Origin of the sequence: Brytella acorum (assembly GCF_029309905.1) — a bacterium.
Classification (GTDB): domain Bacteria; phylum Pseudomonadota; class Alphaproteobacteria; order Acetobacterales; family Acetobacteraceae; genus Brytella; species Brytella acorum.
The window spans coordinates 1-110,468 of sequence record NZ_JARBJP010000008.1; the positions used below are offsets into that span (position 1 = coordinate 1).

Consider the following 110,468-nt stretch of genomic DNA (forward strand, 5'->3'; position numbering starts at 1 on the left):
GCTCTTCCGTAAAACGACTGCGCTTCATCCGTCCGTATCCTTCTCGATCGGACTCTACTTTTAAATGGTTACATTTCCGGGGGGCACGTCAAACAAGCAAGTTGCAATTATGTATTCGCTTCGGAAGAAAGGATTTGAATATATATCTTGCAATATGCACGTCGATTAGTGATGTATGGGTATAATTGATGATATTCCGACCGTCATCTGTGGTGGTTCATGGTGAATAATTTATCGTATTATGGGCAGCGCATTTTTTAATTACGGTATTTTAGTATCGGAATGCTTCCCATCGTGAATTTAGACGTTTAAGTCACGTCACGCTCTCCACGAAGACGCTCGACCTCAAACGGTGTAATGACATTGGCGAGTGTATAACGATCCAGAACATGCGTTAAAGCCTGTGAAGCCTCATACATGACGCCTCGCAGACGGCACCCCGGCATCAACGCGCAGATATTTGATGATGTGGCCGTCGCGTCCATACATGGCAATAGGGCCAGATTGCCTTCCATGTATCGGACGACATCACCGATCACAATGTTTTCTGGCAGTTTCCCAAGACGTATACCACCATTGCGTCCTCTGATCGTTTCCATGAAGCCACCTTGCCCAAGTTTATGAATCACCTTGATCATGTGTGCTTCTGAAATTTGGTAAGCTTCCGCGATTTCGCGTATCGACGAAAGACGATCTCGGCGAGTGCCAAGATAGATCAAAGCGCGGAGCGCATAATCGGTTTGCAACGTAAGTTTCATGGTCGCTTAAAGGTATCCGATCTTGACATGTTTTCCAATGCGGATAGATAAGGTTCATAGATCATGAACCTTTAAGGAAAACACCCATGGCCGATCCTCTTGATGAAAAAACACGCTCCATCATCCTCGCCACGGTTCCTGCGCTCAAGGCGCATGGTCTCGCCATTACGACAGAGATGTACAAGCGTCTTCTCGCGACACCCGCCATTCGAGACCTTTTTAATCTCTCGCATCAACAGGATGGTGAACAGCCCAAGGCCCTGGCTCTGGCCGTGATGTGTTATGCCGAGCATATCAACGATCTTGGCGCGCTCGGCGGCATGGTGGAACGGATTGCGGAAAAGCATGTTGGTCTCAACATACTGCCCGAACATTATCCTTACGTCGCAACAGCGCTTCTTGGCGCGATTGGTCACGTTCTCGGTGATGCCGCCACGCCGGAAATTCTGGACGCATGGGGGAAAGCCTACTGGTTTCTCGCTGATATTCTGATTGGTCGCGAGAAGCAGATTTACGAGGGAAATGAATCCACGCCCGGCGGCTGGACGGGCTGGCGGTCCTTTCGTGTCCGTTCGCGTCAGCGTGAAACATCCATCATTACTTCTTTCGAACTGGTGCCAACAGATGGGGGAGCACTCTTCCGTCATAAGGCAGGGCAGTATCTCAGCTTTAAGCTGGATGTTCCGGAACATGGGTCACAGCGCAGAAACTACAGCATTTCTTCCGCACCTGGTGAGGATCATTATCGTATCAGCGTACGACGACAGGATGGGGGCGTTGTCTCAACATGGTTGCACGACAGTGTTGAAGAAGGTGATATCCTTCAGATTGCCAACCCGGCGGGCGATTTTTTCCTGAACGAAGCCGATAGCAACCCCATCGTCTTTTTGACAGCGGGCGTCGGACTGACGCCGGTTATTTCCATGCTGGGTGAACTCACACAGACACGCACGAAACGAAGCATCCGTTATGTTCACGGTGCTGACACTGCGGCGTCGGCGGCTTTCCAGCAAGAAATCAGACAGTTTGCAAAAGACGCTCTGCTGACAGCAGATTTCTTTTATTCAAAAGACCAGACGCAGACACAAGGCAGTGCGTCAGGTGTCACGTCCTACGCTGGACGGATCACCCCTGTCTGGTTGCGACAGACGCTGGATCGCTCCGCAACCTATTTTATCTGCGGTCCGGATTCATTTATGCGGGATATGGTAGACACCCTTAGAGCCGAGCAGCTTCCGGGCACACAGATTCGATATGAATTTTTCGGTTCTGCCGCTGATCCGGCTCTTGTTCTCTCGGCAGCCTGATATCGATCATTCGTGTTTTAAAGCGTGGGAGATTACTGTCTCCCACCCCTGAATTGTCAGGAACTTTATGCAATGTCAGATATGTCGCATACTATCCATTCCGATAACGAACCGGCCGATATAAGAATTAAGCGCGTCTACGATCCACGAGCCACTGCAGACGGTATCCGTATCCTGGTCGACCGGCTCTGGCCACGAGGGCTTCATAAGAGCGATGTGCCCATGGATTACTGGTTAAAAAATGTAGCACCCAGCCCGGGATTGCGACGCTGGTTCGCTCATGATCCTGCTCACTGGAACGAGTTCCAGATCAGCTACCGACAGGAACTGCACCACGGAAATGCTGATTTAACGCGCCTCTGCGAACTGGCAAAAAAACATAGAGTTACCCTTCTCTACGCCGCTCGCGATCCGTTATGTAATCATGCATTAATATTGCAAGATTTTCTACGTAAAAATACTGATTAAAAATATAATTCCAAAAATATTTATATGAGCAAAGTGAATTTCTCTGTGATTCAATTTCTTCTGTGGTGATGCGGAGGATGGCTCAAGAAGCAGCCCGGTTTCTCTGATTGTCGATTTGAGGCGTTTCGACCCGATTGGGGCATGGTTCCAGCCTATACGCAGAGAAGCAAAGGTGCATCTCTTCCGTCTGATCCGGGTCTGTTGGCTCGTGTGTCTGGTGCTGACGGTGAAAAAGCGAATCTCGGGGCGGGAGTGTTCCTGAAGCCTGGCGAGGCAAGTTCGCAAAGCTGTCATACAAAGACCGGCGCGCTTGATGGACAAAAAAATCATGAAAGCGAAATGGCAGGACGCTCGGACGGGTTTGCCCTCCCGATGTTGGGCTGCAAATTTCGTGTTGTCACCGAGTGAAAATGCCCACTGACCTGTCAATCGAAGCGTAGAGCGGAACTTCTCATCCGGATCATCATGTCCTGCCTTTCGTCCCGTGGATCGGGACGATACAGCTTCAATGAAGAGTCTTGAAACACTCCATACCGCCTTGCTGAAAACAGGGAGCGGTGCCGGGATCGCTATATCTTCGCTCCCGGTTTGCAGTCGATGCGGGTTTTATGGCGTGGAACGTTGAGCCGCAGCGATGATGTGTCGGCAAAGTTCGAGATCGGCCGTGGCGTCTGCGAGCGGCGTCTGAACGGGGATGCCGTTGGTCACCGCATCATGAAAATGCTCGAGTTCGACGCGGAACGGGTCCTTGTAGAAAGGTCCGAACGTCTGGATCGTGTTGTCTGTCTCCGTGCTTTGCTGGAAGATCGTGCGGCCGGGGAGGTTGCGAATGTAGGGTGTGTCATAATGGATATCGAGCTTTTCACGTCCTGACATCACTTCGATGGTCGCATCGAAGCGCACCACATCGTCGATGACGCATTCGTAGTTTGTGATGAAGTCTCCATGGTCGAGCAGGGCGTTGATTTGCAGGCCGCCCCGCGCGACATGCGCCGAGATGACCCGCCGGGGCGCGCCGAGGAGGACGCGCAGCGCTGACAACGAATGCACCCCGAGCCCCGTCAGGACTTCGTAAGCCTTCAGTATCGCGGGGCTGGCTTCATCCCCGCATACGGATTTCAGATCGGCGAGACGTGCCGCCCGTCCGGCGGTAAGAATGTTGGTCGGAATGTCGTCTTCGGGGGTGGCGACGTCACTCCAGTTCTGAAAATACCACGGCCCCTCGCAGATGATGTCCCGCACCCGCGCATAGCGGATCTCGTCCATCTGCCCGAGCAGTTTTTGGCCCTGAGTGAAGGCCGGAGCGTAGCATCGCATATAAGCGACCATGGCGACGAGCGGGCTTGCGCGATGCGCGGCGATCAGCGCATCGAGATCGGCGATCGTCAGGCAGGCGGGCTTTTCGAGGAAGACATGCCTGCCGGCCTGAAGCGCGGCTCTGGCATGGGTGCCGTGAAACTGATCGGGACTGAGGATCATGACGGCGTCCAGTCCCGCATCCGCGAGAAACGCTTCCACGTCCCCGTAGAGGCGCGGAATATTCCACGTCATTCCGACCTTCGAAAGAACGGACGGAGAGGGGTCGTAGAGCGCGACGACATCATAGCGGTCCTGCAACTGTCGCAGGACCGGCAGGTGAATGAGTTGTGCGACTTCGCCAGCGCCCAGCAGACCCAGAGAAATTTTCTTCATCGTCACTTTCCTTGGATGTTCGAGAGCGGATCGGCTTCAGCCTGCTCCGTGCGCAGCAGAGGCAGCAATTCTTCGGGTGTGCAGAGACCGTCTGGCGATCGGCATGCTGGCACATGAGGAAAACTGATCGACGGATCGGCGTTGTCCGGCGTGTTTCTCAGAGCTTCCGGTGTCTGGGACTGGAAGAGGACGCGGATAAGCGCCTTGCCGGAAGCATTTCCGTACACGGCGAAGACCAGCGCGGAGCCGACCGGAATTTCGTCGGGAGCATAGCCCGGAGCCAGCACATGGGTATCCATCATGCCGAGAAGCGGCGCGATCGTATCGTCATGGCCGACATAGAGGCGGAATGCCGGTCCGGTCGGTGCGCTGAGGTCGTCCACCAGCCTGGCGCGCAGATCGCGGGACAGCAGGGCTCCAATCGGCCGTGGTCGCACGATGCTGTCCAGCATGGCGGCGTGCAGGGCCGACAGGGCGCCAAGCTCGCCGACATCTACGATATGTCCCGCCTCGCGGATCAAAGGCTTGCCGTCGAGATAGGCGAGCATCAGTGCTTCGGCGATGGACGATCCCTCCCGGATCGGCCCGGAAAGCGTCAAAGCATGGTTGGATGCGTCCGGCTCCACATGGTTGTCGCTCTTCAGAAACGTGCATGGTCTCTTGCCGCACTGGACGATGCGTCCCAGCGTCGCGAGCGCGTCGGCATGGCGCGCGAAAATCGTATCCGCGACCGGCAGACGGGGGACGATGGCCCGCATATCAAAACGCGACGGATCGGCTTCCAGCGCGGAAAACAGCGGGTCCGGTGTCCCGGCCGCCAGATGGGTGACAGGCAGCGGGCAGCCGGCTGCAAAGCCACTGACGAAGGCCAGGGCGCTGGCTACGGTGCGTGGTTCCGAATTGGCATGAAGGCTTACGGTGTCCGGAGCGGGACAGGCGTCGCCCGACATCAGATCGTTCTCTTCGAGCCAGCGCCGTTCGAACCGTCCGATCGTGCGCATTCCCGTCGCTCCGTGTGGCGTCAGATCACCGGGCGCGACCTCCCATTGCGGCCAGCCGCCCGCTATGGTCGTCCCCGCTGGCTCCTGACCCGGAAGCGCGGAGCGGATTCCGTGACGCATCACCACGACGACGCGGCGCAGGCGCATCGCATCCGGCCCGGGCGGTTCGAGAAGGCGTGAGACACAGTTCGCGGGCGCCGTCACGGGATTGCACCGTGCGGGGCCTCCTCCGGGGAAGCCGACCCGATAACCGCTCCAACGGGCGGCTTCGCCCTGAGGGTAATCCGTGCTGATGATCTGCGCGCCGCTGGCCAGCATCAGATTCCGTCGCGTGACGCTTCCGCTGCGTCCCTCGACGGTGTTGACGTCGGCGCGGGTGCGGACGAGCAGGTGGCGTCGTACGAGGGCCGTGATCTGCTCCGCCGGTCCGTCATTGAGTTCCGTGAAGGCGGCGTCCGGCGCATCGGGTGCGGCGTTCGTGAAGGCGACGCGTCCCCGAAGAGACGGATGGCCCGCCAGATAAAGAGGGCCATTGTCGCGCTGGTCGAGCAGAAAGGCGATTTTGCCCCGGCTGTCGCCCACGGTGGGCCATCCGTGCTGGCGGATGGCGTCCCCGAGCGTCGCTGCCGTTCCCCGGGCCTGATCGGGTGTCAGAAGTTCGCCGGGCGAGAAGACCGAGCGGATCGTGGCGTCGAGTTGATCGAATGTGCGGGCGCTGAAACGTTCGACCGGCGTGGCGCCGGGCACGTCATTCGACTGTTCGATCTCAAGGATGATGAAAACGGGAATATGCCCAGGATGCGCATGTGACCATGCCTGAACCTCCTTGAGACACGCCTTGAGCGGTTCGCAGGTCGCATGTTGGTCAATATCGGGGATATGCATGACCTTGAGGCCGGGCTGCCGCATGAGCGCCAGTTCGGCGGGCGGGAGCGCCCATTTTTCTTCGGGATGGCCGGGGCGGTGCGGGTTTGCGAACCGTCCGCCCTGGCTGTCGGCGTAGATATCGAGTTCGAGCTGGCGCACGCCGCGGTCGAGCTGTGTGGACAGCGCCGGATGGGCATAATCCAGCAGAGCCGCGAAATCGGGGTTGGCCCGTTCGACCTCGGTGCGGATCCCTTGCTCGAGCCCCGCATGATAGCTGTTATGCGAACCGACGACCTGCAACTGGTCGAGCCTCAGGGAGGAGGGATCGAATGTCCCGGCGGCCTCCGCCCTGTGGCCTGTCATCAGTATGGTCGCGGCCAGGGCCGCGACGAGAGGGAGTCGGTTCGTCATCGTCACTTTCATCAGAACTGGCCGGTCAGTCCGACAAGATACATGCGGCCTGTCTGGACGAAAGCACCATTGGCCGAACCGTCATAGGCAAGATAGGCTTTGCCCTTGCCCATCGTTTCCCAATAGGCGGGGGTATTCAGAAGGTTCTGCATGGCGAGCGTTCCGGTCAGGCCCCAGCCGAACCTGTACTTCATGCTGAGATCGAGCCGCTGTGTCGGCTGCAGGTAGAAGTCCGGCAGGGCCGAGTTGACGCTGAGAAGCTGGGTTCCGATGTAGTTGTAGTTAAGGTCGAAATGCATCGGGCCGTGGTTATAGAAGATACCGAGATTATACATCATCTCCGGAGCACGGGGGAGTGCGGTGTTCGGATGGCCGGCAATATTGCTTTTCGCGACCGAATGCTGAAGCGTGATGTTGCCGTTGACGCCAAAGCCGCTGAGCCATTTCGGAAGGAAATAGAGCGTCTGCTGGGCGTTCAGTTCGATACCTTCAAGCGACGCGCCCCCGCCGTTCGTCGGCATCTGATACAGCGTGCCGTTATCCGTGTAGGCGTTCGTCGGCACATTGCCGCCGAGCGTGGAACTGTTCGATGTCCCGGACACCGAAGTGAAAATGAATTTCTGGATCTGCTTGTAATAGACCGATGCCGACACGACGCCCGAATGGCGGTTATAGAGTTCGCCCGAGAAATCAAAGACGGTCGCCGTGGTGGGGCGCAGGTTGGGATTGGGCTGCGAGACCGAAATGACGCGGTTAGTCACGGAGTCCAGAGTCAGCGATGTCGCTCCGTTGACCAGTCCGAAGGCCGGACGCGTCAGGGAACGGCGGACCGAGAAACGCAGGACGCTGAGATCGGAAGGACGCCAGTTGATGTTGAGATAGGGCAGCGGCGAACCGTAGGACTGCTTGACCTTGATGAATTCGCCGGTCGCGTCGTCGCCATTCGACCGCCAGTGTGAGCCGCCGAAATCCGTGTATTCGTAGCGGAAGCCGGGATGGATATCGACCGGGCCGGCTTGGAGGTTCAGTTCCACGAAGCCCGCATAGACTTTCTCGGAGCCACGGCTCGTATTGGCGTTCCAGTCGTTGCTCGTGTAATTGCCGGCTCCGTTCGGATCATTCTGATATTTATAAGGTACGGTCGTGTTCTTGACCCAGTCACGATCAAGCAGGCGGAAGTCACCGGCCGCGCCACCGAAGGCGTTCACGTTCTTGCCGGGGATGTCCCCGATGACCGGTCCCGCGGCATTGTTGTATGCCCAGTTCTGACCGCCGAAGAACGGACCGTCGTAGATGAAGTTATTGTCGTCGTGGAAGTAGGGGTGGTGCCATGCCTGACGTTGCGTGTCGCTGACCTTGAAACCGAATACGATCGATTTCAGGATATCCGAATGGAAGCGATAGGCGGCATCCGCGTGAATGCCGAACATATCGGCCGTGCTCTGGGAATCGCGTCCCTGTGTTTTCCAGAAACGGTCGCTGTTCTGGTTGTAGAGCTGGGACAAAGCCGCCGATGACGCGACGGCGCGCGGCAGCGTGGTGTTGGCCACGTCGAACGTGAAGGGGCCGTTGACGGTCGTATTGCCATACATGCTGGCCTCGACCTGGTTCGGGCTGGACTGCACGCCATAACTGTTGAACACGTCGTAATTGACGGTCCAGTCGCCGGTTCGCGTGACCCCGCCGAGCTTCTGCGTCGTCAGCAGCTGTGCGGAATCGTTGGTCTCGAAATACTGCCCACGCGTGGCATCGGCGGACTGATAGATGCCGTTTGCGTCATATCCGGAATTGGCGCCGCGCAGCGACACCTGGTTGTCATTCATCGTGACGTTGTATTGACCATACGTCCCCAGGAAATAGACTTCCTGGTTCTCTCCCTTGTAATTCAGTGCGAGAGAGCCGCCATAGCGCTTGATCGAGCTCGAAAACAGATCGTATTTGAGTTGCTGGGTTGAGAGCTGCGACGCCTGATTGAGGCTCGTCACCCCCGCCTGAGAGAGAAGGGTCGGTGAATAGGACGTATTGGGCGCGACGGCGTCGGCCAGAACGCCCTTGGACGAATAATATCCTGTCGCGTAAATGCCGAACCGACCATCCTTGCCGAAGCGCCGGGCAAATTCCACCTGCCCCGTGCCACCCAGATCCTGCGTGCCGATCTGCGCGGCCTTGTCGTTGAGCTGCCCCTGGAGGGTAATCTTCTGATAAGGGCCAGCGAAATCGAAGGCTGTCGGTGTCCGGATATCGATCGCTCCACCGATCGCGTCGCCATCCATATCGGCGCTCGTGCTTTTCGAGACCTTGATGGAGGTGATGCCGTAGGGCGCCAGCATGTCGAAGGAGACGGCGCGGGTCGAAGGATCGGCGGGAGCGATGCGTTCACCGTTGAGGGTGTAGGCATTGTAGCTGGAATCGAGGCCGCGGATGGTCATGTACTGCGACTCACCGGTCGCAGCCTGACCGCCGCCCATATCGCTATAGGCGGAGACGCCCGGCATGCGGGTGAGGATATCCGCGAGATTGGTTTCGGGCGCCTGTTCCAGCTGCTCGCGGGACATGACGCTCGCCACGCCGACGCTGCGACGCTGCTCGTCGAGTGCGGCGGCGACACTTCCACCGCGCAGGGCTGTAACGTTGATGCTCTCCGTGGTGGGCGCTTTCAGCGCCGTCCTGGTCTGACGTGGCGGCACGGTCGCCACGTGCGAAGGCGCACGGCTCGCAGGTTGCGCCGCGGCGGTCGGAGCCACGTGCTTTCTGTTGTGGGATTTTGCCTTGTGCAACACAGGCTGTGCCATCGCGGGTGCGATCACGCCCATCGTCGTGAGCGGGATGAGGTATAATTTCAGAGCTTTTTTGAACGACGTCATAGAACGGGTCCTCTCGGAGAAAGGAGAAGAAACACAATCCCACCGGCGTCGGGCGTGCAGCCGCCAGCGAGGCAAAATCGTGGACAATTCGTGGGCCGGAACGGGCCCTGGTGCCGCATCGCGGGTATTTTCAGATGGAAATAAATCAATGTCGTTGATCTAAACGACGATCTTCCATTTTTGCAATGAAAGTACATGATCCACTGAGATTTTTTCGAATCATCTGGTTTCAACCTTGATATGCGGCGGGTTTGTATCCCGAAGGGGCTTTAATCGCTTTCGTGCAAAGCTTGTGTGAAGGCTATGTTAAATCTCTATCCCTGGTCGAAATCGGAACGGAACCAGAAAAACTTGGACATAAAATCCCATGTATGAAATTAATGGAGTCGAGCAAGTGCCTCTCCTGGTGCTGGCCGCTTTCCATCTGTATTCGGGTGCATGCAAAGGAAGAGGATCGTGAGGGCGGGATGCTGGGGAAGGTCCGTGCTGTTGATCGCCGCTCTGTGGTGCGGATCTTTGTCGACGAGCCGGTCTGCTGAACGGTCGCATCTCGAACACGCGGCCGATGCGCTTCAGCTTTTGCTCGCGCGATATCCGGAGGCATTGCACGTCTATCGCGATGGACATGACTTTCACGCGTGGCAACGATTCGTCGTCGTCAGCAGCCTTGCCGAATACGAGGCGATTTCCGGTGATTCCCGGTTTCGCCGACGCGCCGCGTCCCTTCTCTCGGATCGGAGGGGCCTGGATGGGAATGACGACGATCTATGGGGCGCGGAAGCAGCGCTCGATGTGGCGACGGTGCAGAGACGGCGTCCGGCGGCGGGCTCTCCCGCAGTCGCGGATGCCCGACATATCTTTGACCGTATCGCTGCGTCATACTGGGACGGGATCTGTGGCGGCGGGGTCTGGTGGGATCACGCCCGCACCTACAAGAATGCGATCACCAACGAGCTCTTCATGGATGTCGCAGCCAGACTCTACGCTGCGACCGGTACTTCTTTATATAGGGCGTGGGCGTTGAAGAGTTGGGTATGGTTCCACGACAGCGGCATGATCAACCCGTCCTTCTCGGTCAATGACGGGCTCGATGCGCGCTGCCACAATAACGGCGGACCAGCCTACAGCTACAATCAGGGTGTTATCCTCGACGGGCTGTTGCATCTGGCCGCGATCTCTCCGGCCGACGATCTTCTGCCTGACGCCGCCCGGATCGGGGAAGCGGCCATTGCCGCGCGCGGTTCATCCGCCGATGGATTTCGGGAGGCGCAGGAGCCGATGAGCGTGGACAGCCGCATCTTTCGCGGAATCTTCGTGCGGGCTCTCGGGCATCTTGTCCCGGCGTTGCCGGATGGCGGGGAAAAGGGGCGTCTCGCGGCATGGCTGTCAGGGGAAAGTGCGCGTCTGTGGGATCGCCGTCACGGGAGAGCTCTTTTCAGCGCCGACTGGCGGCAGGCGTCTTTCACGCCTTCCGCGCAGGCTCAGGTGACGGCGGCCGATCTGTTTATGGCAGCGGCTCGCGCAGCCGGAGAAGAACGACCATGACGCGGCGGCTGCTCGCATGTCTTGCAGGGTGCGGCCTGATCATGTCGCATGCGGGCGTCGCGGGAGAACTGACCGTTTTCTGCTCTTCCAGCGGCACGGAAATGGCGTTGTGCCAGTCAGAAAGCCAAAGCTGGGCGCGTGAAACCGGCAATGTGGTGAAGCTGGTTCCCCTGCCGTCCGACTGGGGCACGGTTTTGCCGCTGTACCGGCAGCTTCTCGCCGCGTCGGACCCGGTCGTGGATGTGCTTGTGATGGATGGCACCTGGGTCGGAAGCCTCGCGCCGATGCTGGGTGCGCTGGAACGAAAGCCCGACGACGCGGATCTCATGCCCGCTCCGTTCGCCAGTGCCGGACGTCGCGTGGCGCTGCCGTGGTATCGGGATGTGGGGCTTTTGTTTTATCGTCGCGACCTGCTGGAAAAATACCGTCTTCCCGTGCCGCAGAGCTGGGATGAACTCGAGCGCGAGGCGCTTCTGGTCCAGGCGGCCGAGCGGCGGACCGGCCAGTCGGCGCTCTGGGGATATGTGTGGCAGGGCCGTACCGCCGAGAGCCTGCTGTGCAATGCGCTGGAGTGGCTCGGCCCGCAGGGCGGGACGCTTGTTCCCGGGACGGGGCAGGCCGGAATCGATAATCCGGCGGCGCGGTCGGCTCTCTCGCGTGCCGCGCGCTGGGTCGGGACCATCTCTCCCGAGGGCGTTCTTTCGGATGATGAAGAGGCGGCGCGTGGCGCGTTCCAGACCGGCCATGCGGTCTTCATGCGGAATTGGGTTTACGCCTGGGCGCTGGCCAACGATCCCCAGAGTGTCGTGGCCGGGAAGGTCGGCGTTGCGCCGTTGCCCCGCGAAAGGTCCATCGAGCTTCCAGGGGGCGTGGATGGGACGGTCTATCTCGGGATCGCGCGGAATACGAGGCATCCCGCCGAAGCGGCGTCGCTCATACGCTATCTGACCTCGCGTCCGGTCGAGCGGGCGCGCGCGGCGGCGGGAGCGTATGTGCCCGCGCGGCGTTCGCTGCTCGATGATCCCGATGTCCTCGCGGCGATTCCGGTACTGACGAAGATTCGTCCCGTTTTCGAAGCGCCCCTCATGCGTCCCGTGGCCGAAACGGGCCAGGACTATCCGCGCCTCGCATGGATGGTCGAGAACAGTTTTCATGACGTGCTGCGCGGGCAGCGCAGCGCCCCGGATGCATTGCGCGCCCTGTCGGATACGGTGGAAGCCATGGCCCTGCGCGGCCAGTGGCTTTCGGGTCCGACGGCGGCGCTCCCCCCTCAGGAGAAGACAGAATGACCATCAAAATTGGAACGGCCCCCGATGCCTGGGGCGTCTGGTATGCGCAGGACCCACGTCAGACACCCTGGGAACGCTATCTCGACGAGGTGGCTGAGGCAGGATACGCCTATACGGAGCTGGGGCCATGGGGCTATCTTCCGACGGATCGCGCGCATCTCGCGGATGCTCTGGCGTCACGCGGTCTCGGTCTTTGTGGTGCCGCGGTGGTGCATCCCCTGACGGGTGTCGACGCCTTCGAGACCCTGGGGGCGCGTTTGACGCCGCTGTGTGAGACCCTCGTCGCCACCGATACGCCCTGGCTGCTTCTGATGGATGATTCGGACGCCTATGCGACGCCTCGGGCACGCATCGCCGCGCCGGATACCTGGAAGCACATGATGGGCGTCATCGCCGAAGCCGGGCGCATGATCGCGCAGGACCATGGGTTGCGCCTTCTCTTTCATCCGCATGTCGGGACGGCTGTGGAAACCGAGACGGAAATCCTGCGGCTGCTGGACGATACGCCAGCGGAATTTGTCGAACTCTGTTTTGATTTCGGCCATCATGCCTATACGGGCGCTGACGCGCTGGCGTTCATGCGTGCCCATGCGGATCGCATTCCCTATTATCATTTCAAGAACCTCGATGGCGTCATTCATGCGCGCGCCATGGAAAACGGCACTCCGTTCATGGAGGTGTTCCAGAATGGCGTGATGTGCGAACTGGACAAGGGGATCATGGATTTCGCGGAGGTCGTGGCCTTTCTCAAGGCAAGAAATTTTGACGGTTTCGCCGTCGTCGAACAGGACATGTATCCGTGTCCGCCGGAAAAGCCGCTGCCCATCGCCCGGCATAACCGGGACGTGCTGCGGCGGCTCGCCCTGTGAATCTGTCGACGTCGTCTCGCCAAGCGCTGGGTGTGGATATCGGCGCGACCAAGATTGCCGCGGCGCGCGTCGATCTGGATACGGGAGCCGTCGGCCCGGTCATGCGTATCTCCACGCGCCGGGATGCGCCGGGCAGCGCGATCGTCGATGACGTGGCGGACCTCGTCCGCACGGTCTGCGGGCCTGAGAACCAGGCATGCGTCAGCGTCGGCGTGGCGGTTCCCGAACTCGTGGACCTGCGCGGTCGAATCCGCAGCGAGTGGAATTTTCCCCTGCCCGATCTCATCGCGCGCCTGACGGATGTGGTGTCGGCGCCCGTAAGGGCCGAGAGTGACGTACGCGCCGCCGCGTTCGCGGAAGCGCGTTTCGGGGCTGGCCGGGATTGCGATAATTTCGCCTATTTTTCTCTGGGTTCGGGCATGAGTTACACGCTCTGCCTGAATGGTCGTCCCTATGCGGGCGCGCATGGTTTCGCCATTCACTTTGCGAGTTCCAGCATTGCCGTTCCGACATCGGACTGTCAGGCGCTCGCCGCCGCCATTCCCGAAGATTATGCGTCCGGCCTCGGAATGGCGCGTTTATGGGATGTTCGGGGTGGCGCGCCTCTGGATCAGGGCGTGCACAGTCTCGAGGCGCTGGCCGCGGAAGGAGATGGCCTTGCCCTGGGGGTGATCGCGGACGCGGCCGCCATGGGCGGACGTCTGATCGCGCAGGCGATCAACATGCTCGATCCCGGGAAAATCGTCCTGGGTGGGGGCCTGGGATGTTCCACCGGGGCCTATCGACACCAGCTCGAGGCGCAGATCCGGGCGCATATATGGGAGAAATCCTGCACGGACATCCCCATGCTCGTCGCGGGCCTTGGCGAAGAGGCTGGCATCATCGGCGCGGCGCTGGCGTCCTGCGTCGCGACATAGTCGCATCATGGGAGTTCGCGGTCATCTGAAATCGTTTCCGTGGCAGCCCTGGGCTTTGCTGGCTCCTGCGCTCATCACGTTGGCCGCACTGATTGTCGTGCCGCTCGGCCAGACGATCCATCTGGCTTTCAGCCACGATCCTCATGGTTTCGTGCCGGCGCGGGCCGGGATGACATTCGAGAATTTCCGCATTTTGCTGGGGGACGCGGCGTGGTGGCATGCGGTGCGCACGACCAGCCTGTTCGCGCTGGGAGCGGTGCTGGCCGAAACCGTTCTGGGTATCGCCCTGGCGGTGGTGCTTCAGGGGTTCGGGAGTCGGCTGCGCGGCGTCATGCTCGCGATCCTTCTGCTCCCATGGGCAGTACCCGCCGTGGTGGCCGCGCGGCTGTGGAGCTGGATGCTCAACGACCAGTATGGCGTCCTCAACGCCGCTCTCGTCCATGCGGGCCTGATCACGCATGGCATCGCGTGGACGGCCAGTCCGGCGGGGATGGTTCTCCTCATGGTGATGATCGACATCTGGCAGGCCACGCCTTTCATGACGCTCCTCACCCTGGCCGGACTCCAGTCCCTGCCCCTGGAGGCCATGGAAGCGGCCCGGCTGGACGGCGCGACATCGTGGCAATGTTTCCGTCACATCACCCTGCCGCTTTTATGGCCGACGCTCGCCGTCGCGGCGCTGTTCCGATTGCTGGACGCCCTGAGGATGTTCGATCTTTCGAGCGTTCTTTATGGCTCCGATATCGATGGCATGAGCCTCTCCGTCTTTGTGCAGATGCAGATCGTGCAATTCGGCGCACCCGGTTATGGCGCCGCCTCGGCGCTGGCGACACTGGCGGTCATAGGCCTGATTGTCGCCCTGTTCTGGCGATGCGTCTCCTGGCCGCGAGGAGAAAAGGCATGATCGCGTCTTCTCGCTGGCCCTGCGGCTGGTCGTGGCGCTGGGTCGCCATGTCGGGCGCATTGCTTCAAACGCTCTTTCCGCTTTACTGGGCGTTGGTGACGTCTTTCCGGCATGGTCCCGCGCTTTTCTCGACAGTCCCCGTCGCCCGCCCGGATTTCGGGAATTATCGGGTCATCCTTTCCGATCCGACATGGTGGCGATATGCCGTCAACTCGCTGATTTCCGCGAGCGCCGTGGGCGTCATCTCGCTGGTGCTGGCCATTCCGGCGGCTTACGCCCTGGGGCGCATGTCGTTCCGGGGGCGCGGCACGGTACTCGCCTTGCTGGTCGGCAGTTCGATGCTCCCGCAGATCGCGATCCTGTCGGGACTGTTTACGGTGATTTCACGACTCGGCCTCTATAACCGGCTGGGAAGCCTGATCTTCGCCGACCTGTTCTTCGCTCTTCCTTTCGCCATCTGGCTGCTGGCGGGTTTCTTTCGTGATCTGCCGCGCGATCTCGATGAAGCGGCGGCCCTGGATGGATGCGGGCTCCTGCGTCGCCTCGTGACGATCCATCTGCCGCTGGTCTGGCCGGGGATCGTGGCGGCGGGTCTGCTGATTTTCATGAATTGCTGGAACGAATTCCTGTTTGCTCTGACTTTCACCCTGAGCGATTCGGCGCGTACCCTGCCCGTGAGTGTCGGCTTGATCTCCGCGCCCAGCCGCTTTGAACTGCCTTTCGGAATGATCATGTCTGCTTCCCTGCTCGCAACACTGCCTCCCGTCCTCCTCGTGCTGATGTTCCAGCACCGCATGACGGCTGGCCTCACGGCCGGAGCCGTGAAGTGAGCGATCACGACGCGCCCGACGGCGCCGGACAGGCCTATTCGCGCATCTACAACCGGCGGCTCGTCTTTGAACTGCTGCACGAGAACGGACCGCTCAGTCGCGTCGATATCGCGCAGCGCATCGGACTCAAGCCGCAGACCATTTCCGGTATCACGCGTGAACTTCTCGATCAGGGGCTGATCCGCGAGGTCGGACGTTCGACAGGCTTGCGGGGACAGCCGCAAACCTATCTGGCCCCCAATCCCGAAGCGGGCTACGCCATCGGGATGCATGTCGATCAGGGCCGGATTTCAGCGGTTCTCGGCGATCTTCTCCTCAATGTCGTGGCACGGGCCGACTGGTCGGGCGATACGAGGGACCCGGCTGCGACGATGGGTGTCATGGCGGATCTGGCGGGGCGTCTCATGCTGGGGAGCGGGATTGAAAGCGAGCCGGTCTGGGGGCTAGGGCTCGTTCTGCCGACGCTGAACGCCGAGATGTACGAAGTCGAAATGCGCATGCCGGGCTGGGAGAGGTGGCGCGACTTCGACCCCGCCGCGGATCTCGCCCGGAGGCTCGGACTTCCGGTCCTGATCGAAAACGATGCGACCGCGGCGGCTGTCGGGGAGCTCCTTCACCAGTCCAGCGGCTCGTTACGCAATTTCGTTCTGGTCTATATCGGTTATGGCACGGGTGCGGGCATTGTCGTCGATGGCATGCCGATGAAGGGCGTGCGCGGCAACGCGGGCGAATTCGGCTTGTTGCCCACGCCCGGAGGAGAGGGGGTGATCGATGATCAGCTTTCCCTGCATGCCGTGGCGCAACTGCTGGACTGCCCGGTGGCGGACCTGACGCCCGAAGCGCTGGCTGAACTGCATCGTCGTCGTGACAGCCGGTTAATGCAATGGATGGAAAGTGCGGCGCAAACATTGCGTTACCTTGTCTCTATCATCGAGACGGCGTTCGATCCGGAAACGGTGCTGCTGGGCGGGGCGCTCCCGCAGTCCATGCTCTCGGCACTGGTCGAGCGCACTTATCCCCTGCGACCCTCGCTAAGCGCCGTTCGCGCGCGCGAACTGGCCCGCTTCTCCGTGACCAGTCTCCTGACGGACGGGCCTGTCATCGGGGGAATGAGCCTGCCGGTTTTCGTAAATACACGGTCGGATTTCCGGCATCTTTATATCCGCCATGTCGCTGGCGACGAGAGGCCGTTCGATCATCGGTAAGGAAATTTCCCGAGCTGTGATGTCCTTTCCCGGACGCGCTGCATTCGCGGGATAAAGTTCTAACCCTGCGCTCGACGCCCGCATTGATCCCTGATCCCGCTCAATCGGCGAGATCGGGCTTTCACAGGCCGATGTTACGCGGCAGTGCATGCGAAGCGCTCGCTTCCGCGTCCTGCGGACAGTGTTTCAAACCCGATCCGCACGCCACACGCCGCCGTTGCGCGACGTCCCATGACCGTACCGATCGTGCTGCCTTGTACGGCAACACAGCTTTGTGAAAAACAAATCGACTATCACTCCAAGATATCACTTCCATAACATACTGGTGTTATGTATGTGCATTGCATAACGCGTCGGTATGATCTTTCAGGTGGAGATCACGCCGTTATGTGAGCCTTGAGTAAGCAAGACGAGGAAGGACTCATTTTCGATGGGATCTCCGATCGATGCAGGCACGATGGCAGGTGCGGTGGCGACGCGGCAGCAGGAACTGCTCGCTTACGTGATCGGTCGCGGCAACGCTCAGATCGAGGAGCTTGCCGAACGTTTCGCCATCAGTCGGATGACGATCCATCGCGATATTCAGGCACTCGCCGCCAAAGGCCTGCTGCGCAAAGTGCATGGCGGTGTTTCGACTTTATCCAGCGGAACAGTCGAAACGAGTGTTCTTCACCGCACCCATCGCGCCACCAGCGAAAAAAAAGCCATCGCCCGTCTGGCTTCGCAGGGGATCGAAGCGGGACAGATCGTGGTTCTGGATGATTCCACCACCGCAGCCCTTCTGGCGGATCATGTGATGCGGAAAGGGCCGTTGACCGTCATTACCAACAGTCTCGGAATCGGGACACGTCTGTCCTCGGCTTCGGATGTCAATCTGATTTCTCTTGGCGGTCGCTATCACCCGACCTTTGACGCGTTTTTCGGAAATCTCTGCGAACTGTCGATCTCGGCCCTGCGTGCGAACACTTTGTTTATGTCCGTTTCCGCCGTTCATGGCGTGACGGCGTTTCATCAGGAACACGATGTCATCAAGGCCAAGCTTGCGATGATGGAAATCGTCGAGCGTCGCGTCCTGATGGTCGACAGCATGAAATTCGACGTCTGTGCGCTCAACCGGCTCGCGCCCCTGGCTGCATTCGACGAAATCATCACGGATGCCGGTATTTCTCCCTCCATCAAAGCGCGCTTTGAGGATGCCGGCCTCAATCTCACGATCGCCTCGTCACCGGCGGCCCAGCCCTCATCCGGCATGGCTGTGCGCGCCGCTGCGGAATAAGCGACAATTCGAAAGGAAGCATGACATGCGTATCGCAATCGGTGGTGACAGTGCTGGCGAAGGGCTGGCGAAAATCCTTGTCGAACACTTCAGCAAAAAAGACGGATGGACAGTCGTCGATATGTCGCGCCCGCGTGACGGTTCCGTCGAACTCTATGCGGATCTGAGTGAGCGCGTGGCGCTGGCGATCATCGATGGCGAGTTCGATCGTGGCATCCTGTGCTGCGGAACGGGCATCGGCGTCTGCATGTCCGCCAATAAAATTCCGGGCATTCGCGCCGCGCAGACGCACGACACCTATTCCGCCGAGCGCGCGGCACTCTCGAACGACGCGCATATCATCACGATGGGTGGGCGGGTCATCGGCCCCGAACTGGCGAAATGCATTGCCGAGGCGTGGTTTTCCAAAACATTCGACCCGGCCAGTTCTTCGGCGAAAAATGTCGCGGGCGTTGATGCGCTCGGACAAAAATATGCATCCGCAAAACATGAGAAAATCAAGACGTCCTGCTGATGCACGCGGCTGTTTTCAGAATTTCGTCTGGAAAATAAAATGATGAAAAAGTCTCTTTTCCTCTCCACCCTCCTTGTTGCGACCACGGCTTTCGCACCATGCATCGCCCGTGCCGCCGATGATGGGGGTGCATTACGTTTCGTGCTGGTGCCGAAAGTCGTCCATCCCTGGTTCGACAAGGTGAATAACGGCGCGCAGGCTGCCGCCCAGATGCTCAGCAAGGCCACAGGTCGCGCGATTACGGTGGAATATCGCGCGCCTCAGACTGCGGACGTTTCGGCACAGAACGATATCATCGAGCGTGCGGTCGCCACTCATCCCAACGGTATTCTGCTCGATCCTCTGGATGAAAAAGGGAATCGCTCCACGATGGAGGAGGCTGTGGGCGAAGGCGTGGGACTCACGGTTTTCGACTCTCCGCCGCCCAAGGACATGGATGTGACAGGGGTGGGCGCCGATTTCTGCGAGCAGGGCACGATCGCCGCCGAACGGCTGGTGCAGTTGATCGGCAAGAAAGGCGAGGTCGCCATCATGATGGGCGTGCCGACGGCGCCCAACCACGCGATGCGCGCGGAATGCGAGAAAAAGGTTTTCGCGAAATATCCCGACATCAAGGTCGTGGCGACCGGCATTGATAATGACAGTATCGAGACGGCGCAGAAACAGGCCTCCGCCATCATTCAGGCTCATCCCAACCTCTCAGGCTGGGTCGCGTGTGATGCGGCCGGTCCCGTCGGTGTCGGACAGGCGATCCGCGAAAGTGGTCAGACCGGCAAGATCAAGGAAGTCGGGCTCGATAACCTCAACGACATGATCCAGCTCATCAAGGATGGCGTGGCGGAATCCTCTGCGTCGAGCCGTCCGGAAATGCAGGGTTACTGGGCTGTCGTGGCCGCGTGGCAGAAGGCTGCCGGCCAGAAGACGCCGAAATATATCGATACCGGTATCGATGTGCTGACCAAGCAGTCGCTCTGAGCGTCGCTTTGGAGATGTTGTGATGCCTGTTCTGAAAGTGGAAGCGGTCCGCAAGGAATATCCCGGCGTCGTCGCGCTCGATCACGTGGATCTCACCCTCGAACCCGGCAAGGTGCATATCCTTGCCGGGGAAAACGGGGCGGGAAAATCGACGCTGATCAAGACGATCACGGGCCTTGTGACGCCGGATGAGGGTCGAATTTTCATCGAGGGCGAGGATGCGCTAGCGCATCGGGCGCTGTTCGAGAAAATCGCCTATGTGCCGCAGGAACTGAACCTGTTCGCTCCGATGACGGTGGCGGAAAACATGTTCATGCCCTTCAGTCGGTCGGGCTTCGGGCATGTCACGGTCTCGCGTCGGGCCATGGAACGGGCCGCTCAGGGTTTCATGGAGCGTTTCGGGATGCATGCGCGCCCCGATCAGCGCGTCAGCCAGATCAGTGTTCCGGACCAGCAACTCCTGCAAATCGCGCGCGCTGCCTGCCGTAATGATTTTTCCGTCCTGATTCTGGACGAGCCGACATCGTCCCTGACCGCGAACGAAACGGCTCATCTGTTCCGGATCATTCGGACACTGCGTGATGAAGGTGTCGCGATCGTCTTTGTCTCCCATAAAATGGATGAGATTTTCGACCTTGGCGATACCGTCACGGTTCTGCGCAACGGGCGCAGCGTGGGGACGCATCCGATGTCGGAGATGACGGAGGAATCGCTCATTCATCTCATGTCGGGGAGCAATATCGCGCTTGATCAGCGTTTCCAGCCGCATTCCGTGCCGGGCGAGGTCATTCTCTCCGTCGAGCACATGTCCGGCCCCGGCGTGGTCGATGCGTCCTTCGAGTTGAGACGCGGCGAGATCCTGGGATTTGCGGGTCTCGTCGGAGCCGGTCGTTCGGAACTGATGCAGACGATGTTCGGCTATCACCGGGCGACGGCGGGCCGGTGCGTGGTTGACGGTGTCGAAATTCCGCCGGGCCGGCCAGACCGTTCTGTGGCGCGGGGCATGGTCTACCTCTCGGAAGAGCGCAAGCATCACGGTATTTTTCCGCTTCTCAGCGTGCGTGAAAATATCAGCGTGTCCCTGCTCGATCAGCTCGCACGGGGCGGCATTATTTCCGGCAAACGCGAAAGAAGCCGCGTCGATGATCTGATTGCGTCTTTCGATGTCCGTACGCCGTCTCCCGAGAAAAAAATCCGTTTCCTGTCCGGCGGCAACCAGCAGAAGGCGATTATCGGCCGGGCCATGGCCCGCCGACCCCGTATCCTGATTTTCGACAAGCCGACAAAAGGCATCGATATCGGCACCAAATTCCAGATCTACCGGATCATGCAGCAACTGGCCGAGGAAGGCGTGGGGATCATCCTCGTCTCTTCCGAAATGACGGAGCTACAGCGCTGCGCGACCCGGATTATCACGATGTACGAACGTCGGATCAACGGTTCGTTCGATCAGGCCACCACCGACGTCAACACGCTTGTCGGCGCGATCATAGGCGCCCGGGAGACCCGTCATGTCGCTTGACACCACCATACAGGCAAAGCCACCCGTCCCGCCGCGGGCGTCAAATTTTCGCGTCCTGGTCGGACGTTTCGCCGGGAATCCGCTGGGGGGCGTCGTGGCGGCGCTGGCGATCATTTTTGTCGTGGCGTGTTTCCTGTCGCCCTATTTTCTCACGCGCTTCAATATGACGATCATCGCGCGTTCGCTGGCGTTCACGGGATTGGTGACCATTGGGCAATCCCTGCTCATGATCATGGGCGAACTGGATCTGTCGGTGGGGGCCATCGGCGGTCTGGCGGGGATCGCCAGCGGTATCATGATGGTCCAGTACGGCCTCAATCCATGGCTTTCTCTGGTGCTGTGCCTGATGCTCGGGGCCGGCTGTGGTCTGCTCAACGGAACGCTGGTCACGCGTCTGCGTCTGCACTCCCTGGTTCTGACGATCGGCATGGCGGGCGTTTATGGCGGCGCCATACTCGTCGTCACGAAGGGCGTCGCGATCACCGGCATACCGCATGAGATCGCTTTTCTGGGCAGTGGTAAGCTCGCGGGCGTTCCAGTGCCGTTTGTGGTGCTGCTCGTCTGTCTGGCCATCGTCGTGTTCGTGATGCAGCGCACGCCTCTGGGCCGCTACGTCTACGCCATCGGCAGCAACCCCGAAGCCGCGCGCATGCTGGGCCTGCGTGTGGCGGCGATCCGCACGGCCGCTTTTGCGACCGCCGGATTTCTCTCCGCGCTGGCGGGCATTCTCATGGTCGCGCGGCTTGGAAGCGCTCAGCCTTCCATCGGCGATACCTGGGTTCTGTCCCCCATCGCCGCGGCCGTCATCGGCGGCGTGGCCACGACGGGTGGCATCGGCAGTCCCCTTGGAGCCGTTCTTGGAGCGGTGATCATCGGGATCATCGAGAACATCATCGTTCTCTTCGGAATTTCGCCTTACTGGCAGTCGATCGTCAGCGGCGGGATCGTCGTTCTGGCCATTTCCTTCGACGCCCTGACCCGGCGTTATCTCAACCGTGGCGCGTGAAAAATCCGCCCGGCATTTCAAAATTATCTGCGTTCCAGAAAGATAAGGATTTCCGACCATGACACGGATTTGCGGTATCGCCTCCGATTTCGCGGCCTCGGCGCTTCACGGTTTCTGCCTTGCCCATCATGAGATCGTTCGGCCCGTCCGGGGCGGTGTCGTTCGCGCCCGGCCCGGAAATGAGGGCAAGGTCGCCGTCGTTGTCGGTGGCGGGTCCGGGCATTATCCGGCCTTCGTCGGCTATGTCGGTGCGGGTTTCGCGGATGCCTCCGTTGCTGGCGATATCTTCGCCTCGCCCTCGACACAGGCGATCATCAACGTCGCCCGTGAGGCGGATCGCGGCGGCGGTGTCATTCTGGGGTATGGCAATTACGCGGGCGACGTTCTGAATTTCGGCATCGCGGCGCAAAGGCTGCGCGACGAAGGCATCGAGGCGCGCGTGCTCGCGACGACGGACGATGTGGCCAGCGCCGATGATGCCAATCGGGCGACGCGACGCGGCATCGCCGGGGATCTGACGATCTTCAAGATCGCCGGAGCGGCGGCGGAGGCTGGTCTTGCTCTCGACGAGGTCGATCGTGTGGGTCATCACGCCAATGACTGGACGCGGACATTTGGTGTCGCGTTCGACGGCTGCACGATCCCCGGCGAGAAAGAAAAGCTCTTTACCGTGCCGAAAGGACGGATGGCCTTGGGGCTTGGCCTTCACGGCGAGCCAGGGATCGACGAGAAAGACATTCCCGTCGCCGGAGAACTCGCATCCCTTCTGTTCGAGCGCGTCATCAACGAAGCGCCGAAAAATGCGCCGCGTCGGGTGGCTGTCCTGCTCAACGGGCTGGGGAGTACGAAACAGGAAGAACTTTTCGTCCTCTGGGAGGCTCTGGGTCGGCTTTTCGCAAAGGCGGGCCTGGCCGTGGTCGCGCCGCTGGTCGGCGAATATGCGACGAGCCTCGAGATGGCGGGTTGTTCGCTGACCGTGACGTGGCTGGATGATGAACTTGAAGGATACTGGCGCGCCGCCGTGCATACCCCGGCTCTCAGTCATGAAGTGATTGAGGGTGATGCCCTGCTGGAACTGCCCCGTGTCGAGGAACCGGAGATTGTCGTTACTCCCGCGCCGACGGCTGAGGGACGTGAGGGCGGCGCATGCGTCGCAGCGGCGTTGACGAAGCTGGCCGAGGCGCTCGGCGAGGCGGAAGTCGAACTCGGACGCATCGACGCCCAGGCTGGTGACGGAGATCACGGGCAGGGCATGGCGCGTGGATCCGCGGCCGCGGAACATGCGGCCCGGCGTGCGACCGGGAAGGGCGCGGGATCGCGTTCCGTTCTGGCGGCGGCGGCGGATGCCTGGGCTGACCGGGCGGGGGGAACATCCGGGGCGCTCTGGGGCGAAGGCCTGCGGGCTTTCAGCGATGCTCTGGATGACAGCGAGCGACCCACGGCGGCACAGCTTGCCGACGGTGCGGCCCGCGCCATGCATCGCATCGTGGAACTCGGCAAAGCCAAGCCCGGTGACAAGACCTTGATCGATGCGCTCGCGCCTTTCGTGGAAACGTTCAAGGCGCGTCTGGATGCGGGCGAGGCTGGCTCTGCGGCATGGCTGGCCGGTGCGACGGCAGCTCATGAAGCCGCAGAAGCGACGCGAGATCTCGTGCCGCGCCTTGGCCGCGCCAAGACCCACAAGGAGCGCAGCAAGGGTCATCCTGATGCCGGCGCCCTTTCGCTCGCGCTCGCGACGCGCGTGGTTGGAGAGCATTTGGCCTCGGTCGAACATTGAGGTCGGTTTTGCGGTATTTTTCCTTTCTGGAACGTCTTTGCGGGCGCATCCATGACTGACGGGGTTAGAAGCATGATATCCACGCCGTTCTGGGTTGGCACGAGCTGGAAAATGAACAAGACGCTGCCGGAAGCCCTTGCGTTTTGCGAGGGTCTGCGCACGGCGCAAGACGTGGATGGAATTCAGAGATTCATCATTCCGCCGTTCACGGCAGCGCGTGAGGTCAAGACCGCTCTGGCCGATACCTCGGTCAGGGTGGGCGCCCAGAATATGCACTGGGCGGATGCGGGTGCGTGGACGGGCGAAATTTCGGCGCCGATGCTGGTGGATTGCGGGCTCGATCTCGTTGAGCTGGGTCACTCGGAACGGCGCGAATATTTCGGCGAGACGGATGAAACCGTCGGGCTGAAGGTCGCTGCCGCACTCCGGCATGGTCTCATTCCTTTGATCTGCATCGGTGAAACCCTGCGAGACAAGGAGAGCGGGCGAGCGGATGAGGTTCTCGAACGCGAAGTGCGGGGCGCTTTGGCCCATGTGAAGCATGGGGAAGCCGCGACCATCCTGTTCGCTTACGAACCTGTCTGGGCGATCGGAGAGAACGGGATTCCCGCCAGCGCCGATTATGCCGATGAACGGCATGCCCGTATCATCGACGTCACTGCGGATTGTGTGGGGCGCCCGCTGCCCTGTCTGTATGGCGGCTCGGTCAATCCGGGAAATTGCGCGGAACTGGCGGCGTCCCCCCATATCGACGGTCTGTTCATCGGCCGCTCCGCATGGAACGTGTCGGGATATCTCGATATTCTCGAACGTGTGGGGGCCGTGAAGGGGCGTTAGGCCGTCCGCGTGGTTGGGGCTTCTTCACCTCTGGATCGGATGTCCCCTGGCGAGGGAGCGGCGCATCTGGCCTCGCCGCTCTCGAAAGACCGCCATGGTGTTGCCGCTCTCATGGCGGCCTTCCTTCCTCACAGAGACACGTCAGAGAGTCACGTCGACTTTCAGGTAATAAAATCCCCCGTTCATGCCAAGCTGAGACGTGCTCATGTAATATTGCGGTACACCCAGATAGCGGTTGGCGTCTGGCGCGCGCGAGGGACGGGCATCGAACAGGTTGTTGGCGCCGAGCGTGAAGGCAAGTTGCGGCAGCACCCGGTAGGTCATGTCCAGATTGGTGATGAAACGCGGCATGTTGCGGAAGGCCGTGAAGGCATAGGCGTCCGGCACCGTATTGTTGGTCGTTCCGCCATAGTTGGTCAGTTGGGATGTTGTCTGTCCCCAGCGGATTTCATGAACGCCGATCGCCCATTTGCCATTGCTGGAAGTGAAGCGGCCGCCCCAGACCATCTTGCTGCGTGGATAGGCCGTCGTGATGTAGGCGATGCTTTGCGCAGTGAGCAACGCGCCCCCGCTTGCATCCATACCTTCATGACTCAGGCGCGTGCGGTTGAGGTTGATGGACGCGTCCCAGTCGATCCGACCGACAGGTCCAAGGGATGTCGGGTAGGTCGCGGTCAGATCCAGGCCCTGTGTACGCGTGCTCGCGACGTTGGCGAACCAGTGCGTGGAGAGTGCATTGCCCCATCCGGCCGCTTCGGCGGGTAGCGTGAAGCCGTTCAGTTGGAGCGTCTGGAGGGCTGCGGTGCCATAGACGTTCCCTCCCGGCAGGATCTGATCGCGCAGATTGATCTGATACACGTCCGCCGTGAGGTGCAGTTTCCGGACCGGCTCGATCACGATGCCGCCCGACGCGTTGGTCGATCGTTCCGGCTTGAGGGCTGCCGCGCCATTGGCGAGAGCGCCCGGCGAATTCGCGCCGATAATGCCGCGTGCCGCTGTCGGCGACACCGCGACCGCGCTGTAATATTCCTGGGCCAGCGTCGGTGCATGAAAGCCGTTGGAAATGGTGGCGCGGAGGCCGAGCCAGGGGAGCGGATCATAACGAAGAGCGGCTTTGCCGGTCTCGGTGTTCCCGACATCGGTGTAGTGTTCGTAGCGGCCAGCGAGATCGAGCTGCACGTTTTTTGTCAGATGGGTCGCAACGTCGATATATCCGCCGATCACGTCCCGGTTGAAATGCCCCGCATTGGCGGGAACGGTTCCCGCAAACGCGTCCGATCCGCTTCCGTAATAGGAGTCCGGAGATCCGGTGCCGATGGCATAGCCCTCATACCGATAGGAAGCGCCTCCGGCGACATTGATGGCGTGAGGCCAGCCGTCAATGTGGAAGGCTTTGCTGATGTCGAACGTGTTGCTCCACTGCTCGTCGCTATATCCCTGGGCATTGAAATTCGTGGGCGTGAGACCCGTGGCTTTTGAAAGCGTCAGGTTGGCGGAATTGGTGAGGCCGATCTGGTTGTAATCACGCCCATAGACCGAGGAGAGATCCCAGTGCCAGTTGTCGATCTCTCCGCGTAGCCCGGCGGTGACCTCCCAGTCGTTTTCTTCCATGGTCATGATGGGCGAATATCCATCGGGATAAATCGCGGCATAGGCTGGATAACTCGCAAGCGAGCCTGGCGTACGATAATTCTGGAAGGCTTCGCCATGACGGTGGGCGTATGTCGCGACCGCGTAGGCTTCGAGATTGTCCAGAATATGATAGCCTGCCTTGACGGCGACGGTTTCGCGGGTCTGTTCAGGCTGGCCGAGGAGTTTGTTGATCTTCGTTCCCGTCCGCAGATCCGGTGCGCTGCGAAACGTGTGATCCTCGTGTACGAAATCGCCGCTGACATGGATATAGCCACGGTCCGTCAGTTTCGCGCCGCTATCGAGGTAGATGCCCTGCTCGAAACCGTCCTTCGCGGCGGTGATGCCGCTGAGAGACTGTGCGTGAAATCCATGGCTCTGTTTCTTCAGAATGATATTCACCACGCCCGCGACGGCATCGGAGCCATACTGGGCCGACGCGCCGTCACGCAGGACTTCCACATGATCGATGGCGGCCATCGGGATCATGTCGATATCGACGGGCGTGCTGCCCTGCTGCGGTCCGGGGTCCGCATAGATATTGGCGGTGGTATGGCGACGCTTGCCGTCCACGAGAACGAGAGTCTCGTTCGGGCTCAGGCCACGAAGGCTGAAGGCCGAGGTCAGGGCGCCGGCGTCGAAGCCTCCCGTCGGCATGGTCAGCGAGGGCAGGAGCTGGGTCAAAGCCTCGCGTAAGGACGGCATGCCCGTCTGGGCAAGCTGCCGGGCAGTCACGATGTCGATCGGCGAGATGCTGTCGCGCGCTTTTTTGCCGATTTCGCGGGTGCCGGTCACGATGACGGTTTCCGTACCTTCGCCCATGCGTGCGGATGGCGTGACGCCATGTTCCACGCCCGGGGTCAGCGTGGCTTGTCGTCGGGCGGAAGACGTCGATGCCGCTGGTTTGGGGCCTGACTTGACATTGGGTTTCGCGACGCTGGAGCGCGAGGCCATTGGTAGGGGTCTGGCGGCTGCGGGCTTGTGCGAAGTTGTGTCGGAAGCGCTTTGTGCGAGGCTCGTGTGGCTCCACAGACATAAAGCGGATGAGGTTCCCAGCAGAACGAGACGGGAGCGAATGGTGGGAAAATGGAACGGACGCACGATGATTTCCTCAAGCCGACAGGGTTATATCACGGCAGCTCGATGATAATTAATATATTTTCATGGTTTAATCACTATAAAATAAAGTGGCTATGAAATAGCATCTTGTCCTATTGTAAAAATGCAACACATCCTGCCGTATCGGTCTGCGCCTTTGACCTCGTTCACACGTCAGACGACCGCAGATCAGGAGAGTAAGCCCACTCTTGCCAAAGCAGGAACGTGATGCGTTGCTAATGGTTGCGATTTCGATTCAGTGCAGGAGTATCTATGGAACATACAATAAAGCGCAGAACGATCCTGAGCGGCGTCGGAGCCGCGGCTTTCTCGCTTGGCGCAAGGCGGGCTTTGGCTGCTCCGGCGGATAGTGAAAAAATTCCCGGCTTTACTCCCGAGGTTTTCGGGAGGTTGGCCACGCCACGTCCTTTGCCGACGGCTTTCATTCAGGATGAGCAGGGCCGGGATATTCCGCTGTCGCACTGGCTGGGAGCCCCGTTCATCCTGCATTTCTGGGCGACGTGGTGCCCGCCCTGCATCGCGGAACTGCCAGGCGTCGATGCCGTGGCGCGTGCGTTCGGCGCTTCGTCGCCCGTGATCGTGCCGGTCGCCGTGCGCGGCAGTACGGCCGTCAAGGTTCGCGGTTTCTATGGGAAGCACGGAATCACGTCGCTGCCGGTTTATGTCGATCCCGTCTCGGCCCTTCTGATCGAGACGGCCGATCAGGACGCCCTGACGCAGGCCAGCAAACAGTCGGACCCTGACTGGAGCAAGCACCCCGTCAGTCGCCAGGGCATTCCCCGGACGATCGTCGTCGATGCGTCCGGCCGGATCGTCGCCGAAAATCTGGGTGAGATGCGTTGGGACCCGGACTCGGTCAGGCGCACGGTGGCGCAACTGACGCGTTCGTAAATCAGGACTCTCCGACTCTCACGATACGCCGGAGCAGGGACTATCGAGCGCGTTCTTTGCTGGGCACGGTGATTATGACAGGTTCGCCGATTGCACAAAGACCTGCACGACTTTTTCAAGTTCGTCGTCCGAAACTTCGCCGTATCCGTGAGAGACAAGTCGATCGAGTTCAGGCATCGGGGGAGCCGCTGACGGGCGCAGGGGGTATTCGCCTGGAATGTAGACGTTTCGTTCTTTGACGCGGCTTACGTAGGATGCCGTATCTGGAAATTCCGGTGGCAGGAACCAGCTCAGGCGCGGTGCATGACCTGCGCCCAGAACGGCAATCTCTCCAAGATTCTCTTTCATCGCACTCAGCAGATAATCGCGGCGCCGCATCATGATGGTGCGATTGCGTTTAAGAAGATTGTCCAGATCTCCGGCATCGATGAACCGCGCCAGCGCTTCCTGTTCCAGCCACGGCAAGCCGTTATCCATGATGAGCTTGGCGTCGATAACGGCTGGTAGAAGCGCCCAGGGCACGATGAGATAGCCGAGCATCACGCCTCCTCCCAGCGCCGGTGCGAAAAGCCCCGCATGCAGAACGTTCTTGCCGCCAGATAATGTCAGCAGAGACGGTGTCGCCTTTCCCTCCAACGCCAGAAGATCGAACATCGATTCCTCGAAGACATGCGTTTTCGTCTGACCGGCCAGAGCGATAAGCTGACGCCGTCGCGGCAGGGAGAGCGATACGTTCGTCGGGACGTGACAGCCCGGATTGACGCAGACCAGGCTGACATCCTCGAGATCGAGGCCCGCCATTCTGATGCCTTTGCCGTCTACGGGCGCGTTGACGATCGTTACGCCAAGCGTTTCGTAGAGGCGTCGCTTGCCCATGTAGCACGGATCTTCCAGAGCAACCTTCATGCCGGGAGACAGCAGCGCACGCGACACCAGTGAGTGGGCTTGCTGAAGCCCCGTAATGACGATGACCTGTTGCGCGTCAATCGACAATCCGTGTCTGGCTGTCACCCAGCGGGCGATGGCCTCACGTAGAAAGGGAAGTCCCGCATTGGGCTGAAACTGGCCGCCACGCTTCCAATTGTCGCGTATCAGAAGTCTCTGAACGGTGCGTCGCCACTCCATGGACCGGTAGAGTGGTACATCGCTTCCAAAGCCGAGGTTGAGCGGAGATGCTGAAGGCTTTAACGGCGGAAAACCGTCATTATCGCCTACAAAAGCCCGGTCGAGAAAACGAGGCGTATTCATCACCCGTGTCGTTTCTCCGAGTTCGCTGGCGCTGCTCGCGTTCGGACTGCGTGTGCCGACATGAGGTGGGGTACGGTGAACATAGGTGCCACGTGACGGACGTGTCTCCAGATAACCCTCGGCCTCAAGCCTTTCCAGCGCCAACACGACCGTATTGCGTGAAACTCCCCACCGATTCGCGCAATCGCGCACTCCGGAAAGGGCTTCCCCGGACCGCAATGTCCCATTGGATATCGCCTCGATCATCTGCCGGACGATCTGCTTTTGCAGGCTTTCATCTGATTGCCGATCAAGGGCAGGGAGAAACATCACCAAGGAAGAGCTCCATAAACACACTTAACAACTATATAAAATCGTTTTTACCGTACCCATAAAAATCATACGCACCGATCCTAACGGTGTTTAATGGAATGCGTATAGTGCGATTTATAAATGTTAATATCTAAAAGGCACATTTCTGTGGTTGATTTCACCCGTCCCTCGGCCCGTCGCCCTTTGGGTGCCCTGCTTGCAGGCGTATGGGGCTACGGCTGCCAGTGCGACTGGCGGGTGCCATCGGCAATAGCAGCCCGCGCGTTTGCATCCGGCGCTGTGGCGTTCGGACTGTCGGTGGCGGGGAGTGCCAGCGCTCAGACGACGCCAGCCAGAGGGTCGCGCGCCGCACCGGCCAGGCCGGTCGTCAAGGCGGGGCAGTCGAAAGGACTGGAAACCGTTGTCGTCACGGCAAACCGGCGATCGCAGGATATCCAGAAAGTGCCGGGAATGGTGACGGCCATCAGCGCTGAAACTATGGCTCGGCAACATATGGACAGCGCGGCTGACGTGGCTGCCTTCGCACCGAATGCCTTGGGCTATAATTTCGACGGGCGTCTGCGGCCCCGTTATTATATTCGTGGGGTTGGCAACGGAAATGTCGCGAACAATGCTGTAGGCGCCGTCGCTCTGTATGCCGATGACGTCTATCTCAACAGCCTGGCGTTTCAGGGTTTTCCGCTGTTTGATCAGGCACAGGTGGCTGTGCTCAACGGTCCCCAGGGGACGCTGTGGGGGAAGAATGCCACAGCGGGCGCGATCCAGTTTACTTCGCTGCGACCGACGTTCCGCAACGACGGACACGCGCAAGTCGATTTCGGGGATTATGGCCAGAAACGCGGCGAACTGGTCCTGAACACCCCGGTCGTGAAGAACAAACTCTCGACGCGTCTTTCGGTGCGTTACGAGGATTCCGATGGCTGGGCGCGGAATGTCCAGAGCCGGAAGAATGTCGGGAACTTCGGTGATTTCGCCACGCGTTTCCAGACACTGTGGCGTCCGAATGAAAAGGTCGAATTTCTTCTCAACCTTCATATCCGGGATATGCAGGGCACCAACGTCCCCTATTACAGCGCGCCCGGAATTTCAGTCTTTTCACCGCTGAAGATCGGCAGTCGCGACTGGACCAATACCAACGTGAATGGGCGTCAGGCGCTTGTTTCCGAAGGCGCGTCATTTCACACGATCTGGCACCCGGGGGCAGGGCTGACATTCACGTCGATCACGGCGTTCGAAAACGCGCAGCGCCGCCAGTCCGGTGACGGCGATTATACGCCGCAGGAATATAGCCGTTCCTACGACAAGCTGCATCCGACGCAGGTCAGTCAGGAATTTCGTCTGGCATCAGATATACACAAACGTATTTCCTGGATCGCGGGCGCTTATTATTTCCACGAAAACCTGCATGATAATTACGCAACGGTGACTCTGCCGCCCGGCGCGGCCACTACGCCCGCCATCATCGGGCAGCCAGCTTATGCCGCGACGAACTATACCCAGACGACGGATAGTTTTGCGCTCTTCGCAAATACGACCATTCACGTGACACACTGGTTCCAGATCGCGGGAGGCGTGCGCTGGACGCACGATCACCTGCATCTCGATCTCGAAAGTCAGCAGGCATTGGCGCCGGTCTCGTTTTCCGCCAATCCGGCCAACTGGTGGAACGCGGGGAGTGTCCTCTCTTCGTTGACGGGAATTGACGGCTATCATGGCGGGCGGAGCTGGTCGAATGTCAGCTACGAGGTCGAGCCGCAGTTTCTGCTCGATAAAAACCAGATGCTTTACGTCCGTATCGCGGATGGCTACCGCTCGGGTCTTTTCAACACCCAGGTGACGCCCAATCCCGTCAATCGGGGCGGGGCGCCGCTTCAGAAAGCCGCGGCGGTCAATCCGGAGACGCTGTCTTCCTATGAAGGCGGCTACAAAGGGAGCTGGTTCGACAAGCACCTGACACTGAGCGCGGACGGGTTTTATTCCAAATACGACAATATTCAGGTATCCTGGACCGCGACGGACGCCGCAACGAAATCGACGATTATTTCGCTGACCAATGCGGCATCCGGTATTTCTTACGGCGGTGAATTTGCCTTTCAGGCGAGGCCGCTGGAAGATCTGACGGTATCTGGCAATGTCGGTGTACTGCGAACGAAATTTACCGACTTCACCGCGCCGTCTGGCGCGACAAACCTGACCGGTAACGAATTCGCCCGCGCTCCGCACCAGACCGCCAACATATCTGTGGATTATCATTATCGCACCCCGATTGGCGACGGATCGATCGGTACGCATTGGAATTATACCGGGCATTACTTTTATCTCGTGTCCAACGAGACGGCATCCGCCCTTCAGCAATCCGCGGTCTGGCTTGGCGATGTGCATGCGTCCTTCCGCCCTGGAAACAGCCGGTGGGAGTTGAGCGGTATCGTCTCCAATATCGCGGGAAACCGATACCTCGTTCAGGTCCTGCCTTATTCTGCGACCAGCCAGACCTTCACCTATCAATACAGCGCGCCCAGGATGTTCCTCCTGTCCGCTCGCGTTGATTTTTTCTGAGGCGAGACACTCATGAGCCGTCTGTTCCCGGTCATCGACCTTCACGCCCACTGGTTCCCACCTTCGACACTGGACATTCTCGGACGTCGAGCCGAAGCGCCTCGCATCGGACCACAGGGGGAGGGTCTGGCCATCTGGCGCACAGGCGCGGGCGCGGGGAAGGGGGGAGCGTTTCCGCTTGGTCCCCAGTGGTATGATGTCGATGCGCGTCTCGCCCATCTGGATGCGGTCGAAATTGCTCATCAGCTTGTGTCATGGCCCACGACGCTTGGCGTGGACGCGGCGCTTCCCGCGGAAAAGACGCTGGATCTGTGGACGCAGTGGAACAACGACACATCGGCGCTGGTACGCCGCCATCCGGATCGTTTCAGTGCCGTCGCGGCACTGAGCACCAGCGATCTTGCGTGGTCCGCATGGGAGCTTGCGCGAGGCCACGAAAAACTGGGGCTGATTGGTGGTGTTCTGCCGGTAAACGGTTTCTTTTCAAGAGCGTCCGCCGAGCAGTTTCGCCCTCTGTTCGAGGTGGCTCAGGCTCATCGCAGCCATATTTATCTACACACGGGTTTCGCCAATCCCGTGATCGCGGGACAACCACCGAACCTCGTGTACGAAGATAATGACGCGATCCGATGGGTCATTGACAACGGATTTCACTTCGCTTCCGCCGTGACAACGCTGGCTTTCACGGATTTTCTCGCAGCTTTTCCCGACGTGACGCTTCAGATCGCCATGCTGGGGGGAAGTGGTCTGGGCGCGCTCGCGGCGGAACAGGCGGAAGTCTCGCCGCGTATACAGGCTGGTCCCCTGCGGCAGCATTTCCGCCAGATCTGGCTGGATACCGGAGCTGCGGGAAGCGGTACGGCCGCCGTCGCGGCCGCGATCCGCGTGCTGGGTTCGGAGCGCGTGGTGTTCGGCTCCGACTACGCGCCGTTGCCCGATATCCGACCGACGCTGCAACGCGTGCGGGCTGCGACAGCGCATGACCCGGACAGTCAGAACGCCGTCCTCTCCTCCAACGCACTGGGTCTGCTCGGACGCCATGATGGCCTGTCGGAGCGTCTGCTTTCTCACAAGGATTTCACGTCATGACACGGCCTGTCATTCATTACACGCGCTGCCCGTCCGTTCCGACTGTCACGGCGCTCGCCCATGCGAGGGGACTGCTTGAGGACGAATTTCGTGACGAACCGGACGTCGATTTCGAGTACAAATCGGTCGGCTTCTCCCCGAAGCTCAAATATGATGGAGCCGACCGGTTCTGGCTTCGGAATGCCGGTCACGCGCCTGCTGTATGGAAGCGAAGTCTGGGCGTCGAATGCAAGGTTGTTGGCCTGGCTTTTCTCGACGGCCGCTATCCGGTGCTGACCCTGCACCGCTCGGGCCTCGACAGGCCTGCATCCCTCAAAGGGCGGCGTGTCGCGGTCTTCCATAATCCCGACAGCCCCTTCGACCTGATGGTGGCGCAGCAACTCAAGATCTATCAGACGGCTCTGAAGTCTGACGGTCTCTCTCTCGACGATGTGGAACTGGTCTATCTGCCGCGCTTTCACCCGGGCGCGGCGAAGGGCGGATTTCTTCTTTCCCTGTTTCACAAGGGGATCGAGGCGCTGGAGGCGGGCGACGTCGATGCCGTCGCGGCTTCCATCCCCCCCGATGGCGGGTTTTATCCGCAGTTGAACGTTGTTTATGACACGCGGCTTGCGTCCGATCGCGTCGATCGCGTTCATCCTTCGGTGCTCCGTGGTCTGGTCGTGAGTACACCTTTACTGGAGGAGCGACGTGATCTTGTGGCGCGCGTGGTGGCGCGTCTGATAGAGGCATCCGAATGGGCAGCGACCGCCCCGATCGATGCCGTGCGTATTCTGGCGAGCGACCTGAAACAGGCGCCCGAAACAATTGCCTCCGTCTACGAAAATATTCCCCAGGGTGTCCGCCTGGACCTCAACGAGGATTACGTCGCTTCCCTTGCGGCCCAGAAGACGTTTTTGCTGCGTCATCGCCTCATCGAACATGATTTCGATCTGGAAAGCTGGATCGATCGCAGCATTCTTGTCGACGCGACGGCGCTTCATCGCCAGCGTCAGACAGACGCCGTGAAAAGCTAGCGGAGATGGGTGAAGCCTTCTCCTCCGTTTCGGTCGGGACCGGATCTGTCATGTCGACGACGACATCGGGCGTCACGCGGCCTTCACGAGGATGGGCGCTCGCTCTCCTGCTGGCGGTCGGGACGACATGTTCCATGGATGCGATGATTCTTTCGGGTCTCCTCACACCCATCAAGACGGATTTACATCTTTCGGACACCGCCTTCGGGAGTGTCGCGTCGATATCGACCATTGCTGGCATCGTGGGCGCCCCGCTTTTTGCTGCGCTGGCCTCACGGTTCAGCCGGAAAAGCGTGCTGATCGGCTCCATTATCCTATGGAGCCTCACCTCCGCCGGCAGCGCGCTGGCTTCGGGGCTGGCGACGCTGGTGCTATGGCGCACGCTGACAAATTTCGGCATCGCAGCCTATCAGGGGATTGCGCCCGGCTGGCTGGCTGATCTTTACAATAAGCGTGAGCGCAATGTCGTTTTTTCCCTGTTCATGCTGCGCAACAAGCTGGGTTCCGCTCTGGCCTTTGGTGTCGGTGGCTGGATCGCGGCTCATGCGGACTGGCACTGGGCGTTTCTGCTGACCGGATTGCCGGGAGTGGTGCTGGCGGCCCTGCTCGTTTTCCTGCCGGAACCGAGTCCGGGGCATGCAGACGGACATCCGATGACAGCGGTCGCCCGCCCCGGCTGGCGGCGTCAGCTTTCGGTTCTGAGGATTGGACCGTATGTGACGCATCTGGCCGCCCTGTGCCTCTTTTTTTCCGGCATGATGACGGCCCAGATGTGGCTGCCTGCTTTCCTGCACCGCGCGCACGGCCTGGATAATTTTCAGGCGACGGGTTTTGCCTTTCTCGCCCTGATGGTGACGTTGCCCGCGGGGCCGATCGGCGGCTGGTTGACAGGGCGTTTTCTCGCCGGACGCGTGTGGGGCATTTCCGCGACGCTCGCGGGGAGCGCACTCTTGGCATCCATCCTGTTTTTCGTAGCGTTCACGACGCCCAGCCTGACGCTGTGCAAGATCTTCTGCATGCTCGCCATTGCGACCTTCGGCGCAACGGCCGGTAGTCTCACGACATTGCTGATCGAGACTGTACCGGTGTCGCTACGCACCATTTCCGGGTCCTTTGGGGCGATGGTCGCCGGTGGCACTTCGGGCCTGATTGCGCCCTGGCTTCTGGGCCGGCTTTCCGATCATTTCGGACTCGCGAATGCCATTCTCGTAGGTCCCTTTTTTTACGCTCTTTCGGCGCTTTTCTGGATCGGATTGACCTTTCATGCATTCCGCAGCCGCGCTTCCTGATCATTTTTTCGCCAAGGCTCCAAGACCATGACCTCCATCACGAACCCGACATCCGGCTTTCCCGCCCGCAACGATCTCGTCGCGGCCACGCGCCCCTTAAGCGCCGAACCCTATCCAAAAGACTGGGTCGAAAGAGCGCGTCAGCTTGCCGAGGTATTTCGGAACGGTGCGATCGAACGCGACCATGAAAGGGTGCGTCCGGTGGACCAGATCCGCCGTCTGCGCGAGAGCGGTCTGGTCAGTCTGCTCTATCCTCAAACGTTGGGCGGGGGCGGGGGGAATTTTCGCGACGCCGCCTACAGCGTGCTTGAAATCGCGAAGACGGATGGGTCCACGGCGGCTCTTCTCGGGTTTCATTTCTACAATTCCCTTGTGCCGCTCCTGACGGATTACACGAACCGCAACGCTGATTTCGTGCGACGTTCGACCGATGCCCGATGGCTCTGGGGGAACGTGACGCAATATGTGAACAAGGAGTTCGTGGCGCAGCATCATCCCGATGGCGGCTATACGATCAGTGGCACGAAAAAATGGAACACCGGCGCTCCGCTGGCGGAGATTACCACGGTCCTGGCCATTCATCCCGATCGTGACCGCTATATCTACGGTGTTATTCCCACGAACCGCGAGGGGCTGACGTTCCTTGATGACTGGAATCCGATTGGGTTGCGTGGCGCGGATTCCGGCACCATCACGTTTGAAAACGTGCGTATCTTTTCCGAGGAAGTCCTGCACTGGTCTCATGGACCCGGACAGACCGGCCCGCTGCCGCTCTGGGCGAGTTTCGGCGCCATTTTTTACTCGGCGGTTTTTATCGGACGTACGCTGGGTGCGCTCGAACGCGTGCGCGGCTACACGCTGGAAGGGCGGCGTCAGGGCACCTTCGGCGGCGCGTCCGTTTCAGCCGACGACCCGTTCATTCAGGCTGAATTCGCCGGATACTGGGTGCAGGTCCAGGCCGCTCGCGCTTATCTCGATACGACGCTCGACCGCGTGCAGGCCGCCTGGGACCGCCGCGCCGAACTGACAGAGGAGGAACGCGGAGAGATCGCACTGGACACTCTCGCCCTGCGTACATTCGCGTCCCGTGCGGCGCTGGAGATTACGCCCCGGATTTTTGAGCTGGCTGGAGGACGCGGCACGGCATGGGCGGCGGATTTCGATCAGTACTGGCGCGATGTCCGCACGCTGTCCTCTCACGATCCGGAAGTGCTGGCACGTCGTGTTATCGGACAGCATGTCCTGCATGAAAAGCCGCTCGTGTTTCCAAGCCATTTCAAATCTCCAGCCTCCATCTGACCGGTTCAGGCCTGTCGTGTGCCGCTCTGGTTTTGCTCCTGTCCGGAGGCTCCCGTTATGGGGGATGATGGCTGAAAGCTGATCCCTTCTCGCCAATGATGATTCAAGACAGGCCTCCCAGGTTCCGGGAGGCCTTTTTCGTAAACGGCGTCACAGCACTCTTATGTGAACTTGTATCACAAAATAACTCTCCGAGTGTTAGTTGACTCATAAAGTCTGTTGGTCGTAAGAGTTTTCATCGAGTGAAATGTTTCACGGTTTCGATGAGCGATGAACATGAACCGGTCTGGCACACAGCGTTCCACGGATGACAGTCTCGCCATCAGGGCGGCATGGCTGCACTTTATCGGCGGCCTGACCCAGACCGATGTCGCAACCCGTCTCGGCGTGTCGAACGTCAAGGCGCACAGGCTGATCGCTCGTGCCCAGCGGATCGGCGCGGTCAGGGTGTCGGTCGTCGGAGAGGTCGCGGAATGCGCGGCACTCGAAGCTGAAATCGCTGACCGTTTCGGGCTCGGATATTGCGAGGTCGTGCCTGATCTCGAAGAGGGTGACATGTCCTTCCGCGCACTCGGGATCGCGGGCGCGCGGTTTCTGGAGCGTGAAATCGAGAGCCGCCGTCACGAGGTCATCGGTATCGGCCATGGACGCACGCTTTCGGCCCTCGTGTCGGAACTGTTCTGCGAAAACGCGCGTGACGTCTCCTTCGTCTCGATGCTGGGCGGCCTGACGCGCAATTTCGCCGCCAATCCGTTCGACGTGATGCACAGGCTCGCCGAAAAGACCGGTGCGCCGTCCTATGCGATGCCTGTGCCCTTCTTTGCCAACACCGCCGCGGACCGTCCTGTTCTTCTGGCGCAGCGCGGCGTGCGCGAAGTGCTCGCGCTTGCGGAGCGGGCCAATCTCATTCTCGCGGGGCTGGGAGGCGTGACGCCCAGGGCCAATCTCGTCGCCGCCCAGGTTGTGGACGCGGATGAAATCATGGCGGTCGCCGATGAGGGCGCGGTGGGCGAGATGCTGGGGCATTTCTTCGACCGCGAAGGCCGCGTCGTCCGCACGCGGCTCAATGATCGCGCTCTTTCGCCGTCTCTGGAGAACCTGAAGGGGCGGCGCATCGTCGCCGTCGCGGGCGGCGAGCAGAAAGTCGAGCCGATCGCCGCCATTCTCGCCAGCGGCGCGCTGGGCGGGCTGATCACGGTCGAGAGCACGGCGCGGCGCGTCCTGGCCCTGTTGGCGGACAATGAGCCGGTGTCGGTCCCGCCGGCTCTCCGTGCCGCGCATCAGATGGCTGGAGCCGTGTCATGACGAACCGACAGGACGCCCTCATCATCGGGATCGATTCCGGAACATCCGTCGTCAAGGCCGTGGCCTTCAGCCTCGACGGCGAGCAGATCGCCGTGGCGTCCCGCCCCAATCGCTACACGCTCGCCCATGACGGCGTGGCGACACAGGACATGAACCAGACCTGGGCCGACTGCGTCGCGGTGCTGCGTCGGCTCGCCGAGATGATTCCGGATCTTGCCGGGCGCACGGCGGCGATCGCGGTGACGGGGCAGGGCGACGGAACGTGGCTCGTCGGGCGCGACAATCAGCCGGTGGGCGAGGCGTGGCTCTGGCTCGACGCCCGCGCGTCCGGGACCGTGCGCGATTTGCGCTCCGGTCCGGCTGAGCGCGCGCGCTATGTCACGACCGGAACCGGGCTTTCGACCTGTCAGCAGGGCGCCCAGCTCGCCCATATGCAACGCGTCGGCCCCGAGAGGCTGGCGAGCGCCGAGACGGCCCTGCACTGCAAGGACTGGCTGTTCCTCAATCTGACGGCCGTGCGCGCTACGGACCCGTCCGAAGCGAGTCTGACATTCGGCGATTTCCGCACGCGCCTTTACGATGACAACGTCATCGAGGCGCTGGGGCTGCGCGGATCGCGGCGTCTCCTGCCGCCGATCGTCGATGGCGCGTGCGAGACGTTTCCGCTTTCTTCCGATGCCGCCGCCGCGACCGGATTGCGCGCGGGCACTCCGGTTTCTCTGGGTTTCATGGATATCGTGTCCACGGGGCTGGGGGCTGGCGTCTATACGCGCGGCGAACCGGCGGCCTGCACCGTGACGGGATCGACCGGCATTCATATGAAGGCCGTGCGGGCGGAAAATTTCGTGCTGAATGACGCCAATACCGGCTACGCCATCGTGCTGCCGGTGCCGGGGCTGGTCGCGCAGATCCAGTCGAACATGGCGGCGACGCTGAATATCGACTGGGTTCTCGGACTTGCCGCCGAGATCGCCATCGCCGTCGGCGCGCCGCATCAGGCCGCGGATTTCGTGCCACGCATCGAAGGCTGGCTGGCGTCCAGTCAGCCAGCGCGGCTGCTCTATCATCCTTATATTTCCGAGGCGGGCGAGCGCGGCCCGTTCATCAACGCCGCCGCGCGCGCCTCCTTCATCGGACTGAGCCACGGCCATCATTTCGCGGATCTGGTGCGCGCCGTCGTCGAGGGACTCGGCATGGCGGCGCGCGACTGTTACGGCGCGATGGGCGCGATTCCGACGGATATCCGCCTGTCTGGCGGTGCGACGCGCTCGCCGGGTCTGCGTGGCATTCTCTCCGCCGTGGTCGGCGCGCCCGTGCGCCTTTCGGGACGTGACGAGGCCGGGGCGGCGGGTGCGGCGATGATGGCGGCGGTCGCGATCGGAGCTTTCGCGTCGATGGATGACTGCCTCGACGTCTGGGTCAAGCCGCGGCTGGGCGTGCTGGAGCGGCCCGATCCCGCGCTATGCGCGCTTTATGGCGCGCATTTCGAGACATATCGCCACGCGCGCGAGGGGCTGGAGCCGGTCTGGAACGCCCTCACCGTACCGCCCTCTCCGCCGGCGTGGAACAATGAAAGGCTGCGGGCATGACCGATATGCTGGATCTTCTCGTGATTGGCGGCGGTATTAACGGCGCGGGTATCGCGCGCGACGCCGCCGGGCGCGGTCTCTCGGTCATGATGGTCGAGAAGGACGATCTCGCGCAGGGTACGTCTTCGCGCTCCGGCAAACTCGTGCATGGCGGCCTGCGCTATCTCGAATATTACGAGTTCCGGCTCGTGCGCGAGGCGCTGATCGAGCGCGAAGTGCTGCTTGCCAGCGCGCCGCACATCATCTGGCCCATGCGCTTCGTCCTGCCGCACAGCCCGCAGGATCGTCCGGCGTGGCTCGTGCGTCTGGGGCTGTTCCTCTACGACCATCTCGGCGGCCGCAAGCGTCTTCCCGGCACACGGACCCTCGACCTGCGTCGCGATCCCGAAGGCCAGCCGATCGAGAGCCGTTATACGCGCGGTTTTGAATATTCGGATTGCTGGGTCGATGACGCGCGGCTCGTGGCGCTCAATGCGCTCGATGCGCAGGAGCACGGCGCGACGATCCTGACGCGCACGGCCTTCGTCAGCGCCCGGCGCGAAAAAGGGATCTGGCTGGCCGAGATCATGGATGTGCGCAGCGGCGTGCGCCAGACGGTTCGCGCTCGCGCCCTCGTCAACGCGGCGGGACCGTGGGTGAAGGATGTGATCGGCGATGTCGCGGGGGCGCATTCGACGCGCAACGTGCGTCTGGTCAAGGGCAGTCACATCATCACGCCGAAATTCTGGGACGGCGCGAACGCCTATCTGGTTCAGAACCACGACAAGCGGGTGATTTTCATCAATCCTTATGAGGGCGATCGCGCGCTCATCGGGACGACCGACATTCCCTATGACGGCAAGCCGGAAGATGTCGCAATCGGAGAGGACGAGATCCAGTACCTGCTCGATGCGGTCAATCGTTACTTCAAGCAGAAACTGCGCCGTTCGGACGTGCGGCACAGTTTCTCGGGAGTCCGTCCGCTTTATGACGACGGCAAAGGCAATCCGTCCGCCGTCACGCGGGATTACGTGTTCGATCTCGACGAGACGGGCAATGCGCCGCTTCTGAACGTGTTCGGCGGAAAGATCACGACATTCCGCAAGCTCGCCGAACATGCCCTGCAGAAACTCGCGCCGTTTTTTCCCCTGATGGGACGCGACTGGACGGCCGAGGCCCACCTGCCGGGCGGCGATATCCGTGATGGCGACGTGACACTCTTCCTCGAAAGGCTGGCCGAGGAATATCCGTGGCTGCCGCGCGATCTGGCGCGTTACTACGCGCGCACCTATGGCACGCGCGTGCGTGTCCTGCTCGGAGAGACGCGCGATCTTTCGCAGCTCGGCGTGCATTTCGGCGGCCATTTCCATGAAGCCGAGGCGCTCTATCTGATGCGCCACGAATGGGCCGAAACGGCGGAGGACATTCTCGTGCGCCGCACCAAGCACGGGCTGCATCTGACGGCGCATGAAGCCGACGCGTTCGCGCGCTGGTTCGACCTCCGACAGCAGCGCGCGGCGTGAGGAACAGGCGATCATGGCCTTTACGCTTTCCCTGAACACCAATCCGCTGGTCAACCGGTTCGCGGAACCGGACGACCTGATGACGACCGTGGCGCGCGACCTGAAGATCCGGGATCTTCAGTTGACCCATGAATTCATCAATCCCTCCTGGGATGCCGCGACCATCCGCCGCCTGACCCGTGATATGCGCCGCGCCATGGACCGGACCGGCGTGCGCGTGACCTCGGGCATGACCGGCCCCTATGGGCGGCTCAATCATTTCGGCCATCCCGATGCCGCCGTGCGCGCCTATTACGTGACGTGGTTCAAGACCTATGCCGAGATCATCGCCGATCTGGGCGGCACGTCGGTCGGCACGCAGTTCGCGATCTTCACCTATCGCGATTTCGACGATCCGGCCCGGCGTGAAGCGCAGATCCGGACCGCGATAGAGTGCTGGCGCGACGTGGCGGAACATGCGGCCTCGGCGGGGCTGTCCTTTATGTTCTGGGAACCGATGTCGGTCGGGCGAGAATTTGGCGAGACGATCCGCTCGGCGCTTGAACTCCAGGCGCGGCTGGATGATTCCGGTTTCGAGATTCCGCTGAAAATGATGGCGGATATCGATCACGGGGACGTTCTGAGCGCCAATCCGGACGATTACGACCCTTACGCCTGGGCGCGCGCCGTTCCCCGTCACTCGCCCATCATCCACATCAAACAGTCGCTGATGGACAAGGGCGGCCACCGCCCTTTCACGGCGGCGTTCAACGCGCGCGGCCTGGTTCAGCCGGGACCGCTGCTGGCCGCGCTGGAAGAAGGCGGCGCGCGGGATAACGAGATCTGTCTCGAACTGTCGTTCAAGGAACGCGAACCCAGCGATCGCGATGTCGTCCCGCAAATCGCGGAGTCCATCGCGTTCTGGGCCCCGCATATCGGGAGCGGTCGCGAGTTTCTGCACACGGATTGAAAATCAGGACGTCATTTCAGGAATTTTCTCCCGCCTGTGCGGGAAATTCGGAGCGGCGAAGCTCCTTGGTGTCGAAGGATCAAACAGATGAATGCGACCGACATGATGCACGGATCGACGAACCGGGGCTTTTCGAAAGGAAAGCGTCGGGGCCTGATTTACGGTCTCCTGGGTGCGGTTCTGGTCTGCGCCATGGCGGTCGATACGCATGTGGTGCGTCTTGGCAAACAGAGCGCGGCCGAGGATCAGGAATTTTCGGCGGCTACCTATGGCCCGAAGGAATTTCCGAAAATGCAGGCCGCGATCGCGGCGCGCGCCGTGGAAGCGACGATCCTGGCGACGGCGCTGAAAGCGGATGCGGATGCCGCAGCGAGGAAATATGGCGTCCAGGGCAGCGTCGGGCCGGAGATTTCCGTCAAATTCACGGGCACGGTCGGCGACGGCAAGCGTGGGATCTACACCGTCAACGTGCCCGGCATGCCCGAGGACATTCATATCCGCATGCAGACCGGCCCCGCGATCAACGGCACGGATCTGCGCGACGCGACGGGTGACATCGTCTTCGGACAGTTCAGGAACCAGATCGATTTCCAGAATGCGGGCGCGGCGCTGAACACCGAAATGAAAAAACACGTGCTCGCGCCGATCGACACCGCGAATCTCACCGGGAAAACCGTCATCGTTACGGGTGTGTTCCAGTTGATCAATCCCGCGAACTGGCTCGTGACTCCTTCGGAGATGAAACTGCCATGAGTGCTGCTCTGAAAATGGATGTATCGGCGAACGATACAATCCTGTCCGCGCGCGACGTGACCAAGACCTACGGCAATACGCGCGCGCTCAAGGGAGTCGATTTCGAGATCAGGCGCGGCAGCGTGACCACGCTGTTCGGCGAAAATGGCGCTGGAAAATCGACGCTGATGAAAATCCTGTCGGGCGTCGAGACGCCGACATCGGGCCATATCGAACTCGACGGGCAACCTGTCGTCTTTGCCTCGTCCAACGATGCGCGCGATCACGGCATTTCGATCATCCATCAGGAACTGAGCCTCGCGCCCAATCTCTCCGTGCGCGACAATATTTTCATGGGACGTGAGATCCGCGGTCCGCGGGGTGTCGATTTCGCCGAGGAAGCCCGGCAGGCGCGCCAGCTGATGAAGGATCTGGGCCAGGATGTCGATCCTTCGACGAAAGTCGACGATCTGCGTCTGGGTCAGCAGCAGATCGTCGAAATCGCCCGCGCGCTGTCGGTCGATTCACGCATTCTCATCATGGACGAGCCGACATCGGCGCTGAGCGCTACGGAAGTGGACGTTCTGTTCGGCGTCATTCACGACCTGACGAGCCGGGGCGTGGCGATCGTCTACATCTCGCATCATCTCGAAGAGGCGCTGCATATCACCGATTACGCCGTCGTTCTCCGTGACGGAGCCATCACGGCCAAGGCGGATGCGAAGGATATCGACCTCGAATGGATCGTCCGCCATATGGTCGGCGAGAATTTCGATCTCGGCACGCCGCCGGACGGCTATGAATTCGGTGCGCCCGTCCTGTCCATCGAGGATCTGACGGTCATCGATCCGGCGCGCGGCACCATGCCGGTCGTGGATCGCCTGTCTCTCGACGTCCGCGCGGGCGAGATCGTCTGTCTCTATGGCCTCATGGGCGCGGGACGCACGGAAATGCTGGAATGCGTGGCGGGACGCGTACCCGTCGCGGGCGGCGTCGTCCGGCTCGACGGGCGCGACATGTCCGGTCTGTCGATCGGCCAGCGGATCGCGGCGGGTCTCGCGCTCGTGCCTGAAGACCGGCAGCGCGACGGCCTGGTGCAGACCATGACGGTCGGCCGCAACCTCTCGCTCGCGAGCATCCGGCAGTTCGTCGAACGTCTTTTCCTCTCCAGCCCGCGCGAGAAGACCCTGATCGATGATTCGATCCGTGATGTCTTCATCAAGACGGCAGGTGGCGAGGCGATGATCGGCGCGCTTTCGGGGGGCAACCAGCAGAAGGTCGTGATCGGCAAGATGCTGGCGACGAACCCGCGCGCCATCGTGCTCGACGAGCCGAGCCGGGGCATCGATATCGGCGCGAAGGCGGAAGTGTTCCGCATTCTGGCGGAGCGTGCGCGACAGGGGCTGGCCGTTCTGTATTCGACGTCCGAAGTCTCGGAATGCCTGAGCATCGCCCATCGCATCATCGTGCTGCGTCGCGGACGCATCGTTGCCCAGTTCGGGCCTGATGCCACGAAGGACGCGATCATGGAGGCGTCCGGCGAAGCCGTCCTGACCGAGAACGCGGCCGCATAAAGAAGCCACGGAAAAATCTGGCAATACTGGAGTCCATCATGGCGACCAATCTCGCGCAAGGCGCCGCTCCCGGCGCTTCCTTCAGCATCGGACGCATCCTTCTTCAGGGCCGCGCCTTCTTTGCCCTGATCGCCATCATCGCGATCTTCTCCCTGCTTTCGCCGTACTATCTGACGACGAACAACCTGATGACGATGTCATCGCATGTCGCGATTTTCGGGCTGCTGGCGCTCGGGATGCTGCTCGTGGTGCTCGATGGCGGCATCGACCTGTCCGTCGGTTCGACGCTGGGGCTGTCCGGTGTAGTCGCGGGTTTCCTGATGCAGGGCGTGACGTTGCCAGCGTTCGGTATCGTGCTTTATCCGCCGGTCTGGGTCGTGGTCGTTCTCTGCGTGGCGCTCGGCGCCGCTGTCGGTCTGGTCAATGGCGTGCTGATCGCGCGCTTCAAGGTTCCCGCCTTCGTGGCGACGCTCGGCGTCATGTATATGGTGCGCGGCTTCGCGCTGCTCATGACCAACGGTCTGACCTATAACGATCTCGGCGGCAAGACGGAGCTTGGCAATACGGGCTTCGACTGGCTCGGTTTCAACCGGCTCGGCAGCGTGCCGGTGGGCGTGGTGGTCTTCGCGCTCGCGGCCCTCGTGATGAGCCTGTTTCTGAACCGTTCGGCTTTCGGGCGCTGGCTCTATGCGGCGGGCGGCAACGAACGCGCCGCAGAACTGTCCGGCGTGCCGGTCAAGCGCGTGCAGATCACGGTTTATGTCTTCTCCGGCATCTGCGCCGCTCTTGGCGGCCTGATCCTGTCTTCGCAACTGACATCCGCCGGACCGACGGCGGGCACCACCTACGAACTGACGGCCATTGCCGCCGTGGTCGTGGGCGGCGCGGCCCTGACGGGCGGGCGGGGCAATGTGCGCGGCACGCTGCTCGGCGCGTTCGTCATCGGTTTTCTTTCCGACGGTCTCGTGATCATCGGTGTCTCTTCCTACTGGCAGACGGTTTTCACCGGCGCAGTCATTGTCCTCGCCGTGCTGCTCAATGCCGTCCAGTACCGGCGGCGGGCGAAGAAGCCCGCGATTTCAGGCGGGCAGCCAGCTCCGCTGAACCCGACCGGCACGCATCTGCCGACGACACCAGCCTGACACTGAACGGGACCGTCCCAGCAATCACACCGGAGAGTATTCCGGATGTGCAACAAGGGTGAACATGATGTTCAACAAGACGAAACGCGCGCTTCTCGCGACAGCCATGATGACGGGTGCGGTCATGACGATGGGTCATGCGGCCCATGCAGCCGACGGGCTGATCTCCGTCATCGTCAACGATCCTTCCAACCCCTACTGGAAGCTCGAGGGAGAACTCGCGGCCGACGAGGCCCGCAAGCTTGGCTACACGGCCAATGTCTCGGCGCATAAGGGCGACACCAACGTCGAGAGCAATCTCGTGGATACGGCCATCACCAATCATGCCGTGGCCATCGTTCTCGATCCGGCCAATGCCAGCGGTTCGCTCGGCGCCGTGCGCAAGGCCGTGGCCGCGAAAATACCCGTCTTTCTCGTCAACGCGGAAATCAACCAGGCCGGTCTGGCCAAGGGGCAGCTCGTTTCCAACAATGCCCAGGGTGCGGCCATCGGCGCGCAGGAATGGGTCAAGCGCGTTGCGGACAAGGGCAAATACGTCGAACTGCTTGGTGCTCCCTCGGACAACAACGCCGCCACCCGCTCCAATGGCTACAACACGGTCATCAGCCAGTATCCCGACCTTGAACGCGTGGCCTCGCAGGTGGCGAACTGGGATCGCACACAGGGTCACGACAAGATGCAGAGCATGTTGCAGGCCCACCCGGATATCGTGGCCGTTCTGAGTGGCAATGACGACATGGCGCTGGGCGCGATCGCAGCGCTCAAGGAAGCCGGGAAGCTTGCGAGCATCAAGGTCGGCGGTTTCGACGGCTCTCCGGCGGCGATCGCCGCGATCAAGGCCGGAGACCTGCAATATACGGTCCTGCAGCCGGTCGCGATCTTCTCCCGCAAGGCGGTCGACGAGGCGGATGCCTTCATCAAGACGGGCAAGACCGGCGCGCCGGAGAAGCAGCTTTTCAACTGCATCCTCATCACCAAGGACAATGTCGACAAATATACGGCGCCTTTCACGCTCTCCGAGTGAGGCGACGGCATCCGGGCATCGGCGCGCAGCCGACGATGCCCGGATGAAAGGACGGCCGGACGAGGGGCCTTGGGCGGGAGAACAGTATCATGACGAAAAACGGCATCATAGGCGTGGATTGCGGCTCCACATCGACCAAGGCCGTCATCTTCTCGGCCACGGGTGAGATCCTCGGCACGGGGCGCTGTCGCGTCGCGCAGCACATGGAGCGCGCCCATCATGTGGAGCGCGATCCCGGTGAGGCGTGGCAGGCGGCGGCCTCGGCCATCCGCGATGCTCTGGCCGATGCGGGGCTGGACGGGCGCGCGATCATGGCGGTCGGTGTAACCGCGCATGGGGACGGGCTGTTCGTGCTCGATCGCACCGGCCATCCGCTCGGGCGCGGCATCATGTCGCTCGACAGTCGCGCGCAGGGGCTGCACGAGCACTGGCGCGCGGAAGGCACGCTCGATCGCGTGTTTCCGATCGCGGGGCAGAGACCCTATCGCTATTCGGCCACGGCACTTCTCGCCTGGATGCGCGACAACGAACCGGAACGTTATCATGCGATCGGCACGGCGTTTTTCGCCAAGGACTGGATACGCCTTTGTCTGACGGGCCGGATCGCCACCGATCTGACCGAAGCGAGCACCGCGTTCACGGATCTGCATACGCAGGATTACAGCGACGCAATCCTGGCCATGCTGGGTCTGTCACCGATGCGGGGCGCGCTGCCCGAGCTGCTTCTCCCCTGCGATCCGGCCGGAACCGTGAGTGCCGCCGCCGCCAGCGCGACGGGCCTGCTGGAAGGCACGCCGGTTTCGGCGGGGCTGCATGACGTGACGGCCGCGGCGATCGGGCTTGGCCATACGCGGGCGGGCGACATGTCCGTCACGGCGGGCACGTTTTCCATCAACGAGATTTTCCATGACGCGCCCGTGCCGGGAGACGAATGGGCCTGCCGTGCGGGATATCGACGCGGTCTCTGGAACTGCATGTCCATCTCGCCCGGCTCGGCCAGCAATCTCGAATGGCTGGCGCGGCTTCTCTGCCCGGACGAACCCGCGGCAGCGGCCACTTTCATGCGCGCCGCCGCCTCGCGATATCTGGCCAGAGGGCCGGTATCGGGCGAGCCGCTGTTTCATCCCTATCTTTTCGGCTCGCCCTACGAAGCCCCCGCCAGCGCCAGCCTGTTCGGCCTTCAGGCCTGGCACGGGCGCGACGAGATCGTGCAGGCGCTGTTGCAGGGCATCGCCTTCAATCACCGCTATCATGTCGATGCGCTGCGACGCTCGGGCGTGGTGCGTCGCATCGGCATCGCGGGCGGCGGTACGAGCGAAGCGGGCATCGCGCAGATGTTCGCCGACGTGTTCGGCGAGACGATCAGCGTCTCGAACGTCCGCGAGGCGGGAGCGCTGGGGGCGGCGCTGACGGGCGCTGTGGCGGTCGGAATGTTCCCCGACCTCGAAACGGCCGTCGAAGCGCAGGACGTGGAACTGCGTGCCTATCAGCCCGAGCCGTCGCGTGCGGCGATCCAGCAGGATGCGTATGAGCGGTACAGCCGCCTCGTCGAGGCCGTCAAGCCGCACTGGGATGGACTTTACGGGATGGGAACAGGACCGGACGCTGGTTTCCTGCCAGGCGTTCCGGTCGTGAAACAGGAGGAAAACCGAGCATGACGGCTCCGGATATCGAGAATTTCGACGTCGTCATCATCGGCGCGGGGATCAACGGCGCCGGACTGTTCCGGGAGCTGGCGCTTCAGGGGCTGAAGGTTCTGATCCTCGACAAGGGCGATATCTGCTGTGGCGCCTCGGCGGCCCCCTCGCGCCTGATCCATGGCGGCATCAAATATCTGGAAACGGGTGAATTTCGCCTCGTCGCGCAATCGACATTCGAACGCAACCTCCTTCTGCGCAACGCTCCGCATACCGTGCGTCCTTTGCTGACGGTGCTGCCCATCCGTTCGTGGTTCGGGGGCATCGTCCCGTCTGTTCGCCGGTTTTTCAGGCGCAAGGCGAAGATGACGGATCGCGGTGTCCTGATCACCGAACTCGGCCTGCTGCTCTATGACGTTTTCGGCAGCCGCGCGCGCGCCATGCCGTTTCATCGCATGAAGATCGGGCGCTTTTTCCGCCGCACCTGGCTCCATATGGCTCCGGACGTCATCGCCGCCGGGCAGTATTATGACGCCGCGATCACCAGCCCGGAACGCCTGGGTTTCGAATGCGTGAAAGACGGGCTGGACGTTTCGCCGACGAGCGCGGTCATGACCTACACGACCGTGGAGGGGATCGCGAACGGCGTGATGAAACTCCGTGATGTTCTGACCGGCGGGGAGCGCTCCATACGCGCCGGGCTGATCGTCAATGCGGGCGGAGCGTGGATCGACCGGATCAATGCGGCGATCGGTCTCCCCACGCGCTATATCGGCGGTACGAAGGGCTCGCATCTGGTGCTCGACCATCCCGCGCTGCTGCGGGAACTGGACGGGCGCATGGTCTATTTCGGCACCCCGGATGGGCGGATCTGCCTGGCCTATCCGTTTCTGGGGCATGTGCTCGTCGGTTCGACGGATATTCCCGTCGATGATCCGGATCGCGTGTCATGCACGAAGGAAGAAGAGAGCTATATGCTGCGCATGCTGGCGGCGCTTTTTCCCGGGTTCGAGATCGACGCCGGTCAGGTTCTCTACCGCTATGCGGGCGTGCGGCCGCTTCCGGCCGCCGATGTCGACGATCCGGGCGCCATCAGCCGCGATCATATCGTTCATGAGGACCGGCTGGACGGGCTCTCCGTGCTGTCGCTGGTAGGCGGAAAATGGACCACCTTCCGGGGGCTGGCGGAAGAGGTTGCCGACAAGGTGCTGGAGCGTCTGTCGCGGCCGAGAACCGCGACCACGCGCGACCGTCCGATCGGCGGCGGGAGGCAATACCCTGCGCCATCGGAGCAGGCGGCCTATATTGCGGCTCTCGCCCGCGAGAACGCTGTGCCCGCCGCGCGCGCGGCACAGATTTTCGAGCGCTACGGCACGACCGCCCGCGCCATTCTTTCATTCTGTGCGGCGGAGGCCGATGCGCCACTGCACGCGATGCCGGATTTCACGCGGCGCGAACTGGTGTATCTTGCGTCTCACGAACAGGTGAGAACCCTGTCGGATCTGCTGTATCGGCGGACGACAATCGCGCTGTCCGGTCGCCTTTCCGACGTGGTCGCCCGTGAGGTCGCGCAGACCCTTCAGGAGACCATGGGCTGGAGCGACGATCGTCGCGACGCCGAATGGCAGGCGGCGTTGCTGTAGCTGCACATTCCTTTCATGAACCATCGGAGTGGCGGCGAGGCGAGGGCACCGATGGATATCGACGAGCCGCTCGCGGGGCGAGACAGTTTTTTTCGTGTCGAGAGAGGATTGAGCTTCGTCACTTAAAAGCCGCCTGTTTTGTTCACCCGGTCGGAGGTGTGGCCGCCAATTCCTCCCCCCGACCATGGTGCGGCGTCGGCTAGGCTGTTCGATGCCATCCAGGCAGCGCATAGGGAGCCTACACACTCCAGATGTGACGCTGGCGTGTGCGACGCGCGGAAAATTCGGTCCATGTCGGCACGGTCTCTTCCTGATAAACATCCAGCATCGCTTCTCGCATAGGGGACCGGCGGAGGGCTGGGCCAGAAACGTATCCTGCATCGCGAGTTCGTTTTCTGGGTTCGTCGCGACGCCTGACTTGAAGGCGGCGTTTATATGGACGATGGCTCGTATCGAGGTCAGGTCGGGTGCGGTCGATGATACCCAGATCCGCCTCCTTACGATTGTGGTACGTCTGCATCATTGCTGATTCAAATCGGACGCGAGTGAGAAACGTTATGTTTTACGATTGCAACGGTTGATCATTGTCTTCAGAAATTGCTTACCTCGGATGACAAATCCGCAACCAGTTGCTGGAGCGTATCAGGCATATGACACGCAGACGGTCCTGTTTCTCTCGCATTCTTTGCAGCGCCACGATCCTTGCGGCAACGGCGTTCACCTATGAATCCGCTCATGCGCAAAGCACGAATAGTGATACGCATGCGCACGCGAAGCGCCATAAATCACCTACAAAAACAAAGGTCTCACCCAAAGCGGCTACGACCTCGACAGCGTCCGGCGTAACGTCGGCGCAGACCAAGGCGTCGGCTGTATCACAGGCTCGTAGCGACGCGGCGGCTCCTGCGGCTCCCTCCGGTTCTGAGAGCATTATCGTGACCGGTTCGCTCATCAGCGATCCGAATCTTCATAGTGCTTCACCGATGACGCAGATTTCCGTGAAAGACATGAAGAACCGTGGTCTGAAGACGGTTACGGACGCCCTTCAACTGCTGACGACCAATGGTGCCGGAAATCTCACCAATTCCTTCTCGGCCAATGGCGCGTTCGCCGCTGGTGCCTCGGCTCCGTCTCTCCGGGGCCTCTCGACCGATTCGACTTTGACTCTCATGGATGGTCAGCGTCTTTCTTATTATCCGCTGTCCGACGACGGCGAACGTAACTTCGTCGATACGAACTGGATGCCGCAATCCATTATGCAGCGCATCGATGTGTTGAACGATGGCGGTTCGGCTACTTACGGCGCTGACGCGGTAGCTGGCGTTATCAACATGGTTACGCGCGATGAAATCCAGGGTGTCGAAGCGAACGCGGAGGGCGGTTTAAGCCAGCGTGGTGATTCGGGGCACCAGAGACTTTATGCGACGTTCGGTCATGGCGACCTCGATCGGGACGGGTATAATTTCTACATCAATTCGGAATACCAGCAGGACGACGCTCTTTATAATCGTCAGTTGCAGTCTCCGTATAATACCGGCGATCTGACCAGTATAGGCGGAACCAACGGGAACACGAACGTTCTGCAAAACGGCGTCATTCAGCAATTCGGCGCAACGCCGTACGCGCTTGTCCGGCCGAGCAACGGTGGAACATCCGGCGTGGGCGCATGGCAGCTTCTGAATTCGGGCCTGGGCTGCGGTAATCTTGGTGGGGTTGTGACAGGTTCCGCGACGACGGGTGATCATGGCCAGAGCCAGGCCTGTCCGATGAATTCGGAACGTTACGCCATGATTTCGCCGTCGCTCCGCCGCATCAATGCGACGCTGCATTTCACGGCGAAAGTGACGCAACATTCCGAACTGACGGCCATGTTCACCTATTCCCAGGCGCTCTCGCAGTCCACGGGTGCGCCGTCGGCTTTTCGTACGCAAACTGTCGATCGGACACTGTCGACTCTGGGTACGGCAGTGCCTGTCCTTTTGCCAAACGGTCAACAGAATCCGAATAATATTCTGGGTGTGCCAGAGGAAATTCTGGGCACGTTCCCAAACCCGACGAGTACGAGCCAGTTCAGCCAGAACTATCGTGGCTCCGTTCGCTATCAGGGTTGGGAACCGTCGAACTGGGGTTCCGACTGGAAATATAACGTCAATTTCGTCGGGATGAACACGGGTCTTCAGGAGACCTATACGGGGACCCCGAATATTCCGGCGCTTCAGCAGGCCATTCTCGACGGCAGCTATAATTTCGTCGATCAAAGTCTTAATTCTCAGGCCGAGATTAACAAAGTGATGCCGAATGTGGTCCTGAACGCACGATCTCAGGAATATTCGGGCGAAATGAGCGCGAGCAAGGGGCTCACACACCTTCCGGGCGGAGACCTTACGGTAGCCATCGGGGGCAATATTCGCTACGAAGCCCTCCATGACCCAAGCGTGAACCCGGACCCGCAGCAGACGGGCCTGAACCCTTTCCACGCCAGTGGCAGCCGGTGGGTTGAATCAGGATTCTTCGAAGTCGCGCTACCTTTCGTTAAAATGTTCGACATGGATGTTTCGGGTCGTTACGATAATTACTCGACCGGCGAGCATCATTTTTCACCGAAGGTGGGCGCGAACTTCCACCCGTTTAAAGAACTGACGGTTCGCGGAACCTTCTCGCGCGGTTTCCGTATTCCCAGCTTTGCGGAAACCGGCGGGTCGAATATTGGCTACACGACTTATGCCATTCAGAATCAGAACTGGATTAACCAGCACCTTAACTCTGACGGAACGCCGGATAGCTATGCCCGCTCCTATAGTCTTGGACAGAATACTAGCGGTAATACAGGGCTTAAGCCAGAAATATCGACTAACTATACGGGAGGATTTGTCTTTCATCCAACCGATTGGGTAAGTCTGAGCGTCGATTACTATTATATTAAGAAAACAAATTATATCGCCCCCAATCCCATTTCTCCGGCACAGGTGGCAAACGACTGGGTTGATGCTGAGATGGCGGGTACGCAGTACAATCCGCCTGCCGGCGTCAACGTCATTCCAGAAGTTGAGGACACACAGCACCCTGGCGCTCCCGCCCGGCCAGCGATTATCAATCTCGGTTATGTCAATACCAGAAGCCTGATGACGGACGGTGTTGATCTGGAACTCACGGCGCAACATCGTCTGCCGGGTGCGCTGCATGACATCCTGTGGTATTCGAAAGGTGAACTGACTTACGTCCGGAATTACAATCTCACTCTTCCGAACGGTCAGGTTCAGCACTTCGCGGGAACGATTGGTCCGTATTCCGCCGTCTCGGCATCGGGAACACCGCGTTGGCGCGCGAACTGGTCGAACACATTCACGTGGAAAAACCTGTCGGTCACGCCAACCGTTTATTATACGAGTGGTTACAAGACCGTTGCTGAAGATTACTACGGCGCTGGAGCATCCAGTTGCGCCTATTCTTTGGGTGCTCAAAATAATAATCCCTACGCTCCGTCCCAGTGCCACGTCAAAAACTTCTGGGATGTGGACCTGACGGTTTCCTACCAGGCCACGAAGCGGCTCAATCTCTATGCGAACGTCTACAACCTCCTGGGATTCCGGGCGCCGTATGACTTCGCGACCTATGGATCGTATCTCTACAACTCGTCCTGGGCGAGCAAGGGTGTTGTCTTGCGCTCGTTCCAGTTCGGCGCCACGCTGACGCTCTGATATCTCCTGGATCCGGCGAGGGTAACGACGGGGAAGCTTCCGCTTCCCCGTTTTTGTAGGTGGAGGGTTCGAGCAATCTGCTGATTGTGGACGTTTGTGGGGCGTGTCGTCTTTTTTAATCCCTCAAAAGGGTCGTGCCGACCGATCCGGAAGGGGAGGGATCGCAGATGCTCCTGCTGGTAATGGTGTGTTCGTCAGAAGGACGGCACGACATCAGCCGTTATGGTTCGTTCATACGAAAAACTGCCCGAACGGATGGCATCGCTTCTGAAAAATGCAAATTTCATGGGCGCGCGTAGTCATCTTCAATACGTACGATGTCATCTTCGCCCAGATAGGGACCGGACTGCACTTCGATCAGCGTCAGCGGAATCCGCCCTGGATTTTCCAGCCGATGCACGACGCCAAGCGGCAAATAGATGCTCTCGTTTTCTCTGACTATGAGTTGTTCGTGATCGCGCGTGACAAGGGCTGTGCCAGCCACAACGACCCAGTGCTCCGCGCGGTGGAAATGCTTTTGCAGTGACAGTTTTCGGCCAACCTCGACGACAATTCGTTTGACCTGGAAACGATCCGCCTGAATGAGGCTCTCGTAAAAGCCCCAGGGACGATACATACGGTTATGTGCGACCGCCTCTTTCCGACCTGCCTTGTTCAGGCGGCTCACGATATGCTTTACATCCTGCGCGCGATCACGGTGCGATACCATGACCGCGTCGGGAGTCACGACGACAATCAGATCGTCGACGCCGGTAACGGTTGCGATGATTCCATCTGATCTGACGTAACAGTTCCGTGTGCTGTCGAGGAAAACATCCCCGTACATGGCGTTTCCAGCCTCGTCTTTCGGACTTAACTCCCAAAGCGCGTCCCAACTTCCAATATCGGACCAACTGAAGGTCGCCGGTACGACCGCGGCGAGCTTCGTGCGTTCCGCGATGGCATAATCAATGGAAATATCGGGAGCTGAGCGGAAGGCCTCATCCTGGAGCCGCTCGAAATCAGCGTCCACGGTTCGTTTCTGTACCGCTTCCTCGACACTGTTGTAGATCTTGGGCTCAAGCTTCTTTATCTCGTCCAGGATCGTGCTCGCCTTCACGACAAACATGCCTGAGTTCCACAGGTGTCGTCCCGCCGCGACCAGAACGGCGGCTTTGTCCATAGTCGGCTTTTCGACAAAGGATGCCACATGATATGCGCCGGGCACTCCGTCGAGCTCGGCGCCGCGTTCGATGTAGCCGTAGCCGGTCTCAGGCTTGTGGGGCGGAATTCCGAAAGTTACGATTCTGCCGGTGCTGGCCGCATGACAGGCGATCTTTAACGACTGTGCCAAGGCGTCCGTGTCGGTGATCGCCGCATCGGCTGCCATGATCCACATGACAGCTTCGGGAGTTTTTTCCGCGACCAGGAAAGCGGCTGCCGCAATCGCTGGTGCTGAGTTTCGTCCGACAGGCTCAAGGATGATACGCGGGTTGGCAATGCCCACTTCGCGCAACTGTTCGGCGACGATAAAACGATGCTCGGTATTGCAGATCACGAGCGGGTCGCTCAAAGACGCCTCCGCGCCCCTGATGGCCGTTTCCTGGATGAGCGTGTGCTCACTCAGCAGGGGCCAGAACTGTTTGGGAAAGCTGCTACGGGAGACGGGCCAGAGGCGGCTTCCCGAGCCGCCGGACAAAATGACGGGAACTATCGTCACGTCGCTGGCCTGAAGAACGGGCATATGAACGGTCTCGTGAGGCATCTGGGTCGTTTCATCTAAGGCTTGTGAACGGCTGCATCATTTCTGGTGTCGGAGCCCATCGCATAGAAAAGAAATTTCTGCGGGTGCGAAGGTAAATTGCAGAGCGTTGTCGATTGCGGCTGCAAGCGGCCTTGTCAACACCTCCGGGTTTCGTGGACAAAACATATCCCCCGGAATGCTGATACGAGAAGGGGGTAGCGGAGATCCGAGCGCCTGATTTTGTCATACCGCACGTCGCTGCTGGTCGAATGGCGCGTCCTTGGGGTTCCGAGTGCGGTGCCTCGGTCGAGGACGGCGACGGTTTCACGATGTTGCCGGGTATCATATTGTCCATCGATTGTGACGCGTGCGATAACTCTGACATGGGATCTGCGCCAGATGCGGCATTTCGAGCCACTGCGCTTGCGCCAGCCTCTTTCAGCACCGCATTATGAGAGACGCCACGCCGTCTTCGGTATCACGGAGGGCGCAGCTTGTTCCGGCCTTTCCCTCAAAGGGCGGAATTCATACGATGAATTCTATCTCAATTGGCGCTGGAATGCCCTCTCAGAATAAAATCAAAGCAGGCCTGTCGTTGTCGGGCTATAGGGCGGCAACCCGATCGTTGAGCATCTGAGCACCGTTTTCGAACAGATTCGTGCCCCGTCCGAAGAGGGTGACGGTGATTTAATCGGGTCGTTAGTTGGGCGCGTGCCCGCATTCAAAAGAGCGCTGAGAGACCAGGGACGAAGGCGCGTGGAGCGAAGCCGGGACGGCCGCGCAAAGCACCTTTAGGTGTAACATATTGATTTTTCTTGGAAAAGATGGTGCCGACACTCGGAATTGAACCGAGGACCTACTGATTACGAAACACGTCAGGTCAGATACCTTAACGCTGCCTAGAAATGCCAAAACGTGCCAAAACAAGGGCTTGAGAGAGTTGAGCCGACTCGCCTTGGTGCCGCGACGTGCCAGAAAGTGCCGGTATTACCCTTTCAGATGACTCCGGAAAGACTCCGGAAAAATCCATCAGTGAGTTTTGGAAGGGCTCGGAATGTGCGGGGAATGTCGGAAAAATCTCTGGGGCTTACACTTTGAGGTGTAAGAAGTGTAAGTGTGTAAGAAATACATATATCTTATTGTTTTCCCTCATTTTTGTGTGTGCCAGTCTCTTACACCTTGCCTTTTCCAAGGTGTAAGAGGTGTAAGAAGGGGCGCAGCATGAGGTTCACGAAGCCCGCGATAGACGCGCTCTCATGCCCGCCGGGTAAGCGGGACGTGATGTATGCGGATGATGAGGTGAAGGGCCTTCGTGTCCGCGTGAACGCCACCGGCAGCAAGTCCTTCCTGTTTGAGTATCGATATGCGGGAAAGAACCGCCGCCTCCCGCTTGGGGAATACGGGCAGATCACGGTCGCCCAGGCGCGACGGGCGGCTCAGGAAGCACGGGGCCGCGTTCTGGCTGGCGGTGATCCAGTCGGCGAGCGGAAAGCCGTCGCGCTGGCGTTCCACGCCGCTCAGGCCGAGGAAGCGCGCGAGGCCGTCGCCGATGCCCTCACGCTCGACGTGCTCGTTGGGCGATGGCAGGACGGCGCTCTGAAGGACCGGAGCGAGAACTACCGTCGCGAGGGGCCGCGCCGCCTGCGGCATGCCTTCGCGCCGGAGCTCATGCGTCCAGCACGGGCGCTCACGCTCGCGGATGTTCAGGCACGGCTCGATGACATTGGAGAGAATCACCCGACGACGGCCCGTCGCGTGCATGCCTATGGCCGCGCGATGTTCGCATGGGCCGCTAAACGACGGCTTGTGGCTGAGAACCCGTTCACGGATGCTGTGATGGACAGCCGGGACGAGGCGCGCGAGCGGGTGCTGAGCGATGATGAGCTTGGGGCGTTCTGGCGCGCGACGCAGGGCATGGGGTATCCCTTTGGGCCTTACCTGCGCCTTCTGGCTCTAACCCTACAGCGCTTGCGCGAGGTTTCGGCCATGCGTTGGGACGAGATCGCGCCTGATCTCTCGACCTGGACCGTTCCGGCGGAGCGAGCAAAGAACAGCAAAGCTCATATCGTGCATCTGTCCGAGCCCGCGCGCCGTGAGCTGGCCGCCCTACACCGGCAGACGGCGGCGGATGGGACGATCTCGCCGCTTGTCTTCACGAACACGGGCCGGACGCCGATCTCGGGCTTCTCTGACGCTAAAGAGCGCATCCTCCGCCTCATGGACGCGGACACGGCTTCATGCGCCTCCGAGGGGCAAAAAAACGCGGGAAAGAACCCGCCTTCACCAGCCGCAAGCTGGACCTGGCATGATTTGAGAAGAACGGGAGTCACGGCGATGGCGCGGCTCGGGATCGCCCCGCATGTGGCTGACCTGACGCTGAACCATGTTCCGGCTTCGATCAAAGGCGTTGCGGCGGTCTATCAGCGGCATCACTTCATGAACGAAAGGGCGCAGGCGCTCGATGTCTGGGCGGCTCATGTGCTGGCTGTCGCGTCGGGGAGTGGACGGACCAGCGCCAGCGGTAACGTTGTGCCGTTCCGGCGTTAGGCAGGTAAGGCGGCTTGTTACTTTTGTTGACATCGGGGCGCGTCGTGTTGGATGAGATGCTTATAGCCGCGCAACCGCGCCTGGCATGGAGAAAGCCGCTGGCTCATATCAGCAAGATCGTCGGGCAAGGCGTCTACCCTGTGCCGATGGCCGCGCGTTTGTTGCGAGTGTCGCCGTCGAAGGTGCGGGCGTGGGTCTATGGTAATGGTGGCGAGGCTGTCCTTACGCCAGAACTGGATGCCGAAAGCGGCAAGGATGCTCTGAGTTTCGTCAATCTGATCGAAGTCATGTTTCTAGCGGACTTGCGCGGCCATGGTGTCAGCTTGCAGTCTATTCGCGCTATGCTGGCACGGACTAAGAGGACTTTAGATCTCGATCATCCGTTCGCCACACGGAAGTTTCACACCGACGGAAAAGCGATCTGGCTTGAGACGGCAGATGAGACGGGTGATCGCGCGATCATCGATCTTACGGACGGCAACGGGGCCATGCTCGAGGTGCTTGAGCGGAGTTTCCGGAAATCAGTGAGCTTCGATCTGGCCAGCGGTCAAGCCAATGTCTGGCGTCCTAGCGCCGATCAGCCGCGCGTCGTGCTCGATCCTGCCCGGCAGTTCGGGCGGCCCATTGACGGTGTTACTGGCGTGCCCACTGAGGTCCTGGCCGATGCATTGAAGGCGGAGCGCGGGGATGTGGCGCGTGTCGCGGCGATCTGGGAAGTGGAGCCGGAAGCGGTGGAGCAGGCGGCGGAATTCGAACTCCAATTTAGCCGTCGCCTTGCCGCGTGAGGTTCGTCTTTGACGAAAACCATCCGCCGATTCTTGCTCGCGTTGTTGCGCCGCTGGGAGAATTGGACGGTCACAACGTGACGTCAGTTCGTGATTTGGGCATCGCGGGCATGAAGGATGTGGAGCTTTTCGGCGTCCTGGTGGATGACACGGTGCGAACGGTGCTGTTGACGACGGATAAGGCGATGTCCCGTCGGCAGCACGAGGTTGCGGCAATACGTGATACCGGCGCGATTGTCGTCGTCGGCTGCAAAGGCTGGAATCAGCAGGGCGACGTGATAGAGCGGGCGCGTCATCTGGTGTGGTGGTGGCCTATGATGGTGCAGTGTGCCGGAAATGCGGATCGGGGGTCGTTTCTGGAACTGCCCTGGTCAAGCAAGGTCGCGATGCTCAAGCGATGGCGGGCCTAGGCGCTAGTCTTCCTCAACCGCACGCCAGCCCCGCTGCCGTTCTCGGCGATGAACTCTACGCCTGCGGCCTCTAGGGCGGTGCGGATGGCGTCCAAGTTGTTTGGATAAGGGGTGCGAGCCCCGCGCTCGAAATCAACGACCGTTTGGCGAGAAACAGAAGCTGCTTCAGCAAGTTGCGTCTGGCTAAAGCCGAGCATTGCTCGGGCTCCACGGCACTGGGCGGCTGTGACTGGCACCTTACCTCTATCTTTTTGATTGACGTTTTGAATAACTTCTATCAGTTTAATTGAGGTTGGACACTATGCCAATCGAAAACCGGCACGGATGAGAGCTGGAACCTCTCGTCCGCGCCTAACCACAACCGAAGGATGAATTCGGCAATGGCTGACCACGCCCATAGCATGCCCGCGTCTGTGCGGGCAGCGTCGATCTGCGCCCGCATGCTGGCGGCGCTTGCCCTCTCGTTCCTGTTCGCTCTGGCCGCCATCGGCCTCGCGATGCCCGATCCTGTCACGGCAGGACGCGCCGTCGCCGTGGAGGCCGTGCGATGAGTGCCATGGTCTCACGTCGCGATGCGCTGGCCGGGTTCGTGGCCCTGAGCGGCGCAAGCATCCCGTCAGCGCCCGCTACAGCCTCGCCAGAGGCCGATAGGGTGTTGCTCGATGTCGTGCGGCGGGCATTGCATGAAAACGCCCTCAGCGACTCCCTGATGGCTCCTTGGCAGGATGAGGGCGCTGGGCCGGAACCCGATGCGGTGTGGGAGGCATCGCATCGCCATGCTGAGCGGTTCGTCAGATTGCGCGGTGAGGCCGCCACAATTCCGGCAATGTCGCTGGCCGGGCTGCGGGCGAAAGCGCGTCTTGTGCTTTCTGATCTGCCCGACCGGCCTTATGGCGGCGTCGATGCCGAACATTCAGACGCCATCGTCTGGTCGTTATGCCGCGATCTCCTGGCACTGACAGGCGGTGAGGCATGAGCGGGCCAGCGTCCGGTCCGTCACGCCGCCGGGCGCTGGCCGGGCTTCTGATGCTCTCTGCGGGCACGACGGCGCGGGGTACGGCGGCGGACGGGTCCGGCAGGGCACAGGCTGCAAGTGATGCCGATGCCGCGTTGCGGCTAGCCAGCGGGGCGTTCTGGACCTGCCAGCGCGAGCTGGACGCTTTGGAGTGCCTGCCGTCGCCGCCGTTCGGCACGTCCGCCGCGAAGGCGCTTGAGAAGCGGTATGAGGCACTGCTCGACCGTCGCGACAGCGTGATGCACGCGATGGCCGATTGTGTGGCGGAAACCTGCCATGGCTTTGCGCTCAAAGGTGCGATCGTCGCTGCCGAGCTGCCCGACGCTTCGGACGTGCTCGAGCTTAATTCTGACAGCGCCGTGATGCGTCTGGCGGTGTCACTGGCTCGGGACGTGGTGGCTGCACGATGAGCCTGTGTTGCGTGGCACCAAAGTCCTTGCCGCTTCCGGTTTTGCCATCCCATGGTGGCGATGGCGCGGGCGTTCCGTCTGGTTGGAGCCGCCGTGCCTGGCCTGCTGCGCTGTATTCCTCGCGTGGGGGCCGCTGGATTGGAGCGGCGGTGATGGATGGACGGGACGACGCAGCGGAACGGCTTGCGCGGGGTGAATGGGTTTCGCTTCTCGATGCCTTCGATGTGGTGACATCGGCTGAGTTGAGAGCGGAAATGGCGGCCGTAATAAGTGACGCTGAGCGTTTTAGAGGTATCGGCGCTGTTTGGGCGGCGATTAGGGCCAGCCGCTGGGCAGGCTATGCGGCTACGATTGGTTCCAACGTTCCTTCACGTATCTCGTATCCGCGCAATAGTTCTATTGAAGCCCAGAAGGCAGTATTTGCGCGCTGGCAGGCCGTATTTGCAAAAATCGAGGAGCATCTGCGTGGTTGCCTTCAAAGCGGCGATTTCGTTGCGCGTAGTTATCCTGCCGCTGGTGTGGGAGCTTGGGACGATGTGCCCGCACCTTCATGGCGCATCTACAGATTTCTATGGGTTTCAACAGACAACGCCGCCGCGTGGTTTGACGGAGTTAGGGTTCGGTGCGATCCGAAGGGCCCGACTCTCACTCCTTTGGATTATTTCGAAATTCGGCGTGTTTCCACCGTTTTTCCAGCCGTTGCCGTGGATTCCCGCGATGGGCTACCTGTGACGGCGGAGCACACAGCGGGTGTTGCAAAGTCCAATACTCGAGTTGGCCAAGACGAAATTATCGGAAAGTTGCTCAGTTCTGATGGTGTTGGAGAGAAAACAAAGGATGAGTTCTTCGGTATGGCGCAGGAGTTTTGGTCCGGACTGTCTCGTAACTATTTTGATACCAGGTTATGGAAAGAGATTAAAGGAGCCGCGAAAGTCAGGGGTATAACGCTGCTCGGTCGTGGAAGGCCGCCGAAAAAATAGGGGGCGTTAAAGGTGAGGCGAATTTCGTCCCCATATTTAATTCGGTCTTTTTCCCGATAATTTTCATGAGCCCTGATCCGTCACGCCGCCTGATGCCTCGCAAGCTCTGTCAGGCGGCGTCATGACGACCACGGGGAAGAAATATGAGTGTTGAGATTTTGCCGCGTCCCGAGACCGGCGGTGCGGGCGCGGCTTCCGCGCTACATGGGGGGCTTATGTCTGCCTCGATCATTGTAAGCGAGCGTGATGCTGAGCCTTATACGGGCTTGTCCGTGCGCACATTGCAGCGGTTGCGTTTAACAGGGCAAGGACCGTCCTACGTCCAGCTGACGGGTCGCCGGATCGCCTATCGCCTTTCCGACCTGGAAGAATGGGTTGCACAGCGCGTTGTCTCCTCGACGGCGGACGCCACCGTGCGTGGGATCGGGGGAGTGCGATGACGCCAACCTTGTGCGCTCTCGTCATGCCTGCGGATCGCGCGTTCGCGGCTATGGGTCTTCTCAACCCGCCGTCGCGTTTTGTTCTGAACGCGCATGACCGGGCGATCTTTCATGATGCGGCACGCGAGGTCATGGATGCCGACGATCTCCTGCCTGTAAATTGTCCAGCGCTGTCGGTGGTCATGCGCCTCGTTTTGCGCCATGGCACCGAGGAGTGGTATACGCGGGACGCATCGCGATATCCTGAGATCAGTTTGATCGCGCCGATTTCATGGGGCGCGCACTGGCTCGCTTCTCGGCTTCGTGGCTTTCCACTTACGGCGGCTCACGAGCGTGCGCTGGGGAAAGTGTCGGCGCTGGCCGGTGCCTGTGATGTCGCGTTATACGATGGGCAATGTCATGGTTTTGGGCCTTATCTGGACGGGGCATGGACCGCCCTGCGGGCTCTCGGTCCCGTCCTTTTCTGGCAAACCGTGCGTCCTGCCACGAACAGCATTACGTCGGTCCCATCGCATGGACCGTTAAAGTTGGATCATGCAACCGCTGAGGTCATCCAGTGATCGCCGGGGCCATCACGATGCGTCTGCCTGGCGTCGATCGGCGGACATATGCGGCGCAGGCTAGTGACGGCGGCGTGCTGTGGCATATCGGCGATGGGACCGACGAGGACCCCGAATGGCGTCTCGACACTCTCATGGGCTGTCTCGGGCTGATCGTTGAGGAACCTCTGTCGGTGGAACGCCTGCGGGCGCGCTGGAAGCGGGAACAGGGCAGCGAGAACCTACCGACGATTGTCGTCGCGCATCAGCTTTGTGACGCCGTGGGTTTGCTCAGGCCGGTTGTCAATGCCGACGAGAGTTTCCGAAATCTTGTGGCGCTGCGCGGCGCTGCCATCGCTCAGGCGGCCTTCTCGTTCACAAGCCCGACGATGGCGCTTCTACGCACCGCCGTCGAGCATGCGTCCTATCTTGATCGTCTGCCAGAATGGCTCGATGACCTCGGCTGGTCGGAGCTGGTCGCCATCGCCAAGAAGCGCGACACGGCGGCTCAGGCCGTCATGTGCGGGCATGCCTTCGTTGAAGGCGAAGTATCGCATGACCTTGTGATCCGCCTCCGGGAGCCACGTCATGCGACGTGACGCGGCTGAGCTGGCCCGGATGTTGGCCGACCGGATCGGCGCTCTTGCGCCCGAGTTGCTGCCAAACGGCAAGCGCGTCGGTCCGGAATGGCGGTGCGGCTCCCTCGACGGTCAGCCGGGGCAAAGTCTCGCTGTCCGGCTCACGGGTGCGAGGCGTGGCGTCTGGTCGGATTTCAGCTCTCGTGAGAAGGGGGATGCGCTTGACCTGGTGGCGGCGACCCTGTTCCGTGGGAACCGTCGCCCGGCGATGGACTGGTCGCGGCGTTGGCTCGGGCTGTCCGACATGGACGCGCCGTCGCCGGTTCCACGCCCAGCGCCATCGCCGCCGGATCACGACCGGGCGCGGGCAGCGGAAATGGATCGGGACGCACAGAGGCGGCGGGCGAAGGCACGGAAGCTATGGGCGGAGGCGCAACCGGGCATCGCTGATACCCCCGTTGAGTTCTACTTGCGGGACCGGGGCATCAATCTGCGGGAGCTGGGCCGTGCGCCCGGCGCGCTGCGGTTTCATCCAGCGGTCTGGAACGCTGAACGTCAAACGGCCATGCCCGCGATGGTCGCCGCGATTGCCGGGCCGCATGGAAAACATGTCGCCACGCATCGAACGTGGCTGGGTCAGTGCCCGGACGGGACGTGGGGAAAGGCCGATCTGGAACGTCCGAAGATGGTGCTGGGTTCATTTGGGGGCGGCTGTATCCGGCTCTGGCGCGGGGCCTCTGGACTGGCGCTCGGTGTCGCGCCGGAAGGCGAGAACGTCGTCATCTGCGAGGGCATCGAGACGGGACTTGCCGTGGCGCTGGCGTGCCCGGATCGACGCATTCTGGCGGCTGTCTCAATCTCGAACATGGCGCGCCTTGAGCTACCGGAGAGCGTCACGGACGTGACCATCGCGGGCGATAACGACGGCGATAATCCGGCAGCACGGCGGGCGCTCGAAGCGGCATGCAGGGCTTTTGCAGAGCAGGGGCGAACCGTCCGGCTCGCTATTCCAGAAATCGAAAAAGCGGACTGGGCAGATGTCGCGCGAGGACAAAATGACGAAACAGGATTCCGCCCCTCGCGGGCGTAGGGCGGTGAAAGACGCCATCGACGGCGCGAATGTCGTTACATTCGCCGAGAGCCTCGAGCGGGCGAAGGCCAAGAGAGAGAACGGCGACGGCCGCTTTTATACGAACGAGCGCGGCCTGTTCCGGCGGGCCTTCGAAGATGGAAAAAGCGACACATTCATTTCCAGTCCCATCGCGGTGCTCGCCGAAACGCGCGACGGCGAGAGTTCGAGCTGGGGCGTGCTGCTGTCGTGGAAGGATCGCGATGGCAAGGAACACGTCGAGGCATTCGGTCGTGAGGCTGCGACGGGCGATTGTGCGGCCATTCGCTCCCGGCTTGCTGCTGGTGGCGTCCGTCTGGCCGCCGGAACCGCCGGACGTAATGCTTTTGGCGAGTGGTTCGCGTCTATCGTATCGGACGAACGGGCGCGATGCGTCGAACGGATCGGCTGGCATGAAGTGGGTGGCGGTATCGTTTTCGTTCTGCCCGGTGCGACCTTCGGTGCCGCTCAAGAGCGCGTCGTCTTGCAGCGGGAGAGCCCGGAGCCCGATCTTTTCGGCATGTCGGGCACGGTGGAGGAATGGCGTGATGCGATCGGCTCGATCTGTGCCGGAAACTCGCGGCTGGTCCTGGCTGCGTCGGCGGCCTTCGCTGGGCCGCTTCTCGGCTTGATCGGAGAGGACGGCGGCGGCTTCAATCTCGTCGGTGCGTCGCGCCTGGGCAAGTCAACGGCGCTGCATGTCGCGGGTTCGATCCTTGGTGGCACTCTGGCGCTCGGTGGCGGCGGGTATGTCCGCTCGTGGCGTTCGACGGGCAATGCCTTGGAATCGATCGCGTTAAGTTCATGTGATGCGACGCTGCTTCTCGATGAGTTGGGGCAGCTCGATCCGCGCGAAGCTGGCGACACGGCGTATATGTTGTCGAACGGGGCAGGAAAAGCGCGGGCGAACCGGACGGGTGGAGCGCGCGCCATTGCGCGGTGGCGGCTTTTGTTCCTCAGCACGGGCGAAAAAGGGCTGGCTGACCTGAACGCGGAAGCCGGTCGCGTCACGAAGGCGGGGCAGGAAGCGCGGTTTGTCGATGTGCCTGCGGACGCGGGTGCCGGGTATGGGCTGTTCGAGAGGTTGCACCATGTCGATGCACCGGGCGACCTGGCTGAATATCTGCGAGAGCAGGCGTCCCGGTTCTATGGCGCGCCGTTCCAACAATTTCTCACTGAGCTGGTGGCCTGGATCGGGCGCGATGGGCAGCGTGCGGTTCGGGATGAGCTGCGGGAGCGGGTGGCGGCCATCACGGCGGACTATCTCAGGAACTGGGCTGATGCGTCGGGGCAGGTGCGTTCGGTCGCCCGGCGCTTCGCCGTCGTTGTTGTGGGTGGGGAACTGGCGACACGTTGGGGCATCACAGGCTGGGATGATGATACGGCGCGCGAATTGGTGCGGCTGTGCTTTCAGGACTGGCTGCGCCAGCGCGGAACGGTCGGTCGGCGCGAGGATGAACAGGCCGTCGCTCAGTTGCGTGATTTTCTCGCACGGCATGGAGAAGGGCGATTTGAGCGATGGGTCGATCCGAAGGCGGCGGATGTGCCGCAATCCGAGGAAACGGCAATGCCGCCGGGCGAACGGTTCAAGACGCAGAACCGTGCCGGTTGGAAGCGGTGGGTGAAACTCGATGACGGATCATGGGGCTGGCAGTTCCTTCTGACCTCCGAAGGCATGGGTGAAGCGCTTAACGGGCTGAACAAGATCGCCGCGCGCAAGGTGCTGCGTGATCGCGGCTTTCTTGTGCCTGGCAAGGACGGCAAGTCGGCGGGCGCGCATCAGCCGCCGGGCTTCCGAACGATCCGGCTTTATGAGGTTAAGGCGAGCATCATGGGTTCCGATGCGGGCGATGGGGACTAGCGGGCGCTTTCGTGCGGCGATCAGGGTGGCAGGGGGCCGGAGCATTGTTCCGGCCCTTTTTGCGTCCAGACGGTTCAAACGGTCCGCTATGCGCACAACGCATGCGTCAGCTTGTTCCAGTAGGGCATGCTCCAATGGAACAGATGGTTTGGAACACTTTTCCGTTCCAATAGGGTTGCTTTTCGGTATTTTGGGGCGGTATAGAGTCAGGGTCTAAACCCTAACGGAACACTTTGCCATGAAAATCGGCTACGCTCGCACCTCGACCACGGAACAGATGGCCGGACTGGAAAGTCAGCAGCGTGACCTTGTGGCCGCTGGCTGCGGTCGGGTCTATGCGGAGCGGATCAGCGGCGCAAAGACGGATCGCCCCGAGTTGACCGCCGCGCTAGACCATATGCGTCCCGGTGATGTCCTCGTCGTGACAAAGCCTGATCGTCTGGCCCGCTCGACTGCGGACCTCCTGCGCCATGTGGACACGTTGAAAGCCAAAGGCTGCGGACTGATCGTGCTCAGCATGAACGGCACGATGCTGGACACCACCAACCCGACCAGCAAGCTGATGCTCACGATGCTGGCCGCCGTCGCTGAGTTCGAGCGCGACATCATGAAGGAACGTCAGGCAGAGGGGATCGCCAAGGCCAAGATGGAAGGCAAATACAAAGGGCGGAAGCCCTCAGCCCGTAATCAGGAAGAGGAGGTTCGTGCTCTGGCTGCACAGGGCATCAAGCCGACCGAGATAGCCCGCAAGCTCGGAATGGGCCGCACCAGCGTCTATCGCTGCCTGGGCAAGTAAGCTGAAGCGGAGCCTACCGAGTGGGGGCGCAGCCTGTGCCGCGTGGCGCGCGGGCAGCGCAAGAGCTTCGTTCCCGCGATTTTTGAGCCCCCGCGTTCCAGGCTAATCGAAGAGCGGAAAGTTCCTAGATATGCGAATTATGCATATCGAAGGGTCTCCTGAAGATGGAAAATACGAGGTGTTTTTGCGTCGGTTTCGTCCCTTCGAATGAGAGAGGAAAACAGAAAGCGGCGGAAAACTGTCATTCATTCAAAATAGTCTCTTACACTCTTACACCTTTTCTAATGTGATGTTTTGAAAGTGTGTGAGTAGAAAGATCAATCAAAACAGATTGATATCGTGTGATCTTACACTCTTACACTTCTTACACCGCGTGGAGCGATAGAGAGAGAAAGAGACAGACGAAGAGAGGCGGCCTGAATGATGCGTCGCATGCACTCATCGCATGGCTCGGGCGCGCGTCTGAGGTTGCCGGGAGGGATTGGGAGAGGAATGCTTTGGGTCCCTCTGAGCGCCCTGCCCTACCGCGGGAAGTTCGATCCCCGGTGGCCCCCACCTTCTGAATAAACAAAAATCGGCTTGTTGTTGTCGTTCTTGTTTTCGTCCGGGCGTGCTGGGGCAATGTCGACTCTGACCCGTGAACAAGTATTTCGGTGGAATGTCGGCTTGGTGAAGGGATGGCTGAGATTTAATCAGATCGTTATCCAGCCCATGGGCGCGGCTCCAAAAGACTCCGGAGATACTCCGGAGGAGTGTGCGCAGGTGTATCGTCGTCACCTCTTGACGGCAGATCAAGGCGTAACTTGCTGAATTTTCTTAGGAAAAATGGTGCCGACACTCGGAATTGAACCGAGGACCTACTGATTACGAATCAGTTGCTCTACCCCTGAGCTATGTCGGCGCTCTCTGGCGGGGGTCTATACAGAAGGCGGTGACGTCCTGCAACAGGGCAAAGCCTATCCCGCGCGAATTTCGTCCGATAGGATGCAGCCGATGAAAGACCGGTTCCACACGCGGCTATGGCGACATGCCGTAAACATGACCCTGGCGGCCGACAGCACGCATGAGTTGATCGTCGTCGAGGGCGTGCGCGAATGCCCGGGTTGCGGCCTCTTCCAGCGGCTTCCCCGGCTGGCGCCAGGCCGCGTCGCCGCCTGCGAGCGATGTGGGCGGGTGCTGGCCCGTCGTCGCAGGACCTCGCCGATCGCGGCTCCCGCCGCTTTCTGCATCGCTTCCGCCGCGCTTTACATATCTCTGCTCGTCAGCACGTTGATGATGCTCGACGTCCAGGGGCGCGAAAATACCGTCAGTCTCTTCTCCGGTCCGATCGAACTGATGCGCCAAGGATATGGCGAAGTCGGTCTGCTCGTAGGGTGGGTCACGGTCGTCACACCCGGACTCATCATTGCCATGATGTCGGCCATTCTCTTCGGCGCCAGCCGGAAGCATATGCCGGACTGGACGCCGCGCCTTCTGCGCTGGTACGAAATGACCCGCGAATGGTCCATGATCGAGGTCTATATCCTCGGCGTGTTCGTGGCTTACAGCAAACTCGTGGACCTCGCGCACGTCGATCTTCTCTCGGGTGTCTATCTCGTCACGGCGCTCATGTTCACGATGGCCGCCACCGACTCCACCCTGGATGAACATCGGATCTGGCGCACCCGCGATATTCGCGAGGAGGTGGCCGATGAGGGTGGACAGAGCTATTCCGTAACGACGATCAACATCGCGCGCGATCCGATGCCGCCTGTGGGCCATATGCTCTCATGCTCGGCATGCCATCTGGTGATGGCGTTCGATCACGAACTTCCGCGCGAAACCTCCAATGGGCATTGTCCGCGTTGCGGCCATACGCTGCGTTGTCGCAAACCGTTCAGTCAGTCCAACACGCTGTCCTTCCTGATTGCCGCGCTCGTGTTCTACGTGCCGGCCAATATGTTTCCGGTGATGACCTACTCGAAGGTAGGGCAGGGTGAACCGAGTACAATCGTGCATGGTGCGATTGAACTCTGGCAGGCGGGCCTTATCCCCCTGTCCTTGCTTGTGATTTTTGCCAGCATCATCGTCCCGGTCGCCAAAATTTTCTCATTGTCGCTGATGATCGAGACGACATGGTTTCGATCGACACGCTGGCTGGTGCCGCTGACGCGAATCTACAGAGTCGTCGATATTGTCGGGCGCTGGTCGATGATCGACGTCTTTATGATTTCGATCCTTGTTGCCGTCGTGCGTTTCGGTTTTATGGCAAATGTCCGAGCGGACTTTGGCTGCGTCTGCTTCGCGGCCGTCGTGATCCTGACGATTTTTGCAGCGCATACTTTCGACCCGCGCACCATGTGGGACGCGGCGGGGTTGAACGGCCCCGTTCGAGGTCGGCAGTTCAACAAGACACGCCAAAACGGGGGCGCAGGCGCCCTTGAGTCAAAAGAAAATATGGAGCCCGAGCGCGCGTGAGCGATCAAGACGAACAGGGAACACAGGAATCAGGCACCTCTCCCGAGGCGAAGGTACGCATGACGCGTTTCTCCATCATATGGCTCATTCCTGTCGTGGCCGTCGGCATCGCCGCATGGCTGGGGTGGCACAGCTGGGTGAATCGCGGACCACTGATTACGGTCACGTTCGACACGGCGGCCGGACTCACATCGGGGCAGACCGCCGTCAAGCACAAGGCGGTGACGTTGGGGACCGTCACGGATCTGACCCTGAGTTCGGATATGCGGCGTGTCGTCGTTCATATCCGCATGAATGCGAACGCGCAGAAGCTGCTCAATGACGGAACTCGTTTCTGGGTCGTGCGGCCGCGGATCAACGGTGCGAGCATTACGGGTCTCGAAACGCTTTTCACAGGCGCGTATATCAGCATCGATCCGGGCCCCGATAAGGCCGGGCACACGAAGCGGGATTACGTGGGCCTTGAAAGCGCGCCTGGCTTGCGTTCGGATCAGCCCGGCACAACCTATATGCTCGTCACGCCGACGATCGGCTCGATCGGCGAGGGCGCGCCTGTCTATTTTCGCGACATGCAGGTCGGTGAAGTGCTGGGCTACACCATGCCGCCCGGCGGCGAGGGACCGATTGTCGTCCAGCTTTTCGTCAAGGCGCCGTATGACCATTATCTGAGGACCGATACCCGTTTCTGGAACGTGTCAGGTGTCGACGTGAAACTCGGCGCGGGCGGTCTCAAGCTTCAGATGACATCCCTCCAGGCCCTGTTCTCGGGTGGCGTCGCTTTTGGACTTCCAGCCGAAAGGCGCAAGATCCCGGCGCTGAACGCGCCGCCGAATACGGTTTTCAAACTGTATGGAAGCGAAGCCGAGGCCGACAACGCGCGCTATCGCCAGCATATGCATGTCGTGACTTATCTCGACTCGTCGGCCGCAGGTCTCGCGCAAAGCGGTCTGGTCACGATGTATGGCATGCGAGTCGGAACGGTGAATGACGTGAGGCTCCAGATTGATCCGGTGACCGCGAATGCCAGGGTACGAGTCGAGATGGATCTCGAAGCCGAGCGTCTGCATCTGCAGAACGTGTCTCAGGTTGAACTTCTCCGGCAGTTCGTGGCCAAGGGCATGCGCGCATCCGTTGAAAGTGCCAGTTTTCTCACCGGTGAATCTCTCGTGGCCTTTGAATTCGTGAAGAACGCCAAGCCGGTGCCGCTCACGTTCGAAAACGGCCTTCCCGTGATTCCGAGCAAGGCCGGCGGCTTCGATGGCATCATGGCGTCGGCGTCCACGATCATGGACAAGGTCGCCGCAATGCCGCTGACCCAGATCGGCGAACATCTCGATGGTTTGCTGGCGCATGCCGACGCCCGGATCAACAGTCCGGAAGTTACGCAGTCCTTGCGATCGCTGCGCGATTCCCTGCATCACATGTCGGATCTCATGGCGCACGCCGATGACGGGACCAAACCTCTCTTCAAAAAATTACCGGCGATGGCGGATGCTTTGCAGGGCACGTTGGACAATGCCAACAAGGTCCTCGCAGGCTATCGTGGCGATACGGATTTCGGACATGATCTCAAGAATATGGTTCTGCAGCTCGGTGAGGCCGCGCGCTCTCTGCGCCTCATGATGGACTATCTGAACCGTCATCCATCCTCCCTCATCACGGGACGTCATTGATGTTTGCGAAAAACACGCTTGTCCGTCGCAGTGTAAGGCTGCTGGCGACCGCTCTGATTGTCAGCAGCCTCACGGCATGCAGTGCGGACCCTACCCTGTATACTCTGGTGCCGGTTTCGCCCGCCGCCTCGACGGCGATGGGGTTGGCTCCCGGGGTTATCGAGGTGCGGACCCCTGTTGTTTCGCAGCGTCTGGATCGTGACGACATTGTCCGTCGCGATCGCGATTATAAGCTCGAGATTGCGAAGGGAGACGCATGGAGCGAACCGATCGCCAGCATGATCGGGCATGCGTTGAGTCAGGATCTGGCCATCCGTCTGCCTGAATCCACCGTCTTTTCCCAGAATGACGCGGTATCTACGGTACCGACCGCCTATGTCGAGTTGACGGTCACGGCATTCAACGAGGATCAGGCGGGAAATGCTGTTCTGCAGGCCAATCTGTCGACGCATCTCGCAGACGCGGGAGCGTTCCCCGTACTGACCGTCCCTGTTCGTCTGGCGCGCAAGCCCGACGGGTCTTCCACCGCCGATCTGGTTGCCGCCCTGAGCCAAATGACCGGGGAGCTGGCGGATGAGGCGGCCCGGAGACTGCGTATGTTGCCAGCCCCGGTCGCATCTGTGCGGTAGATCCGGGGTGGTCTTCGTGATCTCGGTCGTGAGGAAGGAATCTCCGCCCTGCACTCCGAGGCCGTTATAAGAAAAAGGCCGCATTCCTGATGGAAATGCGGCCCTTTTTCGATGCTTTGAGACGACGGAAGCGGATCAGAGCTTCTCGACCTGAGTATATTCCAGATCGACCGGCGTGGAACGGCCGAAGATCGATACGCTCACCTTGAGACGCTGGCGCTCTTCGTCGATTTCCTCGACCACACCATTGAACGAGGTGAACGGACCGTCGGCGACGCGCACCTGCTCGCCAGTCTCGAAGGAAATATTCGCGCGGGGACGTTCGACACCGTCCTGCGCCTGCTTGATGATGCGCTCGGCTTCCGCTTCGGTGATAGGACTCGGCCGGTTACGGCTGCCCAGAAAGCCGGTTACCTTCGGTGTGTCTTTGACCAGATGCCATGCGTCATCGGTCAGTTCCATCTTGACCAGGACGTAGCCGGGGAAAAACTTGCGTTCCGAATTGATCTTGCGACCACGACGGACTTCGGTCACGTCCTCGGAGGGGACGAGAATTTCCTCGAAATGATCAGCCAGACCCTTTTGGGCCGCCTGTTCCTTGATGTGCTCGGCGATCTTTTTCTCGAAGCCCGAGTAGACGTGTACAACGTACCAACGTTTAGCCATGGCGGTCGAATTAGCCTCCCACGCCGAAAAGTGAGCGAACGCCGAGGCCGATAATCTGGTCCACGACAAAAAAGAAGACAGAAGTCAGTGCCGCCATGGCGAGCACCGCGCCCGTCGTGGTCATGGTCTGACGTCGCGTCGGCCAGGTGACCTTGAGGGCCTCGGCGCGAACCTCCCTCAGATACTGCATGAGGTTGAAGCGATGGCTCGCTCCGCCCTGGGGCGTGCCTGGATTGCGAGGCTTCTGAGGCCCCTGCGAGCCAGACTTGGGGGTAGTGACCGACACCGTCATCCTCTAATCGTTCGAAAAGCCGCTATTGTACAAGGAAATCGCGTCGGCCTCAAAAAGCCGGACATGCGGCCCGGCGGCGTGGCAGGGGCGGAGGGTCTCGAACCCACAACCTCCGGTTTTGGAGACCGGCGCTCTAGCCAATTGAGCTACACCCCTAGACCTGCCTTGCACCCTACGCCAGAACCCGTCTGAAAACGGACCCGCCGCGGATGTTTGGCTGCTGGGCGGGTTAATGACGGTCTGTGAGGGGGTACGTCAAGAGGGCATATCATGGTTCGGGGCATATCCGGCAAAAATCGTCCCGCGTCTGTTTCTGCCCCCTTGCATGAAGGGGGACGATGGCGGTAGGAGAAGCACGCCGACACGGCCATGCGGGTGTAGCATAGTGGTAATGCAGTAGCCTTCCAAGCTTCTGATGAGGGTTCGATTCCCTTCACCCGCTCCAGAATTTCCACGTCGATTTGTGGAAAATGACGTGGTCGATCTTCCGTTTGAAGCGAAGCTTCGGTTGTTCGGGCAGAGCAAAGAGATCGTCTCCCAGAGAAAATACCTCTCCCGATACATTCAGCGCTTTTCCCTTGGTTGCGTCGTCGCGCATCAGCGTGCTAGAGGCCCCGCGTGACCGGTGCGCTGTCGTGCCGTCATGTGAACGAATCCGCCGAACGTCATTCTGTTTTCATCCCTGAATCGGGGAGATCTCAGTTGGCGGCTGGCGCAGTGGAACGAGGGTGGGATCGCCGAACGTGTCAGTGGTCGAAACAGCGGTCGAAACGACAGTCACGCCGGTAGGGCGTATCGACGCAGCGGATGGCCTCGCCAACCGTTACGCGAAAGCCCTGTTTAAGTATGCGGAGGAACGTTCGTCGCTCGCCGCTCTGCTTGATCAGGTTCGCGGTCTGTCGTCCCTGATCGCGCAGAGCGCGCCGTTGAGAGCGTTCCTGGCGGATCGGACCCTCGATATCCGACAGTCCGCCAAGGCGCTGGACGCACTGCTCGTCTCCCAGGGTTTCGGCGGCGACATCCGTCGTTTTGCCGGCGTGGTCGCGCGCAATCGGCGGCTGGCCCAGCTTGCTTCCATTCTGAGCGCCGTCCTTGCGATAGACGCGCGGCGTCGCGGAGAAATGATCGCGGAGGTCCGGAGCGCGCAGAAGCTGAGCGACGTTCAGCGTGCGAGCCTCCAAGCGCGCCTCTCGGAAGCCGGTTACGCCCGCGTCTCCATCGTCGAACATGTCGAGCCTGAGCTGATCGGCGGACTTGTCGTGCGTATCGGCGCCAGATTATTCGATACATCCATTCGCGGGCGTCTGTCCCGTATTCAAAACGTCATGAAGGGAGCCGCGTGATGGATATCCGTCCCGCCGAGATTTCGGACATCCTCAAGCAGCAGATCGCTACGTTCGAAGACGAGGCGCAGGTTTCCGAGACCGGCACCGTCCTGTCGATCGGCGACGGCATCGCGCGCGTTTACGGCCTTTCGAATGTCATGGCCGGTGAAATGGTCGAATTCGAGGGCACCAACGCCCGTGGCATGGCGCTCAACCTTGAGCAGGACAATGTCGGCGTCGTTATTTTCGGTGACGGAAACGGTATCCGCGAGGGCGACACCGTCCTGCGCACCAAAACCGTCGTCGAGGTGCCGGTCGGCAAGGGTCTGCTGGGGCGCGTCGTCGATGGTCTCGGCAATCCGATCGACGGCAAGGGTCCGCTGACGGATGTGGAATATCGCCGCGCCGAAGTGAAGGCTCCCGGCATCATGCCGCGTCAGTCGGTGAGCGAGCCGATGCAGACAGGCATCAAGGCCATCGACGCTCTTGTTCCGATCGGTCGTGGGCAGCGCGAACTGGTCATCGGTGACCGCCAGACCGGCAAGACCGCCATCCTGCTCGACACCATCGTAGCCCAGAAGACGGTCAACGCCTCTGCGGACGAGAAGAAGAAGCTTTACTGCCTTTATGTCGCCATCGGGCAGAAGCGTTCGACAGTCGCCAATCTCGTTCGTATGCTGACCGAGCAGGGCGCGATGGAATACTCCATCATCGTCGCGGCGACGGCGTCGGAAGCGGCTCCGATGCAGTATCTCGCGCCATACACCGCATGCACGATGGGCGAGTTCTTCCGCGATAACGGCATGCACGCCCTCGTCTGCTACGACGATCTCACGAAGCACGCTGTCGCCTACCGTCAGATGTCGCTCCTGCTGCGCCGCCCGCCTGCCCGCGAAGCGTTCCCGGGTGACGTGTTCTATCTGCATTCCCGTCTGCTCGAGCGCGCCGCGAAGATGTCCGACGCTTTCGGTGGCGGGTCGCTGACGGCTCTGCCGGTCATCGAGACTCAGGCTGGCGATGTCGCCGCCTATATTCCGACGAACGTCATTTCCATCACCGATGGTCAGATCTTCCTTGAGACCGATCTGTTCTACAAAGGCATTCGCCCGGCTGTGAACGTTGGCGGCTCGGTGTCGCGCGTCGGTTCCGCCGCGCAGATCAAGGCGATGAAGCAGGTTGCCGGCAAGATCAAGCTCGACCTCGCGCAGTATCGCGAAATGGCCGCGTTCTCGCAGTTCGCATCCGATCTCGACCCCGCGACGCGCAAGCAACTCGATCGTGGCGCGCGTCTGGTCGAGTTGCTGAAGCAGCCCGAGACCTCGCCTCTTCAGGTCGAGGAGCAGGTGGTTGTGCTTTTTGCCGGAACGCGTGGCTTTGTCGATGCGGTCAAGGTTGACGACGTCGTGCGTTACGAGGCCGCTCTGCTGGCCGAGATGCGCACGAACGGCAAGGAAATTCTGGACGCGATCCGCAACGACAAGCAGATCAAGCCCGAGACCGAAGCGAAACTCAATGACGCGCTGACGGTTTTCGGCAAGCGTTTCGCGGTCTGAGGAAGAGCGATGCCCTCGCTGAAGGAACTCCGCGCCCGTATCCAGGGCGTGAAATCGCAGCGCAAGATCACGAGCGCGATGAAGATGGTGGCTGCGTCCAAGCTGCGCCGCTTCCAGCTTCGCGCCGAGGCGTCGCGTCCCTACGCGGATGCGATGCGTCGCATGCTCTCCGAGCTTGCGGCAGCGACGCGTCATGAAAGTGAATTGCCGCTTCTCATGCAGGGCGGCCCCGGTCGCACGCATTTGCTGGTCATGCTGACGAGCGATCTGGGGCTTGCCGGCGGCTTCAACGCCAACTTGGCGCGCGCGATGCGCGGGATCGTCGAACGCCTTGAGGGCGAGGGCGAGACGGTGCGCATCCTGACGGTCGGGCGTAAAGGCGGAGACGCCATGACGCGCGCCTACCCCGATCAGGTCACCATGCGCCAGCCGGGCACGGCGGGTCGTGAAGTCGAGTTCGCCCGCGCTCTCGAAATGGGCAAGCAGATCGAAGAGATGCTGGTCTCGGGCGAGATCGATCGCGTGACGGTGGTCTATAACCGCTTCATCAATGCGATGACGCAGACGCCGACGACACTGCCGCTCGTGCCGCTTCCCGTGCCCGAAAACGACAATCGCGACGACATGGCCGCGCAGTATGATTTCGAGCCCAACGAGGAAGAGATTCTCGCGCATATCCTGCCGCGCAATCTTCAGGTCCAGATCTACGCGGCGCTGCTGGAAAGCGCCGCGGGCGAGCAGGGCGCGCGCATGACTGCCATGGACAACGCGACGCGGAATGCAGGCAGTGCGATCGACTCGTTGACCCAGCGTTACAACCGGTCGCGTCAGGCCAATATCACCACCGAACTGATCGAGATCATCTCCGGCGCCGAAGCCGTTTGAGAACCGTGACCCAGGAGCCGAATACGATGTCCGAAACCCTTTCGCCTGAAGTTGCCGCCCCGAGCAATGTCGTTGGTCGCGTGACGCAGATCCGCGGTCCCGTTGTCGACGTTCAGTTCGAAGGCACGCTGCCGCATATCCTCAACGCCCTGCTGGTGCAGAACGGCGATCACACGCTGGTTCTCGAGGTCGCGCAGGAAATCGGTGAGCGCGAAGTGCGCTGCATCGCCATGGACACCACGGATGGCCTGATGCGTGGCCAGGAAGTGCGTGACACGGGCAAGCAGATCACCGTGCCGGTTGGACCTGCGACGTTGGGACGCATCCTCAACGTGGTGGGCGAGGCGATCGACGATCGCGGCGCCATCGTCGCGGACAAGCATTACGAAATTCATCGCCCCGCGCCTTCCTTCGAGGATCAGGCGGCCGCTTCCGAGATCCTGGTGACGGGCATCAAGGTGGTCGATCTCCTCTGCCCCTATCTCAAGGGCGGCAAGATCGGCCTGTTCGGGGGCGCGGGCGTCGGCAAGACGGTCATCATCCAGGAACTGATCAACAACATCGCCAAGGCGCATGGCGGCGTTTCGGTGTTCGCCGGCGTCGGCGAGCGTACGCGTGAAGGCAACGACCTGTATCACGAGATGCAGGATGCGGGCGTCATCAAAATCAACGAAGACGGCACGACCAAGGGGTCCAAGGTCGCGCTGGTCTATGGCCAGATGAACGAGCCACCGGGCGCGCGTGCGCGTATCGCCCTGACGGGCTTGTCGCTCGCCGAATATTTCCGTGACGAGGAAGGCCAGGACGTTCTGTTCTTCGTCGACAACATCTTCCGCTTCACGCAGGCCGGTTCGGAAGTGTCGGCTCTGCTCGGTCGTATTCCGTCGGCCGTCGGTTACCAGCCGACGCTGGCGACCGAGATGGGCGCCTTGCAGGAGCGCATCACCTCGACAAAGAAGGGCTCCATCACCTCGGTGCAGGCCGTTTATGTCCCGGCTGACGATCTCACCGATCCAGCTCCGGCTGCGACCTTCGCGCATCTCGATGCCACGACGGTGCTGAACCGCTCCATCGCCGAAATGGGCATCTATCCGGCCGTCGATCCGCTTGATTCCACGTCGCGCTCGCTCGATCCGAAGATCGTCGGCGAAGAGCATTATCAGGTGGCGCGCGCCGTTCAGAAGACCTTGCAGACGTACAAGGGCTTGCAGGACATCATCGCCATTCTGGGCATGGATGAGCTGTCGGACGAAGACAAGAAGATCGTCGGACGTGCCCGTCGCATTCAGCGCTTCCTCTCGCAGCCGTTCCACGTGGCGGAAGTCTTCACGGGCGCTCCCGGCAAGCTGGTTTCTCTCGAAGACACGGTTCGCAGCTTCAAGGAAGTGATCGACGGCAAGCACGACGATCTGCCGGAAGGCGCGTTCTACATGGTCGGCCCGATCGAGGAAGCCGTCGCCAAGGCCAAAAAGATGGCGGAAGCGGCCTAAGGTCATGCCCGTTCAGCTCGAAATCATCAGCCCGGAACGGCTTCTGCTCCGCAAGGATGTGGATATGGCTGTGTTGCCGGGCGCGGAGGGCGATATCGCGGCGATGCCGGATCACGCACCCCTGATGCTCGTGCTGCGTGGTGGTCTTGTGTCTCTCTACGAGGGCGACAAGGTGACCGAGCAGTTCTTCGTCGCTGGCGGTTTTGCCGATATGACGCCGGATCGCTGCACGATTCTGGCCGACGAGGCGAAACGTCTGGACGAAATTTCTGTCGAGACGGCGCGTTCGCGTCTGGCCGCCCTCGAGACTGCGTTTGCCAACGTGGCCGCGGAAGACGTCGATGCCATGGATACGATGGCCAAACGCCTGCAGGCTGCGCGCGCGGAAATCGAGGCCGCTGAAGAGGCCCATCCGACGCACTGACTTCTGGTACCGAATTCTGTAAAAAACGGCTCCTTCGGGGGCCGTTTTTTTTGTTGTGCGGATCGTTGTGCTTCAATCTCGCTTTTGAAGTGTTCGCGGGGCCGGAAAAGGTCGTTCCGAAACCATCTTTTCCGGCTGAACAGGCTTCGACGACGGCTTCAGCCGCGTCCCCGATAGCCGGGAACATCCTGTGACGGAATCCAGACACCGGCGGGCGGCTCGCCGCTTTGCCAGAAGACATCGATCGGAATGCCGCCGCGCGGATACCAGTAGGCGCCGATCCGCAGCCAGATCGGGGACAGTTCGCGTATCAGGCGCGAGGCGATGGCGACGGAACAGTCTTCATGGAATGCGCCGTGATTGCGGAAACTGGTGAGATACAGCTTGAGCGACTTGCTTTCGACGATCCACTCATCGGGAATATAGTCGATGACAATATGCGCGAAGTCCGGCTGGCCCGTGACCGGGCAGAGCGAGGTGAATTCGGGCGCTGTGAAACGGATGACGTATTGAAGGCCGCGATGGGGAGCCGGGACACGTTCGAGAACGGCGCTTTGGGGGTCTTGCGGCTGGACGGTCTGACGGCCAAGTTGGCTCAGTCCTTCGGCGTTGCTTTGCGATGTGGTCATGATGAGGCACCTTGGTGTAAGAGAGGGCATGCCCGCGTCTGCCGCCGGTTTTCCGGCCCCCCGAATGATTTCGACAACTGCCGATTTGGCGCAATTATGCGAAAGGCTCAAGCTTGAGCCTTTCGTGACGATTGATACCGAATTCGTGCGCGAGCGTACGTACTGGCCGGAACTCTGTCTCGTACAGCTTGGCGGTGCGGACGATGTGGCTCTCGTTGACGTACTCGCGGACGGCCTCGATCTTGCGCCGCTGGCGGCGCTGCTGGATGCAAAAGACTGCATCAAGGTCTTTCATGCCGCGCGGCAGGATCTCGAAATTTTCCTGCATCTTTTCGATCGCCTGCCGGTTTCGATTTTCGATACGCAGATTGCGGCGATGGTGGCGGGGCATGGCGACCAGATCGGCTATGATGCGCTGGTCAGCACGATCACCGGAGCTTCCATCGACAAGGCTCATCGTTTCAGTGACTGGGCCGCGCGGCCCCTGACACCGGCACAGATCGCTTATGCCGCCGCTGATGTTACGTATCTGCGTGATGTTTATCTGGCCCTTTCCGCGGATCTCGAGAAACAGGGACGCGTGCTCTGGGCGAGCGCCGAACTGGCCGTGCTGGAAAATCCGGCGACGTTTCGTCCCGATCCCCGCCTGCTTTGGGAGCGTCTGAAGCCTCGTACAAACAACAGGCGCATGCTGGCGGTCCTGCGCGAAGTTGCGGCCTGGCGTGAACTGGAAGCGCAGGCGGCCGACATTCCCCGCCAGCGCATGGTCCGGGACGAGAGTCTGCTCGAAATAGCCGCCGTTCAGCCAGTAACGGTGGACGGACTGGCACGCATACGCGGCGTTTCGCGTGGTTTCGCGGAGGGCCGCTCGGGCGAAGGGCTGCTGGCGGCAGTCCGTCTTGCGCAGGATTTGCCCGAGAGCGAACTCCCGCGGGCGCCCCGCAAGCCGGACGGACAAAAACCTTCCGCCGCCGTCGTTGCGATGCTGCGGGTTCTGCTCGCCGCGAAGTGCGAGGAGAATCATGTGGCTCCCAAACTTGTGGCCAGCGGGGAGGAACTTGATCGGCTGGCCTTGGGAGACACGGAAGGCGCTGTGCTGCAGGGTTGGCGTCGGGCCGTGTTCGGAGAAGACGCGCTGGCGCTTATGCGCGGTGACGTTTCGTTATCCGTCGATGGGCGACAGGTACGGATCAACACCGCGACGGCCCCATCCTGAATCCGCTCGTTCCCCGGCTGCCACTGTGGCTTGCGATGCACGCAGGACTTTATTCCAACCTTTAGGGGTCCGTTCCGTTGAGAAATGTGGCCGGTAGCGCTAAATTGAACTTCGTGAAAAAGAAAAAGGAGCGCGGGTAATGGAATGGACTGAGGAGGTAATCTCCCGTCTCCAGGAACTCTGGCAGCAGGGCCTGTCCACGGCCGAGATCGGGCGTCAGCTGAATATCACTAAGAATGCCGTCGTGGGGAAAGCGCATCGTCTTGGTCTGCCCGCCCGCCCGTCACCCATTCGCAAGGCCGTCCAGGCGTCGGAAGTGGATGCCGGTGATGTGAGCGCTTCTTCAGTTCCCGTGAAAAAAGACCGACGAAGAACGTCGGCCGTGCGGGCTGCGTCCGCCAAGGAAAAGAGCGGCGGTGTTCCCGACCCGATCACGCCGAGCGCAGAGTCCGCCGATGCTGCAGTGATCGCCGAAGCGCCACCGTCGCCTGCGGCTCGTATCGATGTCATCCTGACGTCGCAGACAAAGGCGCCGGAGTCCGTGACTCCCAAGCCGCTTACGCCCGCACCAGCAGCGCGGATTTCCGAGACACCCGCTCCCCCCGTTCGTCCTGCGGTTGCGCGCGTCAGCCCTCCCGCAGCGCCGACAAAGCCGAAAGCCGTACCGTCGGGACGTGCGGAAGAGGACACGGAAGAGCAGAAACCCGCGATTACGACGGCGGCGGCTGTCAAGCAGACACTGCGCTCGGTTTTGGGAGACCCCTCTCCCCGGCGTGGGCCTTCCTGCTGCTGGCCCATCGGTGATCCAGGGACGCCGGGTTTCCATTTCTGTGGAGCGAAGCCGTTGCCGGGCAAGCCTTACTGTGCGGAGCATGCGGCGCTGGCCTATGTGAAATTGCGTGATAGACGTGATAGTGTTGCCTGAGCGAATGCTCAGGCACGTCAAGTTTCCATTTGAATTATATTCGACACGTTCTGTCACTGTATTTAAATATAATAACAATGATGATAATATAACGCTTTTTTGCCCGGATGCATCTGTGTGTCGTGTATCCGGGATGCGATACTGTCGGCAGTAGGTTCGAGAACAATACTATCAGCAAGATTTCATTTGGCGGAAAAGCAGATTGCTCACCGATAATTCTCTTAAAAGACCTCGCCAGTCCCGGATTTACGTGACATTGCACTTCGCGTGAGCTAAGAGAGCCTCTGGAAACCAGCTATATAGCGATATTAAGTGCCGTGTGCATGGTGCAGCGTTCTGCGCGACCTGTTCTCGATCCGTATCGCAGGGAAATCGTTTCTGTTTTTTGCTGGAATAGTCATTGAAGGAGTGGATCTTGGTGTCTGGAACTGCGCGGCAGATCACAGCGGGTGAGGCGCAGGAGCCCGAGTTGAATGAAGACGCGCTGCGTGAAGCGCTCGGGCGCATGGGAAGTGGCAGGAAGAACGGTGGCGGGGCCGACCGGAAACTTCGTAGTGCTGCTCCCCCGACCGGCGACGTCCGTCGCCGTCGCTTCGTTCAGGATGGACAGGTGGTGGTCGAGCACCATCAAAACTCGCGTGCGACGCATCGTGCCATGGCTGCGCCTCAGGTTGAGGATCACGCGGAAATTGACCGGCTGAAAGCGGCCGTGCGCGAAGAGCAGCGTCGTCACGAAGAAAGCCAGAGACGTCTTCAGGACGTCCAGACCCAGATGCGGTCACTGGAGACACGTGCGGTTCATGCCGATCTCCGGATCAAGGAGCTTCAGGCGTTTCTTCAGGAACGTGACATCGCGATCATGAACCTGCGGGCCCGCCTCGCCGTGACCGTAGTCAAGGAAGACGTTCGCGCTGTTGAACTGGAAAATGACGCCGCGACCACAGTGGCCGCTCAGCCCCAGGTGCGTCGTGGCCGTCCGCGCAAGGTGGCCCAGCCCGATATGGCGACGAGCGAGCCCGAGCCCGTCAAATGGTGGGTCAAAGACTGAACCTGCCTGCGATTGCGAGTGTCGTGCGTCTTATGGCACGGGCGTTCTATGTGAGTGGCGCAGGACTCATCCTTCGCCAGAGGGTCCTGCGGGGCTTTCTTGTCTAGCGATTCTTCCGGTAATCACCGCCGCTATAGATTGTCGCTGGCGGCGGCAGGTGTCGCGATTCTGGAAAGTGCGGATGGCTCTCCATAAACCCTGCACAGTGTGCGCGCATTGTGCAGGGAGAGGCCGCGCACACTTCTGCATATCCTGCGCAGTCTGACCCGGTTGCCCCAAATCGCTGGAACTGGCGGGCTTAAAGATCGAACTGGAGGCCGAAAAGACGCTCCTGGCGACCATCGAATCTGACCGCGATCGCTGGCGTGGTTTTGCTCCGAAGACGGGCTGAACCATGACCGCGCAAATGGTCGTTCTGACGATGAATATGCTGTAGCTTCGAGAGCGACCCGCAAGGGAATCGTCGCAACGGTCCGGATCGTAGTCCATGCAGTCAGAAGGATCATGCGGGAACTTGTGTGGTTTGGCGCGTTTTTCTTCGAACGTGAGGGGGGAAGCCCAGGTCTGGTCCACTACGACGTGATCAGGGACGTCGCCAACGTCGGAAGCCGTTACCGTGCGAGAGGAACTGGCGTTCATTCCGGAGCTTGGCGCCAGGCTGGAAGTCATCTCGGGGGGGCAATGAGTACTATTCCTGTTGGTGACAGCGAAATCTTCGTCATGTCGCCTGAACAGTTCAACGCGCTCATGGGGGAGGACAGGAAGGCCTCCTGTCTCGCGCCTGCATCTCTGTTGAGCACGAACCTGCCATGGAATAGGACCGTCCCCTTCCAGACACGCCCGTCCTCGCCTCTTTCCGTGCACCCGGACCCGATCTACCCGGCGCTCAATCCGCTCAGGACGATCGATGAGGCCAACGACTGGCTGAAGGACAAGACATATGTCGACATATTCGGATGGAAGGACGCCATCACGGATGGGCGTTCCGCCGTAAAGCAGGTCATGCTTCTGGGCATCATGGGCGACGCCTATCTCGCGAGAACGAGGGCGGGGAAGGAAGCGATCATCTTCAGGGGGCGACCGGGCCTACGCGCCAGACTGTCCGGGACCCGCTATCTTCGGGAACATCCGATTGTCCGGGAGGCTGGATTTGTTATTGGCCGCAAGGAGATGCTTGAGGAGGCCGGGAAAGCCACGAAGATCGCCGTGGTCTGCTTTGTCGCATGGGATATCGTCCATGAACTCCTGCAGGACAAACCCGACATGACACGCCTCGGCATCTCGATCGTCAGCGATATTTTCCAGGCAGTCGCAGCTACATATATTGGTTTGGCTGCTGGCATATTCATGGCAGGGATAGGCTTTCCAGTAATCGTATCCTTTTGCTTTTTTGCTGGAGGTTCGTTTGCTGCCGGGTTTGCCTTTTCATGGCTTGATAAGCAGTATGGTCTAACCGACAAAGCAGTCGCTCTTGCGAAAAGAATAGAGGCATCCCGTCCTATGCACGGTTTTGTTAAATTCGCCGAAAACCTTGGGAAACCATACGTTAATTCTCACGCAGCCCCAATATCTTATATGGTATATTAGAGTTATGGTTAATATAAAAAAATGGGTTATCGCAAAGAACCCAAGGAATAAACCTTTTTTGACTCTTGGATTTTTTTGGACATTTTCTATTTGTATGATGATGATGAATTATTATCTTACACTTCCCGAATTGCTTTCCTTTAATAAGTCTAAAATTTATATAAAGTTTGATTCTGATACAATTAAAATTATTGGTGGTTTATTTATATTTTATGCAACAATAGCGATTACGATAGCATTTATAAGAAATAATACAAGATCTCAGCCAATAGAAACTTCAATTATTTTTTTTAGTTTGGCTTGGGCTGCATTTTTTATTGTTTTTTCAACGCCACTAACGTTTTTCTGGGCCCATATTCACGGGTATCACCTCGATCATTACGAGGCGGCCCGTCGTGGCGGATGGTATGTTTTCAGACTGAACGGAACATGATCAAAAAATTCCGACGCTCTGATGGGCTTATGCTGCTCTCGCGCTGCACTCGCCCCGGAACCGGAAGTGTGTAGTCTGGGGATTTGATGGTGCCGTCTTTTCGCCTGAGTGGAAGGAAGCGCTAGGGGGCAGGATCACAATTCCCCGTCCGCCGCTATTTTTTGAGCCATCCAAGCAGCGGCGCCTCCGAAAACAATCAACCCCAGAACGGTGGACAGCATGATTGGGACCGGAAGGGCCAGAGTGTCGTTCGAGCCTGTAGCGCCACTGACCGCGGCGAGACCAACGCCCATGAGGCTTTCGCCCACGATGAAGCCCGATGCGATCATCGTGCCCAGACCGCCCTCGCGGGTCTTGCGGGCGGTCGTACGCATGACGAGCCATGTCAGTATCGCGCCAAACGCGATGGTGACCGAGACTTCGGGCGGTAGATAAATGCCCATTCCGACGGCAAGGGGCGGGGCAGCGAGGGCGCGAAGGCGCAGCAGCCGATCAAACACGATGAGGACGAGCCCAAGAACGGCGCCGATCGTGATCATGGCCCAGTCCAGCGTGTGAAGCAGGATGCCCTGTGCGATGGCCGCCATCAGGGCTGGCTGGGGAGCCGCGAGCGCGCGTGACGGATCCATGTCCGCGCGCGGCATGGCGCCGACGAAACCATAAGCATGATATAATATATTGAGCACGGGCGGGATGACGATCGCACCGACGGCGCAGCCAATGAGCAGTGCGATTTCCTGTCGCCAGGGCGTCGCGCCGAGTAGCTGCCCGGTTTTGAGGTCCTGCAGATTGTCGTTCGAAATGGCTGCCGACGCTGTCAGGGCTGTGAGCACGTAGAGCGCGAACGCCATCGCAATCCGCTGGTTATCGGCGGAAAAAGCCTCTGGCAGCCAGTGAAGTTGTTCCAGACCCAGAATGGTGGTGCTGAGAATCACGATGGCAATGATGCTGATGCCTGAAATGGGTGAGGACGAAGACCCTACGATTCCCGCCATGTAGCCGCATGCGGCCGCGACGAGAAAACCCAGCGCGGCGCAGGCCACGATCCCCAGGAGCACGGCAACGGGCACGCCGCTGTCATGCGGAACGGCAGGCCAGAGGAACATGGTGAACAGACCGGCCAGAATGGTGATGAGAATGGCGCCCAGCCCGACGATGAGGCCCGGCGGCAGATCCCGGTCTGTTTCGTCGCCGCTTGCGCGATGCGTGACGGACAGGGCTTCACGAACGCCACGGATCACCGGCCCCAGGAGGGTGAGAAGTGTCCATGTGGCGGCGACCGCGATGGTTCCGGCGCCCAGAAAGCGCACCTTATGCAACCATAATCCCGTCGCGAACGCCGACGCCGCGATATGGTCGGGGTTGCCGGAAAGGGCGGTCAGCCATGGCACGGCAACACCCCAGCCGATCACGACACCCAGCAGCATGGAAAGACCACCACCGATGCCGACGAGATAGCCCGTCCCAAGGAGTGCGAGGGAGAACGAACCCTGGAAGCGGAAGACGGACCCGCCGATCGCCAGGCTGGTGCCGATACCGTCCGAGATTATGCGCAGGCCACCGCTGAGAAACGTTACGACCGCGGCGATCACGGTTCCTGCCGTCAGGGCGCGGGCCGATGCGCGATCGCCCTCGGGAGACGATGCGTGCAGGATTTCCGCGCAGGCGACGCCTTCGGGATAGGGAAGATCGCTCTGCGTCACCAGGGCCCGGCGGAGGGGGATCGTGAACAGCACCCCGGTCATGCCTCCGGCGGCAGAGATCAGGGCCGTCTGCCAGAAAGGAAAGCTGTGCCAGTAACCGATGATCAGCAAGGCGGGCGCGGCGGCGAAAACGCAGCTGAGCGTGCCAGCCGCAGAAGCCTGGGTCTGCACCATGTTGTTTTCGAGAATATTGCTGCGACCGAGAGACCGCAGGACCACCATTGAAATGACGGCGGCCGGAATCGACGATGCGAAAGTCAGTCCGATTTTCAGGCCAAGGTAGATATTGGAGGCGGTGAAAACGAGGGTGATCAGCGCTCCAAGGACGACGCCGCGCCATGAAAGTTCGTGTCCGGCGCGTCCGTCAGAGGTCATGATGTTGCATCTCCCGTTGTTCGTCACATCGCGCAATGAATTCAGCCCATACGACCGCCATGTGTCGGATGCAATGGAGACCGTCTTAAAGCGCGGATCTGCGGATCACGGCGGGGGAGAAAGCGGCGCAGTCGCGGCGCAGCGTGACCGGATACGCTCAAGGTCCACTTTGATGGTTTTGGGCGTTATTCTGCGGATCAGGCCCTCGTGCTCAAGTGCTCGGAACGCACGACTGATGGTTTCGACCGCAGCGCCAATATAATCGGCAATATCGCTTCTTGGCATGGGCAATGTCAGAAGGTCTTGTGACGCGTCGAACAGTTCATGATGCTGCGTGCATGCAAGAAGAAAAGTCGCGAGAGCGATGGTTGCGTCCGGCAGACTGCGGGTGACCGTGTTATGCTGGGTTTCGCGCAGGTCGCTCAGGATCTTGATCAGGACATGACTCTGCAAGGCGGGGTGTTCGAGGAAAGTGGCCTTCAGATCGCGGACAGACAGGCGTGCCACCAGGCAGGCTGTGATTGTCTGGGCGTCGTGGATGTAAAGCCCCTGTTCCTGCATGCCGAACAGGTCTCCCGGCCAATGGAAGGCAATCACCTGCCTCCGTCCGTCAGCCGTGAGATGTGTGACCCGCACGATTCCTTCGAGGAGAAGAAATACATCACGCGCCTTGTCGCCGGCGTGATAGATGGGCACGCCTGCGGTCGGTATGCGCAGGGGTATGCCGATCCGGCTGAGGGAATTGCGGTCCGCTTCGCTCAGCAAAAGACCGTCCTGCGGTCCGGGGCCACGAGTTGTCCAGCTATCGGCGACACGCATGCGGAAGGCGTCGGGCGGGATGGCGCTGGACGCCGGGAGAGCGACTTCCGAAACGGTGGAGAGATTTGGGGAAGCGTTATCCACGCTTGCTCCATCCGTCGATCAGATCGATGACAGCCTGGGCAGACATGGCGCGCGCGTTACCCAGCGTGTTGGCGCCGTCGGCGTTGAGCAGCTTTCCATCTTCCGTAAGGATCAGAACGGTCGGTACTTCGTGGATCGTCACGCCGTAGCGGGATGCGAGATCAAGATTCTGGTTGATTCGACCGACATTGACGGGGACGATCACAAAAAGTGATTCCAGCCACTCATTGACTTCCGGAACCTCGAAAATGCCTGCCAGCTTGAGGCAGTCCGGACACCAGTTGCCTCCGAAATCGAGGAGCACCTTGCGATGCGTTTTCTGGGCCGTGCGAAAGGCTTCCTCGACCTGCTTCGGGGCAAGACCGATATCCGGATAGACATCCGTGGCCGGCGTGATGCTCCGAGACGGGTCGATATGTGGAACCGGGATCGGCAGAGGCTGGGCCGTTGGCGCGGCGTGGGCATGGCCACCGATCACGGGGCCCGTCGCAAGGACGGACAGGCTTGCGGCAATGGCGAGAAGCGTGGGGATGCGAAGTTTCATGCTTGGAAGCCTCGATATCGATCCCGGGCGAGTTGATCGGCCCGGTGAGGAAGTTTATCCCGAAACGGAACAGTTATCACGCCAGGGTTCTGACGTCAGGAAAAACGTTATAGCGAGGCCTGACAGGGATGTCGGTTAAATTCTACGTATATACTTGGGGGTTCGATGAAATCCACGCAGAACGGGCGTCCTGGAGACGTCAGTATTCGTACGACGCTGCTTCGCACGGCGACGCTGGTGCTCCTCACCATCGCGTTTGCGGCGGCGGTCCGGTTCGTGCCGATACTCGGTCATCTTGTCCAGAAAACCGCATCGACGCAAATGTGGCAGTCGCTCTACGGGATGTTGGGCCTCGAAGGCGGCACGGAACGCGAGCAGCTCATTCTGGTCGGGATCATGATTGTCTGCTTCATCCTCGCGCTGGTCGTGCAAACCGGCTGTATTCTGTGCTGGCAGGCATGGCGCGGTCGGAAGGCCTGAGCGTGGGCGTCTGACTGCCCAGTCGCGACTCTCAGCGGCGGTCCCATTTGCGCAGGGCGCTTGCGGCCAGGGTCAGCCATGCGAGCATCGTGATGGTGCCTCCGATCGGCGCAAGGAACGCGATATCCGGCCCTCTGAGTGCCAGGCTGTAGACCGGGCCGCAGAAAAGGACGATGCCGAGCGCGAAGCCCAGGGCTGCGATGTGGAATCGTTTTCCGCCCCATAGGCCCAGCAGCAGCAGAACGATCGTGTGCCACATCTGCATGTCGATCGCGCGGCCGACCATTTCGCGACCATGTACAATAAAGAAGCGTTCGGGAAGATGCGCGTTGAGAGCCGCGATCGCGACCCCGAGACAGCCGCTCAGGCCTGCAAAAACGATGGCGGCGCGCCAGGGTCTGGAAAAAGGGGGGATATCGGTCATTGCAACTCGGCGACGGAAGAGGAATAGAAGGAGGCAGACTTCGGCGGCGTTTTCCAGACCGTCGGGACTCTCGCCGGTTTCGACACTATCCGGCGGATGGATCTGAGAGAAGGAGCGTGTCTGTTTGATGTTGCGTTGTCGTTTTGCCGTGCTTTCGGCTCTCCCGCTCCTCGCGTTGACGGCGTGCGACCCCTCGGCGCCGAAAGCGCCGCCGCTTCCGCCTCTTTCCAAGGCCGCGCCGCTCGATACGGCGGATGCCGCTTTCGTGCAGCAGCTCAACGAAGCCGATGTCGTCGTGATCGCGCTGGGCAAGCTGGCTGCGACCAACGCGGCCCGCAACGACGTGCATGCGTTGGCCGATACGCTGGTCAAAGACCATACCGCCAATCGCGAGGCGCTGGGCAAGATCGTCAGTCCGCATGACGTGACGCTGACGGACGCCCCCATGAACGAGGCCAAGGAAGAGATCGAGGCGCTCTCGAAGCTTCATGGCAGCAGGTTCGATACGGCCTATATAGCCTTTCTGCGCCGCGAGCACAGCGAACTGGCCGAAGCGCTGGCGCGCGAACTGGCCCGTTCCGGGAACGGCGATCTCAAGGCGCTGGCGACCGATACGCAGAAGATGATGGCGACGCATGAGGCTGCCATCAACGCCGTCATGCCCGCCGCCCGCGCGCGTCGTCACAGGCGGTAAGCCTCCCATGTCCTCCAGGCCGGTCGGTCCGGTCCGCATCGACCGCGTCACGACCCGGGGTGGTGACGGCGGCGAGACGTCGCTGGGCGATGGCAGCCGCGTTGCGAAAAGTCATGCGCGGATCGAGGCGATCGGCGCGGTGGACGAACTCAATGCGGTCATCGGGATGGTGCAGTGCGCTCTCCCGTCCTGCGATACCCTGACGCGCATCCAGGGCGCCCTGTTCGACCTGGGCGCGGATCTCTGTCAGCCCCACGCGCAATCCGATCGCCCGCTTTCCCTTCCGGCCGAGGCGACGACGTGGCTGGACCATGAGACCGAGACCCTGCGCGAAGGCCAGCGTCCGCTCACCAGCTTCGTCCTGCCGGGGGGAACGCATGGCGCCGCGCTGGCGCATGTCGCCCGGACGGTGGCGCGTCGCGCGGAGCGACGCGTGGTAGCGCTGGAAGATCCGGTGCTGGCGGATGCCGTGCGCTTTCTCAACCGTCTGTCGGATTATCTGTTCGTGCTGTCCCGGGACGCGAATGACGGCGGTCGCAAAGATGTTCTCTGGCAGCCCGGTGCCTGGCGCCTGCCCTGAGACGCTCAGGCGACCGGCATGTTGTCGATCAGGCGCACGCCGTCGAGCCATGCAGCCACGAACAGGCGACAGGGCGTGCTGGCGTCGAGAGCGGGTGCGAGGTTCGCTTCCTGACGGAACGTGGCATATTCGACGGGGTTGAATCCCTCGGCGCCCAGAGCCGCCCGGAGCCGCGTGCTGCTCTCGTTATCGCCCTGCCGGAAGGACTCCACGGCCGCGCGCATGAGGGCGGGCAGACGGGCGGCGGTGTGCCGCGCTTCCGGACTGAGGCGGCGATTGCGTGAGGACATGGCCAGCATGTCACTTTCGCGCTTGATCGGGCACCCTACGATATCGACGGGAATGTTCAGATCGGCCACCACGCGGCGGATGATCTGGAGTTGCTGGAAATCCTTCTCGCCGAAAAAGGCCCTGTCGGCGCGGCTGATCAGCAGCAGCTTGGTGACCACCGTCGCCACCCCGTCGAAATGACCGGGCCTGAACGCGCCGCATAATTCCCCGCTCACCCCTTTGACATGTACGGTCGTCGCAAATCCGGCGGGGTACATGACCGTTGCGTCCGGCATGAACAGGGCATGCGCGCCCGCGTCGCGAAGGCGCTCCGCGTCCTCGTCCGCCGTCTGAGGGTATTGCGCGAGGTCGTCCGGATTGTCGAACTGGATCGGGTTGACGAAGATCGAAGCGATCACACGGTCGCAACGGGCCAGCGCCGCTTCCACGAGGGTCAGATGTCCCTCATGCAATGCACCCATCGTCGGCACAAGTCCTATGGACAGACCTTCAGCCCGCCATTGGGCAACGGTGGCGGTCAGCGTCGAAATGTGACGGGCCATGATCATGGCGGTGTCTGACATGGCGGTCGGCCTCCTTGCACGCGTTGCCGACATAACGTGCCGACCTGTCATGCGCAATCGGGAGGTTCTGGGAGGCGACCGTAGAAGAGTCGTCGTGCAGCCTTCTTACAGCGCGCTCAGAGAGCCACGCCGTGCCAGCCGATGGTGCCCGGCTGGCTCTGCGCCCGATGGGCGGCGGCTGTCGGCGTGCGCCGCATGGCCGTCAGGAGAGGCATCAGTTCGCGTTCGACAGCCATGTAGGGTGCGCGCTCCGGCGGAGCCGTCAGGACGACATGGCGCAGGCCGCCAGCCCGATATTCCGCAAGCCGTCGGGCAATCTCACCCGGCGTTCCCACGAGGGCCGCCGCCGCATTCGCGGGCGTCAGGCCCGCATCGACGATTTCCGCCATGGCCGCCCATGCGGCTTTCGTCGTGTCCCGCATGACGATGTCGAGGGCCGCCGCACAGCGCGGCGCATCGCCGCCGAGTTGCGAAGGCAGGATATTGTCGACCCAGAAGAGCGTTTCGGCGGGCGTCCCATCGGCTCCCAATCGCATCAGCCGCTCGTCCTCGCGCAGATAAACGCACAGGCGCGGGTTCGCGGCGCGGATACGACGCGCCGCCATGGCGTGATCGACGGCTATGGCGTGCCCTGTCGGGAGAAGGGCGGCATAACCGAGACGCTCGTCTTCCCGGAGGCCGGTCATGTTCCATACGAGGTTGAGCGTCCGGGCGGACGAGGCGGGATCGAAAGGCGTCATAAACATAGTCGTGTCATTCCTGGTCCGCTCTCCCCGCGGGGCAAGCGGTGCATGCGTGACGGATGGCATGGATTTTTCGTGTCCACGCATCGTCAGCGCTATATAAGGCGCCCATGACCATCCGGTTTCACAAGATGCAAGGGCTCGGAAACGACTTCGTCGTCATAGACGCGCGGAATCAGGCTTTCAGCCCATTGTTAAATATTATTGTCAGCCTCTGCGACCGTCGTCTGGGTGTTGGCTGCGACCAGTTCGTGCTGCTCGAAGCCCCCGATCGACCCGGCGCGGACGTCAAAGTCCGTTTCTTCAATCCGGACGGCTCGGAAGCCGGTGCCTGCGGCAACGCCTCGCGCTGTGTCGTGGCGCTGCTGGGCAGCGCGCCCGTGCTCCAGACGGCGGCGGGGCTCCTGCCCAGCTTTGAAAATGCGCATGGCGTTCCCGGAGTCGATATGGGCGCGCCACGGCTGGAATGGCAGGACGTGCCGCTGGCCCGGCCCTGCGATACATTGCGGCTGCCGCTCGCTGGCGAACCGGCAGCCTGTTCGATGGGTAATCCGCATGCGACGTTTTTTGACGGGATCGGCGATGCGGCGACGCGTGGCCCCGCGCTGGAGCGGGATTCTCTTTTCCCCGAGCGCGCCAATATCGGCTTTGCGCAGGTCATGGCGCGCGGCGCCTTGCGTCTGCGTGTCTGGGAGCGAGGGGCGGGGCTGACACCGGCCTGCGGCTCGGGCGCGTGCGCGGCGGTGGTCAACGGCGTGCGGCGTGGTCTGCTCGATCGCTCCTGTCGCGTGGACATGGACGGGGGCACTCTCGACATCGTGTGGCGCGAGGACGGCCATGTGCTGATGGCTGGTCCGGCGACCCATGTGTTTGAAGGGTTCTGGCCGGTATGAGCGGCGCGGACGTTCTCACCTTCGGCTGCCGTCTCAATCTGCATGAAAGCGAGGCGATCGCGGCACAGACGCGTCATCTGGATGATGTCGTGATCGTCAATACCTGCGCGGTGACGGCCAGCGCCGAGCGGCAGGCCCGGCAGGCCGTGCGGCGCGCGCATCGCGAACGGCCCGACGCGCGGATCGTGGTCACGGGATGCGCCGCACAGGTCGCGCCGGAGAAGTGGCTCGCGCTGCCCGGCGTTTCCCGTATCGTCGGCAACGTCGAAAAAACCAAGGCCGCCATCTGGAAAGCCGACGCTCTCGATGCGCCGCCGCGACCGGTGCCCGACATCATGACCGCGCCCGTCCCGGCGACGCCGGTGGTGGAAGCCGGCGGTCATGTGCGGGCGCTGCTCCAGGTCCAGCAGGGCTGCGATCATCGCTGCACGTTCTGCATCATTCCGTTCGGACGCGGGCCGTCCCGCTCGGTGGGGGTGGCGGACGTGGTCGGACGTGCCCGCGTGCTCGTGGAAGCCGGGCATCGCGAGATCGTCCTTACGGGCGTGGACATCGCGTCTTGGGGGCAGGATCTCGACGGCAGGCCCACGCTGGGCGTGCTGTGTCGCGCGGTGCTCGACGGCGTGCCGGATCTGGCGCGACTGCGTCTGTCCTCGCTCGATCCGGCGGCGTTCGATGAGGAACTCTGGCGGGTTCTGGCGGAAGAGCCGCGTTTCGCGCCGCATCTCCATCTGTCGCTTCAGGCCGCGAACGATCTCGTGCTCAAGCGGATGAAACGCCGTCACAGCCGGGCGCAGGCTGGCGCGCTGATCGAGCGTGCGCGAAGCCTGCGTCCCGAACTGGGGGTCGGGGCCGATCTGATCGCCGGATTCCCCACGGAAACCGACGAGCAGGCGCAGGACACGCTCGATTTCGTGCGGGACCATCGCATCGCCTATCTCCATGTCTTTCCCTATAGCGAGCGTCCCGGCACACCGGCCGCTCGCATGCCCGCCGTGCCGAACGCCCTGCGTCAGCAGCGCGCCGCCGCGTTGCGTGAAGCCGGTCTGGCCAACCGGACGCTCTTCTGGCAAGGGCTGGTCGACCAGGGGCTGATCGGCGAAACGCTCGACGTTCTCATGGAAGGGCCGGAGCGGGGACATTCCGCGCAATTCGCCGCCATTCGCCTGACAGGGACCCGCGCGCAACGCGGCGAGCGCCTGATTGTGCGGGCCGTGGCTCTTGACCCTGACGCCGTTGTCGCGAGGATGACCTGAATGTCCGGATTTTTTTCACGCCTGAAGCAGGGTCTCTCGCGTTCGACGCAGAAGCTCAATGCCGCCCTGAATCATCGCTTTCTCGACGAGAGCGCCCTCGAAGACCTCGAAGACGCGCTGATCGCCGCCGATCTCGGCCCTGCCGTGGCGGCGCGCGTCATCGCCGGGTTCCGCACATCGCGCTTTGGCCGCAACGTCACCACCGAGGAAATCCAGGAGACGCTGGCCACCGAGATCGCGCGCGTGCTGGAGCCCGTGGCGATCCCCTTCGAGCCGGATTTTTCGCACAGGCCGCATGTCTGCCTCGTCGTCGGCGTCAATGGCGTCGGCAAGACGACGACCATCGGCAAAATGTCGAAATGGTTTCGCGATCAGGGCAAATCGGTGATGATGGTCGCGGGCGATACGTTTCGCGCCGCTGCCGTCGAGCAGCTTCAGGTCTGGGGCGAGCGCACGGGCGCGCCGGTCATCGCGGGCAAGCCGGGTGGCGATGCGGCGGGGCTGGCTTTCGAGGGCATCAAACGCGCGCGTGAGACCGGCACCGACATCGTTTTCGTGGACACGGCCGGACGCCTGCACAACAAGGGCGCGCTGATGGAGGAACTGGCCAAGATCATCCGCGTCATGAAGAAATTCGACGATACGGCGCCGCACTCGGTCCTGCTCGTCCTCGATGCGACGACGGGGCAGAACGCCATCGAACAGGTCCGCGTTTTCCGCGAAATGGTCAATGTGACCGGTCTCGTCGTGACCAAGCTCGACGGTTCGGCGCGGGGCGGCATCGTCGTGGCGCTTGCCGAGGCGTTCAAACTGCCGGTTCATCTCGTGGGGGTTGGCGAGCAGGTGGAGGACCTGCGCCCGTTCTCGGCCCGGGATTACGCGCGGGGGCTGGTCGGCGGGTCCGGCGATCTGGCGGCGCGACTTGTTGAAGGCGAAACCGAGGCCCGGTGAGGCATCATGATCTCCTATGTCGCGTTTCTGAGGGCCGTGAATGTCGGCGGGACCGGGAAACTGCCGATGTCGGATCTCGTGCGTCTTTGTGTGAATGCGGGTCTCGTGAATCCGCGCACCTATATTGCGAGCGGCAATATCGCCTTCTTGAGCGCGGCTTCGGAAGCCGAAGTGCGGACCGCCCTGGAGGAAAAGCTCGCGGCCTTCGCCGGTCGTCCGGTTGGCGTGATCGTGCGCAGCGCGGCTGAAATCGCGGATGTTCTCAGCCGAAATCCCTTCGCTCATCAGCCCGGCAATCGCGTCATGGCGCTTTTTACGGATGAAGCGCTGCCTGAAGATCCGCTGGCGCGTGCGACGGGTCATGCCAATGAAGAGATTGCCCTCGGTCGGCGCGAGTTGTTCATCTTCTATCCGGACGGTATGGGCCGCACGCGCCTGCGCCTTGCCGCCGAGAAGCAGGGGACCATGCGCAATATGAATACGATTGCGAAAATGGCGGCGCTTTCCTCGGTCGTATAGCTGGCCTTTCCAGGGGCCGTCTCGCGTCCGTCCGCTCTGTTGTCAGATGCGCAGCTCAATAGAGGCCCGGCACCAGTTTCCAGCTATGGGCGCGATAGGCCGTCCATTCAGGACCGAACGCCTCGGACATGACCTGCTCTTCGATCGCGATCCGGCGCAGAAAGACCATGAGCGGCGGTATGAAAATGATGGCGAGGGAAAAGATATTGTCGAGAAGGAATCCGAGTCCGCAGAGCGTCATCAGCGCGCCTGAATAGGATGGATGGCGAATGTAGCGGTAAGGACCGTCGCGCAGAAGGGTTTGACCGGGGGCGAGGGCGACATCGACCGTAAACCAGCGACCCAGACGCCAGATCGAGTACCAGCGCAACACCAGGCCAGCGATGACGAGTAGGTCACCCGTCGCGCCGAGCGCGGTACCCCAGGGTAATTTTCCGGCTGGGCACGACCAGGAAGCCCGGCATGCCAGCGTGATCGATACCGGCAGGACGATCCAGAAGAGCGTCAGCGAGCGGCGGTCGCGCGATACACGCGCGCTCCCGGACCGGCGAAGCACCAGCAGGACGATCTCTCCCAGAGTGAAAGCGATGACGGATAAAAGTGCGACGTAACGCATCAGACGTCTTTCACTCAGCAGTGTCCGCGTCTTTGTGGCGGCGTTTTACGTCCTGCCAGAGCGTTTCGAGCGTCGCAAGATCCTGCTCGGCGATCACCGAGCCGCTTTCGGCGAGTATGTCTTCCATATCATTGAATCGCCGTGCGAATTTCGCATTGGCGCGACGCAGGCAGGCTTCGGGGTCCAGTTTCAGCTTGCGGGCCAGATTCGCCGTGGTGAACAGGACGTCCCCGATCTCGTCTTCGAGCCGGTCGAGATCGCCCCCGGCCAGTTCGGCGCGCACCTCCTCGATTTCCTCGCCGATCTTGTCGAGCGCTTCCTCCGCCGTTCCCCAGTCGAAACCGACGCGCGCGGCGCGGGCGCTGTATTTGCCCGCCTTCATCAGGGCCGGGAGATGATCGGGGATGCCCGCCAGCGCGCCATGCTCCTTGCGGCTCGCACGCTCGGCTTCCTTGTTGCGTTCCCAGAGGTCCGAATCCAGCGTGGCGTCACCGAAAACATGGGGATGGCGGCGGATCATCTTGTCGCCGATCATCCGCGCGACGGTCGCGAAGTCGAAGCGTCCGGCCTCCTGTGCGATCCGCGCCTGATAGACGACCTGAAGCAGGAGATCGCCCAGCTCGTCCGGCAGGCTCCGCCAGTCCTCCCGGGCGATGGTGTCCATCACCTCATAGGCCTCCTCGATCGCATAGGGCGCGATGCTCGCATGCGTCTGGACCCGATCCCACGGACAGCCCGTTTCGGGATCACGCAGCCGCGCCATGATGGCGAGGAGGCGATCGAGTTCGGCGGCGGCGGTGCGGTCGGTCATGGCGTGGTCCGGTCGGGGCGTCCTGTCGGACGGAGCAAGAAATTGGTCTGCCGGGCGGAGGTTCGGCCCGGTCATCCGTTGCAATTACTGGCCCGCCTTGTTTCCGGGGACAAGAGGCGGTCTTTATCGTGCTGGGTGAAGTGCGCCGATGGAAGTTTTTGCGCGGATCCGCTAGGGGATTGAGCCACACGACCAACTGGAGCGAGGCGGTATGGCGCGCATCTTCATCGACGGCGAGGCAGGAACGACGGGGCTGGGTATCCGCCAGCGCCTTGAGGCTCTTCCGGTCGAGGTCCTGTCGATCGACCCCGCTCTTCGCAAGGATCCTCAGGCCCGCCGCGATCTCATGGCGCGATCCGATCTCGTCGTGCTCTGTCTGCCCGATGACGCGGCGCGCGAAGCCGTGGCTCTGGCGCGTGACCTGCCCGATGTCCGCCTTCTCGACGCCAGCACGGCCCATCGGGTCGCGGAGGGATGGGATTATGGCCTTCCCGAAATGGACGCGCGGGCCCCGGAGCGCATCGCGGCGTCGCGGCGCGTCAGCAATCCGGGCTGCTATCCGACCGGCGCCATCGCATTGCTGCGACCACTGATCGACGCGGGGTTGCTGCCGGCGGATCATCCCGTTTCGATCAATGCCGTCAGCGGCTATACCGGCGGCGGCAAGGCGGAGATCGAGGCGCATGAGGCGGCGCACGGCCCGGCCTTCGAGCTTTACGGCCTGACCCTCTCGCACAAGCATGTTCCCGAAATCCAGACCTATTCCGGCCTGACGCGGCGTCCACTTTTCGTGCCGTCGATCGGACATTTTCCGCAGGGGATGATCGTGTCGATTCCCCTGCATCTCGACACATTGCCAGGTCAGCCCTCGAAGGCGGTTCTCGATGACGCGTTGAGAGCGGCTTATGCGACGGGAGGCCGGGTTCGCGTCGAGTCTCCCGACCTCGTGCGTCTGGATGCGGCCGCGCTGGCCGATTCGGACGACATGGAACTCCGCGTTCATGGCAACGACACCAACCCGCATGTCCTGCTGACGGCGCGGCTGGACAACCTCGGCAAGGGAGCTTCCGGGGCGGCGATCCAGAACATCCGCCTGATGCTGGGTCTCTGAACGTTTGGCGTTTGAACGAACTCTCCGTCCGGTGACGCTCTGTGCGTTGACGCGTGGGGAATCGGGGGCGCTCAGCGGCTCAGCGCGGCACCAGCGTCAGGGTCGTTTCCGTCCTGCCGGGGAGCAGGGCGCGCGCCTGACCGTTGACCCAGGCTTCGTGCCCCCGCAGAAAATAGGGTGACAGCGGATTGGCGGCCTGTCCGGCGGGCATCTCGAACAGTGCGCTCTGTTCGTGGCCCGGACTGACCACGATGCGTTCGGAGGCTCCGAAACCGGGACTCTGGACGCGGGGCACGAGGGTGTCGCCCGCTTCCGGCACGTCGGGCGGATCGGTCAGGAAACCCAGGAGCGGCACGACGCGGGCGAGCGGATGATGGATGCCGACATGGTTGAACGCGCCCCAGCGATAATGGTCCAGCCCCCCGGCTTTCCACACGTCGCGCGTCAGATCGGCGAGAAGCCTGTCTTCCGTCGCATCCCAGCTCGTCGAGCCGGGCGGCACGAGGGCTGGCGGTCGGTCGGTCAGCATCTTCTCGACGGCCCAGGCGCTCCGTGCGGGCGCCCGCAATCCGTGATGGACGGGCACGTTGAGGCCGCCAGCCCATGCGCCGAAAATGGTCGCGATGGCGTGCTCGCGATATGTGCGAACGAGACGATATCCGATGGACTCCGGCACGGCGTGCCCGCCCCAGCGCATGACCGCCTCACGATAGCCGGCATAGGCCGGTTCCTGCGCGTGACGATCCAGAGCGCGCAGGAGCAGTGTCTGCCAGCCGGCGATCTGGGTGGCATGGTCGTCGAGTTGGATGGCCTTGAGGTCGGTTTCGGTGAACGAGTCGCGGGCCTGCAGGCGGTCCCGGATTTGGGAGGCGCGCATTCCGTCCGCGTAACCGCCATCGCCGAGCGTCGCAAGCGCGGCGCCTCCGACAATGCGGCCATTCGCGGTCCACAGCCTCCCGCCCGGCGGATCGATGATTTCCGGCACTTCCGCAGGCGTCAGATAGCCGTTCCAGCCATGGGTTCCATTCGCCCAGGAATGCGGCAAGCGGTCGTTTAGGCCGACTCGTCTGGGGATCATGCCGATGATCGTCCATGCGATATGACCGGCCCGATCGCCGACGAGCATGTTCTCGGCCGGAAGTGCGGCACGATGGGCCGCATCGAGGGCATGACGGATGTCGGTGGCGCGCTCGATATCGAGGAAGCCTTCCATGCCGATGGCGTTGTCATCCTCCGCGCTCCATCTCCAGACCAGCGGGGCGCCCGAGGAGTCGTGCCCCATGATCGGTCCCCAGACGGTCTGCTCGATCCGGTTCGGGCGGCATGGCGCGCGCGCCGCGCAAAGCGGCTCGTCCAGGATCTCCACGGTCCGGGGGCCGTTTGGCGTCTGGTAGCGCGGCAGGACATTTTCCCTCTCGGCGGGGACCATGTCGAGGCGGATCAGGTCTCCGCTCTCGACATATCCATCCGTAAAGCCCCAGGCGACCGCGCCATTGGTGCCCACGACCTGAAACGGCATGCCGGGAAGCGTGACCCCGTTGAGGTCGAGCATGGGAGCGGGACCGTCGGGCGCGGCTACGATCTGCCGTGCGCGATACCAGATATTCGGCACACCGAGATCGAGGTGCATGTCATTGGCGATCATGGCCGAACCGGTCCGGGTCAGAGCCCCGGATATCGCAAAGCTGTTTGAGCCGTGCTCCGCCGGTGGAGGCTGGCTCATGCCTGAAGTGGCGTTCGTCCCGTTCGGGCGCGTGGTGGGCATCGGCGGCAGCGCGCTGACCGACCCGTCGTCCGGCGCATCGAATGCGGTGATCTCGGGATCCAGAAACGCGGTCATTTCGGGGCCGAGCGCAGCCGTCAGGGTGCCGCGTAGCTGCTGGGCTTCGCCGTTATCGCTCTGGAGGTCGAAATACATCGCATCCACGACGAGCAGGGAGTCCTCGGCCGTCCAGGGCGTCGGTGCGGCGCGCAGGATCGTATATTCGAACGGGGCGTGTCCGAGCGCATTCAGCCCCGCATTCACGCCCTTCGTGTAGGCGTCGAGAACGGCGCGCGCCTCGTCGCTCTGCGAGGCGAGCAACCGGCCCGCACGCGCGCGGAAACGATGGAGGCGATGACGGCGGTCCAGAGACAGGGCGACCGGGCCCACCAGTTCGGACAATGTGCCGCCGCCCGTCCGTCGCAGGAGGTCCATCTCGAAGAAGCGCTCCTGTCCGTGAAGAAAGCCCAGCGCGCGGGCCAGATCTTCGCGGTTGCGGGCCGTCAGCGTCGGCACGCCGTCGGCGTCGCGGGCGATGGAGACGGAGGATGACAGGCCAGGGAGGGCGTGCTGCCCGTCGAGCTGGGGGCGGCTGGCATGGAGGATGTGCCAGCCATAGCCTCCCGCGAGAACGAGACCGACGGCGACGATGCCAGAGAGCCCCGCCGCGACGGTGACCGCCACGGTGAGGGGGCGACGCGGGAATGGTTTGCGGACAGATGGAATGCGGGCGGATGAAAGGTCCGGTGTGGTGTTCATGCGCGTCATGTACCGCTCGTGGTTGGTCAGGGGACCGGCTGCCCCGTCAGATCCCGTTTTTGCCCGCCCGGATCACGGACATGCATTTCGGTGGCGCTCTCGTCGAGATAGTTCGGGCCTATGGGCACTTTCCCATGTCCACCGGGGATGTCCAGCACATAGGTCGGCCAGGCCAGGCCCGTAACCCGTCCGCGCAGATCCGCCAGCAGCGCGCGACCGGCCGCGATCGGCACGCGAAAATGCGCGGTGCCGGGGGCCGGGTCGAGCTGGTGGAGATAATAAGGCTTGATGCGGGCGCTCACCATCGCGCGCAGGAGGGCTTCGAGGCTGTCGGGCGTGTCGTTGACGCCGCGCAGGAGTACGGACTGCCCTAGGAGGGGAATGGCGCGCGCCAGCACGTCTCGCATCGCCTGGCGCGCCGCGGCCGTCAGTTCGCGCGCATGGTTGATGTGAACGACCAGCCACATGGCCCGGTCGGTCTCCATCGCGTCCAGCAGTTCCGGTGTCATGCGTTCGGGGGCTGCCACCGGCACGCGGGAATGGATGCGGATCGTCTCCACATGCGGAATGGCCGAAAGGGTGTCGATGATATGGCGCAGGCGTCGGGGGCTGAGCATCAGGGGGTCGCCGCCCGTGAGAATGACCTCGCGGATCGCCGGATGCGCGCGAATCCAGTCCATGGCCTGCGCAAGCTCGGCGTCTCCGAGCACGCCCCCATCGGGGCCGACATGCTCGCGGCGGAAGCAGAAGCGGCAGTAGAGCGGGCAGACGAGCAGCGGCTTGAGCAAAGCGCGGTCGGCGTATCGATGCACGATCCCGGGCACGGGCGACAGGGCGTCGTCTCCGATGGGGTCGGGATCCTCGTAAGGCGCGATCATGCTCTCGGCGGGTGAGGGGATGACCTGAAGGCCGATCGGATCGTCAGGAGATTCGATGAGATCCAGGAACGCGGGCGGGATGGCCGTCGCGTAATGGCCGCCCAGGGCGTCGAGGGCCTGGACGTCACGATCCGCGACGAGGCCATGCGCCACGAGGTCGGAAACCTTGCGCAGCGTGACGCGGCGGGCGGGCGTCCGGACGCCGGACGCCGATGCAGGGATTGCCGATGCAGGGGTTTCCGATACCGGGAAGGACTCTGAGGCGGGGGGCTTGACCATCGATGTCATGCGCGGGCTGTACTGTAGCCGATACCGTTCCCGCAACCGGAGAACTCGACGTTGGAAGAAGCATTTTCGGACATGGCGACCTCTGTCGATCAGGCGCGCATTCATGAGCGGCTGCCGCTGCTGATGCGCCGCGCCGCTTTGACTCGTGGAGTACGGGCCTTTTTCGACGGTCGGGGCTATGTCGAGGTCGAGACGCCTTATGCCGTGCCGACGCCGGGTGAGGAGGTGCATCTCCAGTGTTTCCGCACGGAACTCCAGCGTCCGGACGGCAGGCGGGAATCGCGTTTTCTCCATACGAGTCCCGAATTCGCGATGAAGCGAATCGTGGCGGCGACAGGATTGCCGACGTTCCAGCTGGCGCGGGTCTGGCGTAACGGCGAAGCCAGCGCCCTTCATGCGCCCGAGTTCACCATGCTGGAATGGTATCGGCCTCATGCGGATCTTGCGTCGCTCATGGATGAGACTGAAGCCCTGCTGCGTCATGTGCTGCCGCCCGTGCTGGATCGGACGGCGGGGCCGCTGGCCTTCGATCGCCCTTTCGAGCGGCTGACCATGGCCGAGGCCTTCACCCGTTTCGTCGGCGTCGATCTCCTCGCGATCGGGGAGGATGCCCACGCTCTGGCGAATGCCGCGCGCACCGTGCTGAGAGAGAATGAAACATGGGAGGATCTCTTTTTCCGCCTGCTTCTGGAACGTGTCGAACCGCAGATCGGCCGTGACCGACCCTGTTTTCTCACGCACTGGCCGACGGCGCAGGCGGCACTCGCGCGCCGTGACCCGGCTGATCCGCGCGTCGCGCTGCGCTTCGAGCTTTACGCCGATGGCATCGAACTCGCCAATGCGTTCGAGGAATTGACGGAGCCGCGGGAGCAGCGCGCGCGGTTCGAGGTGGATCGGGCGCGCCGAATCTCTCTTTATCCGGAACAGAACTGGCCGCTCGATGAGGCGTTTCTGGAAGAACTGGCGGCCATGCCCCCTTGCAGCGGGATCGCGCTGGGCTTTGACCGGCTTGTCATGCTGGCTGTCGGGGCGTCTCGCATCAATGACATACTATGGCTGACTTAAAGCTTTTGTAACTTGCGAGAGTTTTATACATTTATACCCCTTGTCGCGGGATATAAGCGGGCGAAGTTCTTAGTCGGGGGCTGACGGGCGGGCGTCATCCGGGGCGGGCCTCATCCGGGAAGGAAAAAACACAAGATGAAATACGTTCGGCTGCTTCCCTTCGTTTCTGTTCTGGCACTGGCGGCATGTGATGTCCCGACGTTGGAACAGAAGAAGGTTCTCGATTCCATGGTCGGCAGGACGGACGTGGACGTCATCCGCCAGTTCGGCGTTCCGACGCGCGCCTATCAGGCGGGCGGACACAACTTCCTGGCCTACATCCAGAACGAAACGCAGTATTCTCCTGGTTCCAACTGGGGTTGGGGCTGGGGTGGCGGCGGCGGTCCGTGGGGCTGGGGCGGCGGTTACGGTGGCTGGGGCGGCTGGGGTGGCGGTTACGGCGGCTGGGGCGGTGGAATGGGCATGGGAATGCCATCGACCTATTACAACACGACGTGTCAGACCACGTTTGAACTCGTCGACAGCCGTGTTATCGGCTGGACAATGCGCGGCGACGGTTGCTGACATAGGCATGCGACGTCGTGCAGGCGGAGCTTCACGACGAGGAACGTATGATGGCGGCTGGTTTGCGGATGGAGGCTGTCAGGCGCCTCGGGATGGCGCTCGGAGTCACTCTGGTTCTGTCAGCCTGTGAAAGTGGCGCTCGACAGGATCCATGGATGGTCCGCCCCTCCGCCCGCGCGGACGTGATGCCGGCCAGTTCGCATGAAGCGCAGAATGCTGAGCTGATCTCCAAAAACGTCGTGTCGTCGTCGGTGGCGTTCGCCGCGCCGACAACGATGTCCTATCCGGATCGGCCGCTGGCGGAAAACCTCGCGAATTCGGTCGAGATGTCCGATTATACCGTCGCGCTTGAGAGCACGGGACTAATGTCCACGTTGCGCCGTGCCGGTCCATTTACGGTGTTCGCCGTTCCCAACTGGCCTCTCGAGGCGTTGGCGAAACAGTGGCCGGGAGGTCTTCAGTCTCCGCAATTCGAGCCGCAGATGCGGGCGATCCTGAGCTATACGATCGTGCCTGGAAAGTGGGACGAGGCGCATATCCGCAAGGTTATGGCTCAACGACATGTGACGACGATCGCGCTGTACACGTTGAACGGCGCGGTTTTGCAGGTCCGTCTTGAGGCAGCATCCGGACAGTTGGTGCTGTCCAATACGCGCGGTGAAATCAACCGCCTGTGGCTGACGGGTTTGCCCCAGTCCAATGGCGTGCTCTACTTCACGCAAGGGGTTCTGACGCCGACGTCATCTCGCCCGATCTGAGGTCGGCGGGCCCCTTCCGAAACAGACCATCCGCCGACGATTATGTTCCAATCGATTTCTTCTTGTTCGCCGGGCAGGAACGGGTAAGTGAGCGTTAAGGAATATCGTGTCGTGTGACGGCACGATATGAACATAACAGGGTTGTGGTCCATCGGCGCCGGACGGGATTGTCTGCGGTTTTGCAACCGCGGGTGAAAGGCTGGATTCGGTGCATGGCTTCAGGGAGTTTCTCGGTGCTGGTTGATACGGACGCTCAAAGTCTTTCCCTGTGGCGGCGTAAATGCCTGGATGGGAATATCCAGCGGCTGGAGCAGTCCTCCGCGGAGTCGATCAGGACACTTGCGCACCAGGTCCGGGTTGGCTTGCAGGAGAGTGACCTGCCGTCCGAAGTTCTTTTCAGGACGCTTATTGAGGCGTTGCCCGCAGCTTCCGAAGCTGGTGCGGCCCATGCGGTTGCGCGTCTGGCCTATGTGATCAGTCGTAAGCCCGGAAGCTACTGGCAGGGATTGTTTCCTTATTTTCGCGCCAGTCATCGGTCCGCCCGCACGTATTTCAACGCGTCATTCTCTTTCGAAGACGAAATCGTACCGACGCTGCCCGCGCGGATTCGTCAGTGTCGGCCCGACCGCGAGTCTTACGGTCTTGCGGAGGTCGAGCAGATCGGCCTGTTCAACAAGAACAGAAAATTTCTCTACAGGTCGTATAACAAGGCTGAAGCACAGAACTATCTCGGTGAATATTTTGGCCGGGATGTTCTTGATCTCTTCAACGCGATCCATATTCCTCAAGGGGAATCCGATTTCTTCCTGCTTGCGAGCCTGCTTCGTGAAGGCGGTGTCTCCGCGGATGTGTGTTCCGTGGCGAAGGCATCGATTTCGCCGCTTCTCGCCGCTGTCGAGGGGGTGGGGGTCGTCGAGCGCGATAGCCATATCGAAAAGAACTTTTTCTGCGCGCCAGCCGGGTCTCCCCTGATCAGGGCTTATTTCGAAAAGGTTCTCGCCTATCTCGTGCATTGTGCGGAAGCCAGTATCGCCCCCTCTTATGAGCAACTGACCTCAAGAGACGCCTTTCAGTCCTTTCTGTTCGATTCCTTTTGTGAAGGTCTGGACTTTGTTTCGTCCGAGAAGCTGACCCTGATCGACGGTTCGACTTATGATGCCTTCGTGCAGGCCGGGGTCGAGGAAGAAAATCTCTGCCACGTTGACGATGGCGCATCTTTCCCGAGAACATCGCTCCTGGGGCGTGCCAGCCCGGGTTTTGTCGATGTTTCCTGGAAAGCCGATCGGGTTGTCTCATCATTGCCGGGACATTATTTTGCGCCTTCGGATCATGTCCGACTGATCGGACATAACGCAGTCCCCCATCTGATCCGGCAGGCGCACGATCCTGTCGCCATTCCCAAACTCAACATTTTCCAGACTTATGATCTGGGGCTGAGTGGTCACGGTTGCATCTGGAAAGACGGTCGTTTCCTGCGTCTCGAAGCCTATCTCTCTTTCGTCGCGGAGTCGGAAACTCATCACGGCCATTGGCGGACGCCGGCCAGTGCGGACGCCGTCCGGATCGTTGAAGAGCCGTCCATTGTTGCTTTCGGTGCGGGTTTTGGGTGCTATGGCCATTATCTTGTCGATGACGTGCCGCGACTGGCTCTGGCGCGTCATCTTCTCGGTGAGGAAGCCTATCAGAGCCGCCGCGTCATTGTTCCGCAGTCAACACCGGACTGGGCCATTGGCGTTCTCAAGGCTCTGGCCGGGGTGCGGGAAGAGGCGCTCCTGTTCTTCGATCACACAAGAGAGTTCCTCCAGGTGCGAGATGCGATCGTGCCGTCTTTCGCCCATCGAGACTACCGGTTTCATTCCTTCGTACGTGACTATTACGGCAGCCTCGCGAAAAACGCGGCGACGCCTTTTCGTCGCATCTGTCTGTCTCGCAGGGCCTGGGAGCCACACAAGGTCAACCAGCGGGTCTTCGAGGAGCAGGAGAAATTCGAGGGTATGGCTGTCGAGCGGGGGTTCGAACTCGTGGCTCCGGAGACACTTCCGATAGAAGACCAGATTCGCCTTCTTGCGGAGACACGCTGCCAAATCGGCGAGCACGGTTCGGCCCAGCATGCGTCGATTTACAACCGCTTCGGCATGACGGTCGGGACCATCAATCCTTTGACGGAAATCCAGACCAATCTGGGGCGTCTTTATGGCGACACGAACGTCATCACCTTCGCTGATGGCCAGCGCGGAGATGACAAGGGCAACACGTTTTTCTCGCTTTCCGACGCGAAACTGGAGCAGTTTTTTGCAACGGTCGAAGCGGAGGATCGGGCCCGGTCTTCCCGCTATAGGTCAATGGCAAGCCTCTGAAGCTCGGTTGGTATCCGTAAGATCAGCTTTCCAATAGGTTATGGATGGCCCGAAAACGTTCGAGTGAGGCGGCAATATCGAGAAGGTCGGGCGTCAGAGCCAGAAAATCAGCGCCAGAGGCGATCATCGCACGTGCGGTTTCGATCGAGGTGACGTCTTCTGCCACGAGTGGAAGTTCGGCGATGTCCGTCCACCATTCGATCAGTTCCGGCGGCGCATTTTCGAAGGCGACATAATCGACATCCGCTTCTCCGGCTGACATGGCCTCGTCCCGGCTTGCGCCGCACGACATGCCGAGTTGGAGCGTGTCGCCGATCTTTTGACGTGCATCGGCCAGAAGGGGCGAATGACGGGAAAGATGAACGCCGTCGCACTCCAGTTCGCGCGCCAGGGACGGCAGATCGGTCAGCATGAGCGCGATGTTATGTCGACGTGTCAGGGGCATGAGCGCCTGAACGGCTGTTTTCGCCATTTCAGGGTCCGTAGTGGTCAGCCGGATGGCATCGGGCCGTGCGATGGCGATTGCTTCTGACACGAAACCGCTATGCCTGGCGGCGTCGAATTCGGTCGGGAGCACGAGGTAAAGCCCGCTGCTAGGCATGTGATGTTTCCAGTCATGAGTGATGGCATGGAGCGCCGATCGCGCGGCCTTCGAGAGGAAAGCGCGCGTTGTCTTATGGCACGGCGCCGGCAAGAAAGGTGGCCAGTTTCAGGCGATGATATTCCGCATAGGGGGGCAGGCCGAGAGAGAGCGCCTCGGGACGCGTATCCAGGATGTGCGCCCCACAGGTCTTCGCGAGAGCGCCAAGAGCGCGGCGTTGGGCGGGATTTCCGCTGAACACGACATAAACCTGACCATGTCGCATGGCCCAGGCGGCGACCGCCGCCGCTGTTCCGCAATCGAGAATGTCAGGGTGAGCGTTATCGTGCATGAGCGCTCGCCACCAGGGTGCTCCCAGGGCAAGAGCCGCTCCGGGGGCGGAAATCAGTGCGACCGGTTCGGGAGATCGGATGGATTCGAGGAGTGTGAATGTCTGCGGGCACGCAATCTCAACGATGCGTGGAGGCAGGGGCGGCAACGCGATGGGTTGGGAAGGATTGTCTGTGTTCATGCTTGACGGGACGGTCGGATAAAGGCTTCCTGAGCGAATATTCACGATAGCATGAAGTGGGGCGTCGATTGAAACTGCAGGACCGAACGCGTGAAGAGTCGAGGGCTACGGATCCGACGGATCGGCTGGCCAGTGCCCTGACACGCATCGCGTATGCCCTTGACCGAGCTCCGTCACAGACTGAGGTGGAACTGCAGACGATCGCCGCCAATATCGATGCGCTCCGGGTTCGTATCCGGACGTCCCTCGAGGCGGGTTCCGACTCAGAAGAGGAGAGATAAGGCATGGGGCAGGTTTCCATCCGCCTGAACGGGTATGCTTACAGCGTCAATTGCCAGGACGGCGAGGAGGGCCATCTTCTGGCGATGGCGTCTCAGGTCGAGCGGCGCATCGAGCGCGTGCGCGCTATTGGTGCGGGTGGCAGTGAGGTGCGCTCCCTCGTTCTGGCTGCGCTCCTCATGGCGGACGAGATTCACGATCTTGCGGCCTCGAAGCTGCCCTCCACGGCTGCCGCAACGCTCCTTGCCGCGGAACATGCGGTTCGCGAGAACGAAAACCGTCGTGAACAGCTGCTTCTGCTGGCCGAACGCGCCGAAGGCATTGCAGCGGAGCTTGAGGCTTCCTAATATACGCGTGTGGGACTGCTTGGCGCGTCAGGCAATTCATCCTCTGGGCCGATAAGCGCTTCCTCGGGAGCTGGCTCTGTCGTGGCCGTGGTCACGTTACCCGGCGCCCACCTGCACCTGCAGGTCCGGGAGGGCTGATAAGACCAACGGCTATGGTGGTTCCACACGGTTTTTTCCATGAATCCTGATCACGAGAAGCGCCTACTGCGCGAGCGGATGCGCGCAAAACGGGCCACGCACCCGCAGGACGAGGCAGGGCAGGTCGCGTTGTGCGATAACCTTTTTCGTCTTCTGCACACACTTCCATATCAGAGCATCGGTTGTGTCTGGCCTCTCGCTGGAGAGGCAGACCTTCGTCCGGTCTGCCATGCTCTGCATCAGATCGGTCGGCGCGTTCTACTCCCGGAGACGACGCCCCGCGCCCGACCTCTTGTGTTTCGGGAGTGGACTCCTGATGTGCGGATGGTATCCGGGCTTTTCGGCACCTCGCATCCTGAAGGGGCAGTTGTCGTTCCCGATATTCTTCTGGTGCCCCTTCTGGCGTTCGACCGCCGGGGTGCGCGCCTCGGCTATGGCGGCGGCTACTATGATCGGACGTTATCCGATCTCAAATGTCCGTCCATCGGTTTTGCCTTTGCCTGGCAGGAGGTGGACGTGGTGCCGACCGGTCCGTATGACTGGCCGCTGGATCGAATTGTGACGGACAGGGATATATTGACGTTCCCTGCGCGGTAGGAGTGACGGGGTGCGGCTGGCTTTTCTTGGTGATGTCCTGGGTCGTGCCGGGCGAGACGCGATCACGCAGCATCTTCCGGCCTTGCGAACTTCTCTCCGCCTCGATGTCGTGGTCGCCAATGGCGAAAATGCATCCCACGGATATGGACTCTCCCCGTCGAATGCCGATGATCTGTTTCGTGCGGGGGTGGATGTGATCACGCTGGGCAATCATGCCTGGGATCGTCGGGACATGATCGCTCATATTGGGCAGACCCCCCGTATTATTCGGCCGCTGAATTATCCGCAGGGGACGCCGGGGCAGGGGTACCATCTGCTGTCTCTCGCGGATGGACGGCGAGCTCTGGTGGTCAACGTCATGGGGCGTCTTTTCATGGATGCTCTGGATGATCCGTTTCGTGTGACGGCCGAGCTTCTGACCCGATACAAACTCGGCGCTTCCGTGCAGGCGGTCATTATTGATATTCACGGGGAAGCGACCAGCGAAAAAATGGCGTTTGGTCATGTTTTTGATGGGCATGCGTCGCTCGTTGTCGGCACCCATACGCATGTCCCCACGGCTGATGCCCGGATCCTCAGCAACGGAACCGCCTATCAGACGGATGCAGGTATGTGCGGTGACTACGACAGTGTGATCGGCATGGGAAAAACCGCGTCCATAAGCCGCTTTCTTAAAAAAATGCCGGGTGAGCGACCGCAGCCTGCGGAAGGTGAAGGTACGATGTGTGGCGTGTTCGTTGAGACGGACGACAAGACGGGGCTTGCAAAGTCGGTCCAGCCCATACGAGTCGGTGGTCTTCTTGCTCAGGCATTACCGGCTTGACTGCGTTAATCACTTATTAACCTCGTTGTGGCTCAATCCAGGACTGCGAAAACGCATACTGGAGATTTCCAACATGGCAGGACTCGGAATTCGTCTCGCGGCGGGTGACAAGCTCGTCGTGAATGGCGCCGCCATTCAGTTTGAGACGGACGCACGCATAACGTTCGTCAATCACGTCAATTTTCTTTTCGGACGTCAGATTTTGGCGCCGGATGAGGCTGTGACACCGGCGCGACGGATCTATTTCGCGTTGCAGACCGCCTATGTGGGAACGCCCGAAGAGCGCTGTGAGGCTTTGAAAAGCGCGGAATACTTCATAACCGCCTTTGCGGCGGAAACGACCTCAACCTACGCACGTGCTTTGCTGACGGATGCTCTTCATGCGGCCCGGGACGGTCGGGGTTATGATGCGCTGCGCTTTGCCCGACGTATTATCCGTCACGAAGACGCCGTCCTTGCGCCCAGAATTTCTGATCCGGCTGTATGATTTTTCGTCTCTTTGGAGGCTGGTATTGATCGATTCGTGGTTTGGTTTTTGGGATATGAGGGTGTTTGAGGTTGGCTGATTAGGTGTTTTAGGGATTTTTTTCGTTTTTATGACGTGTGAATGTGTGTGTGGATATTGGGGATAAGTGTTTTTTGGTGAGGTTTTTAGGTTTTTTGGTTGTGGGTAAGTATGATTTTTTAGGGTGTTGACGTGATGTGTTGTGTCGCTTAGAAGGCCGCTCACCGACGCGGTTTGAGTGTTTGGTTCTTGGGTTTTCTGAAGGAATGCCTGGGTTT

The 110,468-nt window shown here is 61.0% G+C and carries 100 protein-coding genes, 3 tRNA genes and 1 other RNA gene; 78 read left to right on the forward strand and 26 right to left on the reverse strand.

What is annotated here, in order from left to right; translation table 11 throughout:
• Positions 1-308: 308 nt before the first annotated feature.
• Complete coding sequence (locus tag PWM43_RS12005; RefSeq protein WP_289842762.1) at positions 309-758, reverse strand: Rrf2 family transcriptional regulator; 450 nt, start codon at positions 756-758, stop codon at positions 309-311.
• A gap of 86 nt (positions 759-844) precedes the next feature.
• Between PWM43_RS12005 and hmpA the strand changes: the two genes are divergently transcribed.
• The 3 genes from hmpA (at position 845) to PWM43_RS12020 (ending at position 2,941) form a co-directional block, all read left to right on the forward strand.
• Positions 845-2,065, forward strand: coding sequence for an NO-inducible flavohemoprotein (hmpA, locus tag PWM43_RS12010; RefSeq protein ID WP_289842763.1), 1,221 nt, complete (start codon positions 845-847; stop codon positions 2,063-2,065).
• 72 nt (positions 2,066-2,137) lie between these two features.
• The gene (locus tag PWM43_RS12015) at positions 2,138-2,533 is read left to right on the forward strand and encodes a DUF488 domain-containing protein (RefSeq protein ID WP_289842764.1); all 396 of its coding nucleotides are present in this window, start codon (positions 2,138-2,140) and stop codon (positions 2,531-2,533) included.
• A gap of 141 nt (positions 2,534-2,674) precedes the next feature.
• Positions 2,675-2,941, forward strand: coding sequence for a hypothetical protein (locus tag PWM43_RS12020; protein ID WP_289842765.1), 267 nt, complete (start codon positions 2,675-2,677; stop codon positions 2,939-2,941).
• 198 nt (positions 2,942-3,139) lie between these two features.
• Here the strand turns inward: PWM43_RS12020 and PWM43_RS12025 are convergent, their stop codons facing one another.
• From PWM43_RS12025 to PWM43_RS12035, 3 genes are read right to left on the reverse strand one after another with little or no spacing between them, the layout of a single operon-like run.
• On the reverse strand, positions 3,140-4,225 hold the full coding sequence (locus PWM43_RS12025) for a Gfo/Idh/MocA family protein (RefSeq protein WP_289842766.1): 1,086 nt from the start codon (positions 4,223-4,225) through the stop codon (positions 3,140-3,142).
• A 2-nt stretch (positions 4,226-4,227) separates the two neighbouring features.
• On the reverse strand, positions 4,228-6,504 hold the full coding sequence (locus PWM43_RS12030) for a Ca2+-dependent phosphoinositide-specific phospholipase C (RefSeq protein ID WP_289842767.1): 2,277 nt from the start codon (positions 6,502-6,504) through the stop codon (positions 4,228-4,230).
• 11 nt (positions 6,505-6,515) lie between these two features.
• Complete coding sequence (locus tag PWM43_RS12035; protein WP_289842768.1) at positions 6,516-9,368, reverse strand: TonB-dependent receptor; 2,853 nt, start codon at positions 9,366-9,368, stop codon at positions 6,516-6,518.
• Positions 9,369-9,851: 483 nt separating this feature from the next.
• Between PWM43_RS12035 and PWM43_RS12040 the strand changes: the two genes are divergently transcribed.
• The 14 genes from PWM43_RS12040 to PWM43_RS12105 all read left to right on the forward strand — a co-directional run bounded on the left by PWM43_RS12040 (position 9,852) and on the right by PWM43_RS12105 (position 24,834).
• Complete coding sequence (locus PWM43_RS12040) at positions 9,852-10,913, forward strand: glycoside hydrolase family 76 protein (RefSeq protein WP_289842769.1); 1,062 nt, start codon at positions 9,852-9,854, stop codon at positions 10,911-10,913.
• Positions 10,910-12,202 (forward strand): extracellular solute-binding protein, encoded by a 1,293-nt coding sequence (locus PWM43_RS12045; RefSeq protein WP_289842770.1) that lies wholly within the window; start codon positions 10,910-10,912, stop codon positions 12,200-12,202. Before PWM43_RS12040 ends, PWM43_RS12045 begins: the two co-directional genes overlap by 4 nt.
• Complete coding sequence (locus PWM43_RS12050) at positions 12,199-13,071, forward strand: sugar phosphate isomerase/epimerase family protein (protein ID WP_289842771.1); 873 nt, start codon at positions 12,199-12,201, stop codon at positions 13,069-13,071. Before PWM43_RS12045 ends, PWM43_RS12050 begins: the two co-directional genes overlap by 4 nt.
• Positions 13,068-13,988: an ROK family protein gene (locus PWM43_RS12055; protein WP_289842772.1), complete on the forward strand. Its 921-nt coding sequence runs from the start codon at positions 13,068-13,070 to the stop codon at positions 13,986-13,988. The genes PWM43_RS12050 and PWM43_RS12055 overlap by 4 nt, the downstream gene beginning before the upstream one ends.
• Before the next feature lie 7 nt (positions 13,989-13,995).
• Positions 13,996-14,892: a carbohydrate ABC transporter permease gene (locus PWM43_RS12060; protein ID WP_289842773.1), complete on the forward strand. Its 897-nt coding sequence runs from the start codon at positions 13,996-13,998 to the stop codon at positions 14,890-14,892.
• Entirely contained in the window at positions 14,889-15,722 is an 834-nt protein-coding gene (locus PWM43_RS12065) for a carbohydrate ABC transporter permease (RefSeq protein WP_289842774.1), read from the forward strand. Before PWM43_RS12060 ends, PWM43_RS12065 begins: the two co-directional genes overlap by 4 nt.
• Positions 15,719-16,927, forward strand: a complete 1,209-nt coding sequence (locus PWM43_RS12070) for an ROK family transcriptional regulator (protein ID WP_289842775.1) — start codon at positions 15,719-15,721, stop codon at positions 16,925-16,927. The genes PWM43_RS12065 and PWM43_RS12070 overlap by 4 nt, the downstream gene beginning before the upstream one ends.
• Before the next feature lie 430 nt (positions 16,928-17,357).
• Positions 17,358-18,203, forward strand: a complete 846-nt coding sequence (locus PWM43_RS12075) for a DeoR/GlpR family DNA-binding transcription regulator (protein ID WP_289842776.1) — start codon at positions 17,358-17,360, stop codon at positions 18,201-18,203.
• A gap of 25 nt (positions 18,204-18,228) precedes the next feature.
• Positions 18,229-18,717, forward strand: coding sequence for a D-erythrulose-4-phosphate isomerase (gene derI / locus PWM43_RS12080; protein WP_289842777.1), 489 nt, complete (start codon positions 18,229-18,231; stop codon positions 18,715-18,717).
• A 39-nt stretch (positions 18,718-18,756) separates the two neighbouring features.
• A complete protein-coding gene (locus tag PWM43_RS12085; protein WP_289842778.1) occupies positions 18,757-19,692 on the forward strand; it encodes a substrate-binding domain-containing protein in 936 nt (311 codons plus the stop codon).
• Positions 19,693-19,714: 22 nt separating this feature from the next.
• Positions 19,715-21,214: a sugar ABC transporter ATP-binding protein gene (locus PWM43_RS12090; RefSeq protein WP_289842779.1), complete on the forward strand. Its 1,500-nt coding sequence runs from the start codon at positions 19,715-19,717 to the stop codon at positions 21,212-21,214.
• Entirely contained in the window at positions 21,204-22,220 is a 1,017-nt protein-coding gene (locus tag PWM43_RS12095) for an ABC transporter permease (RefSeq protein ID WP_289842780.1), read from the forward strand. Before PWM43_RS12090 ends, PWM43_RS12095 begins: the two co-directional genes overlap by 11 nt.
• A 58-nt stretch (positions 22,221-22,278) precedes the next feature.
• On the forward strand, positions 22,279-23,997 hold the full coding sequence (locus PWM43_RS12100) for a dihydroxyacetone kinase family protein (protein WP_289842781.1): 1,719 nt from the start codon (positions 22,279-22,281) through the stop codon (positions 23,995-23,997).
• A gap of 72 nt (positions 23,998-24,069) precedes the next feature.
• Positions 24,070-24,834 (forward strand): triose-phosphate isomerase, encoded by a 765-nt coding sequence (locus PWM43_RS12105; protein ID WP_289842782.1) that lies wholly within the window; start codon positions 24,070-24,072, stop codon positions 24,832-24,834.
• A 141-nt stretch (positions 24,835-24,975) separates the two neighbouring features.
• Here PWM43_RS12105 and PWM43_RS12110 read toward each other — a convergent pair whose 3' ends face one another.
• Entirely contained in the window at positions 24,976-27,417 is a 2,442-nt protein-coding gene (locus PWM43_RS12110) for a TonB-dependent receptor plug domain-containing protein (protein WP_289842858.1), read from the reverse strand.
• A 417-nt stretch (positions 27,418-27,834) separates the two neighbouring features.
• Between PWM43_RS12110 and PWM43_RS12115 the strand changes: the two genes are divergently transcribed.
• Positions 27,835-28,473 (forward strand): TlpA disulfide reductase family protein, encoded by a 639-nt coding sequence (locus tag PWM43_RS12115; protein WP_289842783.1) that lies wholly within the window; start codon positions 27,835-27,837, stop codon positions 28,471-28,473.
• Positions 28,474-28,545: 72 nt separating this feature from the next.
• Here the strand turns inward: PWM43_RS12115 and PWM43_RS12120 are convergent, their stop codons facing one another.
• Positions 28,546-30,030 (reverse strand): aminotransferase-like domain-containing protein, encoded by a 1,485-nt coding sequence (locus tag PWM43_RS12120; RefSeq protein ID WP_289842784.1) that lies wholly within the window; start codon positions 30,028-30,030, stop codon positions 28,546-28,548.
• 150 nt (positions 30,031-30,180) lie between these two features.
• On the opposite strand from PWM43_RS12120, the gene PWM43_RS12125 reads away from it, so the two are divergent.
• The 16 genes from PWM43_RS12125 (at position 30,181) to PWM43_RS12200 (ending at position 54,077) form a co-directional block, all read left to right on the forward strand.
• A complete protein-coding gene (locus PWM43_RS12125) occupies positions 30,181-32,589 on the forward strand; it encodes a TonB-dependent receptor (protein ID WP_289842785.1) in 2,409 nt (802 codons plus the stop codon).
• A gap of 12 nt (positions 32,590-32,601) precedes the next feature.
• The gene (locus PWM43_RS12130; protein WP_289842786.1) at positions 32,602-33,678 is read left to right on the forward strand and encodes an amidohydrolase family protein; all 1,077 of its coding nucleotides are present in this window, start codon (positions 32,602-32,604) and stop codon (positions 33,676-33,678) included.
• Entirely contained in the window at positions 33,675-34,694 is a 1,020-nt protein-coding gene (locus PWM43_RS12135; RefSeq protein ID WP_289842787.1) for an ABC transporter substrate-binding protein, read from the forward strand. The genes PWM43_RS12130 and PWM43_RS12135 overlap by 4 nt, the downstream gene beginning before the upstream one ends.
• A gap of 50 nt (positions 34,695-34,744) precedes the next feature.
• Positions 34,745-35,983 (forward strand): MFS transporter, encoded by a 1,239-nt coding sequence (locus PWM43_RS12140; RefSeq protein WP_289842788.1) that lies wholly within the window; start codon positions 34,745-34,747, stop codon positions 35,981-35,983.
• A 27-nt stretch (positions 35,984-36,010) separates the two neighbouring features.
• Positions 36,011-37,282, forward strand: coding sequence for an acyl-CoA dehydrogenase family protein (locus PWM43_RS12145; RefSeq protein ID WP_289842789.1), 1,272 nt, complete (start codon positions 36,011-36,013; stop codon positions 37,280-37,282).
• 276 nt (positions 37,283-37,558) lie between these two features.
• Positions 37,559-38,587 carry a sugar-binding transcriptional regulator gene (locus PWM43_RS12150; protein ID WP_289842790.1) on the forward strand — a complete coding sequence of 343 codons (1,029 nt, stop codon included), beginning with the start codon at positions 37,559-37,561 and terminating at the stop codon, positions 38,585-38,587.
• Positions 38,584-40,176 carry an FGGY-family carbohydrate kinase gene (locus tag PWM43_RS12155; protein WP_289842791.1) on the forward strand — a complete coding sequence of 531 codons (1,593 nt, stop codon included), beginning with the start codon at positions 38,584-38,586 and terminating at the stop codon, positions 40,174-40,176. Before PWM43_RS12150 ends, PWM43_RS12155 begins: the two co-directional genes overlap by 4 nt.
• The gene (locus PWM43_RS12160; protein WP_289842792.1) at positions 40,173-41,678 is read left to right on the forward strand and encodes a glycerol-3-phosphate dehydrogenase; all 1,506 of its coding nucleotides are present in this window, start codon (positions 40,173-40,175) and stop codon (positions 41,676-41,678) included. Before PWM43_RS12155 ends, PWM43_RS12160 begins: the two co-directional genes overlap by 4 nt.
• Positions 41,623-42,627 carry a TIM barrel protein gene (locus PWM43_RS12165; protein ID WP_289842793.1) on the forward strand — a complete coding sequence of 335 codons (1,005 nt, stop codon included), beginning with the start codon at positions 41,623-41,625 and terminating at the stop codon, positions 42,625-42,627. The genes PWM43_RS12160 and PWM43_RS12165 overlap by 56 nt, the downstream gene beginning before the upstream one ends.
• Before the next feature lie 87 nt (positions 42,628-42,714).
• Positions 42,715-43,380, forward strand: a complete 666-nt coding sequence (locus PWM43_RS12170) for a DUF2291 family protein (RefSeq protein ID WP_289842794.1) — start codon at positions 42,715-42,717, stop codon at positions 43,378-43,380.
• Positions 43,377-44,933, forward strand: coding sequence for a sugar ABC transporter ATP-binding protein (locus PWM43_RS12175; protein WP_289842795.1), 1,557 nt, complete (start codon positions 43,377-43,379; stop codon positions 44,931-44,933). Before PWM43_RS12170 ends, PWM43_RS12175 begins: the two co-directional genes overlap by 4 nt.
• A 38-nt stretch (positions 44,934-44,971) precedes the next feature.
• On the forward strand, positions 44,972-46,075 hold the full coding sequence (locus PWM43_RS12180; RefSeq protein ID WP_289842796.1) for an ABC transporter permease: 1,104 nt from the start codon (positions 44,972-44,974) through the stop codon (positions 46,073-46,075).
• A gap of 64 nt (positions 46,076-46,139) precedes the next feature.
• Positions 46,140-47,099, forward strand: a complete 960-nt coding sequence (locus PWM43_RS12185; protein WP_289842797.1) for a D-ribose ABC transporter substrate-binding protein — start codon at positions 46,140-46,142, stop codon at positions 47,097-47,099.
• Between the two features lie 89 nt (positions 47,100-47,188).
• Positions 47,189-48,757, forward strand: a complete 1,569-nt coding sequence (locus PWM43_RS12190; RefSeq protein ID WP_289842798.1) for an FGGY-family carbohydrate kinase — start codon at positions 47,189-47,191, stop codon at positions 48,755-48,757.
• Complete coding sequence (locus tag PWM43_RS12195) at positions 48,754-50,379, forward strand: glycerol-3-phosphate dehydrogenase/oxidase (protein WP_289842799.1); 1,626 nt, start codon at positions 48,754-48,756, stop codon at positions 50,377-50,379. The genes PWM43_RS12190 and PWM43_RS12195 overlap by 4 nt, the downstream gene beginning before the upstream one ends.
• 650 nt (positions 50,380-51,029) lie before the next feature.
• Positions 51,030-54,077, forward strand: coding sequence for a TonB-dependent receptor plug domain-containing protein (locus PWM43_RS12200; RefSeq protein ID WP_289842800.1), 3,048 nt, complete (start codon positions 51,030-51,032; stop codon positions 54,075-54,077).
• Positions 54,078-54,360: 283 nt separating this feature from the next.
• On the opposite strand, the gene PWM43_RS12205 is transcribed toward PWM43_RS12200, so the two are convergent.
• Complete coding sequence (locus PWM43_RS12205) at positions 54,361-55,821, reverse strand: mannose-1-phosphate guanylyltransferase/mannose-6-phosphate isomerase (RefSeq protein ID WP_289842801.1); 1,461 nt, start codon at positions 55,819-55,821, stop codon at positions 54,361-54,363.
• 1,200 nt (positions 55,822-57,021) lie between these two features.
• Between PWM43_RS12205 and PWM43_RS12210 the strand changes: the two genes are divergently transcribed.
• The 3 genes from PWM43_RS12210 to PWM43_RS12220 are packed head-to-tail and all read left to right on the forward strand — an operon-like array spanning position 57,022 to position 59,542.
• Positions 57,022-58,347, forward strand: coding sequence for a tyrosine-type recombinase/integrase (locus tag PWM43_RS12210; protein WP_289842802.1), 1,326 nt, complete (start codon positions 57,022-57,024; stop codon positions 58,345-58,347).
• 56 nt (positions 58,348-58,403) lie between these two features.
• Positions 58,404-59,132, forward strand: coding sequence for a hypothetical protein (locus PWM43_RS12215; RefSeq protein WP_289842859.1), 729 nt, complete (start codon positions 58,404-58,406; stop codon positions 59,130-59,132).
• Complete coding sequence (locus tag PWM43_RS12220; protein WP_289842803.1) at positions 59,129-59,542, forward strand: PIN-like domain-containing protein; 414 nt, start codon at positions 59,129-59,131, stop codon at positions 59,540-59,542. Before PWM43_RS12215 ends, PWM43_RS12220 begins: the two co-directional genes overlap by 4 nt.
• Here the strand turns inward: PWM43_RS12220 and PWM43_RS12225 are convergent.
• Entirely contained in the window at positions 59,539-59,778 is a 240-nt protein-coding gene (locus tag PWM43_RS12225) for a helix-turn-helix domain-containing protein (protein ID WP_289842804.1), read from the reverse strand. The two genes, PWM43_RS12220 and PWM43_RS12225, sit on opposite strands and share 4 nt — an antisense overlap.
• Before the next feature lie 144 nt (positions 59,779-59,922).
• Here PWM43_RS12225 and PWM43_RS12230 point away from each other — a divergent pair, with 144 nt between their 5' ends.
• The 10 genes from PWM43_RS12230 to PWM43_RS12275 all read left to right on the forward strand — a co-directional run bounded on the left by PWM43_RS12230 (position 59,923) and on the right by PWM43_RS12275 (position 67,269).
• Positions 59,923-60,093 carry a hypothetical protein gene (locus tag PWM43_RS12230; protein ID WP_289842805.1) on the forward strand — a complete coding sequence of 57 codons (171 nt, stop codon included), beginning with the start codon at positions 59,923-59,925 and terminating at the stop codon, positions 60,091-60,093.
• A complete protein-coding gene (locus tag PWM43_RS12235; RefSeq protein WP_289842806.1) occupies positions 60,090-60,518 on the forward strand; it encodes a hypothetical protein in 429 nt (142 codons plus the stop codon). The genes PWM43_RS12230 and PWM43_RS12235 overlap by 4 nt, the downstream gene beginning before the upstream one ends.
• The gene (locus PWM43_RS12240) at positions 60,515-60,967 is read left to right on the forward strand and encodes a hypothetical protein (protein WP_289842807.1); all 453 of its coding nucleotides are present in this window, start codon (positions 60,515-60,517) and stop codon (positions 60,965-60,967) included. The genes PWM43_RS12235 and PWM43_RS12240 overlap by 4 nt, the downstream gene beginning before the upstream one ends.
• 152 nt (positions 60,968-61,119) lie before the next feature.
• Entirely contained in the window at positions 61,120-61,947 is an 828-nt protein-coding gene (locus tag PWM43_RS12245; RefSeq protein ID WP_289842808.1) for a hypothetical protein, read from the forward strand.
• Positions 61,948-62,090: 143 nt separating this feature from the next.
• Positions 62,091-62,387: a helix-turn-helix transcriptional regulator gene (locus PWM43_RS12250; protein WP_289842809.1), complete on the forward strand. Its 297-nt coding sequence runs from the start codon at positions 62,091-62,093 to the stop codon at positions 62,385-62,387.
• On the forward strand, positions 62,384-62,947 hold the full coding sequence (locus PWM43_RS12255; protein WP_289842810.1) for a hypothetical protein: 564 nt from the start codon (positions 62,384-62,386) through the stop codon (positions 62,945-62,947). Before PWM43_RS12250 ends, PWM43_RS12255 begins: the two co-directional genes overlap by 4 nt.
• Before the next feature lie 17 nt (positions 62,948-62,964).
• Positions 62,965-63,525, forward strand: coding sequence for a hypothetical protein (locus PWM43_RS12260; RefSeq protein ID WP_289842811.1), 561 nt, complete (start codon positions 62,965-62,967; stop codon positions 63,523-63,525).
• A complete protein-coding gene (locus PWM43_RS12265; protein ID WP_289842812.1) occupies positions 63,515-64,594 on the forward strand; it encodes a DUF7146 domain-containing protein in 1,080 nt (359 codons plus the stop codon). Before PWM43_RS12260 ends, PWM43_RS12265 begins: the two co-directional genes overlap by 11 nt.
• 4 nt (positions 64,595-64,598) lie before the next feature.
• Positions 64,599-66,473, forward strand: a complete 1,875-nt coding sequence (locus PWM43_RS12270; RefSeq protein WP_289842813.1) for a DUF927 domain-containing protein — start codon at positions 64,599-64,601, stop codon at positions 66,471-66,473.
• A 238-nt stretch (positions 66,474-66,711) separates the two neighbouring features.
• Positions 66,712-67,269 carry a recombinase family protein gene (locus PWM43_RS12275; RefSeq protein ID WP_289842814.1) on the forward strand — a complete coding sequence of 186 codons (558 nt, stop codon included), beginning with the start codon at positions 66,712-66,714 and terminating at the stop codon, positions 67,267-67,269.
• A gap of 826 nt (positions 67,270-68,095) precedes the next feature.
• On the opposite strand, the gene PWM43_RS12280 is transcribed toward PWM43_RS12275, so the two are convergent.
• A tRNA-Thr gene (locus PWM43_RS12280) sits at positions 68,096-68,170 on the reverse strand.
• A 92-nt stretch (positions 68,171-68,262) separates the two neighbouring features.
• On the opposite strand from PWM43_RS12280, the gene PWM43_RS12285 reads away from it, so the two are divergent.
• Genes PWM43_RS12285 through PWM43_RS12295 form a run of 3 tightly spaced genes read left to right on the forward strand, consistent with a single transcriptional unit; the run spans position 68,263 to position 72,028 of the window.
• The gene (locus PWM43_RS12285) at positions 68,263-69,726 is read left to right on the forward strand and encodes a paraquat-inducible protein A (RefSeq protein ID WP_289842815.1); all 1,464 of its coding nucleotides are present in this window, start codon (positions 68,263-68,265) and stop codon (positions 69,724-69,726) included.
• 59 nt (positions 69,727-69,785) lie between these two features.
• On the forward strand, positions 69,786-71,399 hold the full coding sequence (locus PWM43_RS12290; protein WP_289842860.1) for a PqiB family protein: 1,614 nt from the start codon (positions 69,786-69,788) through the stop codon (positions 71,397-71,399).
• On the forward strand, positions 71,399-72,028 hold the full coding sequence (locus tag PWM43_RS12295) for a PqiC family protein (protein ID WP_289842816.1): 630 nt from the start codon (positions 71,399-71,401) through the stop codon (positions 72,026-72,028). The genes PWM43_RS12290 and PWM43_RS12295 overlap by 1 nt, the downstream gene beginning before the upstream one ends.
• A gap of 135 nt (positions 72,029-72,163) precedes the next feature.
• Here the strand turns inward: PWM43_RS12295 and nusG are convergent, their stop codons facing one another.
• From nusG to PWM43_RS12310, 3 genes are all read right to left on the reverse strand, one after another.
• Positions 72,164-72,694, reverse strand: a complete 531-nt coding sequence (nusG, locus tag PWM43_RS12300) for a transcription termination/antitermination protein NusG (protein WP_289842817.1) — start codon at positions 72,692-72,694, stop codon at positions 72,164-72,166.
• Positions 72,695-72,704: 10 nt separating this feature from the next.
• Positions 72,705-72,986 (reverse strand): preprotein translocase subunit SecE, encoded by a 282-nt coding sequence (gene secE, locus PWM43_RS12305; protein WP_340314092.1) that lies wholly within the window; start codon positions 72,984-72,986, stop codon positions 72,705-72,707.
• A 79-nt stretch (positions 72,987-73,065) separates the two neighbouring features.
• Positions 73,066-73,142, reverse strand: a tRNA-Trp gene (locus tag PWM43_RS12310).
• 215 nt (positions 73,143-73,357) lie between these two features.
• Here PWM43_RS12310 and PWM43_RS12315 point away from each other — a divergent pair.
• Positions 73,358-73,431, forward strand: a tRNA-Gly gene (locus PWM43_RS12315).
• On the opposite strand, the gene PWM43_RS12320 is transcribed toward PWM43_RS12315, so the two are convergent.
• Positions 73,420-73,584 (reverse strand): hypothetical protein, encoded by a 165-nt coding sequence (locus PWM43_RS12320; RefSeq protein WP_289842819.1) that lies wholly within the window; start codon positions 73,582-73,584, stop codon positions 73,420-73,422. The genes PWM43_RS12315 and PWM43_RS12320 overlap by 12 nt on opposite strands.
• Positions 73,585-73,735: 151 nt before the next feature.
• Here PWM43_RS12320 and atpH point away from each other — a divergent pair, with 151 nt between their 5' ends.
• Genes atpH through atpC form a run of 5 tightly spaced genes read left to right on the forward strand, consistent with a single transcriptional unit; the run spans position 73,736 to position 78,663 of the window.
• Complete coding sequence (gene atpH, locus PWM43_RS12325; RefSeq protein WP_289842861.1) at positions 73,736-74,329, forward strand: ATP synthase F1 subunit delta; 594 nt, start codon at positions 73,736-73,738, stop codon at positions 74,327-74,329.
• On the forward strand, positions 74,329-75,864 hold the full coding sequence (gene atpA / locus PWM43_RS12330; RefSeq protein ID WP_289842820.1) for a F0F1 ATP synthase subunit alpha: 1,536 nt from the start codon (positions 74,329-74,331) through the stop codon (positions 75,862-75,864). The genes atpH and atpA overlap by 1 nt, the downstream gene beginning before the upstream one ends.
• 9 nt (positions 75,865-75,873) lie before the next feature.
• Positions 75,874-76,749, forward strand: a complete 876-nt coding sequence (locus tag PWM43_RS12335) for a F0F1 ATP synthase subunit gamma (RefSeq protein WP_289842821.1) — start codon at positions 75,874-75,876, stop codon at positions 76,747-76,749.
• A gap of 26 nt (positions 76,750-76,775) precedes the next feature.
• Complete coding sequence (gene atpD, locus PWM43_RS12340) at positions 76,776-78,239, forward strand: F0F1 ATP synthase subunit beta (RefSeq protein WP_289842822.1); 1,464 nt, start codon at positions 76,776-76,778, stop codon at positions 78,237-78,239.
• A gap of 4 nt (positions 78,240-78,243) precedes the next feature.
• Positions 78,244-78,663, forward strand: coding sequence for an ATP synthase F1 subunit epsilon (gene atpC / locus PWM43_RS12345; RefSeq protein ID WP_289842823.1), 420 nt, complete (start codon positions 78,244-78,246; stop codon positions 78,661-78,663).
• Between the two features lie 158 nt (positions 78,664-78,821).
• Here the strand turns inward: atpC and queF are convergent, their stop codons facing one another.
• Positions 78,822-79,292 (reverse strand): preQ(1) synthase, encoded by a 471-nt coding sequence (gene queF / locus PWM43_RS12350; protein WP_289842824.1) that lies wholly within the window; start codon positions 79,290-79,292, stop codon positions 78,822-78,824.
• A gap of 28 nt (positions 79,293-79,320) precedes the next feature.
• Between queF and rnd the strand changes: the two genes are divergently transcribed.
• From rnd to PWM43_RS12375, 5 genes are all read left to right on the forward strand, one after another.
• A complete protein-coding gene (rnd, locus tag PWM43_RS12355; protein ID WP_289842825.1) occupies positions 79,321-80,508 on the forward strand; it encodes a ribonuclease D in 1,188 nt (395 codons plus the stop codon).
• A gap of 139 nt (positions 80,509-80,647) precedes the next feature.
• The gene (locus tag PWM43_RS12360; protein ID WP_289842826.1) at positions 80,648-81,433 is read left to right on the forward strand and encodes a GcrA family cell cycle regulator; all 786 of its coding nucleotides are present in this window, start codon (positions 80,648-80,650) and stop codon (positions 81,431-81,433) included.
• A gap of 418 nt (positions 81,434-81,851) precedes the next feature.
• Complete coding sequence (locus PWM43_RS12365) at positions 81,852-82,481, forward strand: hypothetical protein (RefSeq protein WP_289842827.1); 630 nt, start codon at positions 81,852-81,854, stop codon at positions 82,479-82,481.
• Positions 82,482-82,985: 504 nt separating this feature from the next.
• A complete protein-coding gene (locus PWM43_RS12370) occupies positions 82,986-84,068 on the forward strand; it encodes a hypothetical protein (RefSeq protein ID WP_289842828.1) in 1,083 nt (360 codons plus the stop codon).
• A 94-nt stretch (positions 84,069-84,162) separates the two neighbouring features.
• Positions 84,163-84,501 (forward strand): hypothetical protein, encoded by a 339-nt coding sequence (locus tag PWM43_RS12375; protein WP_289842829.1) that lies wholly within the window; start codon positions 84,163-84,165, stop codon positions 84,499-84,501.
• A 134-nt stretch (positions 84,502-84,635) separates the two neighbouring features.
• On the opposite strand, the gene PWM43_RS12380 is transcribed toward PWM43_RS12375, so the two are convergent.
• The 3 genes from PWM43_RS12380 to PWM43_RS12390 all read right to left on the reverse strand — a co-directional run bounded on the left by PWM43_RS12380 (position 84,636) and on the right by PWM43_RS12390 (position 88,026).
• A complete protein-coding gene (locus PWM43_RS12380; protein ID WP_289842830.1) occupies positions 84,636-86,579 on the reverse strand; it encodes an OPT family oligopeptide transporter in 1,944 nt (647 codons plus the stop codon).
• 105 nt (positions 86,580-86,684) lie between these two features.
• Positions 86,685-87,482, reverse strand: a complete 798-nt coding sequence (locus PWM43_RS12385) for a Crp/Fnr family transcriptional regulator (protein WP_289842831.1) — start codon at positions 87,480-87,482, stop codon at positions 86,685-86,687.
• Positions 87,475-88,026 (reverse strand): thioredoxin family protein, encoded by a 552-nt coding sequence (locus PWM43_RS12390; RefSeq protein ID WP_289842832.1) that lies wholly within the window; start codon positions 88,024-88,026, stop codon positions 87,475-87,477. Before PWM43_RS12390 ends, PWM43_RS12385 begins: the two co-directional genes overlap by 8 nt.
• Positions 88,027-88,191: 165 nt before the next feature.
• On the opposite strand from PWM43_RS12390, the gene PWM43_RS12395 reads away from it, so the two are divergent.
• Positions 88,192-88,506, forward strand: a complete 315-nt coding sequence (locus PWM43_RS12395) for a hypothetical protein (protein ID WP_289842833.1) — start codon at positions 88,192-88,194, stop codon at positions 88,504-88,506.
• A gap of 31 nt (positions 88,507-88,537) precedes the next feature.
• Here the strand turns inward: PWM43_RS12395 and PWM43_RS12400 are convergent, their stop codons facing one another.
• Positions 88,538-88,930 (reverse strand): DUF423 domain-containing protein, encoded by a 393-nt coding sequence (locus PWM43_RS12400; RefSeq protein WP_289842834.1) that lies wholly within the window; start codon positions 88,928-88,930, stop codon positions 88,538-88,540.
• Between the two features lie 127 nt (positions 88,931-89,057).
• Between PWM43_RS12400 and PWM43_RS12405 the strand changes: the two genes are divergently transcribed.
• Both PWM43_RS12405 and PWM43_RS12410 read left to right on the forward strand, forming a co-directional pair.
• Positions 89,058-89,624, forward strand: coding sequence for a DUF4142 domain-containing protein (locus tag PWM43_RS12405; RefSeq protein ID WP_289842835.1), 567 nt, complete (start codon positions 89,058-89,060; stop codon positions 89,622-89,624).
• 7 nt (positions 89,625-89,631) lie between these two features.
• Complete coding sequence (locus PWM43_RS12410) at positions 89,632-90,204, forward strand: cob(I)yrinic acid a,c-diamide adenosyltransferase (protein WP_289842836.1); 573 nt, start codon at positions 89,632-89,634, stop codon at positions 90,202-90,204.
• A 5-nt stretch (positions 90,205-90,209) separates the two neighbouring features.
• Here PWM43_RS12410 and panC read toward each other — a convergent pair whose 3' ends face one another.
• Together panC and PWM43_RS12420 are read right to left on the reverse strand one after the other, a co-directional pair.
• Complete coding sequence (gene panC, locus PWM43_RS12415) at positions 90,210-91,058, reverse strand: pantoate--beta-alanine ligase (RefSeq protein ID WP_289842837.1); 849 nt, start codon at positions 91,056-91,058, stop codon at positions 90,210-90,212.
• Between the two features lie 116 nt (positions 91,059-91,174).
• A complete protein-coding gene (locus tag PWM43_RS12420) occupies positions 91,175-91,804 on the reverse strand; it encodes a hypothetical protein (RefSeq protein WP_289842838.1) in 630 nt (209 codons plus the stop codon).
• Between the two features lie 107 nt (positions 91,805-91,911).
• Here PWM43_RS12420 and dapF point away from each other — a divergent pair, with 107 nt between their 5' ends.
• From dapF to PWM43_RS12440, 4 genes are read left to right on the forward strand one after another with little or no spacing between them, the layout of a single operon-like run.
• A complete protein-coding gene (dapF, locus tag PWM43_RS12425; protein WP_289842839.1) occupies positions 91,912-92,694 on the forward strand; it encodes a diaminopimelate epimerase in 783 nt (260 codons plus the stop codon).
• The gene (mtaB, locus tag PWM43_RS12430; RefSeq protein ID WP_289842840.1) at positions 92,691-93,950 is read left to right on the forward strand and encodes a tRNA (N(6)-L-threonylcarbamoyladenosine(37)-C(2))-methylthiotransferase MtaB; all 1,260 of its coding nucleotides are present in this window, start codon (positions 92,691-92,693) and stop codon (positions 93,948-93,950) included. Before dapF ends, mtaB begins: the two co-directional genes overlap by 4 nt.
• Positions 93,951-94,901, forward strand: a complete 951-nt coding sequence (gene ftsY, locus PWM43_RS12435; RefSeq protein WP_289842841.1) for a signal recognition particle-docking protein FtsY — start codon at positions 93,951-93,953, stop codon at positions 94,899-94,901. It abuts the gene before it with no gap.
• A gap of 6 nt (positions 94,902-94,907) precedes the next feature.
• On the forward strand, positions 94,908-95,420 hold the full coding sequence (locus tag PWM43_RS12440) for a DUF1697 domain-containing protein (RefSeq protein WP_289842842.1): 513 nt from the start codon (positions 94,908-94,910) through the stop codon (positions 95,418-95,420).
• A 55-nt stretch (positions 95,421-95,475) separates the two neighbouring features.
• Here the strand turns inward: PWM43_RS12440 and PWM43_RS12445 are convergent, their stop codons facing one another.
• Both PWM43_RS12445 and mazG read right to left on the reverse strand, forming a co-directional pair.
• The gene (locus tag PWM43_RS12445; protein WP_289842843.1) at positions 95,476-96,036 is read right to left on the reverse strand and encodes a methyltransferase family protein; all 561 of its coding nucleotides are present in this window, start codon (positions 96,034-96,036) and stop codon (positions 95,476-95,478) included.
• Between the two features lie 10 nt (positions 96,037-96,046).
• A complete protein-coding gene (gene mazG, locus PWM43_RS12450) occupies positions 96,047-96,847 on the reverse strand; it encodes a nucleoside triphosphate pyrophosphohydrolase (protein ID WP_289842844.1) in 801 nt (266 codons plus the stop codon).
• Between the two features lie 211 nt (positions 96,848-97,058).
• Between mazG and argC the strand changes: the two genes are divergently transcribed.
• Positions 97,059-97,958 carry an N-acetyl-gamma-glutamyl-phosphate reductase gene (gene argC / locus PWM43_RS12455; RefSeq protein WP_289842845.1) on the forward strand — a complete coding sequence of 300 codons (900 nt, stop codon included), beginning with the start codon at positions 97,059-97,061 and terminating at the stop codon, positions 97,956-97,958.
• Positions 97,959-98,037: 79 nt separating this feature from the next.
• Here argC and PWM43_RS12460 read toward each other — a convergent pair whose 3' ends face one another.
• Both PWM43_RS12460 and PWM43_RS12465 read right to left on the reverse strand, forming a co-directional pair.
• Positions 98,038-100,488, reverse strand: coding sequence for a penicillin acylase family protein (locus PWM43_RS12460; RefSeq protein ID WP_289842846.1), 2,451 nt, complete (start codon positions 100,486-100,488; stop codon positions 98,038-98,040).
• A 17-nt stretch (positions 100,489-100,505) separates the two neighbouring features.
• The gene (locus PWM43_RS12465) at positions 100,506-101,645 is read right to left on the reverse strand and encodes a lysine-2,3-aminomutase-like protein (RefSeq protein WP_289842847.1); all 1,140 of its coding nucleotides are present in this window, start codon (positions 101,643-101,645) and stop codon (positions 100,506-100,508) included.
• 72 nt (positions 101,646-101,717) lie between these two features.
• Here PWM43_RS12465 and epmA point away from each other — a divergent pair, with 72 nt between their 5' ends.
• The 4 genes from epmA (at position 101,718) to PWM43_RS12485 (ending at position 106,389) form a co-directional block, all read left to right on the forward strand.
• Positions 101,718-102,710, forward strand: coding sequence for an EF-P lysine aminoacylase EpmA (gene epmA, locus PWM43_RS12470; protein ID WP_289842848.1), 993 nt, complete (start codon positions 101,718-101,720; stop codon positions 102,708-102,710).
• A 135-nt stretch (positions 102,711-102,845) separates the two neighbouring features.
• On the forward strand, positions 102,846-103,274 hold the full coding sequence (locus tag PWM43_RS12475; protein ID WP_289842849.1) for a hypothetical protein: 429 nt from the start codon (positions 102,846-102,848) through the stop codon (positions 103,272-103,274).
• Between the two features lie 155 nt (positions 103,275-103,429).
• Positions 103,430-104,032: a fasciclin domain-containing protein gene (locus PWM43_RS12480; RefSeq protein ID WP_289842850.1), complete on the forward strand. Its 603-nt coding sequence runs from the start codon at positions 103,430-103,432 to the stop codon at positions 104,030-104,032.
• Between the two features lie 212 nt (positions 104,033-104,244).
• Positions 104,245-106,389, forward strand: a complete 2,145-nt coding sequence (locus tag PWM43_RS12485; RefSeq protein ID WP_289842851.1) for a glycosyltransferase 61 family protein — start codon at positions 104,245-104,247, stop codon at positions 106,387-106,389.
• Between the two features lie 22 nt (positions 106,390-106,411).
• Here PWM43_RS12485 and PWM43_RS12490 read toward each other — a convergent pair whose 3' ends face one another.
• Both PWM43_RS12490 and PWM43_RS12495 read right to left on the reverse strand, forming a co-directional pair.
• Positions 106,412-106,990 (reverse strand): thiamine phosphate synthase, encoded by a 579-nt coding sequence (locus PWM43_RS12490; RefSeq protein ID WP_289842852.1) that lies wholly within the window; start codon positions 106,988-106,990, stop codon positions 106,412-106,414.
• A 73-nt stretch (positions 106,991-107,063) separates the two neighbouring features.
• Positions 107,064-107,501 (reverse strand): hypothetical protein, encoded by a 438-nt coding sequence (locus PWM43_RS12495; RefSeq protein WP_289842853.1) that lies wholly within the window; start codon positions 107,499-107,501, stop codon positions 107,064-107,066.
• A gap of 284 nt (positions 107,502-107,785) precedes the next feature.
• Here PWM43_RS12495 and PWM43_RS12500 point away from each other — a divergent pair, with 284 nt between their 5' ends.
• The 5 genes from PWM43_RS12500 (at position 107,786) to PWM43_RS12520 (ending at position 110,172) form a co-directional block, all read left to right on the forward strand.
• Positions 107,786-108,127 carry a cell division protein ZapA gene (locus PWM43_RS12500; RefSeq protein WP_289842854.1) on the forward strand — a complete coding sequence of 114 codons (342 nt, stop codon included), beginning with the start codon at positions 107,786-107,788 and terminating at the stop codon, positions 108,125-108,127.
• A gap of 9 nt (positions 108,128-108,136) precedes the next feature.
• A non-coding RNA gene (ssrS, locus tag PWM43_RS12505) (6S RNA) lies at positions 108,137-108,293 on the forward strand.
• An 11-nt stretch (positions 108,294-108,304) separates the two neighbouring features.
• A complete protein-coding gene (locus tag PWM43_RS12510) occupies positions 108,305-108,862 on the forward strand; it encodes a 5-formyltetrahydrofolate cyclo-ligase (RefSeq protein WP_289842855.1) in 558 nt (185 codons plus the stop codon).
• 10 nt (positions 108,863-108,872) lie between these two features.
• The gene (locus PWM43_RS12515) at positions 108,873-109,685 is read left to right on the forward strand and encodes a TIGR00282 family metallophosphoesterase (RefSeq protein ID WP_289842856.1); all 813 of its coding nucleotides are present in this window, start codon (positions 108,873-108,875) and stop codon (positions 109,683-109,685) included.
• A gap of 73 nt (positions 109,686-109,758) precedes the next feature.
• Positions 109,759-110,172 (forward strand): flagellar biosynthesis repressor FlbT, encoded by a 414-nt coding sequence (locus PWM43_RS12520; protein ID WP_289842857.1) that lies wholly within the window; start codon positions 109,759-109,761, stop codon positions 110,170-110,172.
• Positions 110,173-110,468: the final 296 nt, after the last annotated feature.

Excerpts from the sequence above, each read along its gene's own strand:
- PWM43_RS12215 (WP_289842859.1), top strand. The coding sequence starts at position 58,404 with ATGCTTATAGCCGCGCAACCGCGCCTGGCATGGAGAAAGCCGCTGGCT.
- PWM43_RS12025 (WP_289842766.1), bottom strand. The coding sequence starts at position 4,225 with ATGAAGAAAATTTCTCTGGGTCTGCTGGGCGCTGGCGAAGTCGCACAA.
- queF (WP_289842824.1), bottom strand. The coding sequence starts at position 79,292 with ATGACCACATCGCAAAGCAACGCCGAAGGACTGAGCCAACTTGGCCGT.
- PWM43_RS12200 (WP_289842800.1), top strand. The coding sequence starts at position 51,030 with ATGACACGCAGACGGTCCTGTTTCTCTCGCATTCTTTGCAGCGCCACG.
- PWM43_RS12360 (WP_289842826.1), top strand. The coding sequence starts at position 80,648 with ATGGAATGGACTGAGGAGGTAATCTCCCGTCTCCAGGAACTCTGGCAG.
- PWM43_RS12045 (WP_289842770.1), top strand. The coding sequence starts at position 10,910 with ATGACGCGGCGGCTGCTCGCATGTCTTGCAGGGTGCGGCCTGATCATG.
- PWM43_RS12420 (WP_289842838.1), bottom strand. The coding sequence starts at position 91,804 with ATGTTTATGACGCCTTTCGATCCCGCCTCGTCCGCCCGGACGCTCAAC.
- PWM43_RS12275 (WP_289842814.1), top strand. The coding sequence starts at position 66,712 with ATGAAAATCGGCTACGCTCGCACCTCGACCACGGAACAGATGGCCGGA.
- PWM43_RS12095 (WP_289842780.1), top strand. The coding sequence starts at position 21,204 with ATGTCGCTTGACACCACCATACAGGCAAAGCCACCCGTCCCGCCGCGG.
- PWM43_RS12210 (WP_289842802.1), top strand. The coding sequence starts at position 57,022 with ATGAGGTTCACGAAGCCCGCGATAGACGCGCTCTCATGCCCGCCGGGT.
- PWM43_RS12260 (WP_289842811.1), top strand. The coding sequence starts at position 62,965 with ATGCGTCTGCCTGGCGTCGATCGGCGGACATATGCGGCGCAGGCTAGT.
- PWM43_RS12075 (WP_289842776.1), top strand. The coding sequence starts at position 17,358 with ATGGGATCTCCGATCGATGCAGGCACGATGGCAGGTGCGGTGGCGACG.
- PWM43_RS12105 (WP_289842782.1), top strand. The coding sequence starts at position 24,070 with ATGATATCCACGCCGTTCTGGGTTGGCACGAGCTGGAAAATGAACAAG.
- PWM43_RS12175 (WP_289842795.1), top strand. The coding sequence starts at position 43,377 with ATGAGTGCTGCTCTGAAAATGGATGTATCGGCGAACGATACAATCCTG.
- PWM43_RS12495 (WP_289842853.1), bottom strand. The coding sequence starts at position 107,501 with ATGAACACAGACAATCCTTCCCAACCCATCGCGTTGCCGCCCCTGCCT.
- PWM43_RS12230 (WP_289842805.1), top strand. The coding sequence starts at position 59,923 with ATGGCTGACCACGCCCATAGCATGCCCGCGTCTGTGCGGGCAGCGTCG.
- PWM43_RS12150 (WP_289842790.1), top strand. The coding sequence starts at position 37,559 with ATGAACCGGTCTGGCACACAGCGTTCCACGGATGACAGTCTCGCCATC.
- PWM43_RS12065 (WP_289842774.1), top strand. The coding sequence starts at position 14,889 with ATGATCGCGTCTTCTCGCTGGCCCTGCGGCTGGTCGTGGCGCTGGGTC.
- PWM43_RS12240 (WP_289842807.1), top strand. The coding sequence starts at position 60,515 with ATGAGCGGGCCAGCGTCCGGTCCGTCACGCCGCCGGGCGCTGGCCGGG.
- PWM43_RS12115 (WP_289842783.1), top strand. The coding sequence starts at position 27,835 with ATGGAACATACAATAAAGCGCAGAACGATCCTGAGCGGCGTCGGAGCC.
- atpD (WP_289842822.1), top strand. The coding sequence starts at position 76,776 with ATGTCCGAAACCCTTTCGCCTGAAGTTGCCGCCCCGAGCAATGTCGTT.
- PWM43_RS12250 (WP_289842809.1), top strand. The coding sequence starts at position 62,091 with ATGAGTGTTGAGATTTTGCCGCGTCCCGAGACCGGCGGTGCGGGCGCG.
- PWM43_RS12135 (WP_289842787.1), top strand. The coding sequence starts at position 33,675 with ATGACACGGCCTGTCATTCATTACACGCGCTGCCCGTCCGTTCCGACT.
- PWM43_RS12490 (WP_289842852.1), bottom strand. The coding sequence starts at position 106,990 with ATGCCTAGCAGCGGGCTTTACCTCGTGCTCCCGACCGAATTCGACGCC.
- PWM43_RS12245 (WP_289842808.1), top strand. The coding sequence starts at position 61,120 with ATGGATGGACGGGACGACGCAGCGGAACGGCTTGCGCGGGGTGAATGG.
- PWM43_RS12015 (WP_289842764.1), top strand. The coding sequence starts at position 2,138 with ATGTCAGATATGTCGCATACTATCCATTCCGATAACGAACCGGCCGAT.
- PWM43_RS12130 (WP_289842786.1), top strand. The coding sequence starts at position 32,602 with ATGAGCCGTCTGTTCCCGGTCATCGACCTTCACGCCCACTGGTTCCCA.
- PWM43_RS12165 (WP_289842793.1), top strand. The coding sequence starts at position 41,623 with ATGAAGCCGACGCGTTCGCGCGCTGGTTCGACCTCCGACAGCAGCGCG.
- PWM43_RS12405 (WP_289842835.1), top strand. The coding sequence starts at position 89,058 with ATGTTGCGTTGTCGTTTTGCCGTGCTTTCGGCTCTCCCGCTCCTCGCG.
- PWM43_RS12180 (WP_289842796.1), top strand. The coding sequence starts at position 44,972 with ATGGCGACCAATCTCGCGCAAGGCGCCGCTCCCGGCGCTTCCTTCAGC.
- PWM43_RS12285 (WP_289842815.1), top strand. The coding sequence starts at position 68,263 with ATGAAAGACCGGTTCCACACGCGGCTATGGCGACATGCCGTAAACATG.
- PWM43_RS12380 (WP_289842830.1), bottom strand. The coding sequence starts at position 86,579 with ATGACCTCTGACGGACGCGCCGGACACGAACTTTCATGGCGCGGCGTC.
- PWM43_RS12395 (WP_289842833.1), top strand. The coding sequence starts at position 88,192 with ATGAAATCCACGCAGAACGGGCGTCCTGGAGACGTCAGTATTCGTACG.
- mtaB (WP_289842840.1), top strand. The coding sequence starts at position 92,691 with ATGAGCGGCGCGGACGTTCTCACCTTCGGCTGCCGTCTCAATCTGCAT.
- hmpA (WP_289842763.1), top strand. The coding sequence starts at position 845 with ATGGCCGATCCTCTTGATGAAAAAACACGCTCCATCATCCTCGCCACG.
- PWM43_RS12370 (WP_289842828.1), top strand. The coding sequence starts at position 82,986 with ATGCGGGAACTTGTGTGGTTTGGCGCGTTTTTCTTCGAACGTGAGGGG.
- argC (WP_289842845.1), top strand. The coding sequence starts at position 97,059 with ATGGCGCGCATCTTCATCGACGGCGAGGCAGGAACGACGGGGCTGGGT.
- PWM43_RS12445 (WP_289842843.1), bottom strand. The coding sequence starts at position 96,036 with ATGCGTTACGTCGCACTTTTATCCGTCATCGCTTTCACTCTGGGAGAG.
- PWM43_RS12160 (WP_289842792.1), top strand. The coding sequence starts at position 40,173 with ATGACCGATATGCTGGATCTTCTCGTGATTGGCGGCGGTATTAACGGC.
- PWM43_RS12110 (WP_289842858.1), bottom strand. The coding sequence starts at position 27,417 with ATGGCCTCGCGCTCCAGCGTCGCGAAACCCAATGTCAAGTCAGGCCCC.
- PWM43_RS12020 (WP_289842765.1), top strand. The coding sequence starts at position 2,675 with ATGGTTCCAGCCTATACGCAGAGAAGCAAAGGTGCATCTCTTCCGTCT.
- PWM43_RS12390 (WP_289842832.1), bottom strand. The coding sequence starts at position 88,026 with ATGAAACTTCGCATCCCCACGCTTCTCGCCATTGCCGCAAGCCTGTCC.
- atpC (WP_289842823.1), top strand. The coding sequence starts at position 78,244 with ATGCCCGTTCAGCTCGAAATCATCAGCCCGGAACGGCTTCTGCTCCGC.
- PWM43_RS12255 (WP_289842810.1), top strand. The coding sequence starts at position 62,384 with ATGACGCCAACCTTGTGCGCTCTCGTCATGCCTGCGGATCGCGCGTTC.
- atpA (WP_289842820.1), top strand. The coding sequence starts at position 74,329 with ATGGATATCCGTCCCGCCGAGATTTCGGACATCCTCAAGCAGCAGATC.
- PWM43_RS12290 (WP_289842860.1), top strand. The coding sequence starts at position 69,786 with ATGACGCGTTTCTCCATCATATGGCTCATTCCTGTCGTGGCCGTCGGC.
- PWM43_RS12195 (WP_289842799.1), top strand. The coding sequence starts at position 48,754 with ATGACGGCTCCGGATATCGAGAATTTCGACGTCGTCATCATCGGCGCG.
- PWM43_RS12030 (WP_289842767.1), bottom strand. The coding sequence starts at position 6,504 with ATGACGAACCGACTCCCTCTCGTCGCGGCCCTGGCCGCGACCATACTG.
- PWM43_RS12320 (WP_289842819.1), bottom strand. The coding sequence starts at position 73,584 with ATGCGCGACGACGCAACCAAGGGAAAAGCGCTGAATGTATCGGGAGAG.
- dapF (WP_289842839.1), top strand. The coding sequence starts at position 91,912 with ATGACCATCCGGTTTCACAAGATGCAAGGGCTCGGAAACGACTTCGTC.
- secE (WP_340314092.1), bottom strand. The coding sequence starts at position 72,986 with ATGACGGTGTCGGTCACTACCCCCAAGTCTGGCTCGCAGGGGCCTCAG.
- PWM43_RS12265 (WP_289842812.1), top strand. The coding sequence starts at position 63,515 with ATGCGACGTGACGCGGCTGAGCTGGCCCGGATGTTGGCCGACCGGATC.
- PWM43_RS12520 (WP_289842857.1), top strand. The coding sequence starts at position 109,759 with ATGGCAGGACTCGGAATTCGTCTCGCGGCGGGTGACAAGCTCGTCGTG.
- PWM43_RS12510 (WP_289842855.1), top strand. The coding sequence starts at position 108,305 with ATGAATCCTGATCACGAGAAGCGCCTACTGCGCGAGCGGATGCGCGCA.
- PWM43_RS12205 (WP_289842801.1), bottom strand. The coding sequence starts at position 55,821 with ATGCCTCACGAGACCGTTCATATGCCCGTTCTTCAGGCCAGCGACGTG.
- nusG (WP_289842817.1), bottom strand. The coding sequence starts at position 72,694 with ATGGCTAAACGTTGGTACGTTGTACACGTCTACTCGGGCTTCGAGAAA.
- PWM43_RS12440 (WP_289842842.1), top strand. The coding sequence starts at position 94,908 with ATGATCTCCTATGTCGCGTTTCTGAGGGCCGTGAATGTCGGCGGGACC.
- PWM43_RS12120 (WP_289842784.1), bottom strand. The coding sequence starts at position 30,030 with ATGTTTCTCCCTGCCCTTGATCGGCAATCAGATGAAAGCCTGCAAAAG.
- PWM43_RS12190 (WP_289842798.1), top strand. The coding sequence starts at position 47,189 with ATGACGAAAAACGGCATCATAGGCGTGGATTGCGGCTCCACATCGACC.
- epmA (WP_289842848.1), top strand. The coding sequence starts at position 101,718 with ATGGCGACCTCTGTCGATCAGGCGCGCATTCATGAGCGGCTGCCGCTG.
- PWM43_RS12155 (WP_289842791.1), top strand. The coding sequence starts at position 38,584 with ATGACGAACCGACAGGACGCCCTCATCATCGGGATCGATTCCGGAACA.
- derI (WP_289842777.1), top strand. The coding sequence starts at position 18,229 with ATGCGTATCGCAATCGGTGGTGACAGTGCTGGCGAAGGGCTGGCGAAA.
- PWM43_RS12460 (WP_289842846.1), bottom strand. The coding sequence starts at position 100,488 with ATGACGCGCATGAACACCACACCGGACCTTTCATCCGCCCGCATTCCA.
- PWM43_RS12295 (WP_289842816.1), top strand. The coding sequence starts at position 71,399 with ATGTTTGCGAAAAACACGCTTGTCCGTCGCAGTGTAAGGCTGCTGGCG.
- PWM43_RS12500 (WP_289842854.1), top strand. The coding sequence starts at position 107,786 with ATGGGGCAGGTTTCCATCCGCCTGAACGGGTATGCTTACAGCGTCAAT.
- PWM43_RS12335 (WP_289842821.1), top strand. The coding sequence starts at position 75,874 with ATGCCCTCGCTGAAGGAACTCCGCGCCCGTATCCAGGGCGTGAAATCG.
- PWM43_RS12400 (WP_289842834.1), bottom strand. The coding sequence starts at position 88,930 with ATGACCGATATCCCCCCTTTTTCCAGACCCTGGCGCGCCGCCATCGTT.
- rnd (WP_289842825.1), top strand. The coding sequence starts at position 79,321 with ATGCCCGCGTCTGCCGCCGGTTTTCCGGCCCCCCGAATGATTTCGACA.
- PWM43_RS12060 (WP_289842773.1), top strand. The coding sequence starts at position 13,996 with ATGGGAGTTCGCGGTCATCTGAAATCGTTTCCGTGGCAGCCCTGGGCT.
- PWM43_RS12235 (WP_289842806.1), top strand. The coding sequence starts at position 60,090 with ATGAGTGCCATGGTCTCACGTCGCGATGCGCTGGCCGGGTTCGTGGCC.
- PWM43_RS12475 (WP_289842849.1), top strand. The coding sequence starts at position 102,846 with ATGAAATACGTTCGGCTGCTTCCCTTCGTTTCTGTTCTGGCACTGGCG.
- PWM43_RS12090 (WP_289842779.1), top strand. The coding sequence starts at position 19,715 with ATGCCTGTTCTGAAAGTGGAAGCGGTCCGCAAGGAATATCCCGGCGTC.
- PWM43_RS12410 (WP_289842836.1), top strand. The coding sequence starts at position 89,632 with ATGTCCTCCAGGCCGGTCGGTCCGGTCCGCATCGACCGCGTCACGACC.
- PWM43_RS12185 (WP_289842797.1), top strand. The coding sequence starts at position 46,140 with ATGATGTTCAACAAGACGAAACGCGCGCTTCTCGCGACAGCCATGATG.
- PWM43_RS12050 (WP_289842771.1), top strand. The coding sequence starts at position 12,199 with ATGACCATCAAAATTGGAACGGCCCCCGATGCCTGGGGCGTCTGGTAT.
- PWM43_RS12035 (WP_289842768.1), bottom strand. The coding sequence starts at position 9,368 with ATGACGTCGTTCAAAAAAGCTCTGAAATTATACCTCATCCCGCTCACG.
- ftsY (WP_289842841.1), top strand. The coding sequence starts at position 93,951 with ATGTCCGGATTTTTTTCACGCCTGAAGCAGGGTCTCTCGCGTTCGACG.
- PWM43_RS12480 (WP_289842850.1), top strand. The coding sequence starts at position 103,430 with ATGGTCCGCCCCTCCGCCCGCGCGGACGTGATGCCGGCCAGTTCGCAT.
- panC (WP_289842837.1), bottom strand. The coding sequence starts at position 91,058 with ATGTCAGACACCGCCATGATCATGGCCCGTCACATTTCGACGCTGACC.
- PWM43_RS12145 (WP_289842789.1), top strand. The coding sequence starts at position 36,011 with ATGACCTCCATCACGAACCCGACATCCGGCTTTCCCGCCCGCAACGAT.
- PWM43_RS12100 (WP_289842781.1), top strand. The coding sequence starts at position 22,279 with ATGACACGGATTTGCGGTATCGCCTCCGATTTCGCGGCCTCGGCGCTT.
- PWM43_RS12375 (WP_289842829.1), top strand. The coding sequence starts at position 84,163 with ATGATGATGATGAATTATTATCTTACACTTCCCGAATTGCTTTCCTTT.
- PWM43_RS12485 (WP_289842851.1), top strand. The coding sequence starts at position 104,245 with ATGGCTTCAGGGAGTTTCTCGGTGCTGGTTGATACGGACGCTCAAAGT.
- PWM43_RS12005 (WP_289842762.1), bottom strand. The coding sequence starts at position 758 with ATGAAACTTACGTTGCAAACCGATTATGCGCTCCGCGCTTTGATCTAT.
- mazG (WP_289842844.1), bottom strand. The coding sequence starts at position 96,847 with ATGACCGACCGCACCGCCGCCGCCGAACTCGATCGCCTCCTCGCCATC.
- PWM43_RS12140 (WP_289842788.1), top strand. The coding sequence starts at position 34,745 with ATGTCGACGACGACATCGGGCGTCACGCGGCCTTCACGAGGATGGGCG.
- PWM43_RS12170 (WP_289842794.1), top strand. The coding sequence starts at position 42,715 with ATGAATGCGACCGACATGATGCACGGATCGACGAACCGGGGCTTTTCG.
- PWM43_RS12085 (WP_289842778.1), top strand. The coding sequence starts at position 18,757 with ATGATGAAAAAGTCTCTTTTCCTCTCCACCCTCCTTGTTGCGACCACG.
- PWM43_RS12465 (WP_289842847.1), bottom strand. The coding sequence starts at position 101,645 with ATGACATCGATGGTCAAGCCCCCCGCCTCAGAGTCCTTCCCGGTATCG.